Origin of the sequence: Enterobacter cloacae complex sp. P27C (assembly GCF_014895705.1) — a bacterium.
In the GTDB taxonomy this organism is placed as follows: Bacteria; Pseudomonadota; Gammaproteobacteria; order Enterobacterales; family Enterobacteriaceae; genus Enterobacter; species Enterobacter bugandensis.
In genome coordinates this window covers 1-115,343 of record NZ_JADBQB010000010.1, presented here as the reverse complement: position 1 = coordinate 115,343, position 115,343 = coordinate 1, and the positions used below count along the sequence as shown (strand labels likewise).

The window sequence follows — 115,343 nt, the reverse complement described above, 5'->3', positions numbered from 1 at the left end:
CGGTGTTACGCAGGTTGTAGCCGTTGGTCACGTAGTTTGTACCCGGCTCGGTGCTCTGCTTCTGCCAGTCAACGCCTGCACCAATGTTCCCGTGCCCCACATCAACGGAGTTGAGCCACTGAACGTTGTACTGTTTGATTTCATCCAGCGTGGCCGTCGAATCGTAACGGCCCAAATTAGGGTCGTAGTTATAGTCTTTGCTGTGGCTATAGCTGGTGAGCAGCTGTGAATGGAAGATGTCCTCGTTGAAGCGTAATCCTGCGTCCCAGGTCTGGCTATAGAGCTGGCGGGTATCGACCAGAACGTCAGGGGTAAATGAGCTGTAGTAACCGTCATAGGCCGTACGGTTGCTGTAGCCAAAGCCGCGAACAAATCCGCTCCACTGGTCTGAGAATGCGTGATCCAGTGCGCCGTAGAGCGTTTTATTCATAAATCCGTCGCGATCGGTCTGGGCAAGGCCACCATTGTTGCCGTCCGCAACCACATCGAAACCTTTGGTATAGGTGTAATCCCCCGCCAGCGTGACGCGCGTGCTGTCGCCCAGCGTTTGCTGGGTACTGCCGCCATAATTCTGGTAACCGTGCGACCCTACGCCGGCATTCAGCGTCGTACCGTCCTTCGTGCGGGTGGTAATAATGTTGACTACACCGCCAATCGCATCCGAGCCGTAGACCGCCGAACGCGGTCCACGCACATATTCGATACGCTGCACCAGGGAGATCGGGAACTGGCTGAGATCGGACGACCCCGTGACGCCCGCCTGGTTAAGGCGGATGCCGTCAACGAGAATCAGGACGTGGCTGGAGTTGGTGCCACGGATAAAGAGAGAAGAGAGTTGCCCCATCCCGCCATTTTGCGCCGTGTCCACACCGGGCAGGCGACGCATAACGTCCAGCACCGAGGTTGATTGCCAGCGGTCAATATCGGCACGCGTAACCACCGACGTTGCTGCCAGAATAGTTTTTTCAGGTTGTTCAAAACGATTTGCCGTCACCACCAACGAGTCAGCGCTATCCTGCGCCCAGCCCGAAAATGCCGTGACGGACAGCGCCGTCAACAGCGATACTTTTTTAATCATTGTTAAAGCATCCACAATATAAGAAGGATGCCGCAGGCCTCATCTATAGCACGCGATGATGAAACCAAATGCGACGTGATCCCGGCAGGTCTTCGGGCTAGGTGGCGTTATACGGATGAAGACTTCCCATTTTCACAGTGTCTACAGCTCTCATCCCGCCAGTCTTTACCGCTGCGCGTCAGCTCCAGATTTTCACTGGATTCCCTTTTCACTCTCAGGAGACCGGAAACAGAATGCTACAATTAGACACGTATAGATGTCCAGACAGCTATTGGCCATTAAATCTGGACATCCCCTGAACAATCCCTACAATCCCCGCGTAATTCTTTATCACTCAGGACGCATCATGACCCCAGAACACCTCCCGACAGAACAGTACGACGCGCAGCTGGCCGAGAAAGTTGTCCGTCTGCAAAGTATGATGACGCCTTTCAACGCGCCCGTTCCCGAGGTGTTCCGCTCCCCTGTCAGCCACTACCGCATGCGCGCCGAGTTCCGCATCTGGCATGACGGCGACGACCTGTACCACATCATTTTCGATCAGCAGACCAAATCACGCATTCGCGTGGACAGCTTCCCGGCAGCGAGCGAGCTTATCAACCAGCTGATGACGCTGATCATTGAAGGCGTGCGCAACAATCCGGTGCTGCGCCACAAGCTGTTCCAGATTGACTATCTGACCACGCAAAGCAATCAGGCGATTGTCTCTCTGCTGTACCACAAAGCGCTGACCGACGAATGGCGCGAGCAGGCCGAAGCCCTGCGCGATACGCTGCGTGCGCAGAACATCAACGTGCACCTGATTGGCCGCGCGACCAAAACCAAAATCATGCTGGATCAGGATTACGTCGACGAGCGTCTGCCGGTGGCAGGTAAAGAGATGGTTTACCGTCAGGTGGAAAACAGCTTCACCCAGCCGAATGCCGCGATGAACGTGCAGATGCTGGAGTGGGCGCTGAAGGCGACGGAAGGGTCTAAGGGCGATCTGCTTGAGCTGTACTGCGGTAACGGCAACTTCTCGCTGGCGCTGGCGCGTAACTTCGAACGCGTGCTGGCAACGGAAATCGCCAAGCCGTCGGTAGCGGCCGCGCAGTACAACATCGCCGCTAACCATATCGATAACGTGCAGATCATTCGCATGGCGGCAGAAGAGTTCACCCAGGCCATGAACGGTGTACGCCAGTTTAACCGCCTGGAAGGGATCGATTTGAAGAGCTACCAGTGTGAGACGATTTTTGTCGACCCGCCGCGCAGTGGCCTGGACAGCGAAACCGAGAAGATGGTGCAGGCGTATCCGCGTATTTTGTACATCTCCTGTAACCCGGAGACGCTGTGCAAGAATCTGGAAACATTAAGCCAGACGCACAAGGTTGAACGTCTGGCGCTGTTCGATCAGTTCCCGTATACACACCATATGGAGTGCGGTGTACTGCTCACGGCGAAGTAACTAGCCGGCGTTTTTGGCAGGTGGCGCTTCGCTTACCTGCCCTACTCAGACCTCATTACTCTGGCAGTTGGCTCTTGCGGCTACGCATGCGCGAGCCAATCCAGAACACCAGCGCCACGGACAGTACCGCAGGGAAGAAGTTAGAGCCGATATCCGGATACTCCGCGCGCACCACGGTGCTATACAGCAATACGCCCAGAATAAAACAGGCAGCGGCCAGCCCCGGTAACCCGACCGGCATCGTACGGTTCAGGTAACGCTGATGCAGGCAGTAGACCGTCAGCACCAGCGCAATAAGCGGGAAAATCGAAAATGGCACGATGGAGCTAAAAATAGCGGCAAACGTGCCATTAATGGATAAGCCAGCGATCAATGCCAGCAACAGCGTCCCTTTATCCTGACCTGACTGTTTCATTACTCACCTTCACTCTTCGGTTTGATGTGCCAGTTTCTCTTGTTCACGGCGATACCAGTAGTACGCGCCTTTGGAGATCATCCTGAGCTGCAATACCAGTCGCTCTTCAAGCTGCTTGCGTTGTTCAATGCTGACGTCCAGCGCTTCGGCACCCGCGCTGAACACAATCGTCACCATCGCCTCGGCCTGTGCTTCAGTAAAGGCACGCGGCATATGGTTTTCGAGTTCAAGATAGTCGGCAAGTTCCGCGATGAAGTGCTGAATTTCCCGCGCGACGGCGGCACGAAACGCTGCCGATGTGCCCGAACGTTCGCGCAGAAGCAGACGAAACGCGTTGGGGTTATTGCCGATAAATTCCATAAACGTCGACACGGAGGTGCGGATCACGCTGCCGCCTTTGGCGATACGCTGACGCGCCTGGCGCATCAGCTGGCGCAGCATCAAACCGCTCTCGTCGACCATGGTCAGGCCCAGTTCATCCACATCACGGAAGTGACGATAGAAGGACGTTGGCGCAATCCCGGCCTCGCGTGCGACTTCGCGCAGGCTCAAACTGGCAAAACTCCGCTCAGCACTCAGTTGACTGAATGCGGCTTCCACCAGCGAACGCCGGGTTTTCTCTTTTTGTTGTGCTCTTACGCCCATCACGATAGTTGAATCCTTCCAAAGGCCTGATGGCACTATACCAGAGAATAAAATTAATCTGTTTGCTCAGCTTTGTGAATGATTGTTTACGTGCGGTTTGTGCTCCACTGCCGGAAAAAAGCACAACGATAATTGGGTTACCCTGGCAATGATGTTATGATTCTGTTGCTTTTATGTATAAGAACAGGTAAGCCTTGCCATGCCACATTCCTACGATTACGACGCAATAGTTATTGGTTCCGGCCCCGGCGGCGAAGGTGCTGCTATGGGTCTGGTGAAACAGGGAGCCAGAGTAGCGGTCATCGAGCGCTACCATAATGTCGGCGGCGGTTGCACCCACTGGGGCACCATCCCTTCGAAAGCCCTCCGCCACGCCGTTAGCCGCATTATCGAATTTAACCAGAACCCTCTTTACAGCGACCACTCCCGACTTCTTCGTTCCTCCTTTGCCGACATCCTGAATCACGCGGATACCGTCATTAACCAGCAGACGCGCATGCGTCAGGGCTTTTATGAGCGTAACCATTGTGAAATCCTGCAGGGCAACGCGCATTTTGTGGATGAACACACCCTGGCACTCGAATGCCACGACGGTTCGATTGAGACGATCACCGCTGAAAAATTTGTGATTGCCTGCGGTTCACGCCCTTACCATCCGGCCGACGTCGACTTCTCACACCCGCGCGTCTACGACAGCGACTCCATTCTGAGCCTGCACCATGAACCCCGCCACGTCATTATCTATGGCGCAGGGGTCATCGGCTGCGAATACGCGTCGATCTTCCGCGGAATGGATGTCAAAGTTGACCTGATTAACACCCGCGATCGCCTGCTGGCGTTCCTCGATCAGGAAATGTCAGACTCCCTCTCCTACCACTTCTGGAACAGCGGCGTGGTGATTCGTCACAACGAAGAGTACGAGAAAATAGAAGGCTGCGATGATGGTGTGATCATGCACCTGAAGTCCGGTAAGAAGCTGAAAGCCGACTGCCTGCTGTACGCCAACGGCCGTACCGGCAATACCGATTCACTGCGGCTGGAAAATATCGGGCTTGAAACAGACAGCCGCGGTCAGCTGAAGGTCAACAGCATGTATCAGACCGCGCTGCCGCACGTATACGCGGTGGGCGACGTAATTGGCTACCCGAGCCTGGCCTCCGCCGCTTACGATCAGGGCCGCATTGCCGCTCAGGCGCTGGTGAAGGGTGAAGCAACGGCGCATCTGATCGAGGATATTCCGACGGGGATCTACACCATTCCGGAAATCAGTTCTGTCGGGAAAACCGAGCAGCAGCTGACGTCAATGAAGGTGCCTTACGAGGTGGGTCGTGCACAGTTTAAACATCTGGCGCGGGCGCAAATCGTGGGGATGAGCGTGGGAACGCTGAAAATTCTGTTCCATCGCGAGACGAAAGAGATCCTCGGGATTCACTGCTTCGGTGAACGCGCGGCGGAAATCATTCATATCGGCCAGGCTATCATGGAGCAGAAAGGTGGTGGTAACACCATTGAGTACTTCGTTAACACCACCTTTAACTACCCGACCATGGCGGAAGCCTATCGGGTAGCCGCGCTGAACGGCTTAAACCGCCTGTTTTAATGCGCTGTCGAAATGGCCATCCATCGCACCGCGGATGGCCTCTGCCAGCTGCTCATAGCGGCTGCGCAGCGGTGACCCTGGGCGATACACCAGGCCAATGGTGCGACGCGGCTCCGGTTTAATGCACGGCAGGTACACCACGCCATCACGCTTACGCTCGCGTGGCACGGCCAGCGCAGGCAGCAACGTAATACCGCTTCCCGCCGCCACCATATTACGCAGCGTTTCCAGACTGGTTGCGCGGAAGTGGGTATCTTCGTCAGCGCCCGCTTCGAAGCAGAAGCCCATCGCCTGATCGCGCAGGCAGTGACCGTCTTCCAGCATCAGCAGCTTTTCACCGGCCAGATCGGCCATCGGCACGCGATCGCGGTTCGCCCACGGGTGATCTTCATAGATCGCCAGCATCATCGGCTCATCGAACAGCGGTACTTCAATAAACGCTTCGCTCTCTTTTACCAGCGCCAGAATGGCGCAGTCGAGCTTGCCGCTGTCCAGCTGCGCCAGCAGCTGATGGGTTTGCGCTTCGTGCAGGTACATTTCGAGTTTCGGGAACGTCTGGTGCAGCATGGGAATGATGTGCGGTAATAGGTACGGGCCAACGGTTGGGATCAGGCCAATATGCAGCGGGCCGGACATAGCCTCTCCCTGCTGGCTTGCCATTTCCTTGAGCACTTTGACCTCGCGCAGCACGGTGCGCGCCTGATCCACCAGCAGAAGACCTGCCTGTGTGAACAGAACCTTACGGCTGGTGCGCTCCAGCAGCATCACGCCCAGCTCGTCTTCCAGCTTGCGGATCTGCCCGCTCAGCGTGGGCTGGCTGACATGGCAGGAATCTGCCGCGCGGCGAAAGTGACGATGCTCGGCTAACGCTACCAGGTATTCAAGATCACGAATATTCATTATTCATCCTCCGTCGCCACGATAGTTCATGGCGATAGATAGCATAGCAACGAACGATTATCCCTATCAAGCATTCTGTTGAATAATACGCCACATAGACGAGGCGGCACGTGTTTGACCCTTGACGTCCCCGCACCGTCAGCGAGTTTCTCTCAAAACTCGAACAACTAAAGCCAACGTGAACTTTTGCGGACCCCGTGGTCCGCTTTTTTTTTGCGTAAAAAAGCCCAACTCAGGGTTGGGCTGGGGTTTTGCAGGTCGGGTAAGGCGAAGCCGCCACCCGACGTTTCAGGCATCAAATCAGGCGGTTTTTCGCATCCGCAATCGCCTGCGCCACCTGCTTCGGCGACACGCCGCCTTTCGCCGCACGTTTATCCAGGCAGGACTGCAGCGCCAGAATCGGGTACACATCCTCCCCGATCGCCGCGCTGAATTTTTGCAGGTCGGCAAGCGCCAGATCTTCCAGCGGTTTACCCTGACGAATCGCTTCCACTACCGCTTCGCCCACAATATGGTGCGCCTCGCGGAACGGTACGCCCTTCGCGACAAGGTAGTCCGCCAGTTCGGTAGAGTTGGCATAGCCCTGCTGCGCCGCTTCCTGGCAGCGCGGACGTTTCACCTGAATGCCGTCCAGCACCAGCGCGCCCATGTGCAGACAGTCCAGCCAGGTGTCGAGCGCGTCGAACAGCCCTTCCTTGTCTTCCTGCATATCTTTGTTGTACGCCAGCGGCAGCCCTTTCAGGGTCATCATCATACCGGTCAGCGCGCCCTGCACGCGACCGCACTTGCCGCGGATCAGCTCCAGCGCGTCCGGGTTTTTCTTCTGCGGCATCAGCGACGAGCCTGAGGTCACGCGATCGGACAGCTCAACGAAGCCCGCTTCACCGGAGTTAAAGAAGATCAGGTCTTCGGCAAAGCGCGAAAGATGCACCATCCCGATAGAGGCATTGGAGAGCAGCTCCAGCACATGGTCACGGTCAGATACGCTGTCCAGGCTGTTGCGGGTGGCGGAAGCAAAGCCCAGCCATCCTGCCAGCTGCTCGCGGTCGATTTCATACGCCGTACCGGCCAGCGCGCCGCTGCCCAGCGGGCTGACGTCCAGACGCTTCAGGGTATCCTGCAGACGGCTTTCGTCACGCGCCAGCATCTCAACGTAGGCCAGACACCAATGCGCAAAGGTCACCGGCTGCGCGCGCTGCAGGTGGGTATAACCCGGCATCACCGCGTCCTGATTGTTCTGCGCGGTCTCTACCAGCGCACTTTGAAGCTGACGGTTGGCCGCCAGCAGTTCGCCAACGGTCTCTTTACACCACAGCTTCAGGTCGGTGGCGACCTGGTCGTTACGGCTACGGCCGGTGTGCAGCTTTTTACCCAACTGGCCGACTTTGTCGATCAGCTTGCCTTCCACCCAGCTGTGAATATCTTCGGCATCGCTCTGCAGGATTTGCTGCGGATCCAGACGCACCTCTTCCAGCAGGTTGTTCAGCGCCTCTTCCAGCTGCTGCTGTTCGTCTGCGGTCAGTACGCCAACGGTCACCAGCGCTTTGGACCAGGCCACAGAGCCGACAATATCCTGTTCGGCCAGGCGGTAGTCGAAGCGCAAAGAGTCGTTGAACTGTTTGAACCGTTGATCCGCTGCCTGTGTAAAACGCCCACCCCAAAGTGCCATAACATCGTTCCTTTATTCGTTAGTTCCGCCGGGTGCGCTTCGCTTACCCCGGCCTACGGTCATTCAATAAAAAACTTACGCCAGAATACGCGTGCCAATCGGCGTGCCGTTAAACAGCGCCGGGAGCTGCTCCGCGTGACGCCAGGAGGCGATATCCACCGGGCGGCCCAGCGTGCGCGCCGCATCCAGCGCGGCGTTCACTTTGACGATCATGCCGTCGGTAATAATGCCCTGAGCGATCAGCTGCTCGGCTTTGGCGGCGGTCATTTCCGCTATGCGCTGGCCTTTACCGTCAAGAATGCCGCTCACGTCGGAGAGCAGGATCAGGTCCGCGCCCAGCGTGGCCGCCAGCGCGGTTGCCGCCTGGTCCGCGTTAACGTTCATCAGCTCGCCCTCTTCGGTCACGCCGATAGAGCTCACCACCGGCAGGAAACCGCCTTCCAGCAGCGTGTTAATCAGCTTAGGCGAACCTGGCTGCGCCAGTCCAACATGGCCGAGCTCTTCGTCGAGCTGGGTCACTTTTACGCTGTCACCGTCGCCCAGGTAGAGGCCAACGGACGCAATATGGTGTTTCTTCGCCCATGCCAGCAGCGTTTTGTTCGCCGTGCCCGCCAGCGCGCCGGTAATGATGTCAATCTGGTCAGCAGGCGTGACGCGCAGGCCATTTTTCTTTTTCACCGGCAGATTCAGCCCTTTCATCAGCTCATCCACCACGCAGCCGCCACCGTGCACAATCACCAGCGGACGCTGGTGCGATTCGCGATAGTTCACCAGCGCGGTAAACAGGCGCTCCAGCGCTTCTTCGCTGTCCAGCAGTACACCACCGAGTTTGATAATTAATGGGTTCATCATCACACCTTAAATAAGAGCCTGCGTTTCAGGGAAGCCGAAACGAATATTTGCACACTGCATTGCCTGTGCGGCAGCGCCTTTGAGTAAGTTATCTTCTGCGGCGACCACAATCAGATGCTCGCCCTGTACGGCAAAGCCGATATCGCAGAACGGCAGGCCAACCACGTTTTTGAGCGCCGGCACGCCTTTGTCGTACAGACGCACCAGCGGTTTATCCGCATACGCCTGCGTGAAGGCCTCGCTCACCTGCTCTTTCGTCACGCCCGGCTTCAGGCGACAGGTGATGGTTTCGAGGATCCCGCGCGGGAAGCTGCCCAGGTGCGGGGTAAAAATCACCTCCGCGCCCAGATGGGTGGTAATTTCAGGATGATGGCGGTGATTAAACACGCCATACGGCTGAAGGCTCACTTCGCAGAAGCTGTTGGAGATAGCGGCCTTGCGCCCCGCACCGCTCACGCCGCTGGTGGCGTTGATCACCGGCCACTGGCTCAGATCCAGCAGACCGGCGTCGATCAGCGGCTTCAGGGAGAGCTGCGCCGCCGTCGGGTAGCAGCCCGGAACGGCAATCAGGTCCGCTTCTTTCAGTTTATCCGCACTCCACTCCGCCAGGCCGTACACCGCTTTTTCAAGCAGATCCGGATGCTGATGAGTGAAGCCGTAATATTTTTCGTAGAACGCGCCGTCGTTAACGCGGAACGCGCCGGAGAGGTCAAACACCACGCAGCCGGCCGCCAGGAACTGCGGCGCAAGGTCGTGGCTGACCTCGTGCGCGGTGGCTAAAAACACCACGTCGACGCCGTCGGTAAACTCGCTGATGTCAGACATCGGCTGCAGCGGCAGATCGACAATGCCCTTAAGCTGCGGATGCAAATCGGAAATTAACTTTCCTGCATCATTGCTTTGCGCTGACACGGTCAAAGCGGTTATGGTCATATGAGGGTGGCGATTTACGTAGCTTACAAGCTCTGCGCCCGCATAACCGCTAGCGCCTACAATCAGCGTATTCAACATCGGGTTCCTTTATGCTCAACGTTAATGTATTTTTATTCACATTTATTGCATGAATATTGATACTATCACGACCTAAGGTGTGTCAACAATGAAAATGAACTTACCGCCATTTATCGAGATCTACCGCGCCCTGATTGCCACACCGTCCATCAGTGCGACCGAAGAAGCGCTGGATCAGAGCAATGAGTCTTTAATCAATCTGCTGGCGGGTTGGTTTAGCGATCTTGGGTTTAACGTTGAGGTTCAGCCCGTCCCCGGAACACGCCACAAATTTAACCTGCTCGCCAGCACCGGAACCGGCGCGGGCGGCCTGCTGCTGGCCGGCCATACCGACACCGTACCGTTTGACGACGGCCGCTGGACGCGCGATCCGTTCACCCTGACCGAGCATGACAACAAGCTCTACGGTCTGGGCACCGCCGACATGAAAGGCTTCTTCGCCTTTATCCTCGACGCGCTGCGTGACGTGGACGTGACGAAGCTGAAAAAACCGCTCTACATTCTGGCAACCGCCGATGAAGAGACCAGCATGGCGGGCGCACGTTATTTCTCTGAAAACACGTCGATTCGTCCGGACTGCGCGATCATCGGTGAACCGACTTCTCTGCAGCCGATTCGTGCGCACAAAGGCCATATTTCTACCGCGGTGCGCGTGCTGGGCCAGTCCGGTCACTCCAGCGATCCGGCGCGCGGCGTGAACGCCATTGAGCTGATGCACGACGCCATTGGCCGCATTATGACCCTGCGCGACGATTTGAAAGAGCGGTATCACTACGAGGCATTCACCGTGCCGTATCCGACGCTGAACCTCGGTAGCCTGCACGGCGGCGATGCGTCCAACCGCATCTGCGCCTGCTGCGAACTGCATATGGATATCCGTCCGCTGCCGGGCATGACGCTGAGCGATCTGGATGGCCTGCTGAATGAAGCGCTGGCCCCGGTGAGCGAGCGCTGGCCGGGACGCCTGACAGTCTCCGAACTGCATCCGCCAATCCCGGGCTACGAATGCCCGCCAGACCATCAGCTGGTTCAGATGGTGGAAAAACTGCTCGGCGAGAAAACCGACGTGGTGAACTACTGCACCGAAGCGCCGTTTATTCAAACGCTTTGCCCGACGCTGGTCCTCGGCCCTGGCTCCATTAACCAGGCCCACCAGCCGGATGAATATCTGGAAACCCGCTTCATCAAGCCCACCCGCGAGCTGATTACCCAGGTTGTGCATCACTTCTGCTGGCATTAAAACCGCACCGAAAAGTACCCTCTCCCTGTGGGAGAGGGTTCGGGTGAGGGCAACAAATCGCATGATCACCGTCACATTTCCATAAGCATCTCTTATCTGACGCAATGCGAATTAAATTTCGTAAATTGCCCGCATTTATTCGTTTGCTGAACCGTTTTCGCAGCAATTGACGACGGGGGTTTTACGTGGCTTTATAAAGGGAGATGACAAAATAATGTCCAGAAGATTTTCGCCTGGGCATAAACAAAAATGATGGGGTGACTGGGTTTTTATGAACGAACAATATTCCGCGTTGCGTAGTAATGTCAGCATGCTCGGCAAAGTGCTTGGAGATACCATCAAAGACGCGCTGGGGGAGAACATCCTCGACCGCGTTGAAACCATCCGCAAGCTGTCCAAATCTTCCCGTGCCGGTAACGAGGCCAGTCGTCAGGAGCTGCTCAACACCTTGCAGAACCTCTCTAACGATGAGCTGCTGCCCGTTGCCCGCGCCTTCAGCCAGTTCCTGAACCTGGCAAACACCGCTGAGCAATACCACAGCATTTCGCCAAACGGCGAAGCGGCCAGCAACCCGGAAGTCATTGCCCGCACCCTTCGTAAACTGAAAGACCAGCCAGACCTCAACGAAGCCACCATCAAAAAAGCGGTGGAGTCCCTTTCGCTGGAGCTGGTGCTGACCGCACACCCAACCGAAATCACCCGTCGTACGCTGATCCACAAGATGGTGGAAGTAAACAGCTGCCTGAAGCAGCTGGATAACAAAGACATTGCCGACTACGAGCGCAACCAGTTGATGCGCCGTCTGCGCCAGCTGATTGCCCAGTCCTGGCATACCGATGAAATTCGTAAGCATCGCCCAAGCCCGGTCGACGAAGCCAAATGGGGCTTTGCGGTGGTGGAAAACAGCCTGTGGGAAGGGGTACCGAACTACCTGCGCGAGCTGAACGAACAGCTGGAAGAAAACCTGGGCTATCGTCTGCCGGTAGACTTTGTGCCGGTGCGCTTCACCTCCTGGATGGGCGGTGACCGCGACGGCAACCCGAACGTGACCGCGGAAATCACCCGTCACGTCCTGTTGCTGAGCCGCTGGAAAGCGACCGACCTGTTCCTGAAGGATATTCAGGTGCTGATCTCCGAGCTGTCCATGGTTGAAGCGACGCCGGAACTGCGCGCGCTGGCCGGTGAAGAAGGTGCCAGCGAGCCGTACCGTTTCCTGATGAAAAAGCTGCGCGGTCAGCTGATGGCCACCCAGGCGTGGCTGGAAGCGCGCCTTAAAGGCCAGCGCCTGCCGAAGCCGGAAGGTCTGCTGAGCCAGAACGAACAGCTTTGGGAGCCGCTGTACGCCTGCTATAAATCACTCCAGGCCTGCGGGATGGGCATCATCGCCAACGGCGAACTGCTCGATACCCTGCGCCGCGTGAAGTGTTTCGGCGTACCGCTGGTGCGTATCGACGTGCGTCAGGAAAGTACCCGTCATACCGAAGCGCTGGGCGAGCTGACCCGCTATCTCGGCATTGGCGACTATGAAAGCTGGTCCGAAGCCGACAAGCAGGCGTTCCTGATCCGCGAATTGAACTCCAAGCGCCCTCTGCTGCCACGCAACTGGGAGCCAAGCAACGACACCCGCGAGGTGCTCAACACCTGTAAAGCGATCGTCGATGCGCCGAAAGGATCGGTGGCCGCCTATGTGATCTCCATGGCGAAAACCCCGTCCGACGTGCTGGGCGTTCATCTTCTGCTGAAAGAAGCGGGCATCGACTACGCCCTGCCAGTCGCCCCGCTGTTTGAGACCCTCGACGACCTGAACAACGCCAACGACGTCATGACCCAGCTGCTTAACATCGACTGGTATCGCGGCTTTATTCAGGGCAAGCAGATGGTAATGATTGGCTATTCCGACTCCGCGAAAGATGCGGGCGTGATGGCGGCGTCCTGGGCGCAGTATCAGGCTCAGGATGCGCTGATCAAAACCTGCGAGAAAGCCGGTATTGAGCTGACCCTGTTCCACGGTCGCGGCGGCTCCATTGGTCGCGGTGGCGCGCCTGCTCACGCGGCGCTGCTCTCTCAACCGCCGGGAAGCCTGAAAGGCGGCCTGCGCGTGACCGAGCAGGGCGAGATGATCCGCTTCAAGTATGGCCTGCCGGAAGTGACCATCAGCAGCCTGTCGCTCTATACCAGCGCGATCCTGGAAGCGAACCTGCTGCCACCGCCGGAGCCAAAAGAATCCTGGTGCCGCATCATGGACGAGCTGTCAGACATCTCCTGCGATCTGTACCGCGGCTACGTGCGTGAAAACAAAGACTTCGTGCCTTACTTCCGTTCAGCAACGCCTGAGCAGGAGCTGGGTAAACTGCCGCTGGGCTCGCGTCCTGCAAAGCGTCGCCCGACCGGTGGCGTTGAATCCCTGCGCGCCATTCCATGGATCTTCGCCTGGACGCAGAACCGCCTGATGCTACCCGCCTGGCTGGGTGCCGGTGCCGCGCTGCAAAAAGTGGTGGAAGACGGCAAACAGAACGAACTGGAAACCATGTGCCGCGACTGGCCCTTCTTCTCTACCCGTCTTGGCATGCTGGAGATGGTCTTCTCGAAGGCCGACCTGTGGCTGGCGGAATACTACGACCAGCGGCTGGTGAAACCAGAGCTGTGGGCGTTGGGTAAAGAACTGCGCGAACTGCTGGAAGGCGACATCAAAGTGGTGCTGGACATCGCCAACGACTCGCACCTGATGGCGGACCTGCCGTGGATCGCCGAGTCAATCCAGTTGCGTAACATCTACACCGACCCGCTGAACGTTTTACAGGCTGAACTGCTGCACCGTTCCCGTCTGGCGGAAGAGGAAGGTAAAGAGCCGGATCCTCGCGTTGAACAGGCACTGATGGTGACGATTGCGGGCGTTGCGGCGGGTATGCGTAACACTGGGTAATGCTTTATGCCGGGCAGGCGTTTTTAGCGCCGCCCGGCACGTTTCGGTAGTCTTCTCATGTATTCCGATATCACCCAAATTTTGACTGACCTGGTGAACCGCACGTTACCGCTGGGCCAGATTCATTTCTCAGCGCTGGCTGAACAGCATCCCCGAACATCTCCCTGCCTCGTCATTACCCTTGCTACCCCCTGTGAGGCGATATTTTCATCCTTTGGACACATCACGCTTCCACCGCCTAACGCCCTGAGCATACATTTCGGTAAGCAGCAGCTGACTTTCGATTTACAGCGTGACAACGCGTTTTTGCAGCAGCTACAGGTTCCCCGGCGTGGCCCGCGAACGGGTGCTTTTCTTCTGCAAGCGCTCACCGAATTACAGATGCAGCCAGACGAGCAAGACACAGCCATGCTGGTGGTATTAAGCTTGCTCAGCCACTGCCGGGATCTGCTTGGCAGTGACATCCACACCGCTAACCGCAGCCGGGCACTATTCGAAGCCGTTCGTAACTATATCGAAGAAAATTACGCCTCTTCGTTAACACGCGAATCCGTGGCACAGGCGTTCTACATCTCGCCGAATTACCTTTCCCATCTCTTTCAGAAGATCGGCCACATGGGGTTCAACGAGTATCTGACACAAACGCGGCTGGAACATGCCCGCCAGTTGCTGAAAGGCTACGATCTCAAAATTAAAGATATTGCCGCACGCTGCGGATTTCCTGACAGCAACTACTTTTGTCGCCTCTTTCGCAAGCACACCGAGCGTTCCCCTTCCGAATATCGTCGCCAGTATCACAGCCAGCTTATCGCCAAAAAATAGCATTGTGATCGCTATCGCACTTCGCTAAGGACATTACATTTGTCCAGTATTTGGCAAAATTGACCTGTATCCGCCGCACTCAGCCGGGCCTTATCCTTTATTCAACCTTTCTGACTTAAGGAAAAATAATGGAACTGTATCTGGATACCGCCAACGTGGCGGAAGTTGAGCGCCTGGCGCGCATTTTTCCCATCGCGGGCGTCACCACAAATCCGAGCATCATTGCCGCCAGCCGTGAATCCATCTGGGACGTGCTGCCGCGGCTGCAACAAGCCATCGGGCCGGAGGGCACGCTGTTTGCTCAAACCATGAGCCGCGACGCCGAAGGCATGGTGGCGGAGGCCAAACGCCTGAGTAACGCCATCCCGGGTATTGTGGTGAAAATTCCGGTCACCGCGCAGGGGCTTATCGCCATTAAAGAGCTGAAAAGAGAGGGTATTACCACGCTGGGCACCGCCGTTTACAGCGCCGCTCAGGGTTTACTGGCCGCGCTGGCAGGCGCGAAATACGTTGCGCCGTACGTCAACCGCGTCGACGCACAAGGCGGCGACGGTATTCGCATGGTACAGGAGCTGCAGTCCCTGCTGGAACTGCATGCGCCGGAAAGCATGGTGCTGGCTGCCAGCTTTAAAACACCGCGTCAGGCGCTTGACTGCCTGCTGGCCGGATGCGAGGCAATCACGATCCCCTTAGACGTAGCGCAACAAATGCTCGGTACCCCAGCGGTAGAGTCGGCCATAGAAAAGTTCGAGCAGGACTGGAAAAACGCGTTTGGTAACCTCAATCTCTAATGGAGAAGAGGTTCGCAAAAAGAACTCGAACGCCTGAAAAAGCGGGTGGCAGCTACGCCTTACCCCGCCTGGATGACTGGCAAAAAAATCCCCGCCGTGGCGGGGATTGCTTTTACTTCACGTCAAACCGATCCAAATCCATCACCTTCGCCCATGCGGCAACGAAGTCACGGACAAACTTCTCGTGTGCGTCGCTGCTGGCATACACTTCGGCCAGCGCGCGCAGGACGGCGTTCGAACCGAAGACCAGGTCGGCGCGGGTCGCGGTGTATTTCACTTCACCGCTGGCGCGATCGCTACCGGCAAACAGCTCGTTTGAATCGTCGGTCGCTTTCCACTGGGTATTCATATCCAGCAGGTTCACGAAGAAGTCGTTGCTCAGCACGCCCTCGCGGCTGGTGAATACGCCATTCTTGCTGCCATCAAAGTTCGTGCCCAGCACACGCAGGCCACCGATCAGCACCGTCAGCTCAGGTGCGGTCAGGGTCAGCTGCTGGGCCTTATCAATCAGCAATGATTCCGTCGTGGACACATCCACCTGCGCACGGTAATTGCGGAAGCCGTCGGCAATCGGTTCGAGCAGGTTAAACATCTCGATATCCGTCTGATCCTGACGTGCATCCACACGGCCCGGCGTGAACGGCACGTTGACGTAAACGCCCGCGGCTTTCGCCGCCTGCTCAACGCCCACAACGCCCGCCAGCACGATGATATCCGCCAGCGAGGCTTTATTGGTGGTGCGCTGAATTGCTTCCAGAGCCGGTAACGCACGTACCGCCGCGGCGTTCACATCCCAGTCGCGCTGAGGCGCCAGCGCCAGACGCGCGCCGTTGGCGCCGCCGCGCTTGTCGCCACCGCGGAAGGTCGATGCAGACGCCCATGCCACTGAAACCAGCTCGCTCACGGAGAGGCCAGAGGCCGCGATTTCCGCTTTCAGGCTTTCAATGTCTTCCTGCGTCGGATGGAACACCGGCTGAGGCAGCGGATCCTGCCAAATCAGATCTTCTTTCGGCACTTCCGGGCCGATGTACCGCGCTTTTGGCCCCATATCACGGTGGGTCAGTTTGAACCACGCGCGCGCGAAGGCTTCGTTAAAGGCCTGCGGATCGTTCAGGAAGCGACGGGAAATTTTCTCGAATTCCGGGTCAAAGCGCAGCGTCAGGTCGGTGACCAGCATGGTTGGCTTGCGTTTTTTCGACGGGTCGAACGGGTCAGGCATGATCTCTGGCGCATCCACGGCTTCAAACTGAATCGCGCCTGCCGGGCTGCGGGTCTGCACCCATTCGTACTTGAACAGGTTCTCAAAGAAGTAGTTACTCCACTGGGTCGGAGTTTGCGACCAGATGACTTCCAGCCCGGAGGTGATGGCGTCAGCGCCAATACCGGTGCCGTGCGTGCTGGCCCAGCCTAAGCCCTGCGCTTCAATCGGCGAGGCTTCCGGATCGGTACCTACGTGCGTGGCTTCACCCGCGCCGTGGGTTTTACCGAGCGTATGGCCGCCGGCAATCAGCGCGACGGTCTCTTCGTCATTCATACCCATGTTGCCAAAGGTGGCGCGGATTGCCGCCGCAGCAGACAGCGGTTCACCGCTGGCGTTTGGCCCTTCAGGGTTCACGTAAATCAGCCCCATTTCGGTGGCCGCCAGCGGGCGCTTCGCCAGTGCTTCCGGGTCACGGTGGGTCAGCCAGGCTTTTTCATCACCCCAGTTCACGTCCAGATCCGGTTCCCAGACGTCTTCACGACCGGCGCCAAAACCAAAGGTGCGGAAGCCGGAGTTCTCCAGCGCCACGTTACCCGCGAGAATAAACAGGTCGGCCCAGGAGATTTTTTGTCCGTATTTTTGCTTGATTGGCCACAGCAGGCGGCGCGCTTTATCCAGGCTGACGTTATCAGGCCAGGAGTTCAGCGGCGCAAAGCGCTGTTGGCCGCGTCCGGCGCCGCCGCGTCCGTCAACGGAGCGGTAAGTACCTGCCCCGTGCCAGGCCATGCGAATAAACAGGCCCGCGTAGCTGCCCCAGTCGGCTGGCCACCACGGTTGAGAGTCGGTTAAGAGTGCTTTGAGATCGCCTTTGAGGGCAGAGTAATCAAGCTTGCTGAATTCTTTGCGGTAGTCGAAGTCTTCACCCAGCGGGTTCGAACGATTGGAATGTTGGTTAAGAAGATCGATACGGAGTTGTTTTGGCCACCAGTCGCGGCTGCCCGTACCTGCGCCCGCGCTGTGATCGACGCCGCCGTGATGGAACGGGCATTTGCCGGCTGATGCTGCGTTATTGCTCTCGTCTGACGTGCTCATCGCTATGCTCCCTTTTACAGTGTTACCGTTACGATATACACCACTAGCAATAAGATATAGTTGAATTAATCCACAGATTCGATAGTTAATACCTTTTAACTATTTGTTTGATTAAAAAGCCCTCACTTTATGAGGGCTTTTTGCTGATTACGCCGGACGAACGCCCAGCGTATGACAAATGGCGTAGCTCATCTCCGCGCGGTTAAGCGTGTAGAAGTGGAAGTCTTTCACCCCTTCGCGGCTTAAGATCTTCACCATGTCCATCGCGATATTGGCCCCCACCAGCTTGCGGGTTTCCGCGTCATCGTCCAGCCCTTCGTACATTTTGGACATCCACAGCGGAATGCGAACGTTGGTCATATCGGCGAACTTCTTCGCCTGTTTGAAGTTAGAGACTGGCAGAATGCCCGGGATAATTTCGACGTCGATACCTGCCGAGACGCAGCGGTCGCGGAAGCGCAGATAGCTTTCCACGTCAAAGAAGAACTGGGTGATGGCGCGGTTGGCACCGGCCTCCACCTTACGCTTCAGGTTAAGCAAATCCGCCTGGGCGCTTTTCGCTTCCGGGTGGACTTCAGGGTAGGCGGCCACGGAAATATCAAAATCAGCAACGTCTTTCAGCAGCGCGACCAGATCGGTAGCGTACATGTCCGGCTTGCCGCTTCCCGGCGGCAGATCGCCACGCAGGGCAACGATATGGCGAATCCCGTTGTTCCAGTAGTCCTGGGCAATGGCGCGCAGCTCATCGCGGGTGGCGTCAATACAGGTCAGATGCGGCGCTGCTTCCAGACCGGTTCTGTCCTTAATGCCTTTAATAATGCTGTGCGTGCGGTCGCGCTCGCCGGAGTTGGCGCCGTAGGTCACGGAGACAAACTTCGGCTTAAGGCTGCTCAGGCGATCGATAGAGCTCCACAGGGTTTGCTCCATTTCACTGGTGCGCGGCGGGAAAAATTCAAAAGAGACGTTAATCTGGCCATTTACTTCGGCCAGGCTCTGATTCAGTGCTTCCCGCTGGTTGGCGTGAAAAAAGCTCATACCTTACCTCTATCTTTCGCGTGTCAATGTCTGTTGTGTTGTGAACTTCTATACGTTTAGACGTCCAGATGTAAAAATGACGGAAAAGCGGCGTGACGTCAACAGAAATAATCACAATAACGGTGAGGTTTGCTCAGGGAAGATGAAGGGAGTTCATGATGAGGGTGAGCGCGGTCTGATGCCCTCACCCTAACCCTCTCCCACAGGGAGAGGGAAATTCACTTTTTACAGCAGCTTAGCCAGACGGTTAATATCGGACTGGATAGCCCCAGCGGTGACATCGCGCCCCGCGCCCGGGCCGCGGATCACCAGCGGGTTATCGCGGTACCAGCGGCTTTCAATGGCGAAGACGTTATCGCACGGCAGCAGGGCCGCCAGCGGATGGTCAGGACGCACCGCCTCGACACCCACACGCGCCTTACCGTTCGCCTCGAAACGCGCCACGTAGCGCAGCACCAGCCCCATCTCGTTTGCCGCTTCCAGACGCTGCACCATCTGGTCATTCAGCTCGTCGCCGTTTTCGAAGAAGTGATCAACAGAACCTTCTTCGCAGCCCGCAGGCACCAGCGACTCGACGCGTACGGAATCCGGCTCGATGTCATAACCGGCTTCACGCGCCAGGATCACCAGCTTGCGCATCACGTCTTTACCGGAGAGGTCAACGCGCGGATCGGGCTCGGTTAAGCCCTGCTGCCACGCCTGATCCACCAGGTCGGTGAACGGTACGGTGCCGTCAAACTGCAGGAACAGCCAGGAGAGCGTGCCGGAGAAGATCCCGCTCAGCGCCAGAATGCTGTCGCCGCTTTCAATCAGGTCACGCACGGTATGGTTAACCGGCAGGCCCGCGCCAACGGTGGCATTATAGAGCCAGTGGCGGCCGGTTTTTTCAAACGCGTCGTGGATCTGACGGTATTTATCGGTGCTGCTCGCCCCCGCCAGCTTGTTGGCGCTGATGACGTGGAAACCGTGGCTGGCGAAATCCAGATACTGATCGGCAAGCTGTTCGCTGGCGGTGACGTCCAGCACCACCAGATCGTCATACGGGTGCGCGCGCATCCACAGGAACAGCGACTCTTCATCCTGCTCAACCGCTTCATCGTTAAAGAAGGCAAGCGCCCGGCTGGCGTCCAGCCCTTCATAGTTCAGCAGGCTGCGGCGGCTATCCACCACGCCCGCAAGAATAAATTCAAACCCGGTACGCGCCGAAAGCGTGACCTGTTCGCGGGCGAACAGCTCCAGCCAGCGGGAACCGATGTTACCCTTACCAAACAGCACCAGGCCGATGCGTTTTTCCGCGCGGAACAGCGAGGTGTGCAGACCCTGAATCAGGCTTTCGGTTGGACCTTTACGCAGCACGGCGACCAGGCTGATGCCCTCTTCCGACTGCCAGGTGAACTCCACCGGTTGGCCCTTCAGTTGCTGCCAGAAACGGTGGCAGTGCAGCGGGTTACGGGTGACGCCCGCGCCGACCATCGCCACCAGCGCCAGCCCCTGACGCAGGCGAAGCTCGCCCGGCAGGCCCGCTTCGTCGAGAATTTTCAGCGCGCTGTCCGCCACTTCGGCGGTATAGCAGAACTGCAGCAGCTGACGATCGTTATGCACGCCAACGGCCAGCGGACGCACCTGGGCGCGTTTCAGGATCGTGTCGATATCTTTATGCGCCAGCCTGAAGTCCTGACCCGCAGGCACCTGGAACTCAATCAGGCAGATGTCGTCGTGGCTGGTGACGATGCGCGCGCCCGTGCCGGACGCCAGCACGCGCTCAATGCGGGTAGACCCCTGATCCGGCGTATAGCTACAGCGCAGCTGCAGGTCAATATCGCTGCCGGAAACCGGCTGCAGCGTGCGCGCGTGCAGCACCGGGGCCGCCAGACGCGCCAGCTCGCTCGCTTCGTCGAGACGCAGCAGCGGAAGCAGGCAGGCATCTTTCACTTTACGCGGGTCCGCGCTGTAGACACCGGCCACGTCGCTCCAGATGGTAACGCGGGACACGCCCGCCAGGGCACCGATCTGCGTTGCCGAGTAGTCCGAGCCGTTACGGCCCAGCAGCACGGTTTCACCGGCGTTGCTGCGGCTGATAAAGCCGGTGACGACAATACGTTTGCCCGGATGCTGCACCAGCAGCTGCTGCAGCAGCGGGTAGGACAGGCCTTCATCCACCTGTGGCTGGGCGGCGCGTTCGGCGCGCAGGAAATCACGCGCGTCGAGCCAGGCGGCGTCCACGCCCAGGTGTTGCAGCACGGCGGCCATCAGGCGCGCGGACCACACTTCACCGTGCCCCACCACTTCGGCATACACCGCGTCGGTAATCCCGCTGTCCAGCAGAGCAGCCAGACGCTCAAGGTCATGCGTGAAGGCGCTGATCAGCCCGTCCGCCACGTCCGCAGGCAGCAGGCCGGCAATCAGCTCGCTCTGGTAACGACGTAAGGACTGTTGCACCTGATGCGCAGAAAGGCGATCGGTCTGGCTCAGTTTCAGCCAGCTAATCAACTGGTTGGTGGTGCTGCCCGCCGCCGAGACAACCATCATGTCACCCGGCTGTGAATATTCGGTCATGATCCCTGCGACGCGCAGATAACATTTCACATCAGCAAGACTACTACCACCAAACTTGTGCAGCTGACGACCCTTCGCCCCTGCCTGCGCTATCACACTCATGATTACCCCTTGGCTGCGACCCGGAAGCCATTTTCCAGATCGGCAATTAAATCTTCAGAATCTTCAATACCGGTCGAGATACGCAGCAGCGTCTCGGAAATCCCGGCGGCGGCACGTGCTTCCGGTGCCATACCTGCGTGCGTCATGGTCGCGGCGTGGGAGATCAAGCTTTCAACCCCACCTAAGGATTCCGCCAGCGTAAACAATGACAGCCCGCTCAGGAAGCGACGCAGCGTTTGCTCGTCACCGTCCAGTTCAAAACTTAACATCGCGCCAAATCCCTTCTGCTGGCGCGCGGCAATCTCATGCCCCTGGTTTTCCGGCAGCGACGGGTGATAAAGCTTCTTCACCAGCGGCTGGGTTTTCAGGAAATCGACAATCGCCTGGGCATTACGCTGCGCCACGTCCATGCGCGGCGACAGCGTGCGGATGCCGCGCAACAGCAGGTAGCTGTCGAACGCGCCCGCGGTGACGCCGATATTATTAGCCCACCATGCCAGTTCCGTGACAACGTCGGGATCTTTTGCAATCACCACGCCTGCCACCACGTCAGAATGGCCGTTCAGATATTTAGTGCATGAATGCAATACCAGATCCGCACCCAGTGCTAACGGGTTCTGAAGGGCCGGACTGAGGAAGGTATTATCCACTACACTTATCGCTCCCGCATCCCTTGCGAGCTGACAAATTTTCGCAATGTCGACAACGCGCAACAATGGGTTGCTTGGACTTTCCACCAGAACCAGCTTCGGCTTCTCTGCCAGCGCCTGTTTCAGCGCCTGTTCGTCGTTTTGATCGACAAACAGCACGCGGTAGCAGCCGCGCTTTGCCAGGCTATCAAACAGACGATAACTACCGCCGTAACAGTCGTGCGGCGCAACCAGCAGATCGCCAGGCTTCAGGAACACCGTGGTCACCAGGTGAATGGCAGACATACCGGTATTGGTTAATACCGCACCCGCGCCGCCTTCCAGTTCCGCCAGCGCGCGCTGGGTTACATCACGCGTAGGGTTGCCGCGACGCGAGTAGTCATGCGCGCGCGGTTCATTAAATCCGGTGAAATTGTAGGTGCTGGAAAGATGAATGGGCGGGACAACGCAGCCGTACTGCTCGTCATCATTTAATCCGCTACGCACTGCGATCGTGGCCTGTTTACGCGTCATGGTGAGGGCTTCCTGGCGAATGAGGTGAAAAGTCAGTCACCAGAGTAAACATTGAAAGTATGGACGTCAATACATCTGGACATCTAAACTTCTTTGCGTATAGATTGAGCAATGCGCAAATAGCCGTTAAAATTATATGCTTTAGTGCACGCTGCAGCGGCAATATCCGTGCCACGGTATCGTCTCTACGGTAAACTACGCAAGATTACGGTTCAAAACGGGCAGTGACCGGTTTGCACCTTTAGATTAATGACTGAGAGGATTAAAGGTATCTCATGGCTGAATGGAGCGGCGAATATATCAGCCCATACGCTGAGCACGGTAAGAAGAGTGAGCAAGTAAAGAAAATTACGGTTTCCATTCCTCTGAAGGTGTTGAAGATCCTCACCGATGAACGTACGCGTCGTCAGGTGAACAACCTGCGTCACGCAACCAACAGCGAACTGCTGTGCGAAGCGTTCCTGCATGCGTTTACCGGCCAACCGTTGCCGAACGATGACGATCTGCGCAAAGAGCGTAGCGACGAAATCCCGGAAGAGGCGAAGGTGATCATGCGTGAACTGGGTATTGACCCGGAGACGTGGGAATACTGAGAAGCGGATACAAAAAAGGCACCTTGCGGTGCCTTTTTTTCGGGAAACTTATTTAGCGCCCGGGATGCTGAAACGCTTGTTGAAGCGGTCAACACGGCCACCGGTTGCAACATCACGCTGCTTACCAGTGTAGAACGGGTGGCATTTGCCGCACACGTCCAGGTTCAGATCGTGACCCACGGTAGAGCGGATCTGGATAGAGTTACCGCAAGAGCAGTTTGCAGTAATCATTTCGTATTTCGGGTGAATATCTTTTTTCATGGGAGAACCTCAGTTAAGGCCGCGTCGCTCTTCCAGCCCTAACGCCAGACACCACGCGATGTTGAATGTAAGTTCTTTGGCGTAAAGTACACCAAAGGCGGCGAATCATACAGAATTTAACCAACGTATGCAAACTGATCCGCACGCCGCTTTTACTAATGTGTATACTAACGCGCCACTTTTCAAGTCAGGAAGATTCGATGCCCGTCGCTCACGTTGCCCTGCCCGTTCCGCTTCCCCGCACCTTTGACTACCTGCTGCCCGACAGCATGAGCGCCAAAGCGGGCTGTCGCGTGACCGTGCCGTTTGGCAAACAGCAGCGCGTGGGGATCGTCGTCTCCGTCAGCGATAAAAGCGAATTGCCCCTCAATGAACTGAAATCGGTGGTTGAGGTGCTGGACAGCGAACCTGTTTACTCCACCAGCACCTGGCGACTGCTGCTGTGGGCGGCAGATTATTATCATCACCCGATTGGCGACGTCCTGTTCCACGCCCTGCCGATCCTGCTGCGCCAGGGCAAGAGCGCCAGCCACGCCCCGATGTGGTACTGGTTTGCCACCGAACAGGGGCAGGCCGTGGACATCAACAGCCTGAAGCGTTCGCAGAAACAGCAGCAGGCGCTGGCGGCGCTGCGCCAGGGAAAAATCTGGCGGCACCAGGTCGACGAGCTTGAGGTCAGCGAAACGGCGCTACAGGCATTAAGAAAGAAAGGGTTGAGCGAGCTGGCCAGCGAAGCGCCCGCCCTTCACGACTGGCGCGACGGCTTCTCCGTCTCGGGCGATCGCCTGCGCCTGAATACCGAGCAGGCTACCGCGGTAGGCGCCATTCATAGCGCCTCGGACCACTTTTCCGCCTGGCTGCTGGCGGGCGTGACGGGCTCCGGCAAGACCGAAGTTTATCTGAGCGTGCTGGAAAACGTGCTCGCGCAGGGCAAACAGGCGCTGGTGATGGTGCCGGAAATCGGCCTGACGCCGCAGACCATTGCCCGCTTCCGCGAGCGCTTTAACGCGCCCGTTGAGGTGCTGCACTCCGGGCTGAACGACAGCGAGCGCCTCAGCGCCTGGCTGAAAGCGAAAAACGGCGAAGCGGCGATTGTGATCGGCACCCGCTCGTCGCTGTTTACGCCGTTTAAAAACCTCGGTGTCATCGTGATCGACGAAGAGCACGACAGCTCCTATAAACAGCAGGAAGGCTGGCGCTATCACGCCCGCGATCTGGCGGTCTACCGTGCGCACAGCGAGCAAATCCCTATTATTCTCGGATCCGCCACGCCTGCGCTCGAAACGCTGCACAACGTGCGCCAGCGTAAATACCACATGCTGCGCCTGACGCGCCGCGCGGGGAATGCCCGCCCGGCCATTCAGCACGTGCTGGATCTCAAAGGCCAGCAGGTGCAGGCCGGCTTAGCGCCCGCCTTGATTTCCCGCATGCGCCAGCATTTGCAGGCGGGGAACCAGGTCATTCTGTTCCTCAACCGTCGCGGATTTGCCCCCGCCCTGCTGTGCCACGACTGCGGCTGGATTGCCGAGTGCCCGCGCTGCGACCACTACTACACCTTCCATCAGGCCCAGCGACATTTGCGCTGCCACCACTGCGACAGCCAGCGTCCGGTTCCTCGCCAGTGCCCGTCATGTGGTTCCACGCATATCGTGCCGGTGGGGCTGGGAACGGAACAGCTGGAACAGGCGCTTGGCCCTTTCTTCCCGGACGTGCCTATTTCCCGAATCGACCGGGACACCACCAGCCGCAAGGGGGCGCTGGAGCAGCAGCTGGCGGAAGTGCATCGCGGCGGCGCGCGCATCCTGATTGGCACCCAGATGCTGGCCAAAGGACACCACTTCCCGGACGTGACGCTGGTCGCCCTGCTCGACGTCGACGGCGCGCTGTTCTCGGCAGATTTCCGCTCCGCCGAGCGCTTCGCCCAGCTTTATACCCAGGTTGCCGGGCGTGCCGGACGCGCGGGTAAACAGGGAGAGGTAATACTGCAAACGCATCACCCTGAGCACCCGCTGCTACAGACTCTGCTGCACAAAGGCTATGACGCCTTTGCCGAGCAGGCGCTGGCCGAACGCCAGACCATGCAGCTGCCGCCGTGGACCAGCCACGTCATCATCCGCGCGGAGGATCATAACAACCAGCAGGCGCCGCTTTTCCTGCAACAGCTGAGGAATCTCCTGCAGGCCAGCCCGCTGGTGGATAACCAGCTGTGGATCCTGGGCCCGGTGCCGGCGCTGGCGCCAAAACGCGGTGGACGTTTCCGCTGGCAGATTTTACTTCAGCACCCCTCGCGTATTCGCCTGCAGCACATCGTCAGCGGCACGCTGGCGCTCATCAATACCCTGCCGGAAGCGCGTAAAGTGAAGTGGGTACTGGACGTCGATCCCATCGAAGGCTGAAGACGGATCGAAAAATTTAACGCGCCTCACACTTTTTATGAAAATTCTGTAACCGATTCCATTAACTATCTGTAAAAATGGTGATGTCCGCAGTTCGGTGTTCAGGCGAGGAGAAGACGTTGAAGTCCAGGAAAGAGGTTGCCACGGCGACCATGAAAGACGTTGCCGAGAAAGCACAAGTCTCAACGGCAACTGTGTCCCGCGCATTAATGAACCCGGATAAAGTCTCCCAGGCGACCCGTAACAAGGTTGAACAGGCGGCGCTGGAAGTGGGGTATTTCCCGCAGGCGATGGGGCGGAACGTCAAGCGCAATGAATCGCGGACCATCCTGGTAATAGTGCCGGATATCTGCGATCCCTTCTTCAGCGAGATCATTCGCGGTATCGAAGTGACGGCGGCGGAGCAGGGCTATCTGGTGCTGATTGGCGACTGCGCTCACCAGAACCAGCAGGAAAAAACCTTTATCGACCTCATTATCACCAAGCAGATTGACGGCATGCTGCTGCTTGGCTCGCGCCTGCCGTTTGATGCCAGCATCGAAGAGCAGCGCAATTTACCGCCGATGGTAATGGCCAACGAATTTGCGCCTGAGCTTGAGCTGCCGACGGTCCACATTGATAACCTCACCGCCGCGTTCAACGCCGTAAACTATCTCCAGGAGCTGGGACATAAGCGGATTGGCTGCATTGCCGGGCCGGAAGAGATGCCGCTGTGCCACTACCGCCTGCAGGGCTATGTTCAGGCGCTGCGCCGTACCGGTGCGATTGTCGATCCGCACTATATTGCGCGCGGTAATTTTACCTTTGAAGCGGGCGGACAGGCGCTGGAGAAACTGCTGGCGCTGCCGGAACCGCCAACGGCGGTGTTCTGCCACAGCGACGTGATGGCGCTGGGTGCGCTTTCACACGCCAAGCGCCGTGGCTTACGTGTGCCGAAAGATTTGTCGATTATCGGATTCGATAACATTTCACTTTCAGAGTTTTGCGATCCACCGCTCTCCACCGTTTCACAACCGCGCTATCAGATTGGCCGCGAAGCGATGCTACTTCTGCTGGATCAGCTGCAGGGTCAAACGGTTAGCAGCGGCTCGCGTTTGCTGGACTGCGAGCTGATTATTCGCGGCTCTACCCAGGCATTGACTTAAAGTAAACGCCTTTCGGACACCCTTATCTGGTCAAAGCCCCGCCGCTTAAGTAACATGGCGGGCTGACGAACGAATAAATACAGCGAAACGATAGTGGCACAACGAGATTATGTACGTCGCGGCCAGCCGGCACCTTCGCGACGCAAAAAGAGCAGTTCAAAAAGCAAGCAGCGTAATCTGCCTGCGGTCTCGCCAGCAATGGTCGCTATTGCTGCGGCCGTGCTGGTGGCCTTTATTGGCGGCCTGTACTTCATCACGCACCATAAAAAAGAAGAGTCCGAGGCCCTTCAGGGCAACAAAGTGGTGGGAAATGGTCTGCCGCCGAAACCTGAAGAGCGCTGGCGCTATATTAAAGAGCTGGAAAGTCGTCAGCCCGGCGTGCGTGCGCCTACTGAGCCCTCAGCCGGTGGCGAAGTGAAGAATGCCGATCAGCTGACGGACGAGCAGCGCCAGCTGCTGGCACAGATGCAGGCCGATATGCGCCAGCAGCCGACGCAGCTGAATGAAGTGCCGTGGAATGAACAAACGCCAGCGCAGCGTCAGCAAACGTTGCAGCTGCAGCGTCAGCGCCAGGCACAAATTCAACAGCAGCAACAGCAGCAGTGGACGCAAACTCAGCCGGTACAGCAGCCGAAGGCCCAGCCATACCAGCAACCGCAGCAGCAGACGCGTACGGTGCAGTCGCAGCCTGTTCAACAGCCAAAAGCGCAGCCGCCAAAGCAAGCGGCGCAGCCGTATCAGGATCTGCTCCAGACGCCAGCGCATACCACCGCGCAGCAGCCGAAAACGCAGCAGGCCGCGCCGGTGACCAAAGAGACCGAAGCGCCGAAGCAGACGGCAGAGAAAAAAGACGAGCGCCGCTGGATGGTGCAGTGCGGTTCGTTTAAAGGTGCCGAACAGGCGGAAACGGTACGTGCTCAGCTGGCGTTCGAAGGATTTGATTCACGCATTACCACCAATAACGGCTGGAACCGCGTGGTGATCGGCCCGGTTAAAGGCAAAGAAAACGCAGACGGCACCATTTCCCGTTTGAAAGTGGCTGGCCACACAAACTGCATTCGACTCGCCTCCGGGGGTTGAAACCCCCAAAATCCCCCCCATCTATCATTTAATTCAGCCCTGAGCACAGGTTCAGGGCTTCTGTTTCCCGAATCTGTAACCAGGGGGTCTGCTCGTGACAACAATAGTAAGTGTACGCCGTAACGGCCATGTGGTAATCGCCGGTGATGGCCAGGCCACGCTGGGTAATACCGTCATGAAAGGCAACGTGAAGAAAGTCCGTCGTCTCTACAACGACAAAGTGATCGCCGGTTTCGCAGGCGGCACGGCGGATGCCTTCACGCTGTTTGAACTGTTTGAACGCAAGCTGGAAATGCACCAGGGTCATCTGGTGAAAGCTGCCGTAGAGCTGGCAAAGGACTGGCGTACCGACCGTATGCTGCGCAAGCTCGAAGCGCTGCTGGCGGTCGCGGATGAAACCGCTTCGCTTATCATCACCGGTAACGGTGACGTGATTCAGCCGGAAAACGACCTGATTGCCATCGGCTCTGGCGGCCCTTATGCCCAGGCTGCAGCCCGCGCGCTGTTGGAAAATACCGACATGAACGCGCGTGATATCGCGGTGAAGGCGTTGGATATTGCAGGTGATATCTGCATCTATACCAACCACAACCACACCATCGAAGAATTGACCTCCAAAGCGTAAGGATCTCCTATGTCTGAAATGACCCCACGCGAAATTGTCAGCGAACTGAACAAACACATTATCGGCCAGGATAACGCCAAGCGCTCCGTGGCTATCGCGCTGCGTAACCGCTGGCGTCGTATGCAGCTTGACGAAGAGCTGCGTCACGAAGTCACCCCGAAAAACATTCTGATGATCGGCCCGACCGGCGTCGGTAAAACCGAAATCGCCCGTCGTCTGGCGAAGCTGGCGAACGCGCCGTTCATCAAAGTTGAAGCCACCAAGTTCACCGAGGTGGGCTATGTGGGTAAAGAAGTGGACTCCATCATCCGCGACCTGACCGATTCTGCAATTAAGATGGTGCGCGTCCAGGCGATTGAGAAAAACCGCTACCGCGCGGAAGAGATGGCCGAAGAGCGTATTCTCGACGTGCTGATCCCACCGGCGAAAAACAACTGGGGCCAGGCTGAACAGCAGGCTGAGCCTTCAGCCGCGCGTCAGGCGTTCCGCAAAAAACTGCGTGAAGGCCAGCTGGACGACAAAGAGATTGAGATCGACCTCGCGGCCGCGCCGATGGGCGTGGAAATTATGGCGCCTCCGGGCATGGAAGAGATGACCAGCCAGCTGCAGTCCATGTTCCAGAACCTGGGCGGCCAAAAGCAGAAAGCGCGTAAGCTGAAAATCAAAGACGCGATGAAGCTGCTAATTGAAGAAGAAGCGGCGAAGCTGGTGAATCCGGAAGAGCTGAAGCAGGACGCTATCGACGCGGTTGAGCAGCACGGTATCGTGTTTATCGACGAAATCGACAAAATTTGTAAGCGCGGCGGCAATAGCTCCGGTCCGGACGTGTCCCGCGAAGGCGTACAGCGCGATCTGCTGCCGCTGGTTGAAGGCTGCACCGTCTCCACCAAGCACGGCATGGTGAAAACGGACCACATTCTGTTTATCGCTTCCGGTGCATTCCAGGTAGCCAGCCCGTCGGATCTGATCCCCGAACTGCAGGGTCGTCTGCCTATCCGCGTTGAGCTGCAGGCGCTAACCACCGAAGATTTCGAGCGCATCCTGACGGAGCCAAACGCCTCTGCTACCGTACAGTACAAGGCGCTGATGGCGACCGAAGGCGTGAACCTCGAGTTCACCGAAGACGGTATCAAGCGTATCGCCCAGGCCGCATGGCAGGTCAACGAAACCACCGAGAACATCGGTGCGCGTCGTCTGCACACCGTGCTGGAACGTCTGGTTGAAGACATCTCATATGACGCGAGCGACCTCAACGGTCAAACCATTACCATCGACGCAGACTATGTGAGCAAACATCTGGATGCGTTAGTGGCAGATGAAGATCTGAGCCGTTTTATCCTATAATCGCGGTTACTGCATTCTCATCACTGTTAATGGGGGCTAAGGCCCCCATTTTTATTGGCTAAATTACTATGACTGATATCAGCCGTACTCAGGCGTGGCTCGAAAGTCTTCGCCCTAAAACGCTTCCTCTGGCTTTTGCCGCCATCATTGTCGGCACCGCGCTTGCCTGGTGGCAAGGGCATTTCGATCCGCTGGTGGCAGGTCTGGCGCTCATTACCGCCGGGCTGCTGCAAATCCTCTCTAACCTCGCGAACGATTATGGCGATGCGGTAAAAGGCAGCGACAAGCCTGACCGTATCGGGCCGCTGCGCGGGATGCAAAAGGGGGTGATCACCCAGGCACAGATGAAGCGCGCGCTGATTATCACCGTGGTGCTGATTTGCTTATCTGGCCTGGCGCTGGTGACGGTCGCCTCGAAAACTACCAGCGACTTCATTGGCTTCCTGGTGCTGGGCCTGCTCGCCATTATCGCGGCCATCACCTACACCGTCGGCACGCGCCCTTACGGCTATATTGGCCTTGGGGATATCTCTGTGCTGGTGTTCTTCGGCTGGCTGAGCGTAATGGGGAGCTGGTACTTACAGGCGCATACGGTGATCCCTGCCCTGTTCCTCCCGGCGACCGCCTGCGGCCTGCTGGCGACGGCGGTACTCAATATCAATAATCTGCGCGATATCGACAGCGATCGTGAGAACGGCAAGAACACGCTGGCGGTGCGTCTGGGGCCGGTGAATGCGCGCCGCTATCATGCCTGCCTGCTTATTGGCGCGCTGGTTTGCCTGGCGCTGTTTAACCTGATTTCCCTGCACAGTCTGTGGGGCTGGCTGTTTGTGCTTGCCGCGCCGCTGCTGGTTAAGCAGGCCCGCTTTGTGATGCGTGAACTCAGCCCGGCAGCCATGCCGCCAATGCTGGAGCGAACGGTAAAAGGCGCGCTGCTGACTAACCTGTTGTTCGTCATCGGGATTGTGTTAAGCCAGACGCTCAGTTAGCTGACAAATATCAATTAACAATTGATGATTTTGCCAACAACGCATTTCGCACGATATACTGAACACATTCGCAGCAACTGAGCGTTAAACCTATGAAATACGATACCTCCGAGCTTTGTGACATCTACCAGGAAGATGTCAACGTCGTTGAACCGCTGTTCTCTAACTTTGGTGGGCGGTCATCGTTTGGCGGGCAAATCGTCACGGTGAAATGTTTCGAGGACAACGGGTTGCTGTACGATCTGCTCGAACAGAACGGCCGTGGCCGCGTTCTGGTGGTCGACGGCGGTGGGTCCGTGCGTCGCGCACTGATTGATGCTGAACTGGCCGGCATTGCCGTCCAGAACGAGTGGGAAGGCATCGTGGTGTACGGCTCCGTGCGTCAGGTGGACGATCTCGAAGACCTAGATATCGGAATTCAGGCCATCGCAGCCATTCCGGTAGGCGCTGCGGGTGACGGCATCGGCGAAAGCGACGTGCGCGTTAACTTCGGCGGCGTGACCTTCTTCTCAGGCGATCATCTCTACGCCGATAATACCGGCATTATCCTGTCGGAAGACGCGCTGGATATCGAGTAATTTACCAGGCCATCTTTTATCGGATGGCCTTTGTTTTTATCATCACCCAAACCGTGAAGTTAACACAGGTTTAGATATCTCCTCTTTTTATACTGCAATAACACTCCTCCGTAGCGTCTCCTGATGGTTTCGGCGCTCCAGAATAACCGTTCATTCAATCGCCGTCGTTTGCCACATATTTTGCATATCACGTCGTACTTTCCCTGCACAGCAAATGCGCACTAACTGCTTACGAAATAAAGAAAATTTAGCTTAGGTTAACGTCTTTACGGTGTATTATGAGTAAATAACCACCACAATTTCAGGGTTACCTTTCCTGCTTACCGGACGGGCTTACCTGACAGAAGAAGAATGGATTCATCATGAGCAATGAAAAGGGATGTAAGTTCTGCCAGCGCGACGGTTTACCCGTCCTGCCGGTTCGTCCGGCAATCATGGAAAAAGGTGACGCGTTACCGGCTTTATCCGGCAGTATCACCGTACCGGTAACGGCCGAAGGAGGTGCAGACTATACCGCCCGTCTGCTGAGGCAGGGCTTTTTATACATCTGGGCGGAACGTACACAACGCTGGATTAACTATTATGCTACCGGCGACGGCTATTTTTATCCTCTTCCAGAGGACGGCATCGTGCCGCCGCGCGTGGAAAGCGGGGACATTACCCCCTGTATTACCCGACCAGATGAACTGGCAACCGCTTCCCTGGTGACACTGCCGGTAAAGCCCGCCGGAATCCTTAACGGGGTGTACTGGTTTGCGTGGTCTGAAGAGTCGTGGACACCGGTGGTACGCAAACAGCATGAAGATATCGCCTGGCGAAGCCAGTATATGCAGAAATTTGATATGGATGCCTGGCTTGCCAGCCACAACGGTCAGCAGGCCCTGCCCTTCAGTCAGCTCGTTAATTGCGTGGCTGAATACAGTCCAGGACTGCGCAACAGCACTCTTAAAGCCTGGACTCCCTCTCCCCTCAAAGCGGTCAGTAGTCATTCTGCGGCCGCTTTACGACAGGCGGCAGATAATCTGAACGCGGGCAACGGTGCGATTCTAATGTTGTCTGACCCGGTTGGGGTGGCGACGGAGATTTCAGCCCTGGCACGCTACCGGATGCAGCAGGCTATCGCCACGGATCCGGAGTTGAGCCGTGGCACTGCATTGCTGACCATGCTCGGCAGCGTCGAACTGGCAATGCGTAATTATTTTTACCTGCGGGTAGAAGGCGGGGATGAAAGCTATGAGCGCCAGATGCGCTACGGCAGGGACACGCCGGCAGGACCGAGATTTCCGGCTCCGGACATGGCTGACCGGATGCATGTCCTGAATGAGGCCAGCCGGAAGGACCGGGTGGACGAGGCATGGCAGACCGGCTACGAAAAATACATCGACCGGGCAAAGACACAGACATTCAGTCAGACACTGAAAGACTGGCTGACCGAGTATGACAAAAGTTCAGTCATTCCCATCACCCGGATGTATCTGGCCTGGCTGCAGGGACCGGCGATGGCGAATTACTTTGTGCAGCACTTTGATCCGACCTGCGCGCACAGCGGCGGACGCTATATCCAGACAGTAGCGAAAGTACTGGCAGGAATGAACGACAAAGGCGGAGTGATTACCCACATCGATCAGCAGCTGAATCAGGCTCCGCTGACGCCGGAAAACTTTCTTCAGCGGGCGGCCTTCTTTAATCATGACGGCTGGATTGCCGAGGCAAATGCACAGCTGAAAAGCGGCGGACCAGACTGGTGGCTGGGCATAAGCTGGGACCGTCTGGCGGACGGCGCGAAGGAGTACAGCGGCAACTATGCCAGCGCGATCCTGACGGGGCTGGAAAAGCTCAGCATGCTCTGGTCTGAGGCGATGATGAAATCGGTGGATCTGATGGTGAAAGGAACGCCGGTGCGCTTTGCTATCGGGATACTGGCGATGCAGGGTAAGGCGTTCTCTGCCGTCAGCGTGGTGCCGGGGACGAAAAACTTTGTCGGGGCGATGACCCGGGGGATGGCCGGGATGCTGGAAATGAGTGGACGCAGCGGCGGGCAATTATATACCGCGATGCAAAAGCTGACCGACCGACTGGTGAAGGAGCTACCGGAGCGCTCGCTGGAGAAAATATCTCTGCCGCGGATTATTGACGTGCATGAGGCGAAGGCACTGGCCGCCCTGCCGGTTAAAGAGCGGCTGGCGAAGCTCCGTACGGCAATGCTCACGGAGGACGAGCTGGCGCGAATGCTGTTCCCGAAATCGCTGGGCTCATCGGTGGCTCAACTGAGCGGGATGAAACCCGGCACGCTGGCGACGGAGATGGCGGCGAAAGGCATGACGTTTGGCGGGACGGTGTTCTCAGCGTACTTCCAGTGGATGGTGCTGGGGTACGGGGTGAAAGAAAGCGGCCTGCCGTCCGAAGGTAAAGCTGCGACGGTGTTCGCGGCGAATGCCAGCATGGCGGTGGCGTCAACGGCGGAAGCATTGAAGCTGGCGATGACACCGCTGATGAAGCTGGAGCTGTCATCGACCTTATCGGTAATTAGGAACGGCGCCATGGCGGTTGTCGGGGCGGGTATCTGGGGATTGTTTGGGTTCGGCGGTGGATTGGTTTACACAATGATTGAAGGTTTGAATGGGGGCGTTGATCTTTACCGTGGAAAAATGGGGGAAGGCATTGCTCATCTGATTAATGCCCTCGGTGTCGGAATGATGACAGTCGGGGGCGGTAGCGAAATATCCGTCACTCTCCTCGGCTTGGCTGGTGTGTCAGCTACTTTCATTGAGGAATCCACCGTGTTGGCTTTTTTCCTCGGACCTGCGGGGATTTTTGTCGGAATGATACTGGTTCTGGGGGCCGGGGCCTGGCTGTTAAGTCATACCCGGAACGATATACAGACCTGGCTGCTCAGTACGCAGTGGCGGCGGGTGCCGCCGGGTGAGAGCGATATCCCGGCTATCTGGCCGAATGCACAAATGGAAAAGGACGGCTATATGGCCCTGAATGCACACGGAGGAGCACATGTTTAACCCTTTTAAGCGATTCCCTGTCGACCCGTCATCGAATCGGTTCTATAAGGGATTTCGTCGTCTCAGCGATAAAGGTGTTTTTAAAATTTATTCGCAGAAAACAGGTGATCCGGATGTTCCTGGTATATCCGGGTTCGACAGCGTGGTGCGGCTGAACACGACGTATCTGGAGCTGGTTGACCGTTCTTACAACTGGCGCGGAACATGGACACTGGCAGGGGTAATCTTTTTCTGCCTGTCCTTTAGTTTGTTTTGCTACAGCATTATCGGGGTGGTATTGGGATGGGGAGGACGCAGTTTTGGCATCTGGTTTGGAACCGTTTTAATTTGGGCCATTACATTGCCGGTTTCTTTACTCACATACCGGCTGATGACCTCCGAGGTATTTTTCAGCACCTACTATCCGATCCGCTTTAACCGTAAAAATAGGATGGTGTATGTGTACCAGTCCGGCGGAAAAGTGATGTCTGTGCCGTGGGATGAGCTCAAATTTGTCCTGCACCCAACGAAGGGGCGACTCTCAACGCAGTGGACCATTGTGGGTTGTCTTACGGGAGATGACGGGGATACTGTCACAGGGGCTATTCCTTTGCCGATTAATCTGGAAAGTGACCCCGATGTGCTGTCCATGTACTGGGAGTTTATCCGCTGCTATATGGAAGAAGGAGATGAGTATCTCCCGGACCTGGCTGACTCCATTGCCTGGTGCCCGCCGGTGGAAAAACAGAAAGAGGGCTGGCTGTTCGGGCTGCTTTACCTCAGTAAGCAATGGTTCGGGCGGCTCGGGTTGCTGGTGAATGCGCTGCAGTTGCCTCTCTTTTTCGTGCTCAGTTTTCCGCGCTGGCTGGTGATGGCGACCAGTAAAATTCCGGTATGGCCGGCTGACGTGGTCGCGGCCTGTCAGCCGGCTGAGAATGACCCTGTCAACAAAGGCGCTGAGCATAATCCACCGCAGGTCTGGCGACCAATGCTGGGCTTGCAGGGCAAGGAGCGTTATGCCCGCACGTTTGCAAAAGAGCGCGGAGCAATGGACCGGGTTGTTGCCCGGCTGAAAGCCAAATATGGCGGGCAGAACCATGCGGACTGAGGGGCTTATCGGTCTGGCGGGAATATTTGTCGGGATGCTGCTGGTTCTGGGGGCCGGGGCCTGGCTGTTAAGCCATGCCCGGAACGACATACAGACCTGACTGCTCAGTACGCAGTGGCGGCGGGTGCCGCCGGGTGAGAGCGATGTCCCGGCTATCTGGTCGGATGCACAAATGGAAAAGGAGGGCTATATGGCTCTGACCGACCAAGGAGGCGCGCATGTTTAATCCCTTTAAACGATTCCCTGCCGACCCGACAAAACGGTTCTATAAGGGATTTCTCCGCCTCAGTGATGAACGTGTTTTTAAAATTTATTCGCAGAAAACAGGCAATTCGAATGTTCAAGGGGTCTCCGGGTTTGACAGCGTGGTGCGCCTGAACTCGACCTATCTGGAGCTGGTTGACCGTTTTTACAACTGGCGCGGAACATGGACGCTGGCCGGAGTTTTCTTTTTTTGTCTGTCTTTTTATGTGTTTTTACAGCCATTAATCACGTTGTTGCAAGATGGTTTTCATAGTGCAGCTCTCTGGATTGTTGACATCATTATCTGGGGAATTACGCTGCCGCTCTGTTTGGGATTATACCGGATGATGACCTCCGAGGTATTTTTCAGTAGCTACTATCCGATCCGCTTTAACCGTAAAAACGGGATGGTGTATGTGTACCAGTCCGGCGGAAAAATCCTCTCCTTGCCGTGGCAGGATCTCAGATTTGTTCTGCGTTCAACGAAGGGACGGCTGGCAAAAGAATGGACAATTGTGGGATGCCTTACGGGTGAGGACGGGGACACTGTTACGGAATGTATCCCTCTCCCAATTAATCTGGAGAGTGACCCCGATGTCCTGACCATGTACTGGGAATTTATCCGCTGCTATATGGAAGAGGGAGATGAGTATCTCCCGGACCTCGCGGACTCCATAGCCTGGTGCCCGCCGGTTGAAAAACAGAAAGAGGGCTGGCTGTTCGGACTGTTCTATCTCAGTAAGCAGTGGTTCGGGCGACTCGGTCTGATGGTGAATGCGCTGCAGCTTCCTGTGTTTTTCGTTCTCAGTTTTCCGCGCTGGCTGGTCATGCTGACCTGCAAAATCCCGGAATGGCCTGCGGAAGTGGTCGCGGCCTGTCAGCCGGACGAGAATGACCCTGTCAATAAAGGCGCTGAGCATAATCCACCGCAGGTCTGGCGACCGATGCTGGGCTTGCAGGGCAAGGAGCGTTATACCCGCACGTTTGCAAAAGAGCGCGGAGCAATGGACCGGATCGTTGCCCGGCTGAAAGCCAAATATGGCGGGCAGGACCATGCGGACTGAGGGGCTTATCGGTCATGAACCGAATACTGGCGAAAGCAACGTACGCGTGAATTTCGGCGGCGTGACCTTCTTCTCCGGCGCCCATCTTTATGCTGATAATACCGGCATTATCCGGTCGGAAGATGCGCTGGATATTGAGAAAAAAAACCGGGTAGCGGCGACGCTTACCCGGCTATTTCTGTTCAATCCCGACAGAATTAAACCTCTTCCATACGTCCCAGCAGCGCCTGCAGGCGATCCTGCCAGCCGTTCTGCTGTTCGCGCAGCTGGTTGTTTTCGCGCTCCAGTTCTTCGCGGCCGTGCTGAGCGTTCTGAACTTCCTGCGCCAGGCTGTTGTTCTTCTCTTTCAGCTCTTCAATTTCCATCTGCAGCAGCGTGATGGTGTCAATCGCCTGCTGTACTTTCGCTTCCAGTTTCTCAAACACTTCTAAAGACATGATCCTACCTCTCCTGAATTGCAAGGCGACGCTTTAACGTAAACGCGCACAACATATGTTCCGATTGTATGGAGCGCAGTCGCCCCTGTCCAGCGGCATGCCACGCAGATCGCGGTTTGCAACACTTTTCGGCCTCGTCCTGGTGCGTTCGCGGCATATACCTCTAAGTTGTTAACCCATTCGTTAAAAAAATGATTCAGCTCACCGTGCGCGACTGATGCAAAAACGCGCTTTATGGCGCGAAAACGCTCATTTTATTGACACAGACCACACATTTTAATTTCGATATTTCTCGTTTTTGCTCGTTAACGATAAATTAACACTATGTCTACAGGGCATCGTGGCTGTCACGGGCGGCCACGCTAACAATAAACATCAATTTCTTCAGGATTCCGATTATGAGTCAGACATCAACCTTAAAAGGCCAGTGCATTGCCGAGTTCCTTGGTACCGGGTTGTTGATATTCTTCGGAGTGGGCTGTGTCGCTGCACTGAAAGTGGCGGGTGCCAGTTTTGGTCAGTGGGAAATCAGTATCATCTGGGGTCTGGGCGTGGCGATGGCCATCTACCTGACTGCAGGGGTCTCTGGCGCACATCTTAACCCGGCGGTGACTATCGCACTGTGGCTGTTCGCGTGCTTCGACGGACGCAAAGTTGTTCCCTTCATTATTTCTCAATTTGCCGGCGCGTTTTGCGCAGCGGCGTTAGTTTACGGGCTTTATTACAATCTTTTCATCGACTTCGAACAGACGCATCATATGGTGCGCGGCAGCGTCGAAAGTCTGGATCTGGCAGGCATCTTCTCAACCTACCCTAACCCGCATATCAATTTTGTGCAGGCGTTCGCAGTTGAAATGGTGATTACCGCTATTCTGATGGGCGTCATTATGGCTTTGGGCGATGATGGTAACGGCATTCCACGTGGCCCGCTGGCGCCATTGCTGATTGGCCTGCTGATCGCCGTCATCGGTGCGTCCATGGGGCCGTTAACAGGGTTTGCGATGAACCCGGCGCGTGACCTGGGTCCAAAAACCTTCGCCTTCTTTGCAGGATGGGGCGACGTGGCTTTCACCGGCGGCAAAGATATTCCTTACTTCCTGGTACCGCTGTTCGGACCCGTCGTAGGGGCGGCACTGGGTGCATTTGGCTATCGCAAATTAATTGGTCGCCACTTACCGTGCGACACCTGTGTGGAAGAGGAGAAGGAAACGACTTCTACCGCACAACAAAAAGCTTCGCTGTAATCTGACTACGGGACACATACCATGACCGAAAAAAAATATATCGTTGCGCTCGACCAGGGCACTACCAGCTCCCGCGCTGTCGTAATGGATCATGACGCGAATATCGTCAGCGTGTCACAGCGCGAATTTGAGCAAATTTATCCTCGTCCAGGCTGGGTAGAACACGACCCGATGGAGATCTGGGCGTCACAAAGCTCCACGCTGGTGGAAGTGCTGGCGAAAGCCGATATCAGTTCCGACGAAATCGCCGCGATTGGTATCACCAACCAGCGTGAAACCACCGTGGTGTGGGAACGCGAAACCGGTAAGCCGATTTACAACGCCATCGTCTGGCAGTGCCGCCGTACGTCAGAGATCTGCGAACAGCTTAAGCGTGACGGGATGGAAGAGTACGTGCGTAGCGCCACCGGCCTGGTGGTTGACCCGTACTTCTCCGGCACCAAAGTGAAGTGGATCCTCGACCACGTGGAAGGTTCACGCGAGCGTGCAAAACGCGGCGAGCTGCTGTTCGGTACCGTCGATACCTGGCTTATCTGGAAGATGACTCAGGGACGTGTCCACGTTACTGACTACACTAACGCCTCGCGCACCATGCTGTTCAACATCAACACCCTGGAGTGGGATGACAAGATGCTGGACGCGCTGGATATTCCGCGCGCGATGCTGCCTGAAGTGCGTAAGTCGTCTGAAGTCTACGGCCAGACCAACATCGGCGGTAAAGGCGGCACCCGTATTCCTATCGCCGGTATCGCCGGTGACCAGCAGGCGGCGCTGTTCGGCCAGCTGTGCGTCAAGGAAGGGATGGCGAAGAACACCTACGGCACCGGCTGCTTTATGCTGATGAACACCGGCGAGAAAGCGGTAAAATCGGAAAACGGCCTGCTGACCACCATCGCCTGCGGCCCGCGCGGCGAAGTGAACTATGCTCTGGAAGGTGCGGTGTTTATGGCGGGCGCATCTATTCAGTGGCTGCGCGACGAGATGAAGCTGATCAGCGATGCGTTTGACTCCGAGTACTTCGCGACCAAAGTGAAAGACACCAACGGCGTGTACGTGGTGCCCGCGTTTACCGGTCTGGGCGCACCGTACTGGGACCCGTATGCCCGCGGCGCAATTTTCGGCCTGACGCGCGGGGTGAACTCTAACCACATCATCCGCGCCACCCTGGAATCCATCGCCTACCAGACGCGTGACGTGCTGGAAGCGATGCAGGCAGACTCCGGCATTCGTCTGCACGCCCTGCGCGTGGACGGCGGCGCGGTGGCCAACAACTTCCTGATGCAGTTCCAGTCCGACATTCTGGGCACCCGCGTTGAGCGCCCTGAAGTACGTGAAGTGACGGCACTGGGCGCGGCGTATCTTGCGGGTCTCGCGGTAGGCTTCTGGCAGAACCTGGACGAGCTGCAGGAGAAAGCGGTCATCGAACGCGAATTCCGCCCTGGCATCGAAACCACTGAGCGCAACTACCGCTACAGCGGCTGGAAGAAAGCGGTGAAACGTGCCCTGGCGTGGGAAGAGCACGAAGAGTAAGCCAATATTCCCTCTCCCCTGGGGAGAGGGTTAGGGTGAGGGGCATCGACCGCACCGGTCCCCTCCCCCCTCCCCACTCTGTGATAAACTTCGTGCAATTCCTTTTGATTGTACGAGTCCCTCATGAAACGTGAACTTGCTATCGAGTTTTCCCGCGTCACCGAAGCAGCCGCCCTTGCAGGCTATAAATGGCTGGGTCGTGGCGACAAAAATACCGCAGACGGCGCGGCCGTCCACGCCATGCGCATTGTGCTTAACCAGGTCAACATCGACGGCACTATCGTCATCGGTGAAGGCGAAATCGACGAAGCGCCGATGCTCTACATCGGTGAAAAGGTCGGGACCGGCAAAGGCGATGCGGTGGATATCGCGGTGGACCCGATCGAAGGCACGCGCATGACGGCGATGGGCCAGGCCAACGCCCTGGCGGTGCTGGCCGTGGGCGATAAAGGCTGCTTCCTCAACGCGCCGGACATGTACATGGAAAAGCTGATTGTCGGCCCTGGTGCGAAAGGCGCAATCGATCTCAGCCTGCCGCTGGACGCCAACCTGCGCAATATCGCGGCGGCGCTGGCTAAACCGCTCAACGAACTCACCGTGACCATTCTGGCGAAACCGCGCCACGACGCCACCATCTCTTATCTGCAGGCACTCGGCGTGCGCGTGTTTGCCATTCCGGATGGCGACGTTGCCGCCTCTATTCTGACCTGCATGCCGGACAGCGAAGTCGACGTGCTTTACGGCATCGGCGGTGCGCCGGAAGGCGTGGTCTCTGCGGCGGTGATCCGCGCGCTGGACGGCGATATGCAGGCGCGCCTTCTGCCGCGCCATGAGGTGAAAGGCGACAGCGACGAAAACCGTCGTATCGGTGAGGACGAGCTGGCGCGCTGCGCAGCGATGGGCATCGAAGCCAATAAAGTACTGGCGCTGAACGACATGGCGCGCAGTGATAACGTCGTCTTCTCTGCAACCGGCATCACCAAAGGCGATCTGCTGGACGGCATCACCCGCAAGGGCAACATGGCGACCACTGAAACGCTGCTGATCCGCGGTAAATCGCGCACCATCCGACGCATTCAGTCCATTCACTATCTCGACCGTAAAGACCCGGACGTGCAGACGCACATTCTGTAAAACCGTTTGATCGATAGAGCTTTCCGGCCCGAAGGGGCTGGAAATGTTTCCCACAAGTACGGAAGATAGAACAGAGAAACAGCACAGGAGAAGATCATGGCGGACTGGGTAACAGGTAAAGTCACAAAGATAGAATTCTGGACCGATGCGCTATTTAGTCTCACCCTGCATGCTCCCGTTCATCCGTTTAAGGCCGGGCAATTTGCCAAGCTGGGTCTGGATGTCGACGGCGAGCGCGTGCAGCGCGCCTACTCTTACGTTAACGCGCCGGATAACCCGGACCTCGAGTTCTATCTGGTCACCGTTCCTGACGGTAAGCTCAGCCCGCGCCTTGCCGCCCTTAAGCCCGGCGACGATGTGCAGATTGTGAGCGAAGCGGCAGGCTTCTTTGTGCTTGAAGAGATCCCTGACTGTGACACGCTCTGGATGCTGGCAACCGGCACGGCCATCGGTCCGTATCTCTCTATCTTGCAGTACGGTAAGGATCTGGAGCGCTTCAAAAACATCGTGCTGGTGCACGCCGCGCGCTATGCCGCAGATTTAAGCTATCTCCCGCAGATGCAGGCGCTGGAACAGCAGTACGGCGGAAAGTTAAAGATTCAGACGGTAGTCAGCCGCGAAACCGTAGCAGGAGCGCTTACCGGTCGCGTACCGGCGTTAATTGAGAGCGGCGCACTGGAAGACGCAGTGGGTTTACCGATGACGGCCGAAACCAGCCACGTCATGCTGTGCGGTAACCCGCAGATGGTCCGGGACACGCAGCAGCTTCTGAAGGATACCCGGCAGATGACGAAACATCTTCGCCGCCGGCCGGGCCATATGACCGCCGAACACTACTGGTGATCAGCGGTATTTCACCTCGACGGTATCTTTACCGTATTTATTTTCGCTCTGGGTGCCGATAAACGCGCCCAGATCGACAATCATCATCACGAAGATGACCGACGGCAGCAGCCTGCCCACGACCCACGGCAGGATGGAAGGCAGCATCGCCCAGTTCCCTGCCACCAGCATCCACGCCAGTATGATCAAAAATGCCCACGCGCCGGAGCGGCCGCGATCGTGCAGGCGTTTCACCACGACGGCCGCCGTTGGCCATAGCAGGCAGACCAGTGCAAATGCCGCCGTTTGCGTGCTCAGCCAGGCGTTGTAGGCAACGAAAAAAAGAAGCAGCATGGCGACGACCCACGTCACCATCCAGACCCAGAAATCACGGCGTCCAATACGCCCTTTGAATGAAAACAGCCACTGCTGTATGGTCATGTAAGGTTCCTTATTATCGTTTAGCCCGCATTTTACCCTGGAGTTGTGACCTTTTGACAAGCCGACCAGATATCGTTTTAATCATGAGCACTTACGGCCAGGTGCAATGTTGATGAAAAATTCGGCACATTCTCTTTTCCTGTGTTTAGCGATGCTCGGCGCGGGTTTTCCGCTGCATGCCGCCAACACCGCGGCCCCCACCACTGCGCCGTATTTGCTGGCGGGCGCACCGTCTTTCGATCAGTCCATCAGCCAGTTTCGCGAAGCTTTCAATCAGGCCAACCCAGGGCTGCCGCTGGATGAGTTTCGCGCCATTGATAGCTCGCGCGATACCCCTACACTGACCCGTGCAGCGAGCAAGATTAACGAGAATTTGTATGCTTCCACGGCGCTGGAGCGCGGTACGTTAAAAATCAAAAGCATGCAAATCACCTGGCTACCGATTCAGGGGCCAGAGCAGAAAGCGGCTAAATCGAAGGCGCTTGATTACATGAGCGCGGTGCTGCAGGCGTTTACGCCTGCGCTGACGAAAAAGCAGAGCCAGCAAAAGCTGCAAAAGCTGCTGGCCGCCGGTAAAAACAAGCGGTACTACGCCACAACCGAAGGCGCGATTCGCTATGTAGTGGCGGATAACGGCGAAAAAGGACTGACCTTCGCCGTTGAACCGATTAAGCTGGCGCTATCTGACACCCTTGGCGGGGCCAATTAATGACAAAAAGCAAAGCCTTTCGAGGGAAAATCTCTATACTGATTCACAGACCATGCTGCCCGACAGGGCGGCCATATTCCTTAATTCGCTTATTTAGCGTGGAGAATTGAAATGCGACATCCTTTAGTGATGGGTAACTGGAAACTGAACGGCAGCCGCCACATGGTAAACGAACTGGTTGCAAACCTGCGTAAAGAGCTGGCTGGCGTGACCGGCTGCGCGGTTGCTATCGCTCCGCCGGATATGTACCTGGATCTGGCTAAACGTGCCGCTGACGGCAGCCACATCGTGCTGGGCGCGCAGAACGTTGACGTTAACCTGTCTGGCGCGTTCACCGGTGAAACTTCCGCTGAAATGCTGAAAGATATCGGCGCGAAATACATCATCATCGGCCACTCCGAGCGTCGCACCTACCACAAAGAATCTGACGAGTTCATCGCGAAGAAATTTGCCGTGCTGAAAGAGCAGGGTCTGATCCCGGTTCTGTGCATCGGTGAAACCGAAGCGGAAAACGAAGCGGGCAAAACCGAAGAAGTGTGTGCACGTCAGATCGACGCCGTGCTGAAAACGCAGGGCGCGGCAGCGTTCGAAGGCGCGGTTATCGCTTACGAGCCAGTCTGGGCGATCGGTACCGGCAAATCTGCTACCCCTGCGCAGGCTCAGGCAGTTCACAAATTCATCCGTGACCACATTGCTAAAGCCGACGCGAAAGTGGCTGAGCAAGTGATCATCCAGTACGGCGGCTCCGTAAACGCCTCCAACGCTGCTGAGCTGTTCACCCAGCCAGATATCGATGGCGCGCTGGTTGGCGGTGCATCCCTGAAAGCGGACGCTTTCGCGGTGATCGTTAAAGCGGCAGAAGCGGCTAAACAGGCGTAATGGCCTTTGTGGCGGGTGGCGCTTGCGCTTACCCGCCGCTACAAACGCCCTAACACGCTAAACCACAGATAATCCAGCGGCAGCAGCACCAGATACGTCGCAATCGCCAGCGCCAGGCAGAGCACCATCCCCGCCCTTGCAGGCACCTTTCCTAGCCCCATCGCCACCACAATCGGCGACGCCTGATACGGCAGCAGCGGCGTGGAATAGCCCAGTACCTGAATCATGATCACCGACAGCAGCGGGAAACCGGTCGCGTCCGAGAAGCTCTGCGCCAGCGTGGTGTACAGCGCCGGAACGCCGTTGGCAGTCATAATGAAGTTGAGTGCCGTAGTAATTCCGGTCAGCGCCAGGAAGCTGGTGAATGGTTTGTCCGCATCCAGCGGCATTATGCGCAGCAGCGCCTCGCCTACGGCCGCTCCGATACCCGTTTGCGTCACGACGATCGCCAGCCCGAGAATACCCGCAACGTAAATGCAGGTGCGCATATTTACCCCCGCCGAGAACTCCTCGCCGGTGATAAAACCAATGCGCGGCAGCATAACGATAATCGAGGCCGCCAGCCCCGTCCACGCCGGCCCCACGCCGTGCCAGCTCTCCGTCACCCACATCATCAGCACCACCACCAGCAGCCAGGCGAGTCGTTTTTCGTCACGCCCCATCGGTTCAGACAGCGTGAAATCCTTCGCCGGTTTCGGGCTGCCGGGGAACAGCCAGCAGATGAGGCCAATCAGAATCAGGCCTTTGAGAATACCGAGCACCGGCGTGTGCAGCAGCAGATACGGGACATAGTTCAGGTGAATGCCGTACGAGCCTTCCGCCGCGCCGCTCATGACCAGGTTAGGCACGTTGGCGGGCAGAATGGTGGCCGAGAGCTGGAAGGTACCGAAGCCGACTGCCAGCGCAAGGCCGAACCAGGCGCGGGAGCCGTCGGCGATACCGGCGCGTTTCGCCATCGCCGCGACAATGGGCATCAGCAGCGCAATACGCCCCATGTTTGACGGCATCACAAACGCCAGCGCGTAGCTGAGCAATACCACGCTCGCCACCATCAGCATCCAGGAGTCAGTGAGCTTTGCCGACAGCGCCCGGGCGGCCCTGTCCGCCAGGCCGGTTTTACGGATCGCCACGCCGAGCACAAAGCCGCTGAAGACCAGCCAGAAAGCCGACGAGGCAAAACCGCCAAAAATCACCTCCGGCGGGGCGATTCTGGCGGTCATCGCCGCCGTGAAAAACAACAGCGCGGTGATAAATTCCGGCAACAGCGACGTCGCCCACAGCACGATGGTGACGCCGACGATCAGCGAGGGCAGCAGCAGAGGATGCGTTAACCAGAGCGACATACCTGTCTCCTGTAGATTTTTTCAGCAAGTCTACGGTGACAGGCAGCCTGAGTAAACGCGATTTATAGTGGGGTTACTTCAGGATAGCGCATTGATGATCCTGCAATTCCTCTGCCGACGCGCGGTTAAGCGTGAGCAGGTTACGCTCGGTCGCCAGCAAAACAAACGAACCATCCGACTGCTGCGCCATCGCCAGCGCGAAGCGTCCCATATGGTCGCGCGCTTCCGGCAGCTCTTCCGCCAGCATCATAAACGGACTGCGCTGGACCAGTTCATTCTCCGTCACCCGGCGTGCGAGGTACTCATGTCCTTCCAGCCCACCCGGGAACGGTAGCCACTGGGTGCTGATGTCTCCCTGCGCCGCGTTGAGCTTCTCGCGCACGTCCGGGCGCAGGCAGGAGATATGGATATGGAAATGGTTCTGCGTGCGTCCGGTTGGTGAGTTAATCGTCAGCGAAATAGCGCTGTCCGGCACTTCAGAGCCACGCTTCAGGGTCATAAAGCTGCGCGACTGCCACGCCAGCCAGAAGAAGTTTGGCGTATGAGGCTCGGTCAGTAGCGGGCTTTCAGTGCCGTTGATGCGATACGTTGGCATCAGCAGATACTGCAGCGGCCCGTTGCGGTCCTTAAATACCACATAGCCCGCGTCAGGCTTCACCTGCGCGCAGGGTGCCGGGTTACGGAGTTGCAGCTGATTAGGCAGACACTGGTCGAGGACGATATGGCGCAACGCATTCGGATTACCCGCTTTTATCCAGTACACGCCGCCTGCGGCAAGGGCGATGACAATCAGGATCAGTAAGATAATTTTTTTCACAACGCGTTCCCTGTTTTCAATAGGGGCAAAAGAGTAACGCAAAATGATGACCAAATAAAAAACCCGGTGGATTTCTCACACCGGGTCGCCGTGTCGTTTGCTAACCGTTAGCGCTGGCTAATCTGGTCGAAGGTGCCGCCATTAGAGAAGTGCTCTTTCTGCGCTTTCGTCCAGCCGCCGAACACATCATCAATGGTGAAGAGCTTCAGTTTCGGGAATTCGCTGTCGTATTTCTTCGCGACAGCCGCATCGCGCGGACGATAGAAGTTCTTCGCCGCGATTTCCTGGCCTTCCGGCGAGTAGAGATACTTCAGGTAGGCTTCCGCCACCGCTTTGGTGCCTTTCTTATCAACGACCTTATCGACCACGGAAACGGTCGGCTCGGCGAGGATGGATTCGCTCGGCGTCACGATCTCAAACTTGTCTTTACCCAGTTCGTGGGTCGCCAGCAGGGCTTCGTTTTCCCAGGCAATAAGCACGTCGCCAATTCCGCGCTCGACGAAGGTGTTAGTGGCACCGCGCGCGCCGGAGTCCAGCACTTCAACGTTTTTGTACAGGGATTTGACGAACTCCTGTGCTTTAGCCTGGTCACCGTTGTTGTGGTGCAGCGCGTAGCCCCAGGCCGCCAGGTAGTTCCAGCGTGCCCCGCCGGAGCTTTTCGGGTTCGGGGTAATCACAGAAACGCCCGGTTTGATCAGGTCGTTCCAGTCCTTAATCTGTTTCGGGTTGCCTTTACGCACCAGGAAGACGATGGTCGAGGTGTATGGCGCGGAGTTGTCTGGCAGGCGTTTGATCCAGTTTTTGTCGATACGGCCACGCTCGGCGATAGCGTCGACATCATAGGCCAGCGCCAGGGTAACCACGTCGGCTTCAATACCGTTAATCACAGATGTCGCCTGCTTACCAGAGCCACCGTGCGACTGGCGAATCACCACATTGTCGCCGGTTTCCTGCTTCCAGTGCGCCGCGAAGGCTTTGTTGTATTGATCGTACAGCTCACGCGTCGGGTCGTACGACACGTTGAGAAGTTGAATGTCCTTTGCCAGCACGCTGGTCGATGCCAGCAATAATGTTAACCCCACGCCCCATTTATTCATCGCCCAGCTCTCTTGTGTAGTGTTTTGATGAATGCAGCGTGCCAGAAAGCGAATCGATGATTAAAGAATAAAAAAAGATTGGCTATAACGTGGAGGAATAAAAGCCCTCTTCAAAAAGAAGAGGGCTCGAAGGATCAGTACAGTTTTTTCGCGCAGTCCAGCCAGTCACCTTTGAACGGACGCTTCATGTTTTCAATCGCGTCGATGATGTCATGGTGAACCAGCTGTTCGTTCTGAATACCGACGCAGCGGCCGCCGTGGCCCTGCAGCAGCAGCTCGATAGCGTACGCACCCATACGAGACGCCAGAATGCGGTCGTACGGGCCAGGGGAACCGCCGCGCTGGATGTGGCCCAGAACGGTCGCGCGGGTTTCGCGTTTGGTTTCGGTTTCGATGTACTTCGCCAGCTCGTCAACGTCACAGATGTGCTCGGTGATAGCCACAATCGCGTGTTTCTTACCTTTCGCGATACCGGCTTTGATCTCAGCAACCAGATCTTCGCGGCTGAATTCCACTTCAGGAACCACCACAAACTCACAACCACCGGCGATAGCCGCTGCCAGGGTCAGGTCACCGCAGTAACGGCCCATCACTTCAACGATAGAGATACGCTGGTGAGAAGAAGAGGTGTCACGCAGGCGGTCAATGGCTTCCACAACGGTGCCCAGCGCGGTGAAGTAACCGATGGTGTAGTCAGTGCCTTTGATGTCGTTGTCGATGGTGCCCGGCAGGCCGATGCACGGGAAGCCCATTTCGGTCAGACGTTTTGCACCCATGTACGAGCCGTCACCGCCGATAACGACCAGCGCGTCCAGACCACGCTTTTTCATGTTCTCGATAGCCACTTCACGGATGTGTTCGTCACGGAATTCCGGGAAGCGCGCAGACCCAAGGAAGGTACCGCCACGGTTGATCATGTCAGACACGCTGTAGCGGTCGAGCTGAACCATACGGTCTTCATACAGACCCAGGTAACCATCATAGATACCAAAAACTTCCAGACCTTCCGTCAGCGCTGCACGGACAACCCCACGAATTGCCGCGTTCATGCCCGGCGCATCACCGCCGCTTGTCAACACACCGATTTTCTTAATCATGACTACCTCTGAACTTAGGAATGCAAAATTGAAATCTGTTGCCGGAAGAAACTTATCGACCAACGAATACTGCAAATAGTATATCAATCCCTTCTGGCTGAATTGATTCAGGTCAGACCAAATGGCGGTAATTTATACACAAAATGCTGGCCTGGCTCACTTTTTTACAACGAATTACGAAAGCCCAACATGTCCGGGTACAACCGAGCAGGGATCCTGGTGAATGATGACGTCTGAACCAGGAAAACGCTGCAAAATCGCCTGCTCGACCTGCTCAGCAATAACGTGAGCCTGTACCAGTGGCAGGTTGTCTTCCATTTCAATATGAATCTGAATAAAGCGGGTCGGCCCTGACTGCCGCGTTCGAAGATCGTGTGCACCGCTGACGCCGGGCCAGGAGGTCACGATAGAAAAAATTTCGTTACGTTCTGAGTCCGGAAGAGCGCGATCGAGCAGTGATTGCACCGCGTCATACCCCATCCGCAAGGCGCTATATAAAATATAGATACCAATCCCTAACGCAAACAACGCATCGGCCCGATGCCAGCCATACCAGGCCAGACCGAGCGCAATAAGAATAGCCCCATTCATCATAACATCAGATTGATAATGAAGCATATCCGCCCGTACGGCCTGACTTTGCGTTTTGCGAACGACCCAGCGCTGGAACGTAACCAGAACAAGTGTGCTTATAAGTGCAATGACCGTGACGACCACGCCGACACCGGGATTGTTCATCGGTGAAGGCGAAACCAAATGCTGAATACCGGTCAAAAACAGGAACAGTGCAGAGCCAGAAATGAACATACTTTGCGCCAGCGCCGCGAGCGATTCCGCCTTGCCGTGCCCAAACGTGTGCTCTTCATCCGCCGGCTGCAGCGAGTAACGCACCACCAGGAGGTTGGTCAGCGAGGCGGCGATATCGACCAGTGAATCCACCAGCGCCGCCAGAATACTGACCGAGCCGGTATACCACCAGGCAAAGATTTTGATCAGCAGCAGGCCAGAGGCCATGACGGTCGCCGCAATGGCAGCCCGGCTTACCAGCCTTCCATAGGATTGATTCATAAACGCTCCTGTCATGTCATGCCGCTAGTATAACGGAAGCATGGGGAGGCAAAGGATGAATAAACGGTTAACAAATCAGAATGCGGGGCAAAAAAAACCCCCACATCATGTGGGGGAAGACAGGGATGGTGTCTATGGCAAGGAAAACAGGGTTTACTGGTTACTACGGGTACTGCTATTGCTACTGAAAAACGTCGCTTCTGAGCTTCGCTGCATCCGTGCAACCTCACGCAGCTGGTCCATACGCTGCTGATGTTTGGCATTCAAAACCGCTTGCTGCTCGGGCGTTAGCAGGTGGAACATCTGGTTGCGGACCTTCGCCATTTCTACCTGGCGGGCAACCTGTTCCTGTGCCATTTTTTCGGCCTGAGCGCGAACAGCGCTTTCGTCAAAATTTTCTGCGGTGACAAGGCGATGCATTGTCTCCATTTCGCTAACATTAACAGGGGGCTGGTCGTGTCGTGCCCTCTGCATCAGATCTCGCATCTGTTGACGCTGATGTTCGGTTAAACTTATGCCGTCAAACATATGGCTTTGGCTGCTGTGCTGCGTTGCGCCCTCTTGCGAGGAACCGTTATCGCCGATGATAGCTACAGCAGCCTGGCTAAACGCACTGAACGCCAGCGTTGAGGCCATGACGGCAGCGGTAACTTTGCGCATCACTTGCTCCCAAAATCTTTCGTGTCGCGATTCAACGAGAGACAGTCTACGATTCAGGCTGCAAACATGCGTCAGGGGGTGTAAAACAACGTAAAGTCATGGATTAGATAGCCTTGATGTCGTAATTTCTGCCTCGGAGGTATTTAAACAATGAATAAAATCCTGTTAGTTGACGATGACCGAGAGCTCACATCCCTTTTAAAGGAGTTGCTCGACATGGAAGGTTTCAACGTCCTGGTTGCCCATGATGGCGAGCAGGCGCTGAGTCTCCTTGACGACAGCATCGATCTACTTTTGCTCGACGTAATGATGCCAAAGAAAAACGGTATTGATACGCTGAAAGAGCTTCGCCAGACACACCAGACCCCCGTTATCATGCTGACCGCCCGCGGCAGCGAGCTTGACCGCGTTCTCGGCCTTGAGCTGGGTGCGGATGACTATTTACCGAAGCCGTTCAACGACCGTGAACTGGTGGCCCGTATTCGCGCGATCCTGCGCCGTTCCCACTGGAGCGAGCAGCAGCAGAATACCGACAACAGCTCGCCAACGCTGGAAGTGGACTCCCTGAGCCTGAACCCGGGCCGTCAGGAAGCAAGCTTCGACGGCCAGACGCTGGAGCTTACTGGCACCGAGTTCACCCTGCTGTATCTACTGGCGCAACATCTTGGCCAGGTGGTATCGCGTGAACATTTAAGCCAGGAAGTGCTGGGCAAACGCCTCACGCCGTTTGACCGCGCCATCGACATGCACATCTCTAACCTGCGCCGCAAGCTGCCGGAGCGTAAAGACGGTCACCCATGGTTTAAAACCCTGCGTGGTCGCGGTTATCTGATGGTTTCTGCTTCATGATAGGTAGCTTAACCGCCCGCATCTTCGCCATCTTCTGGCTGACGCTGGCACTGGTTTTAATGCTCGTTTTGATGTTGCCAAAACTCGACTCACGCCAGATGACGGAGCTTCTCGACAGCGAGCAACGTCAGGGCGTGATGATCGAGCAGCACGTGGAAGCGGAGCTGGCAAACGATCCGCCGAACGATTTAATGTGGTGGCGCAGGCTGTTTCGCGCTATCGACAAGTGGGCGCCGCCAGGACAACGTCTTTTGCTGGTTACCAGCGAAGGCCGCGTGATTGGCGCCGATCGCAATGAAATGCAGATCATCCGCAACTTTATTGGCCAGGCGGATAACGCCGATCACCCACAGAAAAAGAAATATGGTCGGGTAGAGATGGTCGGCCCTTTCTCGGTACGGGATGGGGAAGATAACTACCAGCTCTACCTGATTCGCCCTGCGAGCAGTTCCCAGTCCGACTTCATCAACCTGCTGTTTGACCGTCCGCTTCTGCTGCTGATCGTCACGATGCTGGTCAGTTCCCCGCTGCTGTTATGGCTTGCATGGAGCCTGGCGAAACCGGCGCGTAAGCTGAAAAACGCGGCGGACGAAGTGGCACAAGGCAATCTCAGGCAGCATCCGGAGCTGGAATCCGGGCCGCAGGAGTTTCTGGCCGCCGGCACCAGTTTTAACCAGATGGTGAGCGCGCTTGATCGGATGATGACGGCCCAGCAACGCCTGCTGTCGGACATTTCACACGAGCTGCGTACGCCGCTCACGCGCTTACAGCTGGGCACCGCCCTGCTGCGTCGCCGCAGCGGGGAAAGCAAAGAGCTGGAGCGTATTGAAACGGAAGCGCACCGTCTGGACAGCATGATCAACGATCTGCTGGTGATGTCGCGCAACCAGCAGAAAAACGCGCTGGTGAGCGAAACGGTGAAAGCCAATCACCTGTGGCACGAGGTGCTGGACAACGCGGCGTTCGAAGCGGAGCAGATGGGTAAATCGTTCACCGTCAACTTCCCGCCGGGCCCGTGGCCGCTGTACGGTAACCCCAACGCGCTGGAAAGCGCGCTGGAGAATATCGTGCGTAACGCCCTGCGCTACTCGCATACGAAGATTGAAGTGGCGTTTTCGGTGGATAAAGACGGGATCACCGTCATTGTCGATGACGATGGTCCAGGCGTCAGCCCGGAAGATCGCGAGCAGATTTTCCGTCCGTTCTACCGCACCGACGAAGCGCGTGACCGCGAGTCCGGCGGCACGGGGCTGGGGCTGGCGATTGTAGAAACCGCCATGCAGCAGCACCGCGGCTGGGTGAAAGCCGACGACAGCCCGCTGGGCGGGCTGCGGTTAACGCTGTGGCTGCCGCTGTATAAGCGTTCGTAACGGTATGTGCCGGGTGGCGGCTTCGCCTTACCCGGCCTACTTTCTACGGAACCTATTTCCCCCACAACCTCCGCGAACTACTCTCGATCTTCCCGCTTAAACGCCGCTTCTGCATCGTTCTTGTCCAGCTGGTAGACAACCCCGCCGCCGACAGCAGGCGATGATACTGTTCATCATCGAAAGGCATATGCCAGGCAATCGCGCAGGCGTCGTACACCGACACCTCACTCAGGCGCGACGCGAGCTCAAGCGGCGCGTCCGCCGAAACCTGTCCCGCCTGCACAACGCGGTACAGCCAGCCGGTTTTACCCGCGTTTTGCAGCTGGGCCGACATATCCTGAATCCCAAAATGGTAGTTGAGCTTGAAGCACGGCGAGCGTGGCTGCGTCACCTGAATCAGAGCATCGCCCCACCGGTAAATATCGCCAATAAAGACGTTCTTTTCCGTCAGCCCTTCCGTTGAGAGATTTTCGCCAAACGCGGGCGCGACGAAGAGGTCCGCCTGCTCAGGAAATTCGGTTTTCCAGTGCTGATAGTGCTCGCGCGGATAGTGGCACAGCGCGCGATCGGGCCCGCCGTGGATTTTTTTTTCGGCCTGCTGGTCGCCCACAAGCCCGAGCTCGGTCAGCGAAAGCTCACCGTCGACCTGCACTTTGGCGATGGCGCTCGGGCGGCTGCCGTCGTACTCCCTTACCTTGCCTGTAAACACGTTCACCGGGTAATGCATCGCTGCCTCCATTACGCAGATACAAAAAAAGCGAGTCATCAGACTCGCTTCTCACAGGCGTCAATGCAACCTTATTTTTTAGCGGCGAAACGCGCTGCTGCTTCGTCCCAGTTCACGACATCCCAGAACGCTTTGATGTAGTCAGGGCGACGGTTCTGGAACTTCAGGTAGTAAGCGTGTTCCCACACGTCCAGACCCAGGATTGGGAAACCGGATGCGCCAGAGATCGCTTCACCCATCAGCGGGGAGTCCTGGTTAGCAGTAGAAACCACTGCCAGCTTGTCGCCTTTCAGAACCAGCCACGCCCAGCCAGAGCCGAAGCGGGTTGCAGCGGCTTTTTCGAATTCCGCTTTGAAGTTGTCTACGGAACCGAAGTCGCGCTCGATAGCCGCTTTCAGGTCGCCCTGCAGGGTGGTGCCGGTTTTCAGGCCTTTCCAGAACAGGCTGTGGTTAGCGTGACCGCCCGCGTTGTTACGCAGTACGGTTTTCTTGTCTGCTGGCAGCTGGTCCAGCTTGGTGATCAGCTCTTCAACAGGCAGATTAGCGAACTCTGGCAGGCTTTCCAGCGCCGCGTTCGCGTTGTTCACGTAGGTCTGGTGGTGTTTAGTGTGATGGATTTCCATCGTCTGCTTGTCGAAATGCGGTTCCAGTGCGTCGTAGGCATACGGCAGGGATGGCAGTGTATAACTCATAATCCTCTCCATTATTGTCGGGCGGCACAGCTGTTAATGCCGCGTAAGCAGTTGGTTCATTATAGTTAATTAAATGATATTGAAAATGATTATCAATGCCGTAGTTTTTATATGGTTATTCGGTTTTTGAGAAATAAAGGAATTGTGAGTCTGCTCACGCGCTTAACGTGCTGATTGCCATTCAAAACAAAAGTGCGGCAACCTTCTGAAGGTTCCTGAACAGCCTAATTTTTACACTCATCAAGTCGGGGGGAAGCCTCCGGCTATAAAAACGATGAGGACGTAAAAATGAATCATGCGATTACGATGGGTATCTTCTGGCATTTAATAGGCGCAGCCAGTGCAGCCTGTTTCTATGCCCCGTTCAAAAAGGTGAAAGGCTGGTCGTGGGAAACCATGTGGTCCGTTGGCGGTACCGTGTCCTGGCTGATTTTGCCGTGGACAATCAGCGCCATGCTGCTGCCCGATATCTGGGGCTACTTCTCCTCCTTCAACGCCTCCACCCTGCTACCGGTATTCCTGTTCGGCGCGATGTGGGGCATCGGCAACATCAACTACGGCCTGACCATGCGCTACCTCGGGATGTCGATGGGTATCGGCATCGCGATTGGCATTACGCTGATAGTGGGCACGCTGATGACGCCAATCCTTAACGGCCATTTCGACGTGCTGATCAACACCCAGGGCGGCCGGATGACGCTGCTGGGCGTGCTGGTGGCGGTGATCGGCGTGGGGATCGTCACCCGCGCAGGCCAGCTAAAAGAACGCAAGATGGGCATCAGGGCCGAAGAGTTCAACCTGAAGAAAGGGCTGCTGCTGGCGGTGATGTGCGGGGTCTTCTCGGCGGGCATGTCGTTCGCCATGAACGCCGCCAAACCGATGCACGACGCCGCTGCGGCGCTGGGCGTTGACCCGCTGTATGTTGCCCTGCCAAGCTACGTGGTGATCATGGGCGGCGGCGCGCTGGTAAACCTCGGTTTCTGCTTCATTCGTCTGGCAAAAGTGAAGAACCTGTCGCTAAAATCCGACTTCTCGCTGGCAAAACCGCTGATCCTTACCAACATTCTGCTCTCCGCGCTCGGCGGCCTGATGTGGTATCTGCAGTTCTTCTTCTACGCCTGGGGCCACGCCAGCATTCCGCCGCAGTACGACTACATAAGCTGGATGCTGCACATGAGCTTCTACGTGCTTTGCGGCGGGCTGGTTGGGCTGGTGCTGAAGGAGTGGAACAACGCCGGACGTCGTCCGGTTGGCGTACTGAGCCTGGGCTGCGTGGTGATTATCATTGCGGCCAATATCGTCGGCCTCGGCATGGCGAACTGATTACGCTGCTTTTCGACTGCGATGACGCCACTGAACCGGCGTCATCCCCACCTCACGGTTAAACACCACCGAAAAGTAATTACTGTCCTCAAAGCCGCAGCGCATCGCCACTTCACTGACCATCAGCTCCGTATGCTGTAACAGATACTGAGCGTGGCAGATGCGCAGCTGGCGCAGATAATGGTTTATCGTCATTCCCGTCTGGGTGCGGAACTGCTGGCGCAGCGCGCGCTCGCTGCACTGCTCCTGCTCGCAGAATTTTTCCAGCACAAAGCTTTTATTCAGGCTGCCCGCAAGCCGGGCGATCAGCTTATCCAGCAGCGCTTCCTGCGTGGTGGCGGAAGGATTATCCGTGGCGTAACGATGGCGCTTCAGGGTCATCACCAGCTGAGCGAATAGCAGCTCCGACATCTGGTTTGCCACCGGGTCGCCCTTCTGGCTCTCCTGCTCCAGCTGGGAAATCGTCTGGCGCACCTGAGCCATGCCGCTGCTGCTTAAGCGCCAGTGCGGTTCGCCTCCGGCATTCAGAATGCCCGGAATGTTGCTCGCCCAGTCGACATTCAGTTTAAGCCTGTCAGGGCAGTAGATGACGTTCTGCAACACCAGATCGTTAACCGAGGCGTAGGCGTGTTTGTCTTCGGCGCGAATGTAAAACAGATCCCCGCGCGTGATGCGGTAGGGCCGGTCGTTGAGGACGTGCAGGCCGTTGCCGCGCCACACCAGCACCAGCTCGCAGAACTCATGGGTGTGCTCGGCAAAGACATTTTGCGGGTAACGGTCGGCCACCGCGACGGCCTGACTCGCGGAGGCAAAAAAATCATCTTTGCGAAGAATTAACTGAGCGGCCACACCACAACCTCTACGGCGAATAACCGAGCATTATTAGCTTTTTTGCGGCCTGAAAACGGTGACTGCCCTCGCGTTACTGAAGCAACGCGTCTTTCCCCTGACGAATATCTCGCGGCGACCAGCTAAATTCCCGGCGAAATAGCGTCGAAAAGTGATTACTGTCGCCGAAACCGCAGCGATAAGCAATTTCTGTAACGCTTTCGTCGGTATGCCGTAAAAGATGACGCGCTTTAATCAGGCGCAGACGGTTAAGGTAACGCTGCGGCGTGAGCCCGGTATGCTGCTTGAGCTGACGATGCAGCGTGCGCAGCGAGAGCGAAAAGTCGTCCGCCAGCGTTTCCCAGCAGACCTCTTCAGCGAAATGATCTTCCAGCCAGGCCATAAGCTGGTTCAGCCGTGCGTCATTATTTTCCATCCCTTCCACCAGGCTGCTTCGGCGTAGCAGCACCAGCAGCTGCATAAACAGCAGCTCGCGGGTGGCAATCGCGTGCGTCTCCTGCCCGTCCTCGCTCTGCTCCATCTGGCTCACCAGCTGACGCACCTGCTGTAACGTGGATTGATTCACCCGCCAGTGCGACGGGTAGTGGCCGTCCTTCTCCTGCGGCAACAGCTGATTCAACCCGGAGAGAAACTGGAACGCGTCCGGGGAACGATAGAGTACGTTGGTCAGACACAGGTTGTCGGTATGTTCATACAGGTGCCTGTCGTGGTCACGCACGAAGCACACCGTACCGCCGCTGATGGTATACGGCTGACCGTTGAATACGTGGATGCCCGTTCCGTGCTCAACAATCACAATCTCATGAAAATCATGATGATGCTCTGGGAACGCAGCCTGAGGAAGCCGTGGCTCAATCGCGACGGGAGAAGCCCCCGAAGGAAAAAAATCGACGCTGTGCAGTACGGTCATAACGGCCCCCACCAATGAGAAAAGTTCTCAAAATAGTAATTAAGGCCCTCCACGCTCACCTTAAATTTTTGACAGTAAACCGCGCAAAAGCTGCCGGTTTTTCAAGAAACAGGCGGAAAGATCGGGAAATGCGGTCAGCGTCACACTGCCAGCAAACCCCGCCATTACTGGAAACTGTGAACTCCCTCACGTTCACCTTTGCTTTCTTGCCAGCGCGAGATTTGGGCTGTCAGTAGCGAGAAGGTGGCTATTTCTTCCCTTTCTTACACTCATCGCTAATGACTTAAGAAAGGACCCGACCATGACTTTTCGCCATTGTGTGGCTGTCGATTTAGGCGCATCCAGCGGCCGTGTAATGCTCGCCACCTGGGACTGTGACCAGCACACCCTTACGCTTCGCGAAATGCACCGTTTCGCCAATTGTCTGCAAAAACAGGACGGTTTTGTGACCTGGGATATCGATGCGCTGGAAGCGGAGATCCGCACCGGACTTCACAACGTCTGCGAAGACGGTATCCGCATCGACAGTATCGGCATTGATACCTGGGGCGTGGATTACGTGCTGCTGGACAGTCACGGCGAACGCGTCGGCCTGCCCGTCTCCTACCGCGACAGCCGCACCGATGGGCTGATGGCGCACGCCATCGCGCAGCTTGGCAAAGAGAACATCTATGGTCGCAGCGGCATTCAGTTTCTGCCGTTTAACACGCTGTATCAGCTGCGCGCGCTGGTGGAGCAACAGCCAGAGCTGGTTGAAAAGGTGGCGCATGCGCTGCTGATCCCGGATTACTTAAGCTATCGTCTGACCGGCAACATGAACTGGGAATACACCAACGCCACCACCACGCAGCTGGTCAATATCAACACCGATAACTGGGATGAACACCTGCTGGCATGGACGGGCGCCTCGCCGTCCTGGTTCGGCGCGCCAACCCATCCAGGCAATGTCATCGGCCAGTGGATTTGCCCGCAGGGGAATGAAATTCCCGTTGTCGCCGTCGCCAGTCACGACACCGCAAGCGCGGTCATTGCCTCGCCGCTCGCCAGCAAAGACGCGGCCTATCTCTCCTCCGGCACCTGGTCGCTGATGGGTTTTGAGAGCAAAACGCCTTACACCAGCGACGCCGCGCTGGCCGCCAATATCACCAACGAAGGCGGTGCCGAAGGACGCTACCGCGTGCTGAAGAACATCATGGGCCTGTGGCTGCTCCAGCGGGTGCTGAAAGAGCAGAACGTCACCGACCTGCCCGCGCTTATCGCGGAAACCGAAAAGCTGAAGGCCTGCACCTTTCTGATTAACCCGAACGACGACCGCTTTATTAACCCGGTGCACATGAGCACTGAGATCCAGGCCGCCTGTTTTGACGCGGGGCAGCCGGTACCTTCCTGCCCCGCCGAGCTGGCGCGCTGTATTTTTGACAGCCTCGCCCTGCTCTATGCCGACATCCTGAGCGAGCTGGCGAGCCTTCGCTGTAAACCGTTCAGCCAGCTGCACATCGTGGGCGGCGGCTGCCAGAACCAGCTGCTGAACCAGCTCTGCGCCGATGCCTGCGGCATTACCGTGGTGGCAGGTCCCGTAGAGGCTTCCACGCTCGGCAACATCGGCATTCAGTTGATGACGCTGGACGAACTATCAAACGTCGACGATTTCCGTTCGGTGGTGACGGCGAATAACAGCCTGACCACCTTCACCCCCAATCCCTGCCATGACATTGCCCGCTACCGGGCGCAGTTTCAGCAAAAACGACTGACTAAGGAGCTTTGCGCATGACCACTCAACTTGAACAAGCCTGGGACCTGGCTAAACAGCGTTTCGCCGCCGTCGGCGTGGATGTCGAAGAGGCGCTGCGCCAGCTCGACCGTCTGCCCGTCTCCATGCACTGCTGGCAGGGTGATGACGTCGCCGGTTTCGAGAATCCGGGCGGTTCCCTGACGGGTGGCATTCAGGCAACGGGTAACTACCCGGGCAAAGCGCGCAACGCCACCGAACTGCGTGCGGATCTGGAGCTGGCGCTGAGCCTGATCCCCGGGCCAAAACGCCTGAACCTGCACGCGATTTATCTCGAATCCGACGCGCCGGTCGCGCGTAACGAAATCAAACCAGAACATTTTAAGAATTGGGTGGAGTGGGCAAAGGCCAACCGGCTGGGACTGGATTTTAACCCGTCCTGCTTCTCGCACCCGCTGAGCGCGGACGGGTTTACCCTTGCACACGCCAACGACGAAATCCGACAGTTCTGGATCGACCACGTGAAGGCCAGCCGCCGCGTCTCGGCGTATTTCGGCGAACAGCTTGGCACGCCGTCGGTGATGAATATCTGGATCCCGGATGGCATGAAGGACATCACCGTTGACCGTCTGGCGCCACGCCAGCGCCTGCTGGCCGCGCTGGATGAAGCCATCAGCGAGAAGCTGGATCCGGCGCACCATATCGACGCGGTGGAGAGCAAGCTGTTCGGCATTGGCGCAGAGAGCTACACCGTGGGCTCAAACGAGTTCTACATGGGTTACGCCACCAGCCGCCAGACCGCGCTGTGCCTGGATGCTGGCCACTTCCACCCAACGGAAGTCATCTCCGACAAAATCTCCGCCGCCATGCTCTACGTGCCGCGCCTGCTGCTGCACGTCAGCCGTCCGGTGCGCTGGGACAGCGACCACGTGGTCCTGCTGGACGACGAAACCCAGGCGATTGCCAGCGAGATCGTCCGTCACGATCTGTTTGACCGCGTGCACATCGGCCTCGACTTCTTTGACGCCTCCATCAACCGCATCGCGGCGTGGGTAATCGGCACCCGCAACATGAAGAAAGCGCTGCTGCGCGCCCTGCTGGAGCCGACTGCTGCGCTGAAACAGCTTGAAGAAAACGGCGACTACACCGCGCGTCTGGCGCTCCTGGAGGAGCAAAAATCCCTGCCGTGGCAGGCGGTATGGGAGATGTACTGCCAGCGTCACGATGCGCCTGCGGGCAGCCAGTGGCTGGACAACGTGCGGGCGTATGAAAAAGACGTGCTCGCCGCTCGTCAGTAAAAAATATCGCCCGGCGGCGCGTTGCTTGCCGGGCCTACAGGTAAAAGCAGGCCGGGTAAGCGTAACGCCACCCGGCATTTTCAAAGGAAACACTGTATGCAGACCATCACCACCTCCTGGTTCGTCCAGGGCATGATCAAAGCCACCTCCGACGCCTGGCTGAAGGGCTGGGACGAGCGCAACGGCGGCAACCTCACGCTGCGCCTGGACGATGCGGACATCGAGCCGTACGCCGCCGATTTTCATCAGAAGCCGCGCTATATTGCCCTGAGCCAGCCGATGCCGCTGCTCGCCAACACGCCGTTTATCGTTACCGGTTCCGGGAAGTTCTTCCGTAACGTTCAACTGGACCCGGAAGCCAATCTCGGCGTCGTGAGGGTAGACAGCGACGGCGCGGGCTACCACATTCTGTGGGGGCTAACGGACGACGCGGTGCCGACCTCTGAACTGCCGGCGCACTTCCTCTCCCACTGCGAGCGCATCAAGGCGACTGACGGCAAAGACCGCGTCATCATGCACTGCCACGCCACTAACCTGATCGCCCTGACCTACGTGCTGGAAAATAATTCTGATTTCTTTACCCGCAAGCTGTGGGAAGGCAGTACCGAATGCCTGGTGGTCTTCCCGGACGGCGTCGGCATTCTGCCGTGGATGGTGCCGGGTACCGATGAAATCGGTCAGGCGACCGCGACGGATATGCAAAAGCACGCCCTGGTGCTGTGGCCGTTTCACGGCGTCTTCGGCAGCGGTCCGACTCTGGATGAAACCTTTGGCCTGATCGACACCGCCGAGAAATCCGCGGAGGTGCTGGTGAAGGTCTATTCCATGGGCGGCATGAAGCAGACCATCACCCGGGAAGAGCTGATCGCCCTGGGCAAACGTTTTGGCGTTACCCCGATGCAGTCGGCCCTGGATTTATACGCGTAACGCCACAGGCGATAGTTAAGGAGAATTATCATGAGCTTTATGTTGGCACTTCCCAAAATTAGCCTGCATGGCGCGGGTGCAATCGGCGATATGGTCAACCTGGTAGCGACCAGGCAGTGGGGCAAAGCGCTGGTTGTCACCGACGGCCAACTGGTGAAACTGGGCCTGCTCGACAGCCTGTTTACCGCGCTGGACGCCCATCAAATGTCATATCACCTGTTCGATGAGGTGTTTCCGAACCCGACGGAAGCGCTGGTGCAAAAAGGATTTGCGGCTTACCGGGACGCGGAGTGTGATTACGTGATTGCCTTTGGCGGCGGCAGCCCGATTGATACCGCCAAGGCGATTAAAATCCTCACCGCTAATCCAGGCCCGTCTACCGATTACTCCGGCGTCGGCAAGGTGAAAAACGCGGGCGTGCCGCTGGTGGCCATCAACACTACCGCGGGCACGGCGGCGGAGATGACCAGCAACGCGGTGATCATCGACTCCGCGCGTCAGGTGAAAGAGGTGATTATCGACCCGAACATTATCCCGGATATTGCCGTGGACGATGCCAGCGTCATGCTGGATATTCCGGCCTCCGTGACCGCGGCGACCGGTATGGATGCGTTAACGCACGCCATTGAAGCCTACGTGTCCGTTGGCGCGCACCCGCTGACCGATGCCAACGCGCTGGAAGCGATTCGCCTGATCAGCCTCTGGCTGCCGAAAGCGGTCGACGACGGTCATAACCTGGAAGCACGCGAGCAGATGGCGTTTGGTCAGTACCTGGCAGGTATGGCGTTTAACAGCGCAGGGCTAGGGCTGGTACATGCTCTGGCGCACCAGCCGGGCGCAACGCACAACCTGCCACATGGCGTGTGCAACGCCATCCTGCTGCCGATCATCGAAAACTTTAACCGCCCGAACGCGGTCGCGCGTTTTGCCCGCGTGGCGCAGGCAATGGGCGTCGATATCCGCGGGATGAGCGATGAAGCCGCCAGCATGTCCGCCATTCAGGCGATTCGCGACCTGAGCGCCCGCGTCGGCATTCCGTCAGGCTTCAGCCAGCTCGGCGTCACCAAAGCCGATATCGAAGGCTGGCTGGATAAAGCCCTCGCCGATCCGTGTGCGCCGTGCAACCCCCGCACCGCCAGCCGCGACGAGGTCCGCGAGCTGTACCTGGAGGCATTATGATCCGCAAAGCGTTTGTGATGCAGATAAACCCGGACGCGCACGAGGAGTACGCGCGTCGCCACAATCCGATTTGGCCCGAGCTTGCAGCGGTGTTGAAAGACCACGGCGCACACCACTACGCCATTTATCTCGACAGAGAACGCAACCTGCTGTTTGCGACGGTGGAGATTGAGTCGGAGGAGCGCTGGAACGCGGTGGCGAATACCGACGTGTGCCAGCGCTGGTGGAAATATATGGCTGACGTCATGCCGTCGAACCCAGATAACAGCCCGGTGAGTTCGGAACTGAAAGAGGTGTTTTACTTAGCGTAACGGCAAAGCAGGTGATGCAACGCACGCGTCACCTGCTTTTAGCGCAAGGTTCTCAATCCATAAACTACCGTATCATGCTCCCAGATGATGGTTTCGTTCCTCTCTTTCGCATCGTGACAGTACTGTTCAATAACGGCAATCTGCTCGGGCGATAACGCACAAAACGGTTTCGTATAACGATAGATATTGAGCTCGTCTAGTGAGCAAACGCGTCTGGCATTCTCAAACAGCCCTACCTTTTTCATCACCTTAAGCAGATTAATATCAAGAGCTTCGATGATAAGTTCAATTTTGTTTATCTTGACTCTTATCGTATCAATCGCCGTTCTTGCGTCATTCAAGTTTGGCGCTTTAACCCAGATAGGTTCGTGATGGGAAATACGGTTGCGATACTCTCTCAGTTCAAAGATGAGATCGATCAGCGTTTTTCTGACTTTTTGCGGGTTCGTGTTGATTCTGGCGTAATTTTTAAAGACTTTACTCAATGATTTTGGCCATAAATACCCGTGGTTATCTCGCGGCGCGGGAGCGTTAAACTCATTATTCAAAACATAATGCCAGGTACTAAAATCCGTTGAGGCAATAATACGATCGTGACTCCATTCCGGGACCGGTTGCACCTGAGCATAAGCTCCTCGCCTGCGTCTCATCTCTTTTTTGCGCCATTCCCGGGTAAGGCACTCTTGAGCCTTTTCGATGTTTTTATAGAAATGACACTCATCCCGGTCTTTTGTGCAGTGAATCGTTTCCCACCACATATCGCCAAATCTCACCCTGGCTTCTCTGTCGACGGCGTTTCTTAAAGAGATCTCAAGGTTTTGGAGGAGAGGATAAATGGACGCTGCTGCATGCTGAGACCAGATGTATATGCCGTATAATTCGCATTCATTATTCGGACGAAACGTTGTGCGATATCCGTCCAGACGTATTGATGAGATCAATGAAATAATCGGTTTATAATTAGTAGCTTGCGGCATTTATTCGTGCTCCCAGAACGATGTGCCGAAGCATACCATAGACCTGTAGATACAGTTGACGGTGGATCCTTCATCCGTTAGAATTTGGTCCTGAAAGCCTGTACTGTCTACTTCCCCTTTTTATAGGTTCTGGTTGCGTACACCATAGGCAAAGCGATTTATGAAACCCACCTCTGGTGGGTTTCGTCGTTTTACAGCGCCTATGCCTGGTTCGCCTCCACCGTGTTACTTCGTGCAGCAATCTCCCGCCTGCTGCTCAGCGTAAACGCCGATACCACCGTAATCGCCAGCACGAAACAGCCCAGCATCAGATACGTCTCCTGGAAGCCGATCCGGTCATACATATTTCCGGCAAAGGCGGAGAGGAAAATCGCTGCCGACTGTTTGGCAAACTGAAAACCAATCAGATAGATGGTGGCCGACAGGCGCGTATCAAACACTCCGGTAATGTATTTGAATGCCCCCACCAGCAGGAACGGGACTTCCAGGGCGTGCAGCATCTTGAGGGCGATGACCTCCACGGCGGTGGTGGCAAACGACGAGCCGATAATGCGCGTCGCCATAATCACCCCAGCGATCAGCAGCGTGTTCTTCGCGCCGATGCGGTTAATGATCCATGGCGAGCAGAACATGATGATGGCGTTACAAATCTCCCCCGCCGTGGTGGCAAAACCAAAGGCGCGGGTCCCTTCCTGCGGCGTGGCGAAGAAGGTTTTAAAGAAGGTGGCAAACTGCTGGTCGAAAACGTCATACACGCAGGCCACGCCAATCACGTACAGGATGAACATCCACATTCTGCGCTGGCGGAACAGGTTGAACACGGTTTTAGCGGTGATCTGCGGCTGGTTCGCGCCCAGGGCGTTCATCACCTGCGCCGTCTGGTTGGGCTTCGGTTTCGCGACCACCAGCAACAGCATCAGCAAAAGTGCCGCCGCCGATCCCATCCAGAAAACATACGACGGATCGATGCCGAACAGGATGCCGCCCGTTGAGGCGCACAGCCCCCAGCCGAGGCAGCCAAACATGCGCGCCTTGCCGTACTCAAAGAAGCTGTTGCGGCTCACGCGTTCAATGTAGGCCTCAATCGCCCCGGATCCGGCTGAAAAAACAAAGCCGATATACAGCCCGCCGCTCAGCGCGCCCAGCCAGATATTCGTTTTCAACAGTGGCGCGAAGACGAACAGGAAGAACGGTGCGAACAGAAACAACAGCACCGAGATTATCCACAGCAGGTGTTTTTTCAGCCCCAGCTTGTCCGAAATGACGCCCAGCACCGGCTGGAACGCGATGGCCGACAGCGAGATGCAGGAGAAGACAATCCCGGTATGGGTTTTGTTCAGACCGATGATGTCCGACAGCCAAATCGGCAGGAACGGAAAGCAGGTGGCCATGATGAAGAAGTAGAGAAAGAAGAACAGCCCGAAGATCCAGAAATTGGGGTTGTCTTTGTGGGTACAGGTTGTTGTGTTCATTATTTTTATCCTCAACGGAGGGCCGGTTGCCCGGCCCGTCACCTTTACACGCGTTCTACGCCAATCAGAATGGCGGTTTCCGGATCCAGAATCGGCAGCGCAATACCCGCCCGCATCAGCCATTCGCCGCTTGCCGTTTGAGGGGCTTCCATCCACGCCGGCAGCTTGCGCATGGTGTGTCCGCCCTCGCCCGTGATCTGAATGTTCGGGTGATCCTGCAGCGTGATGCGGTACTGTGCGCTGGCGTCTAGCCCCGGCATGCGCAGCGGCATCATCAGGGTGTAATCCGGCATCGCGAGCTGGCTGACCATAAACAGCCCCTGCGCTTTGTCTTCACTCACTATACCCTGCGCCAGCGTGGTGGCATCCGGCATGTCCACGCGCCACTGGGTACCGTGATGAATCACCTCGCGCCACCGCTTATACAGCGCGGCGTAATGGCGATAGCCCTCACGCTCCTGCGCATCGACGGTGAGCGGATCCAGCTCCAGCCCCATATGCCCAAACAGCGCCGTCAGCCCACGGAAAGCGATGCTGTGCTGGCGGAAGGTGGCGTGACATTTATGATGACCGATATGCGCCCCCATCACCTCCGGCGGGAAGAAGTAGCTCATGCCGCGCTGGATCGTGTTGCGCTCCAGCGCGTCGTTGTTATCGGACGCCCAGAAGCGGTGGCTGCGGGTCAGCACTTCATAATCGATTCGCCCGCCTCCGGAGGAACAGGATTCAAACTCAATGTGCGGGAAGCGCTCGCCCAGCACATCCAGCAGGTGGTAAAACTGGCGGGTCTGCGCGTCGGCGGCGGCTTTACCGTTGTGCCCGGGCTGCACCAGCTCGCGGTTCATGTCCCATTTCACATAGTCAACCGCATGCTCGCCCAGCAGCCAGCTCATGCGCTCCACGAGATAATCAAAGGCCTGCGGGATGTTGAGATTGAGCACCAGCTGGTGCCGCCCGGTCGCCTGCGTGTAGCCCGGCAGCGCCAGCACCCAGTCAGGATGCGCGCGATACAGATCGGAATCCGGGTTAATCATCTCCGGCTCGATCCAGATGCCAAACTCCATGCCGAGCCGTTTAACGTGACTGATTACCGGCGTCAGGCCGTTCGGGTATTTTTTCTCATCCAGGTACCAGTCGCCCAGCGCGGCATGGTCGTCGTTGCGGCCTTTGAACCAGCCGTCGTCAATGATAAAGCGCTCCACGCCCAGCGCGGCGGCCTCGTCGGCCATGCGCATGATGTACTCCGGATCGTGGCTGAAGTAGATCCCCTCCCAGGTATTGAGGTGTACCGGGCGCGGTTTGTTTTCCGGGAAGCGGATGATGCTGTCGCGCAGATAGCGGTGGAACTGCTGGCTCATGCCGTTCAGCCCGTGCGGGGAATAACTGGCATACAGGCGCGGCGTCCAGAGCGTTTCGCCCTCTTCAATCGCCATTTCACCCGGCAGGTAGAGCGCTTCGGCCTGTATATAACGGCGACCATCGGTTTTCGCTTCGGCGCGCAGGCGGTGGTTGCCGCTCCAGCCCAGATGCACGCCCCAGACGTCGCCCTGCATTTCGCTGAACGATGGCGTACCGGCGATCAGCGCCGGGAAATGTTCGTGGGACGTTTTACCCCGACGGTTTTCAATGATAAAGCTGTCGTGTTCAAGCGTGACGCGGTGCGGCTGAAATTCTCTGATCCAGCGTCCGTGAAAGGCCATTACCTCCCGCGCGCGCTCGGCCACCGGCAGCGTGACGGCGAATCGGTCCACCTGCCACGCCAGCGCTTTCAGGTTGGTTAACCCATGGCGCACCACCAGCACGCCGCTAGCCTCCAGCGTCAGCTCGCTGGTCAGACGCAGCCCCGCGCATTCATCTTCGGCGGTTATCGTCAGGGTGTTTACGTCCTGCTGCACCTGCGTGGTTTTAAACACCGGGGAACCGTCCAGCCCCTGGCGATGCCCCTCAATACCGGGCGAGCCAAACAGCCCGTGCCCCAGTTCGGCCATCAGCGTTACCGGGGAGTCCACATCCAGCCTGCCGTTTGCCACCGGCCGCGCCAATGTAGCGACATTCTGCGGCGAAAAGTGCTGAAGGTGCGGCCCCCAGTAGAGAATTTCGGCGAACGGTTGGGTTTTTATCACCACGTCAACCGTGGTGCTTTCGAGTCGTAAAATGGCATCTTGCATCAGACATCTCCTGTCGTCGGGATGCCTTGAGTGTTGATCCGAAACGTTTCGGATACAAACCAAAACGTTTCGGATCTGTGATCGGGTTTGGAAATTTACGCGGTTTAGGCCGTCTGGCCCGGGAAGAATTCCGGCTGCCAGAGCACCTGGAGCCGTTCGATGTCGTCGCCGTTAATCAGCTGGCGCACCATATCGGCAATCTGTTTTCCGACGCCCTGACGAGTGGACTGGATTACAGCCGCCACGTCAGCATCAACGATGCTGTCCTGTGGAAGTCCGTCATAAACCACCAGCGCAACGGCGTTCTCGCCTGTCAGGCGGCCCAGTTCCGCCAGCGCCATCGCCGCGCCGTCGCCGTGGGTGTTGCAGTCGGTAATGATGGCCGTGGGGGGCTGCGGCAGGGAGAGAAGTTCTTTCGTGGTGGCATACCCCACGCGGCGCGAAGGGGGCATAGCGCGCAGCCATTCGCTGGAGAGCCCGGCTTCCCGCAGCGCGTCCAGGTAGCCCTGTCGCCGCTGGGTGATAAATGCCTGATTATTGCTTTCGCCCAGCAGGGCGATGCGCTGATGGCCTTTCTTAATCAGCCAGCGGGTGGCCTGGTACGTGCCAGCATAGTTGTCGAAGTCGAACCACGCGTACGGCTGCGGCAGCTGACTGCGGCCAAGCGCCAGAAAAGGGAATCCGACGGCCTGCAGCTGTTCAAGTCGCGGATCGTGATCCAGCGTGTGGGCCACAATCAGCGCATCCACGCGGCGGCTTTGCACCATGCGCATATAGCTGTGCTTATCCGCCAGATCATCGTCGGCGATGAGCAGCAGGTCGATCTCATGTCGCGCCAGTTCGTGGCTAATTTCGCCGACCATGTCCATAAAAACGCTGTTATTGAGCGGAACAGGATGCACGGGAAAAACGAGGCCGACGGCATCAATTTTGCCCATCTTCAGGCGGCGCGCAAACGTATTAGGTCGGTAACCACGGCGCTGGGCCTCCGCCTCCACGCGGGCGCGCGTCTCAGCAGAAACATCGTCATACCCGTTGAGGGCGCGGCTGACGGTAGTGACGGACAGCCCCAGTTCTTTAGCAATGGCTTTGAGCGACATGATTTTCCGTATCTTCGTTAATTTTGTTCCGCCACCAGAAGGGCGTGGGTGTCTGGCTCCAGCGCCTTAAAGATATGCGGCTGGTCGGCAGGGTAGCAAATGTAATCGCCCGGGCCGAGTTCTTCCGCCGCGTCGATCAGGCCGACCATCGCCCGCCCCTGGGTCACGATAATATGCTCAACCGACCCCGGCGGATGCGGCTGGGAAATACGGTCTGCGCCCGGCTGCGTCAGCAGCAGATAGATATCACGACGCGCGCCCGGCGGACACGCCGCCAGCAAAATCGCCTCGTAGTTTGCCTGCCCGGCAACCACCTTGGTGCCCTCGCCGCGGCGGATCACCTGCGTGACGGGCTGCTGCGGCTCCAGTAACCGGGCAAACGGGATATCCAGCGCCACGCAAAGCGACCAGAGCGTTTCCAGGCTAGGATTGCCGTTGCCAGACTCCAGCTGAGAAAGCGTAGATTTGGCGATCCCGGCACGGCGGGCAATTTCCGCCAGTGACAGCCCGGTTCGCAGGCGTTCCCGCACCAGACTTTTGGCGATCACGCTGATTGGCTGCGTCATAAAAACGGCCTCTGTCTCTCTATAACGAACGATTCGTTCATCTTGTAAAACGATTTTGATGCGTTCATTATAATGGAAATACGTTCGATATGGCTAAAATGATATGAAGAATCCCCTCTCTTGCCTGAAAGGCGACACGATAAAAGCGATAATTTTGGTCTGCCTCGCGGTAGGCGTGGTCGGCATGTCTTACGGCTCCCTGGCGATGGCCTACGGTTTTCCGCTGTGGGTGCCGTTTGTGCTTTCCCTCACGGTGCTGGCGGGCGCATCCGAGTTTATGTTTATCGGCATTGTGGCAAGCGGAGGTAACCCGCTGGCGGCAGCGGCCGCCGGTTTGCTGGTCAACGCGCGCCATGTGCCGTTTGGCGTGACGGTGCGTGAACTGGTGGGCAAACGGGGTTTGAGCTATCTCGGCTGTCACATCATGAACGATGAAAGCGTGGTGTTTGGCCTGTCGCAAAAAACGCCCGAGCAGCGTAAAGCGGCCTACTGGCTGTGCGGTTTAGGCGTGGCGATTATCTGGCCGGTGGGGGCGCTGCTGGGTGCCATGGTCGGTAAACTGCTGCCGGACCCGGAGACCATCGGGCTGGACGCGGTGTTTCCGGCGATCCTGCTGGCGTTAGTGGTTCCCGCGTTTAAAAACCGTACCACGCTGATCCGCGCCTGCAGCGGTGCCGCGCTATCACTGGCTGCCGTGCCGTTTGCCCCGGTGGGTTTACCGGTTCTGCTTTCGTTACTCGGTCTCGCTGCGAGGAAAAAATAATGGGAAATATGACGTTTTTTATTCTCGGCATCGCCATTCTTTCTGCCGGAACCTACCTGATGCGTCTCGGCGGGGCAAAGCTGGGCAACCGGCTGGCGCTTTCTGAACGATCGCAGGCGCTGCTTTCCGATGCGGCTACCGTTTTGCTGTTCTCCGTCGCGCTGGCGACCACGTTTTATGAAGGGGAACATTTTGCGGGCATGGCGCGCGTGCTGGGCGTGGGGTTCGCGGTGTTCCTGGCATGGCGAAAAATGCCGTTAATTGTGGTGATCGTCGCGGCGGCGGTGGTGACGGCGCTGCTGCGTCTGGCGGGTATAAACTAAAAAAGCGCCCCAGGGGCGCTCTTTCGACGGTATGGCGAAATTATTTGTTCAGTTCAGCGGTCATGTGTACGCGGTTACCGGTGAACGCCTGGGTAATTTTGTAGGATGACGCGCCCGCTTCCTGAGCCTGAGCCGCGATTTTCGCTTCTGCGCTATCAATGGTGGAAGCAGAGGCGGTCACTGTCTGTGCAGCGAAAGAACCGAAAGAAGTAGCCAGAGCGATTACAGCGACAAAAGTTTTGATGCTTTTCATGATATAAACCCTTTCATTAAGTTGTTTAGGTAAGGCACCGTGCCTTGATGAGATAAATACTAGCCCTCATCCTGAACAACTAAAAGCGGAAGGATTTGCTATTATCGTTCAAAATTACTGATCAACCATTAACCGCTGCGGATGGGTATAAATTGTCGCCCTGCCCGGCTTGCAGAACCCCACCAGCGTCAGATTGCAGCGCTCCGCCACCTCCACCGCCAGCGTGGTTGCCGCCGACACCGCAAACAGAATTTCCACGCCGCACATCGCGGACTTCTGCACCATCTCATAGCTGGCGCGGCTGGAAACAAGCGCCGCGCCCTGCTGCCAGAGATCGCTTTCCCCCGCACGACGGCCTAATAGCTTGTCGAGCGCGACGTGGCGGCCCACGTCCTCATGCCCTCCAGCAATATCTCCTGACGGCAATACCCACGCCGCCGCGTGCGTGCAACCGCTCAGTTGGCCGATGGGCTGAACATCGTTGAGATTTTCCAGCGCACGGTCGAGATGCGCCAGATTGAAGGTCTGGGTAAACGGCAGTGGCGCAACGGGCTTGCCAATATCATTAAGCTGCTCAACACCACAGACACCGCACCCGGTACGCCCGGCCAGCGCGCGGCGGCGCTCTTTCAGCCCCATAAAGCGGCGGCTGGAGAGTTCGATTTGCACTTCAAGACCGTTACACGCCTGAACCACGTCCATGCCGTAGATCTCCTGCGGGTGCGCAATGATGCCTTCCGAAAGGGAAAAACCGATGGCGAACAGTTCGAGATCTTTGGGTGAGGCCATCATCACAACGTGCGAAATACCGTTGTAAACGAGGGCAACGGGCACTTCTTCAGCCAGAAAATCGGGTGTGGCATGGGTAATGCGGGGCGGTCTGCGTACCGACATTTCCACAATGCCCGCAGGCAGTGGCGATGAGCGGGTAGCACGGTTTTGTTTAGACACAGCGGTATTCCTGAACAACCACGGAAGTAGGCCTGCTATTGCAGCATAAACCGCAGGCCTTACGCATAGTATGGATCAACTTTTCGACACTCATTGTCCTACTCATTAAGAAGAGGTGCAACCCGGCCCCCGCTACACCCCTTTAACATGCAGAGCTTATAGTGTGATCAGTGTCACACTTTATAATCAACACAGTGATAATACGTTCACTTTGTATTAACGCCGTTGGAACAGGTATACCGACATTGTGGTATTCTGATGATATCCCTCGGAGAAATGAGGGATTAACGCAAATTTTTCTCCTTTGCGGTCAATTCTCAACCGCGAAGTTAAAACTACATATATAAGCAATGTCGAACAAGGAGTGACCCATGCAGGTCAGCAGAAGGCAGTTCTTTAAGATCTGCGCTGGCGGTATGGCAGGCACCACGGCGGCGGCACTGGGCTTTGCGCCCGGCGTAGCGCTGGCGGAAACGCGGCAGTACAAACTGCTGCGCACCCGCGAAACCCGTAACACCTGTACGTACTGCTCCGTCGGCTGTGGGCTGTTGATGTATAGCCTCGGCGACGGTGCGAAAAACGCCAAAGCGTCTATTTTCCATATCGAAGGCGACCCGGACCATCCGGTCAACCGCGGCGCGCTGTGCCCGAAAGGGGCCGGTCTGGTGGACTTTATCCACTCCGAAAGCCGTCTGAAATTCCCGGAATATCGCGCACCTGGCTCCGATAAATGGCAGCAAATCAGCTGGGAAGAGGCGTTTGACCGCATCGCAAAACATATTAAAGAAGACCGCGATGCCAACTTTATTGAGAAGAACGCCGACGGCGTTACGGTCAACCGCTGGCTCTCCACCGGGATGCTGTGTGCTTCTGCCTCCAGCAACGAAACCGGCTATTTAACCCAGAAATTCACGCGCGCACTCGGTATGCTCGCGGTCGACAACCAGGCGCGTGTCTGACACGGACCAACGGTAGCAAGTCTTGCTCCAACATTTGGTCGCGGTGCGATGACCAACCACTGGGTCGACATCAAGAACGCCAACCTCATTGTGGTGATGGGCGGTAACGCCGCTGAAGCGCACCCTGTCGGGTTCCGCTGGGCGATGGAAGCCAAAATCCACAACGGTGCGAAACTGATTGTGATCGATCCCCGCTTTACGCGTACAGCGTCAGTGGCGGATTTCTACACCCCTATTCGTTCAGGTACTGACATCACTTTCCTGTCAGGCGTACTGCTGTACCTGATGACCAACGAAAAATATAACCGCGAGTATACCGAAGCCTATACCAACGCCAGCCTGATCGTGCGTGAGGATTACCACTTCGAAGATGGCCTGTTCAGCGGTTATGACGCGGAAAAACGTAAGTACGACAAAACCAGCTGGAACTACGAGCTGGATGAGAAAGGCTTTGCGAAGCGCGACACCACTCTTCAACACCCGCGCTGCGTATGGAACCTGCTGAAAGAGCACGTTTCCCGCTACACGCCGGACGTTGTTGAGAACATCTGCGGCACGCCGAAGGCGGACTTCCTGAAGGTCTGCGAGCTGATTGCGGAAACCAGCGCGAAGGACAAAACCGCGTCGTTCCTGTATGCACTCGGCTGGACGCAGCACTCCATCGGCGCGCAGAACATCCGTACCATGGCAATGGTGCAGCTGCTGCTCGGCAACATGGGGATGGCAGGCGGCGGCGTGAACGCCCTGCGCGGTCACTCTAACATCCAGGGTCTGACCGACCTCGGCCTGCTGTCTCAGAGCCTGACGGGTTACATGAACCTGCCAAGCGAGAAACAGACTGACCTGCAGACCTACCTGACGGCCAGCACGCCAAAACCGCTGCTCGAAGGCCAGGTGAACTACTGGGGCAACTATCCGAAGTTCTTCGTCTCGCTGATGAAAGCCTTCTACGGCGACAAAGCGACGGCGGAAAACAGCTGGGGCTTTGACTGGCTGCCGAAGTGGGACAAAGGTTACGACGTTCTCCAGTACTTCGAAATGATGCACCAGGGCCAGGTCAACGGCTATATCTGCCAGGGCTTTAACCCGGTGGCGTCGTTCCCGAACAAGAACAAGGTTGTCGAGTCTCTCTCGAAGCTGAAGTTCCTGGTAACGATTGACCCGCTCAACACCGAGACCTCGACCTTCTGGCAGAACCACGGCGAGTCGAACGACGTCGATCCGTCGAAGATTCAGACCGAAGTGTTCCGCCTGCCGTCTACCTGCTTCGCGGAAGAGAACGGTTCTATCGTCAACTCCGGCCGCTGGCTGCAGTGGCACTGGAAAGGCGCGGACGCCCCGGGCATCGCCATGAACGACGGCGAGATCCTGGCCGGTATCTTCTTACGCCTGCGTAAGATGTATGCGGCAGAAGGCGGCGCGAACCCTGAGCCGGTGCTGAACATGACCTGGAACTACTCGACGCCGGAAAATCCTGCGCCGGAAGAAGTGGCCATGGAGAGCAACGGTAAGGCGCTGGCGGACGTTATCGACCCGGTCACCGGCGCGGTTCTGGCGAAGAAAGGCGACCAGCTCAGCACCTTCGCCCACCTGCGCGATGACGGTACCACCTCCAGCGGCTGCTGGATCTTTGCCGGTAGCTGGACGCCGAAAGGCAACCAGATGGCCAACCGTGACAACGCCGACCCGTCGGGCCTCGGCAATACGCTGGGCTGGGCATGGGCATGGCCGCTGAACCGCCGCATCCTCTATAACCGTGCCTCCGCTGACCCGCAGGGTAACCCGTGGGATCCGAAGCGTCAGCTGCTGAAGTGGGACGGCGCGAAATGGGGCGGCGTGGATATTCCGGACTACAGCACTGCCGCACCAGGCAGCGACGTTGGGCCGTTTATCATGCAGCCTGAAGGGATGGGGCGCCTGTTTGCTATCGACAAGATGGCGGAAGGGCCGTTCCCGGAACACTACGAGCCGTTTGAGACGCCGCTGGGCACCAACCCGCTGCACCCGAACGTGGTCTCTAACCCAGCAGCGCGTATCTTCAAGGGCGACTTTGAAGCGCTGGGTAAAAAAGACAAGTTCCCGTACGTGGGCACCACTTACCGTCTGACCGAGCACTTCCACTACTGGACCAAGCACGCGCTGCTTAACGCCATCGCGCAGCCGGAACAGTTTGTGGAGATCGGCGAGAAGCTGGCGAACAAGCTCGGCATTGCCCATGGCGATACCGTGAAGGTCTCCTCTAACCGCGGCTACATCAAGGCCAAGGCGGTAGTGACCAAGCGTATTCGCACGCTGAACGTTCACGGTCAGCAGGTGGATACCATCGGCATCCCAATTCACTGGGGCTATGAGGGCGTGGCGAAAAAAGGGTTCATTGCGAATACCCTGACGCCGTTCGTCGGTGATGCGAACACGCAGACGCCGGAGTTTAAGGCCTTCCTCGTGAACGTGGAAAAGGTGTAACGGAGACGACTTATGGCTTATCAATCTCAAGACATTATCCGTCGTTCCGCGACTAACGGTTTCACGCCCGCGCCTCAGGCGCGGGACCACCAGCAGGAAGTGGCGAAGCTGATCGACGTGACCACCTGTATCGGCTGTAAAGCCTGTCAGGTGGCCTGCTCTGAGTGGAACGACATCCGTGACGAAGTGGGTCACAACGTCGGGGTGTACGACAACCCGGCAGACCTGACCGCCAAGTCCTGGACGGTAATGCGTTTCTCGGAAGTGGAGCAGAACGACAAACTGGAATGGCTTATCCGCAAAGACGGCTGTATGCACTGCGCGGATCCGGGCTGCCTGAAGGCGTGTCCGTCAGAAGGGGCTATCATTCAGTATGCCAACGGCATCGTCGACTTCCAGTCCGAGCAGTGCATTGGCTGCGGCTACTGCATCGCGGGCTGTCCGTTCGACGTGCCGCGCCTGAACCCGGAAGACAACCGCGTCTACAAATGCACCCTGTGCGTGGACCGCGTTAACGTGGGCCAGGAGCCTGCATGCGTGAAGACCTGCCCAACCGGCGCTATCCACTTTGGCTCCAAAGAGGATATGAAAACGCTGGCGGCAGAGCGCGTGGGCGAGTTGAAAACCCGTGGTTACGACAACGCGGGCCTGTACGATCCGGCCGGGGTTGGCGGTACGCACGTGATGTACGTGCTGCACCACGCCGACAAGCCGAACCTGTATCACGGCCTGCCGGAGAACCCGGAAATCAGCGCCACCGTGAAGTTCTGGAAAGGCATCTGGAAACCGCTGGCCGCGGTGGGCTTTGCTGCCACCTTCGCAGCGAGCATCTTCCACTACGTCGGCGTCGGTCCGAACCGTGCGGAAGAGGAAGACGACAACCTGCATGAAGAGAAAGACGAGGTGCGCAAATGAGAAAACGTGACACCATCGTGCGCTACACCGCGCCGGAACGCATCAACCACTGGGTCACCGCCTTCTGCTTCATGCTGGCGGCGATAAGCGGGCTGGGGTTCTTCTTCCCCTCCTTCAACTGGCTGATGCAGATCCTGGGCACGCCGCAGCTGGCGCGCATCCTTCACCCGTTCGTGGGTGTGGTGATGTTTGCCTCGTTTATCATCATGTTTTTCCGCTACTGGCACCATAACCTAATCAATCGGGATGATATCTTTTGGGCGAAGAATATTCGTAAGATCGTCGTCAACGAGGAAGTGGGTGATACCGGGCGTTATAACTTCGGCCAGAAATGCGTATTCTGGGCGGCGATTATCTTCCTGGTCCTGTTGCTGGTGAGCGGCGTGATCATCTGGCGTCCGTACTTTGCGCCTGCTTTCTCAATCCCGGTGATCCGATTTGCGCTAATGCTGCATTCATTTGCCGCAGTGGCGTTAATTGTGGTTATCATGGTGCATATTTACGCCGCCCTCTGGGTGAAAGGCACCATTACCGCGATGGTGGAAGGATGGGTAACCAAAACGTGGGCGAAGAAACATCACCCGCGCTGGTACCGTGAAGTCCGCCAGAAACAGGAAAAGTCATCTGAATGAGTATTCGCATAATCCCGCAAGATGAGCTGGGGTCGAGCGAGAAACGTACGGCGGAGTATATTCCGCCGTTGTTATTCCCCAGACTCAAGAACCTCTACAACCGCCGCGCAGAGCGTCTGCGCGAGCTGGCAGAGAACAACCCGCTGGGCGATTTTCTGCGTTTTGCCGCGCTGGTCGCCCATGCGCAGGAGGTGGTGCTGTACGACCACCCGCTGCAAATGGACCTGACCGCGCGCATCAAAGAAGCTAACGAGCAGGGCAAGCCGCCGCTGGATATTCACGTCCTGCCGCGCGACAAGCACTGGCATAAGCTGCTTCATTCGCTGATTGCCGAGCTGAAGCCGGAGATGAGCGGCACCGCGCTGGCTGTCATTGAGAACCTGGAAAAAGCCTCTGACCTGGAGCTGGAAGAGATGGCGAGCGCGCTGTTTGCCTCCGACTTCTCGCTGGTCAGCAGCGATAAAGCGCCGTTTATCTGGGCCGCGCTGTCGCTCTACTGGGCGCAAATGGCGAGCCTGATCCCGGGCAAAGCCCGCGCCGAATACGGCGAAGCGCGCCAGTTCTGCCCGGTCTGCGGCTCAATGCCGGTCTCCAGCATGGTGCAGATTGGGACCACGCAGGGGCTGCGCTACCTGCACTGCAACCTGTGTGAAACCGAGTGGCACGTGGTGCGCGTGAAGTGCAGCAACTGCGAGCAGACTCGCGATCTCAACTACTGGTCGCTGGAAAATGAAGACGCGGCGGTGAAAGCCGAAAGCTGCGGCGACTGCGGAACCTACCTGAAGATCCTGTATCAGGAAAAAGACCCGAAAGTCGAAGCGGTGGCGGACGATCTCGCCTCGCTGATTCTGGATGCGAAGATGGAGCAGGAGGGCTTTGCCCGCAGCTCGATCAACCCGTTCCTGTTCCCGGGTGAAGGGGAGTAATCTCCTGTGAGAGTGCCGGGCGGCGCGAGCTTGCCCGGCCTACACCTGGTAAGGCGTAAGGACCTCGTCAATACCCGCAAAATCTCTCGTGTTGCGAGAAATCAACGGACATTTTCTGCTCTGCGCTGTAGCCAGGATGATAGCATCAGGCAGTTTCATTCCATGCTTCTCACGTAGTAAAACGCTTCTTTCCGCGATATCCCGAGACACATCAATAATTTCAAAAGCGCCCATCACGGCTGCCGTTTTCGCTTCATGACCATGCCTGCGAGCGCCCACCATCACTTCCATCCAGGTAATTAAGCTGATGGCACGATGCGACGCGGTATGCTCAATCGCATCCGCAGCTTCAACACGGTTGTTGAAGAGATCAATGAGAATATTGGTATCAAACACTGCCATGTGCTCCATGATTACCACTCCTCACGCAGCTTGCGTTCATACTCAAGCCCGTCCTCTTTTCTGTCTCCCCACAGACCAAGCGCATTTCGGATAACAGAAGAACTCTGCTGGTCGAGATACAGCTCAATCGCTTCGCGAAGCAGTTCAGCACGTGGTTGATTTCGCAATTGCTTGAGGTTATCCAAACGTTGAATCACGTCATCAGACAAATCGATAAGTATTCTGCCCATATCAAGTTCCGCCAAAACGCTCATATATCACCTTAGTATATCATCTTTGGTTAATTTTCAGGCAAAATACTCTTTATCAATTTAGGGTGAAAGGACGTTTTTTAGGGAATGATCGATTTTGCGAGCCGCTTTCCACAATATGCACCTCTCAACATTTCTCTGTTTTCATCTGCTGTAAACCAGGCTATAAACTGTATAAACACACAGTAAAAGGACGTAACCATGGCTCTGGAGAAGGGTATTGATAAGCTGGTACAGGAGTTTATTGCCGCAGGACGACCTTCCTCGCGAAAGCAGAGTATTGATGACCGGAGAAGCGGATATGTCGCCAGCACAGCGCTGGCCGGGGAAAAAGAAACTCGTGTCCAGGTTGAAACGCTTGTTCTTGAGGATTTGACCTTTCGGGTATTTTCGCCTGTCAATGCCCCTGAAACGTTACCTTGTGCCCTCTACTATCATGGCGGTTGTTTTGTCAGCGGTGGGTTTGAAACCCATGATAATCAGCTTCGCCAACTGGCGTTTTACGGTAACTGTCGGGTCATTGCGGTTCAGTACAGACTCGCACCCGAGCATACCTTCCCCGCTGCGCATGACGATGCAGAGAGAGCGGCAGATCTTGTCTGGCAAAATGCAGAACAATTAGGTGTGGATAAAAACCGGATTACACTTTGTGGAGACAGCGCGGGAGGCCATCTTGCGCTGGTAACATCATTGCGGCTTAAGGCCAAAGGTCTCTGGGATCCCGCACAACTCATTCTTATCTACCCCATGCTCGACGCTACGGCCAGTTTTGAAAGCTATACCCTCAATGGCATGGATTACGTGATTACTCGCGATACCCTTTTGAGCGGCTATGAAATGTATCTGGCTGGAGCCGACCGTCAGCATCCTGAAGTCAGCCCGCTGTGGCGCAACGACTTTAGCGGTCTGCCAAAGGTCCACATTGTTACCGCTGAGTATGATCCGTTACGCGACGAAGGCGAGGCGCTTTGTCAGCGCCTCACGGAGCAAGGCGTGAAGTGTACCGCTCAACGATGGCGGGGTGTAATACACGGCTTCTTTCAGTTGAGTGGAATTAGCCAGTCAGCGCGAGACGTTATGCGAGATATTGCCTGGCGCATTAACCATGCCGGACGAGAGTGAGAAGGAGACTACTCCTCCTCGTTCCCGCCCTCTTCATAAGCGCCATACGGCTTCGCAGGAAGAACGATATAGGTGCCTTCAAACACCGCGCCCGGCGTTTCATCGCCGAACAGCTCAACCTGCATCTGCACGCGCGCTTTGCGGCCACGTGCCAGACGATCAAGATCGCCGCCCAGCGCGCCAAGGTCCGCCACCGCGCTCGGCTTGCCGCTGATCGGCGCACTGTAGCGAATGTGGGCATCGGCCAGAATAATGGTGCCGCCAAGATGCCGCTCGCGCAGCATTAGCCAGATCAGCCCCCAGCCGGTGAGCGTCGCCAGGGAAAACAGGCTGCCGGCAAACAGGGTGTGGTGAGGGTTCTGATTGCCGGTTTCCGGCATGGTGGTAATGAATTTTTGCCCGGTGTACTGCTGAATGCGCACGCCCATCTTTTCACTCAGAGGGATGTGTTCATACCAGGCCTGCTGCAGCTGCCCGCACCAGTCCGCGCGATGAAGAATATCGTCCAGCGTGGCGATGGGTTTGATCATCAAAAAGTGGCGAATCGGCGTGGTTTGCGGGGCGGTGATTTCACCCTGGTTAACAAAACCGAGTTTGGCAAAAAACTCCACGGCATCTTCCCGGGCGCTACAGGTGACGCGCTTAACGCCTTCCTGACGGGCGACGGACTCCAGCGTCATCGCCATTAGCGTCCCCAGCCCTTTATCCTGCACGGAAGGGTGAACCGCCATAAAACGAATCGACGCTTCGTTATCAGCGTTGATATACAGTCGCCCGACGGCGACGAGGTTGCCCTCTTCGTCCATCACCATCTGATGATGGGCCATCGCATCCCAGGCGTCGCGTTCAGATCCTTTTGGCTGATGCAGTGGCTTGCGCAGCATTTCCCAGCGGAACTGGTAATACGCTTCTAACTCTTCTTCCGTTTGCGGTACTCGAAGGTGATACATAGCTGTACTCTCTCTTGTTACCCGCGGCCACGCCGCCAGTTGGCTCATACCTGGAGCCAGAATGTGACGGGGCCATCGTTCACCAGCGAGACCTGCATATCTGCAGCGAATCGTCCGGTTTGCGTATTCATTTCCTGTTGGCGACAACGCTCAACAAAGTATTCGTAAAGTGCTTCTGCACGATCCGGCGCGGCGCCTTTAGAGAAACTTGGGCGCATGCCGCGCTCGGTATCCGCTGCCAGCGTAAACTGGGAAACCACCAGCACGCTGCCGCCCGCCTGCTGGACGTTCAGATTCATCTTGCCTTCCGCATCGCTGAATATGCGGTAGCCCAGCACGCGCTCGCATAAGCGGTTCGCTTTTTGTTCGTCATCATCCTTTTCGACACCTAACAACACCAAAAGTCCTGGGCCAATTTCACCCGTCACCTCTCCCTCCACGGTGACGCTGGCACGGGTTACGCGCTGTATCAATGCAATCATGGTTGGTCTGCTTCTAATTGTTTTTCAGCTTCTGCTGCTTTTTTAAGTTCGCGGTATACGCCGAGAGTGACAGTTATTTCGGCACCAAGCAAGACGATACACCAGGTCCAGTAAACCCAGACAAATAAAATGGGGATCACCGCCAGCACGCCGTAAATCAGCTGATAAGACGGGAACATGGTGATGTAAAGGGCAAACCCTTTTTTACCCAGTTCAAAAAGCACTGCCGCCACCAGCGCCCCAACTACCGCATCGCGGTTAGGCACGCGCGTGGTCGGTACAACGCTATAGAGCAGCCAGAACGAGAGCCAGGACAGGATCAGCGGAAAAATACGCAGCACGTTATCAATCACGCTGTTTAAATCACTCGCCCAGCGCAAGGAGAGAAGATACGAACTGATTGCCAGACTCGCCCCAGCCAGCAACGGCCCCAGCGTTAAAATCATCCAGTAGACGGCAAAGGAATAGACCTTAGGACGGATTTTTTTGCTTCGCCAGATGGTGTTAAGCGCGCTGTCGATAGAGTACATCAGCAGCAGCGCGGTAACGATAAGGCCGCACGCCCCCACCGCCGTCATTTTGCTGGAGTTGGCAACAAACTGCTCGATGTAGTTCTGGATAACATCCCCGGTGGCCGGGATGAAGTTCGCGAAGACGAAATGGCGAAGCTGCAGGCTAACGTCCGCGAACATCGGGAATGCGGAAAAGAGCGCAAAGATCACCGCCACCAGCGGCACTAATGAGAGCAACGACACGTAGGCGAGGTTACCCGCCAGCGTGGTCATGTTGTCCTCATCAATGCGGTGCCAGAGCAACTTCAGCCAGGCCCTCAGCGGGCGAGTATGATGCGTGGCTTTTTGATGAACGGTTTTTAGCATAACTGCTTCGCAAAGTAGTTCGGTATCGTCTCTTTTCCGGTCACCAGAATTGACGTGATACCCAACTGGTTAGCTCCCTCTATATTATCGGCGTTGTCATCGAAAAAGACCGCATCGGCCGCGGTGAATCCCTCTGCCTGCAAAACAGCCTGATAAATTCGCGCTTCAGGCTTACGCATACCCATCTCTTGCGAAAGATAGATCTTATCTGCCGCCGCCTTAACTTCGGGATATTCCTCTGGCCAGAAGGTCGTGTGCAGACGGTTGGTGTTAGACAGCACGACCACCCGGTGCCCCTGCTCGCGCAATTTGTGCATAATGTCGATCACTTCCGGACGGATCGCGACGAATACCGCCTGCCAGCCGTGAGAAAATTGTTCATAGCTTAACGAAAGCCCCATCTCCTGGCAGAAGCGTTCAGCAAACTCTTCATCGCTAATCTCGCCGCGTTCATGCTGATGGAAGGTCTCACCCATCGCGAAATCCTGCTTTAACGTCGCCAGCGGCACACGGCTAAAGTCGCTCCAGGCACCCAGCACCCGGTTAAAATCGATATCGACGATTACGTTTCCTAAGTCAAAGATATAAAGCATGTTTATCTCCTTTCGCCGTGGAGAGATAACTGTAGCGGGAATCACGAGATTTGACTATGCGTGCCGTCTAAGGTGTGCGATTGATTTTTACGGTGCGTTTTTACGGCAGTACAGCGAAGGGACGTTTGACGCGGCAAAAAGCCACGCTCCACGGTACTCATCAATCATCAGGCTCAGATCTCTTCCCGGCGTGCGATAAAAACCCGGTAGCGTTGCATTGATATCAGCCTCATCCGCACTATCGGCGAAGGTTTTAACAATACGATCGTTATTCAATACGCGCGCGTTCTGGTGATCGCTGTAGTGGAAATAGATGGTGCGGTTGACTTCAGAAACCACGTGACCAAACAGTTTACCGTTAATGACAGCGGTCCCTTCCCGATGCTGCATTCGCCATGAAACCGTTCCTACAAATCGGTTTTTACCAATCGTCCATTCCACATCACCTGTACAGCGTATCGGCGCACTCGAAAAATGCGAATACGCTAACCAGCCGCTGGTAATAGCAGCCCCCAGCAACGCCGCCAGCAAAATAATACGATTCCCGAGTGTCATCATTGCTCATGCGCCCAAAAATAATGCGTGGTACATAACGCTGCCGCGTCATGTCGCGCATCGTTATTACAGACAAACGCCGCGATTCGCTCCGTTTTACTATAGCCGATGAGAAAAACGTATCGGTTTCCGGCACACAGGCTGGGATAATTTTTTAACAAGCGAAGGTAATGGTCCTGCATATGTTCATTAGGTGCATAAAAGAGTTGGCAGGCGTTGGTCGTGCTGCCCATTGAAAGTGGAATGTAGTGACTAAACGGCATGTTCTGGTGATGTTTATATAATATGACCCCGTTAATAAGCGCGATCAGAAAAAGCGTAGCGGTGGCTATTATTAACCACGCCGGCTTCTTCATCGCGGTGCCTTCGGCTATTGCCACGTCTTCACTGGCAATTATCGGCTCGGCGGTTGGGGTAAATACTTCAACCTGGGTGGCTTCGGAAAGCGTCAGCCCGCGACGCGAAATCGTTTTTACCGTATCGCGCGGCAACCCCACTTCAGCCAGCGCATTGCGCAATGTCAAAATGGCCTGGTAAAAGGTATTCGGTGTGGTGACATCGTTACGCTCACCCCATCCCACCACCATTAACTGATTTTGCGAAATTATTTCGCCAGGATGGGTAACGAGATAAAGAAAGCAGAGATTGGCAGGAAGCTGCAAATGTATCGTGCGCCCGGTAATATGATTCGCCAGGGTTTTGTTTTCCGGGTCATACTCGACCAGCTTGTTAATAAGATACAATTTTACTTTCCTCTGCAATAACAATATTTAACCCCACAAACCCAAAAAACACACGTATATTTAACAACAGTATAGGTCAGAAGGATCAGAGCGCGACACACCCGTACCTAAGATTAGAAACATCGCATTATTTTTCAATTGATTACAAATCGGTTTTCTTAGGTGAGCCTCAGCTAAAAGGACATAATGAGATTTCATTACACTTCACCAGGTCAAATAATTATATTGAGCCACACGTTGAGAAAAGACTGACGTTCAGGAAGATCGAGGTGACGAATCTTTAGCTATTAGTGCTGTTTCGTCAATTTCCTTCCGGGGTTGTTTTTGCCGAATAATCTTAATGGGTTGATGAATATTCCTGGGTAAGGTCTGACAATCAATGTTCTGTCGCTATGTCTGCGGCCTGCAAGAATTGAGACAGCCAGGAATTTATTTTCTCTGGCATTATTTCTCATAAATACGACAGAAACGCTGGATATGTTTCAAGATTGACACATTTGAAAGGCAGTGAAATATTGATAATGAAAATAAGACAGGAGTGGACTGGATGATAACATCGTCGCAAAAGGTTGTCCGCTGTATAAGCTGCGAATTGTCCTGTCAGTTATTTCCGGATAACACGGTGCGCTCACAATACTGTGGCAGCGCCTCCTTCGCAGTTTGGCCGGTGGGAAATCATTTCCTGCAACTTGCAGTAGAAAATAAAATATTGTCTGGGAACAAGAATCATTTATTACGCGGATTTATTTTTGTAGATTTTTCGATGTATAACCTGCGCCTGCTTGTCGATCCGCAATGGATTGAACATCTGGCGATGACTAACATGCACATCGTGCTTATCGCGGACCGTAAACTGGAGGCGTTGGCTCACTATTTTTTCGCTCACCACAGTGAAATAAAGGGAATTATTTATTCAGATGACGATGACGCTATATTGCAGGAAAAAATTAACCATCTTTTTTCCGGCAGGCGAGTGAGCAGCAGGCGTGGTAATACCCTGAACACTGTTGAATTCACTTTACTTAACAGACTTATTTCAGGGGTGTGCCTCCGGGAGATAATAAAAACAACCAGCATTGATGTGAAAAAAATTTACGTTCATAAAATACGATTAGAGAGGAAGTTAGGTACCAGCATTCATAAAATACTCGTTTCTATTTTGTAATTTCAACTTCTTAACATGCCCACATTTAATGGTGTGGAGGATGTTTTACGCCTGAAAGAAAGGGGGGCAGTTATGCCATATTTATTGAAACACTCACCTGTCGCCGTTGCGATTTCGCTGGCACTATCGTCAGCGCTATTTACCGCGAATGCTGCAGTTATCGATTTTGCTAATTTACCAGCCACCGGAGCAGTAACGGATTTGCCTGCGGAAATACAGGCGCTGATTCCTGCAACGGCAAACGCGAACTTTAGCAAAAATACTAGCGATCCTAACTATGTCTACCAGTACAGCCCTGGCAATATTCCAGTCTACGGGGATGGGATCACTCTCGAAGGGCCGGGGGCGGAAGCCTTTGAGCACTCCGTGACCGTTATTCAGAACTCCACGTCCGGCAGCCCGGGGGTGATATTTGGTGACGACCTGACTATTCGTACCCAGTCAAAAGTGGCTGCCAATAACGGTAAAGATGTCGACGGTATTCGTACCCACGGTATGAACACGCCGAATAACCCGGTATTTATCATTACCGGCGACCGCACCCACATTTACGTTAATGGCCAAAGCGGCGATGGCATCAATGCCGGGTACAGCTCCTTCAGCCAGGGTTCTCTCGGCTCCGCCAATATTTATGTGGGTGACGATCTCTATATCGAAACCACCGGCAGTACCGGTCGCGGTATTAGCGCCTATGCACTGAATGATGCCTCGAAGGCCAAAAATAACATTGTCGTCGGCGATCGTGCGCATATTGTGACGCGGGGTACCTACGCCGAGGGGATTCGTACCAACCAGAGCGGCTCATCCGTCCGTCTGGGGGATGAGGCCACCATCGAAACGTTTGGCACCTCGGCCTACGGCCTGTATGCGGGTTCTGCCTCCAGAATCGAGCTGGGAAAAAAAGCGACCATTACCACCGACGCAGCCAGTGCCTCCGGCGTGTACTCTACCGGCTCGTCAACCATCACCCTTGATGAAGGCGCGACCATCACCACCAACGGTGCCAGCGCGCATGGCATCTACGCTTATACAGCAGCGGTAAATGTGGGAGATAACGTCACCATTGCGGTCAACAGCAGCGAGAAAACCAGCAGCTCCGCCCAGGCACCGCACGGGATGTATGCCTGGTCACGCGGCGTGATAACGCTCGACGGTGGGGCAACCATTACCACCGCAGGCCAGCGCGACCAGGGTAGCTATGCCCTGAACGCCAGCAATGGCGGAATTATTGATGCCTCTGCAGGCGGAAAATTCCTCCTTAACGGCGATATCCTCGCCGCAGGTGGCGTCGCGGCCAACAGTACCCTTCCGGCACAAAACAGTACCATTACGCTGACAATGGGTAACAGCTCGCTGTGGAACGGAGCATCGTACATAGAAAGCAACGCTGCCGGGACCGGTACTCTCGCGCTTACGATGAATGATGCCGTCTGGAATATGCGTGACAGCTCAACGCTGACCAGCCTGACCCTGAACGCGGGCGGCACGATAAATTTCCAGCATGCTGAGGACGCGGCCTGGCAAACCCTGACCATCAACGAGGATTACACAGGCAACGGCGGCAAGCTGGTTTTCAATACCGTGCTGTCTGACGATACCTCTGAAACTGACAGGCTGATTGTTGAAGGAAACACATCCGGTCGTACCGCGGTTGACGTAAACAACATTGGTGGTGCAGGCGCACAAACCGTTGAAGGGATTGAAATAGTCAGCGTTGGCGGCAACTCGGAGGGAACGTTTGAGAAGGCCAGCCGTATCGTAGCGGGGGGTTATGACTATAACGTTGTGCAGAAAGGTAAGAACTGGTTTCTGACCAGCCTGGCTGAACCCGTTGACCCTCCTGTTGACCCGGTAGATCCTCCTGTTGACCCGGTAGACCCTCCTGTTGACCCGGTAGACCCTCCGGTCGACCCCGTCGACCCGCCTGTTGACCCGGTGGATCCACCTGTTGACCCTGTCGACCCGCCTGTCGTCCCGGTAGATCCGCCCGTCGACCCGGTGATTCCGCCGCAAGAACCGGTACCGCCACCTGCGCCGCCGAAAAGCGAGCATCAGTATCGCCCAGAATTTGGCAGCTATCAGGCAAACAGCTATGCGGCAAATACGCTGTTTATGACCCGCCTGCACGATCGTCTGGGTGAAACGCAGTACACCGACATGCTCACCGGCGAGCAAAAAGTGACGAGCCTTTGGATGCGTAACGTCGGCGGGCATGCGCGTTTCAACGACGGCAGCGGCCAGCTAAAAACGACAGCCAACCGTTACGTGCTGCAGTTGGGTGGCGATATCGCCCAATGGAGCACAGATGGCCTGGACCGCTGGCATCTTGGCCTGATGGCGGGCTACGGTAACAGCCAGAGCCGGAGCGCTTCCAGCCTGACCGGATACCACTCACGTGGCGAAGTGAATGGCTATAGCGTAGGTCTGTACGGTACCTGGTACGCAAACGAAGCCGATAAAAGCGGCACCTACGTTGATAGCTGGGTGCTGTATAACTGGTTTGACAATAAGGTGATGGGGCAGGACCAGGCGACCGAGCGTTATCGCTCCAGCGGCGTAACCGCCTCTGTCGAAGCGGGCTATAGCGTTAAGGTGGGTGAAAGCGGCCGCAACAGCTACTGGATCCAGCCGAAGGCGCAGGCCGTTTGGATGGACGTGCAGGCTGACGACCATCGCGAGCGTAACGGCACGCGGGTGAAAGACGAAACCCAGGGCAACCTGATGACGCGTCTCGGCGTGAAGGCCTATATCAGCGGACATAACGCGATGGATGACGCTAAATCACGCACCTTCCAGCCGTTTATTGAAGCGAACTGGATCCACAATACCCAGACCACGCGCATCCGCATGGATGACGTCAGCAATGAGATGCGCGGTACGCGCAATATTGGTGAGTTAAAGACGGGCGTAGAGGGGCAGATTACCCCGCAGCTTAGCGTCTGGGGCAATGTGGCACAGCAGATTGGCGATAAAGGCTACAGCGATACGCAGGGAATGCTGGGAATAAAATACAGCTTCAAATAACAAAAAAGCCGCTGAGAAATCAGCGGCTTTTTGCTTCAGGCGATATCATCGCTGGTACAGGCCAGCACCGTTTCAACCTTACTGGATTTCAGATGATTTTGCAGCGCCGAGCCGGGCATCTCATCGGTGAAAAGAGCCGTTGTCTGCGCCACGTTGCCAATTTCCACCGCGGCGGATGCGTTAAATTTCGTATGATCGGCCGCCAGCAAAATGTGGCGAGAGTGGGCCATCATGGTTTTCACCACGCTGGCTTCATTCACGTCAAACTCCATCATCGCGCCGTCGTGCTCAATCGCCCCGACGCTGGTCACGAGATAGTCCGCCCGAAAACCAGACACAAACGCCGTCGCCGCAGGCCCGATAATGCCGCCGTTGTGCGGGCGCAGCGTGCCGCCCGGCACCATCACTTCAAAGCGCGGGTTCTTATACAGAATATGCGCCACCCGCAGGCTGTTGGTGATGATGCGCAGATGATTATGGTTAAGCAGCGCCCGGGCAACGTGCTCTACGGTCGTGCCGATGGTGATGAAAATAGTTGAGCCGTCGGGAATATAGTCCGCAATCGCCTCGGCAATCGCCCGCTTCTCTTCGGTAAGCGACACTTCGCGCTGTTCGAACGCCGTGTTCACCACGCTGGATGCCCTGCCCGCGCCGCCGTGATGACGCGTGATCAGCCCCTGCTCGCTGAGCTTACGGATATCCCGGCGCACCGTTTGCGTCGACACGTCCAGCAGCTGCGCCAGTTCATCAATGTTCATATAGCCGCGATCGGCAATCAGCGTCAGCAGCTGATCGTGACGCGGGTTGCCGGTCAGTTCGGTAAGGCTCATGGGCTGTCCTCTGAAAACCATCACGCTCCGCATTTTATACAAAAAGTGACAAAAAAGAGCGGGTTTGATCACAGTCGGGTATACCCGCGCGCCCGCCGGGCTTTGTGCATTTCAGGGCTGCGACGGCGCTGGCAAAACGCACGGCGTCTGCGGCGGTGGATTGCTGCCCCAGGCTGAACGCCAGCGCGCCGTGAAAAACGTCGCCCGCGCCAGTGGTATCCACCACGTTCACCTCAAAGCCGGATTGATGACACAAGGCGCCGTTTTCCAGCCAGTAGCAGCCGTCTCGCCCCTGAGTGACATACACATGTCCATTTGTGAGCGTTTGTGCTTTTTTAAGGGCATCTTCTGCTTTATCCAACTGAGTTAGTCGCCGCAGGCCCGGCGCGGAGAAGGCCGCGTGGTCGCTTAAGGCTATCAGCTCCGCGATGTCCTGCGGGGTAACGTCGGCATCAAGCAAAGTAGGAACGCCCTGCTGACGGGCCAGGGTAAACGCCTGTTTTGCCCCGTCATGCCAGCGCACGTCTGCTAAGACAATATCCCACTGGGAAAAGTCGATTTCATGCAGCCAGTCTGCCCCGGCGGGCAGATCGGGGCTGGGGTAGTTGGCAATCACTCGTTCTCCGCCTGCGTCCACCAGCACCGCGGATTGTGACGATCGGGCACCTTTAAACACGCGTGTATAGCGGGTGTTCACCCCCAGGGATTCCAGCTCCGCCAGCAGCCGTCTGCCGGTATCGTCGTCCCCCACCCGGCCAATAAAATCCACTTCCGCACCCAGTTTTGCCGCCGCCACAGCCGCAGTTGCCGCCGGGCCGCCCCCCACTTCCGTATAGTCCTTTGCGACATATTTCCCACCTTCCTTCGGTAAATCATCGAGATACCAGATGCGATCCAGCACGGTAATGCCGACACAAACGATGCGAGTCATGGTGATTCCTTCTGCGATTTCTGATGCCTTCATTTTAATTTCACCAAATGTTTAAAAAGTGACCCGTGTCAATTTTTTGACTATAAATTACAAATACGATCAAAAACAGACAACACAAACGCGCAGAAATTGACACGATGTGACAGGAGAGAGGCATGTCAGCAATCGCATTTATCGGTTTAGGGCAGATGGGCGCGCCAATGGCGAAGAATCTGTTAAAGCAAGGCCACCAGCTTAACGTGTTTGACGTGAACCCGCAGGCGGTTCAGGCGCTGGTGGAGAGCGGCGCACGGGCTGCGGCTACGCCCGCTCAGGCCGCAACGGATGCCGAATTCGTCATCACCATGCTGCCAAACGGCGACCTGGTGCGCAGCGTGCTGTTCGGCGAGCACGGCGTGTGCGAAGGGTTATCCCGCGACGCGCAGGTGATTGATATGTCCACCATCCACCCGCTGCAAACCGACGCGCTGATCCGCGACATGGCTGAGCGCGGCTTCAGCCTGATGGACGTGCCCGTGGGACGCACGTCTGACCATGCCATCGCCGGCACGCTGCTTCTGCTGGCGGGCGGCACCGCGCAGCAGGTGGAACGCGCCACCCCCGTCTTAATGGCAATGGGCAGTGAGCTGATTAACGCCGGCGGGCCAGGCATGGGCATCCGCGTGAAGCTCATCAACAACTACATGAGCATCGCCCTGAACGCGCTTTCCGCCGAGGCGGCGGTGCTGTGTGAAGCGCTTGGCCTCTCCTTTGACGTGGCGCTGAAGGTGATGAACGGCACGCCGGCGGGTAAAGGCCACTTCACCACCTCATGGCCGAACAAGGTACTGAAAGGCGATCTTTCCCCAGCCTTCATGATCGACCTTGCGCATAAAGATCTGGGGATCGCCCTGGACGTGGCTAACCAGCTCCACGTTCCGATGCCGCTGGGCGCGGCGTCCCGCGAAGTTTACAACCAGGCACGCGCCGCCGGGCGCGGGCGCGAAGACTGGACAGCCATTCTAGAACAGGTTCGCGCATCTGCCGGGCTGAAAAAATCACACTGATACGAAAGGACTGAGGAATGACGATGTACACCCTGAAAGATATCACCCGACCTTCCGGCGGTTTTGCAATGCTGGCCGTGGATCAGCGCGAAGCGATGCGCCTGATGTTTGCCGCCGCAGGCGCACCGGTGCCGGTAACCGACCAGCACCTGACGGATTTTAAGGTCAACGCGGCGAAGATTCTGTCGCCGTACGCCTCTGCCATTCTCGTCGACCAGCAGTTCTGCTATCGCCAGATTGTGGAGCAGCAGGCCGTAGCCAACAGCTGCGCGATGATTGTGGCGGCCGACGAGTTTATTCCGGGGAACGGTATTCCGGTCGACAGCGTGGTGATCGACAAAAGCATCGACGCCCAGGCGGTCAAACGCGACGGCGGCAAGGCGCTCAAGCTGCTGGTGCTGTGGCGCAGCGATGAAGATCCGCAGCAGCGCCTGGAGATGGTGAAAGCGTTCAATACGCTGTGCCACGACAACGGGCTGCTGAGCATTATCGAGCCGGTGGTGCGTCCGCCGCGTCGCGGAGCCGAATTTAACCGCGAACAGGCGATTATCGATGCGGCTAAAGAGCTGGGCGACAGCGGGGCCGACCTCTACAAGGTGGAGATGCCGCTGTTTGGTAAGGGCACGCAGCAGGAACTGCTGGCGGCCTCGCAGAAGCTGAACGAGAACATCGCCATGCCGTGGGTGATCCTCTCCTCCGGCGTGGACGATAAGCTGTTCCCGCGCGCCGTGAGCGTGGCGATGCAGGCAGGGGCATCGGGCTTTTTAGCCGGTCGCGCCGTCTGGTCCTCGGTGATTGGCCTGCCGGATACCGAGCTGATGCTGCGTGATATTTCCGTACCAAAACTTCAGCGTCTGGGTGAGATCGTCGACGAAATGATGGCTCGCCGTTAAGAAAGGACCCGAACATGAAATGGTTTAACACCCTGAGCCACAACCGCTGGCTCGAACAAGAGACCGACCGCATTCTCGATTTCGGCAAAAACGCCGCCGTACCGACCGGCTTTGGCTGGCTGGGCAATAACGGGCAAGTTCGCAGCGATATGGGCACCCATCTTTGGATCACCGCCCGCATGCTGCACGTGTACGCGGTGGCGGCGAACATGGGCCGTCCCGGCGCGTATGCCCTGGTTGAGCACGGCATTAACGCCCTCAACGGTCCGCTGCGCGACAAGCAGCACGGCGGCTGGTACGCCTGCGTAAACGATGAAGGCGTCGTTGACGCCTCCAAGCAGGGCTATCAGCACTTTTTCGTCCTGCTGGGCGCGGCGAGCGCCGTCACCACCGGCCACCCGCAGGCACGCAAGCTGCTGGACGATGCCATCGAGGTGATTGAGCGCTACTTCTGGAGCGAACAGGAGCAAATGTGCCTCGAGTCCTGGGATGAAGCCTTCAGCAAAACGGAAGATTACCGCGGCGGTAACGCCAACATGCACGCCGTGGAAGCCTTCCTGATTGTCTATGACGTAACCCACGACCGGAAATGGCTCGACCGCGCCCTGCGCATCGCCTCGGTGATTATTCACGACGTGGCGCGCAAAGGTGAGTATCGCGTTAACGAGCATTTCGACACCGACTGGAACCCGATCCGCGATTACAACATCGATAACCCTGCTCACCGCTTCCGCGCCTACGGCGGCACGCCGGGACACTGGATTGAGTGGGGCCGCCTGATGCTGCACCTGCGCGCCGCGCTGGAAGCGCGCTTTGAAACCCCGCCGGAGTGGCTGCTGGAAGATGCGAAAGGCCTGTTCCACGCCACCATCCGCGACGCCTGGGCACCCGACGGCGCCGACGGGTTTGTCTATTCCGTGGGCTGGGACGGCAAGCCTATCGTCCGCGAACGCGTGCGCTGGCCAATCGTCGAGGCGATGGGCACGGCCTATGCCCTCTATACCGTGACCGGCGAAGCGCAGTACGAAGCCTGGTATCAGAAGTGGTGGGATTACTGCATCAAGTACCTGATGGATTACGAAAACGGTTCCTGGTGGCAGGAGCTGGACACCAATAACGAAGTGACCACCAAAGTCTGGGACGGCAAGCAGGATATTTACCATCTGCTGCACTGCCTGGTGATCCCCCGCCTGCCGCTGGCGCCGGGCTTAGCGCCTGCCGTCGCCGCCGGATTGCTGGACAGCCAGGCCAAATAATAAAGACGGAGTTTTTATGCGTACCCTACACAATATTGACCTGAAAAATAACGAACGTGGCTTCACCCTGCGCTGGCAGGATCGCCTGATTTTGTCCCACTCCGAAGAAGCGCCTTGCCTGTGGATCGGCGCAGGCGAAGCCGATATCGAGATGTTTCGCGGCAATTTCAGCATTAAAGACAAGCTCAACGAAAAGATTGCCCTGACGGACGCGACCGTCTCGCAGCAAAGCGCGGGCTGGGCCATCCGCTTTACACGCGGCGATGCGGTGAGCGCGACGCTGCTGGTGGGCGTGGATGCGGAAGGCCGTCTGGAGCTGAAGCTGAAAAATGATGCCGCCAGCCATAACCGCATCTGGCTGCGGCTGGCGGCGCAGCCGGAAGATCATATCTACGGCTGCGGCGAGCAATTCTCGTATTTCGATCTGCGCGGCAAGCCGTTCCCGCTTTGGACCAGCGAGCAGGGCGTGGGGCGCAACAAGCAGACCTACGTCACCTGGCAGGCCGACTGCAAAGAGAACGCGGGTGGTGACTACTACTGGACCTTCTTCCCGCAGCCTACCTTCGTGAGCACCCAGAAGTACTACTGCCACGTGGATAACAGCTGCTACATGAACTTTGACTTCAGCGCGCCGGATTTCCACGAGCTGGCGTTCTGGGAAGATAACGCCACGCTGCGCTTCGAATGTGCGGAAACGTACGTCGATCTGCTGGAAAAACTGACCGGCCTGCTGGGACGTCAGCCGGAGCTGCCGGACTGGGTGTACGACGGCGTGACGCTGGGCATCCAGGGCGGCACCGAGGTGTGCCAGCAGAAGCTCGACGCCATGCGCGAGGGCGGCGTGAAGGTGAACGGCATCTGGGCGCAGGACTGGTCCGGCATCCGCATGACCTCCTTCGGCAAACGCGTGATGTGGAACTGGAAGTGGAACAGCGCTCTCTATCCGCAGCTTGATGAACGGATTGCGAAGTGGAAACAGGAAGGGGTGCAGTTCCTCTCCTATATCAACCCGTACGTCGCCAGCGATAAAGATCTCTGCGAAGAGGCGGCGAAACGCGGCTATCTGACCAAAAACGCCAACGGTGAGGACTACCACGTTGAATTCGGCGAGTTCTACGCGGGCGTTATCGACCTGACCAACCCGGAAGCCTACAACTGGTACAAAGAGGTCATTAAAAAGAACCTGATCGAACTGGGCTGCGGCGGCTGGATGGCCGATTTCGGGGAATATTTGCCGACCGATACCTTCCTGCACAACGGCGTGAGCGCGGAGATCATGCATAACGCCTGGCCTGCCCTGTGGGCGAAATGTAACTACGAAGCGCTGGAGGAGACCGGCAAACTCGGCGAGATCCTGTTCTTCATGCGCGCGGGCTACACCGGCAGCCAGAAGCACTCGGTGATGATGTGGGCGGGGGATCAGAACGTCGACTGGAGCCTGGACGACGGCCTGGCGTCCGTCATCCCTGCGGCGCTGTCGCTGGCGATGACCGGGCACGGCCTGCACCACAGCGACATCGGCGGCTACACCACCCTGTTCGAGATGAAGCGCAGCAAGGAGCTGCTGCTGCGCTGGTGCGACTTCAGCGCCTTTACGCCGATGATGCGTACCCACGAGGGCAACCGCCCTGGCGACAACTGGCAGTTCGACGGCGATGCGGAAACCATCGCGCACTTCGCGCGCATGACCACCGTCTTCACCACCCTGAAGCCGTACATCAAAGCTGCGGTTGCGCAGAACGCGAAAAGCGGCCTGCCGGTGATGCGTCCGCTGTTCCTGCACTACGAGGACGACGCGCGCGCCTACACGCTGAAATACCAGTACCTGTTTGGCCGCGATCTGCTGGTGGCACCGGTTCATGAAGAGGGCCGCCGGGACTGGTCGCTCTATCTGCCGCAGGACAGCTGGGTCAATGCGTGGACCGGGGAAACCTGCCAGGGCGGTGACGTGACCGTTGATGCCCCGATCGGCAAGCCGCCGGTCTTCTATCGCCAGCACAGCGAATGGGCAGATCTGTTTAGCACCTTACGTGATATCTGATAAGGCTCGCCCGCAGGGAAACCTGCGGGCAGACGGAGAACAATAATGAGTCAACATACTTCCGATCCGGCAACCCTACGCCTGCCGTTTAAAGAAAAACTCGCCTACGGGATGGGCGATCTCGGCTCAAACATCCTGCTGGATATCGGCACGCTCTATTTGCTGAAGTTTTACACCGACGTGCTGGGGCTGCCCGGCACCTACGGCGGGATTATCTTCCTGATTGCGAAGTTTTTTACCGCCTTCACCGATATGGGCACCGGTATCATGCTCGACTCCCGACGCAAGATTGGCCCGAAAGGGAAATTCCGCCCGTTCGTGTTGTATGCCGCCTTCCCGGTGACCTTACTGGCAATTGCCAACTTCGTCGGTACGCCATTTGAGATGACCGGCAAAACGGTGATAGCAACGGTGCTGTTCATGCTGTACGGCCTGTTCTTCAGCATGATGAACTGCTCTTACGGCGCGATGGTGCCCGCCATCACCAAAAACCCGGACGAGCGCGCCTCGCTGGCGGCCTGGCGTCAGGGCGGCGCCACGCTCGGCCTGCTGCTCTGTACGGTGGGCTTTGTCCCGGTGATGAACCTGATTGAGGGTAACGACCAGCTTGGCTACATATTTGCCGCCACTCTCTTCTCGCTGTTCGGGCTGTTCTTTATGTGGTGGTGCTATAAGGGCGTCACCGAGCGTTACGTCGAGACGCAGCCCGCTAACCCGGCGCAAAAGCCGGGGCTGTTGCAGTCGTTTCGCGCCATTGCCGGGAACCGTCCGTTGTTTATCCTGTGCATCGCGAACCTGTGCACGCTGGGCGCGTTTAACGTCAAACTCGCTATTCAGGTCTACTACACGCAGTACGTGCTGAACGACCCGATCCTGCTGTCGTACATGGGCTTCTTCAGCATGGGCTGTATTTTTATCGGCGTCTTTATGATGCCGGGCGCGGTGCGGCGCTTCGGCAAGAAAAAGGTCTACATCAGCGGGCTGATGATCTGGGTGGCGGGCGATCTGCTCAACTACTTCTTCGGCGGCGGCTCGGTGAGCTTTGTGGCGTTCTCCTGCCTGGCGTTCTTCGGCTCCGCGTTCGTGAACAGTCTGAACTGGGCGCTGGTGTCCGATACCGTGGAATACGGCGAGTGGCGCACCGGCGTGCGCTCCGAAGGGACGGTCTACACCGGCTTTACCTTCTTCAGGAAGGTATCCCAGGCGCTGGCCGGCTTCTTCCCGGGGATCATGCTCACCCAGATCGGCTACGTGCCGAACGTGGTGCAGTCCGCCGGGACGGTTGAAGGGCTGCGGCAGCTGATATTTATCTACCCGAGCCTGCTGGCGGTCATCACCATCGTGGCGATGGGCTGCTTCTACAACCTCAACGAGAAGATGTATGTGCGCATCGTGGAAGAGATCGAACTGCGCAAACGTACGGCCTAAATGACGTGATAGAGCGCCCTGCGGGGCGCTCTGAGGATCGACCATGACATACAATACTGATCCGTTAACCCTGAAATTGAGCCTGCGAGAGAAGTGTGCCTACGGGATGGGCGATTTTGGCTCGAACCTGATGCTGTGTATTGGCACGCTGTACCTGCTGAAGTTTTACACCGATGAACTGGGGATGCCCGCGTTCTACGGAGGCATTATTTTCCTGGTGGCGAAGTTTTTTACCGCGTTCACCGACATGCTGACCGGGGTGCTGCTGGATTCCCGGCGAAACATCGGCGCGCGGGGAAAATTCCGGCCATTCATTTTGTATGCCTCCGTGCCGGTGGCGCTGGTCGCGACGGCGCAGTTTATGGCTAACGACTTTAGCCTGACGGTCAAAACGGCCCTCGCCACCGTGCTCTTCATGATGTTTGGGCTCTGCTATAGCCTGATGAACTGCGCCTACGGTGCGATGGTCCCTGCCATCACCAAAAACCCGAACGAGCGCGCGCAGCTGGCGGCGTGGCGACAGGGCGGCGCAACGGTGGGGCTGTTGCTCTGCACCGTCGGCTTTATGCCCATTCAGGCGCTGTTCGTCCACCAGCCCTCCCTCGGCTATCTGGTGGCTGCGCTGGTGTTCGCCACCGGCGGCCTGTTCTGCATGTGGTGGTGCTACAGCGGGGTGAAAGAGCGCTATGTCGAGATAACGCCCGATCACCATAAGCCCGGCATTCTTAAATCGTTCTGCGCGATTTTTCGCAATCCGCCGCTGCTGGTGCTGTGCATTGCCAACCTGTGTACTCTCGCCGCGTTCAACATCAAGCTGGCGATTCAGGTCTATTACACCCAGTACGTGCTAAACGACCTGCATCTGCTGTCGTGGATGGGCTTTTTCAGCATGGGCTGCATTCTGATTGGCGTGTTTCTGGTGCCCGGCGCGGTGAAGCGCTTTGGCAAGAAGCCGGTCTATCTGGGCGGGCTGGCGCTGTGGGCGGTGGGCGACGTGCTGAACTTCTTCTGGGGAACCAGCTCCCTACTGTTCGTGCTGTTTTCCTGCATGGCCTTTTTCGGCACCGCGTTTGTGAACAGCCTGAACTGGGCGCTGGTGCCGGATACCGTTGATTACGGCGAGTGGAAAACCGGCATTCGCGCCGAGGGATCGGTTTACACCGGCTACACCTTCTCGCGCAAAATCTCCGCCGCTCTCGCCGGCTTCCTGCCCGGCATCATGCTGACCCAGATCGGCTACGTTCCTCACGCCGTGCAGAGCGCGGGCACGCTGCTGGGTTTGCGTCAGCTTATTTTCCTCTGGCCGTGCGGCCTGGCAATCGCCGCCGCAGTGACCATGGGGCTGTTTTATAAACTCAACGAAGCGCGCTTCGCCTTTATTATCGAGGAGATTGGAAAACGGAAAAAACAGTCAGCGAATACCCCTGAGATAACACCCAACAATAAAGCGTCAGCAGTCACTTTATAACAATAATTCGGCCAGTATTTCCTTCCTGTTCATCAGGAGGGAGGCCTTTCTGTACCTGATACATGGACAAATTATGAAAAGAATCATCACTGTACTGATCGTGTCGTCTGTGTCCTGCCCGGTATTCGCCGGGGCCTATGTTGAAACCCGTGAAGCCTACAATACGGCCTCTGAGCTGCACGAAGTGATCCTGCGTGCCGGCTATAACTTCGATATGGGCGCGGGGTTGATGTTCACCAACGCCTACAACGTGGGGAGGTGGGATGAGCTCAAGCACAGCTATAACGAAATAGAGGGGTGGTATCCGCTCTTTAAACCGACGGACAAACTCAGCTTCCAGCCGGGCGGGTTGATCAACGACAGCAGCGCCGGTTCGGGTGGCGCGGTTTATTTAGATACCAACTATAAATTCACGGACGGGTTTAATCTGACGTTCCGCTATCGCTATAACCATAACAATTACGATACGCCGGACTATAACGGGCAGATGGATAAGAACGACACGCACGAATTCGCCAACTACTGGAATTTCAAGGTGACCGATGCGTTTTTCTATACCTTTGAGCCGCATTTTTTCCAGCGGATAAATGATTACCACAGCAAAAATGGCAAAGACCATCACTGGGAAATTACCAACAAGTTCAGTTATAAGATCGACAGAAACTGGCTGCCGTACCTCGAACTCCAGTGGCTGGACAGATGGAATGATTACAACCGCGAGCAGTACAGGATCCGCCTGGGGTTACGTTATTCGTTCTAATAAAAAAGCCGCTGATTTCTCAGCGGCTTTTTTTACTACGGATTGACCGTATTAGTCTTCTTTCGCACCGCGCATAGCACGTTTACGATCGTTCTCGGTCAGGTGACGTTTACGGATACGAATTGACTGTGGAGTCACTTCTACCAGTTCGTCATCATCAATGAACTCCAGAGCCTGCTCCAGGGTCATCTTGATCGGTGGAACCAGAACCGTTGCTTCGTCAGTACCGGACGCACGCATGTTGGTCAGCTTCTTACCGGTCAGGCAGTTTACCGTCAGGTCGTTAGAACGGCTGTGAATACCAATGATCTGGCCTTCGTAAACTTCAGCACCGTGACCCAGGAACAGCTTACCGCGATCCTGCAGACCGAACAGCGCAAACGCAACCGCTTTACCCTGACCGTTGGAGATCAGTACGCCGTTGTTACGCTGGCCCACTTCGCCCGGACGAACGTCGTCGTAGTGGCTGAAGGTGGAGTACAGCAGGCCGGTACCGGAGGTCATGGTCATGAACTCAGAACGGAAGCCGATCAGGCCACGGCTTGGGATCACGTAGTCGAGACGTACGCGGCCTTTGCCATCTGGATTCATGTTTTTCAGGTCGCCTTTACGCTCGCCCAGTGCCTGCATCACAGAACCCTGGTGCTGCTCTTCTACGTCCAGCGTTACGTTTTCGAACGGCTCTTGTTTACGGCCATCGATTTCACGGAAGATTACTTTCGGACGGGAAACCGCCATCTCGAAACCTTCACGACGCATGTTTTCGATCAGAACAGACAGGTGCAGTTCACCACGACCAGAAACGCGGAATGCATCAGCGTCTTCGGTTTCTTCAACGCGCAGCGCAACGTTGTGCACCAGCTCTTTGTTCAGACGGTCAAGGATCTGACGAGAGGTAACGAACTTACCTTCTTTACCACAGAACGGAGAGGTGTTGACGTTGAAGAACATGGATACGGTTGGTTCATCAACGGACAGGGCTGGCAGCGCTTCGACGTTCTGCGGATCGCAGATGGTGTCGGAGATGTTCAGTTCACCCAGACCGGTGATCGCGATGATGTCGCCCGCTTCAGCGATGTCGCTCTCGATACGCTCAAGACCCAGGTGAGTCAGGACTTTACCGACTTTACCGTTACGGGTTTTGCCTTCGCTATCGATGATAGTGACCTGCTGGTTAGGCTTCACTTTACCGCGCTTGATACGGCCAATGCCGATTACGCCAACGTAGTTGTTGTAGTCGAGCTGGGAGATCTGCATCTGCAGGGTGCCTTCCAGGTCAACGTTTGGCGCAGGAACACGGTCAACAATCGCCTGATACAGCGGGGTCATGTCTTCAGCCATGTCTTCGTGGTCCAGACCTGCGATACCGTTCAGCGCAGAGGCGTAAACGATAGGGAAGTCCAGCTGCTCGTCGGTCGCGTCGAGGTTAACGAACAGGTCGAAGACCTGGTCAACAACCCAGTCAGGACGCGCGCCAGGGCGGTCAACTTTGTTGATAACAACGATTGGCTTCAGACCATGGGCAAAAGCTTTTTTGGTCACGAAGCGCGTCTGTGGCATTGGGCCATCCATTGCGTCAACGACCAGCAGAACGGAGTCTACCATGGACATTACACGTTCAACTTCACCACCGAAGTCGGCGTGCCCTGGGGTATCAACGATATTGATACGGTAGTCATTCCATTTAATCGCGGTGTTTTTCGCGAGGATGGTAATCCCACGCTCTTTCTCCAAATCGTTGGAGTCCATCACGCGTTCTTGGGTTTCGGCACGCGCATCAAACGTACCGGATTGCTGCAGCAGCTTATCAACCAGGGTAGTTTTACCATGGTCAACGTGCGCGATGATGGCGATGTTACGCAAATTTTCGATCACAACTTTGCCTCAGGCATTTAGAAATAGCGCGTTATTGTACACGGATTAATCGCACTACAAAACAGGATCACAAACATCCCCCGCAAACAAGTATTGCAGAGATGCTTTGTGATCGCTTTCACGGAGCGGTAAAAGGGCACTTTAACGTAAATTGCACCAATATGGTGCTTAATGTTCACATTGAAGCACTATACTGGTGCAACAAATCCATCATGGTGCAGCCCTTTTGCACTATGGTGCGCATGATAACGCCTTTTTGGGGTGTTTTAAAAGTTGGCACAGATTTCGCTTTATAAAAAATACATGGCAACAGCCAGTACCAACAGAAATTGAAGACCTCGTTACCACGACGACAATGACCAATCTGGAGAGTTAAGTATGTCCGCTGAACACGTTTTGACGATGCTGAACGAACATGAAGTGAAGTTTGTTGATCTGCGCTTCACCGATACCAAAGGTAAAGAACAGCACGTCACAATCCCTGCTCATCAGGTGAACGCCGAATTCTTTGAAGAAGGCAAAATGTTTGACGGCTCCTCCATTGGTGGCTGGAAAGGCATTAACGAATCCGACATGGTTCTGATGCCAGACGCAACCACTGCGGTCATTGATCCGTTCTTCGAAGAACCAACCCTGATCATCCGCTGCGATATCCTTGAGCCAGGCACGCTGCAGGGCTACGACCGCGACCCACGTTCTATCGCTAAACGCGCTGAAGAGTACCTGCGTTCTACCGGCATCGCGGACACCGTTCTGTTCGGGCCAGAGCCAGAGTTCTTCCTGTTCGACGACATCCGCTTCGGTGCCTCTATTTCTGGCTCCCACGTGGCTATCGACGACATCGAAGGCGCATGGAACTCTTCCACCAAATACGAAGGTGGTAACAAAGGTCACCGTCCTGGTGTGAAAGGCGGTTACTTCCCGGTTCCTCCGGTCGACTCTGCGCAGGACATCCGTTCCACCATGTGCCTGGTGATGGAAGAGATGGGCCTGGTTGTTGAAGCGCACCACCACGAAGTGGCGACTGCGGGTCAGAACGAAGTGGCAACCCGCTTCAACACCATGACCAAAAAAGCGGACGAAATTCAGATCTACAAATACGTTGTGCACAACGTTGCGCACCGTTTCGGTAAAACCGCGACCTTCATGCCAAAACCAATGTTTGGCGACAACGGTTCCGGTATGCACTGCCACATGTCTCTGTCCAAGAACGGTACCAACCTGTTCTCTGGCGACAAATATGCCGGTCTGTCCGAGCAGGCGCTGTATTACATCGGTGGTGTTATCAAACACGCTAAAGCGATCAACGCCCTGGCGAACCCAACCACTAACTCCTACAAGCGTCTGGTCCCGGGCTACGAAGCGCCAGTCATGCTGGCTTACTCTGCGCGTAACCGTTCTGCTTCCATCCGTATCCCGGTGGTGGCGTCTCCGAAAGCGCGTCGTATCGAAGTGCGCTTCCCGGACCCAGCGGCTAACCCATACCTGTGCTTCGCAGCGCTGCTGATGGCCGGTCTGGACGGTATCAAGAACAAGATCCACCCAGGCGAAGCGATGGACAAAAACCTGTACGACCTGCCGCCAGAAGAAGCGAAAGAGATCCCACAGGTTGCTGGCTCTCTGGAAGAAGCCCTGCAGGCGCTGGATGCAGACCGCGAGTTCCTGACTGCGGGTGGCGTATTCACTGACGACGCTATCGATGCTTACATCGCCCTGCGTACTGAAGAGAACGACCGCGTGCGTATGACTCCGCATCCGGTTGAGTTCGAACTGTACTACAGCGTTTAATTTAGTTGTTTTACCCGGCGTCAAAAGCGCCGGGGGTAGTTGCCGTGGAAACTTTTAGCCCATCTCCGGATGGGCTTTTTTCTCCACCAACAACCTGATCTCACGCGCTTTTTACGCCGAAACCGCTATACTGCACTAAAACAGTGCAACGACTCCAGGAGACTGCTGAATGGCAACTGGCACGCTGCCCGATGCTGGGCAGATCCTCAATTCTTTGATTAACAGCATCCTGCTGGTCGACGACGAGCTGGCCGTCCATTACGCCAACCCGGCGGCGCAACAGCTGCTCGCCCAGAGTTCACGCAAACTGTTTGGCACCCCGCTTCCTGAGTTGTTGAGTTATTTCTCGCTGAATATTGGCCTGATGCAGGAGAGTTTGCAGGCCGGTCAGGGGTTCACCGATAACGAAGTCACGCTGGTGATCGACGGGCGCTCACATATTCTTTCCCTTACCGCGCAGCGTTTGCCGGAAGGACTGATCCTGCTGGAAATGGCGCCGATGGATAATCAGCGTCGCCTGAGCCAGGAGCAGCTTCAGCATGCGCAGCAAATTGCCGCCCGTGACCTGGTGCGCGGTCTGGCGCATGAAATCAAAAACCCGCTGGGTGGGTTACGCGGCGCGGCGCAGCTTCTGACCAAGGCGCTGCCCGATCCCGCGCTGGCGGAGTACACCAACGTCATCATTGAGCAGGCGGACCGCCTGCGTAACCTGGTCGATCGCCTGCTCGGGCCGCAGCAGCCGGGTATGCACGTTTCAGAAAGCATTCATAAAGTCGCTGAACGGGTGGTGAAGCTCGTCTCCATGGAGCTGCCGGAGAACGTCACGCTGGTGCGTGATTACGACCCAAGCCTGCCGGAACTGGCGCATGACCCGGACCAGATTGAGCAGGTTCTGCTGAATATTGTGCGCAATGCCCTGCAGGCGCTGGGGCCGGAAGGCGGCGAGATTATTTTACGCACCCGCACCGCCTTCCAGCTCACGCTGCACGGCGTGCGCTATCGTCTGGCGGCACGCATCGACGTTGAGGATAACGGGCCTGGCATTCCTTCTCATCTGCAGGACACCCTGTTCTACCCAATGGTAAGCGGGCGCGAAGGCGGTACGGGACTGGGCTTATCTATCGCCCGCAGCTTGATCGATCAGCACTCCGGAAAAATTGAATTTACCAGTTGGCCGGGACATACCGAGTTTTCGGTTTTCCTGCCGATTAAAAAATAAAGGTGACGTTTATGCAACGAGGGATAGTCTGGGTAGTCGATGACGATAGCTCCATCCGTTGGGTGCTTGAACGCGCGCTCACAGGGGCAGGTTTAAGCTGCACGACGTTTGAGAGCGGCAGCGAGGTGCTCGACGCACTCACCACCAAAACGCCGGACGTTCTGCTGTCGGATATTCGCATGCCGGGCATGGACGGGCTGGCGCTGTTAAAGCAGATCAAACAGCGCCATCCTATGCTTCCGGTCATCATAATGACGGCTCATTCCGACCTGGATGCCGCGGTGAGCGCCTATCAGCAAGGGGCGTTCGATTATCTGCCCAAACCGTTCGATATCGACGAAGCGGTGGCGCTGGTTGAGCGCGCGATTAGCCACTACCAGGAGCAACAACAGCCACGCCACGCACCCGATTTTGGGCCAACCACCGACATCATCGGCGAAGCGCCGGCGATGCAGGACGTGTTTCGCATTATTGGCCGTCTGTCCCGCTCGTCCATCAGCGTGTTGATTAACGGGGAATCGGGTACAGGTAAAGAGCTGGTGGCGCATGCGTTACATCGCCACAGCCCGCGGGCAAAAGCGCCGTTTATCGCCCTCAATATGGCGGCGATCCCGAAGGATTTGATTGAGTCCGAGCTGTTCGGCCACGAAAAAGGGGCGTTTACCGGCGCGAATACCATTCGCCAGGGGCGCTTTGAGCAGGCTGACGGCGGCACGCTGTTCCTGGACGAGATCGGCGATATGCCGCTGGACGTTCAAACTCGCCTGCTGCGCGTGCTGGCCGACGGGCAGTTTTACCGCGTGGGCGGCTATGCGCCGGTGAAGGTGGACGTGCGTATTATCGCCGCGACGCATCAGAACCTGGAGCTGCGCGTGCAGGAGGGCAAATTCCGTGAGGATTTATTTCATCGTCTGAACGTGATCCGCGTCCACCTGCCGCCGCTGCGCGAGCGTCGGGAAGATATCCCGCGCCTGGCGCGTCATTTCCTGCAGGTGGCGGCCCGCGAGCTGGGCGTGGAAGCCAAGCAGCTTCACCCGGAAACCGATGCCGCCCTCACCCGTCTGGCGTGGCCGGGCAACGTACGCCAGCTGGAAAACACCTGCCGCTGGCTGACCGTGATGGCCGCCGGACAGGAAGTGTTGATTCAGGATCTCCCTGCCGAACTGTTTGAGGCCACCGCGCCCGAAAGCAGCACCGGGCACGCGCTGCCGGACAGCTGGGCAACGCTGCTGGCGCAGTGGGCCGACCGCGCGCTGCGTTCCGGTCATCAAAACCTGCTGTCTGAGGCTCAGCCAGAGATGGAGCGTACGCTGTTGACCACCGCGCTTCGTCATACGCAGGGCCATAAGCAGGAAGCCGCGCGCCTGCTGGGATGGGGACGTAATACCCTGACGCGTAAGCTGAAAGAGCTGGGAATGGAGTGATCGTACGCCGCTGTGTAAAGGTTATTAATTGAGCGCAAATTGCCGTTATTTTGCGCTTTACTGTTCCGATGAGTTTTGTATGATCGTGCCCGGAAATTGGGGGAACCATCATGCTGGGATCATTAGTGACTTTACTGTCGAGCGGAGCAGCTGAAAGCCACACGCCGCAAACCGCTGTTGCTGCGGTATTATGTGCGGCGCTGGTTGGGCTGTTTAGCTAGCAGGTTGAAATGTAAAAGCCGGGTAGCGGCTTCGCCTTACCCGGCTTTGCGCCTTAAATCACCCGTGAAAACTGCTGCATACGCGCCTTCTGGCGCAGATACGCGTCAAAGCACATGCAGATATTACGGATCAACAGACGCCCTTTCGGCGTGACCTCAATCGCGTTCTCCGACACATCCACCAGCCCGTCTTTCGCCAGCGGCGCAATCAGCTTCAGGTCTTCCGCAAAATATTCGCTGAATGTCAGATCCCACTGTGCTTCCACGTCGCTAAAGTCGAGACGGAAGTTGCAGATAAGCGCCTTAATCACATCACGACGAATGCAGTCGTCTCGGGTCAGCGCGATGCCGCGCCATAGCGCGTTGCCGGTTGCATCAACCTGCTGGTAGTAGAGCTTCAGCTCTTTCTGGTTCTGCGCGTAGCAGTCACCGATCATGCTGATGGCGGAGACACCCATACCGAGCAGATCGGTATCGCCCTGAGTGGTATAACCCTGGAAGTTACGGTGCAGTACGCCTTCGCGCTGGGCAATCGCCAGCTCGTCATCCGGACGAGCAAAGTGATCCATGCCGATAAATTGATAGCCGCTCTCCGTCAGAGAGGTGATAGTTTCCTGCAGGATATCCAGCTTCTGCTGGGCAGAAGGCAGATCCGCATCTTTGATTTTACGCTGGGCGGCGAATAGCGTCGGCAGGTGCGCGTAGTTAAAGACGCTCAGGCGGTCCGGGCTAAGTTCAGCCACGCGCTTCAGCGTGAAGGCGAAGCTCTCAGGCGTCTGCTTTGGCAGGCCGTAAATCAGGTCGATGTTGGTCGAGGTAAAGCCGATGTCACGCGCGTGGTTGAGTAAGGCGAAGATAAATTCCTCGTCCTGCTCGCGGTTGACCAGACGCTGCACCTCTTTATTGAAATCCTGCACGCCCATGCTCAGACGATTAAAGCCTTCGGCGCGTAAGTGATCCAGTACATCCAGCTCAATTTCACGCGGATCGACTTCGATCGAGATTTCAGCGTCGTCGTTAAAATTGAAATTTCCGCGCAGCAGCGTCATCAGGCGGCTTATTTGCGCCTTATTGAGATACGTTGGCGTGCCGCCCCCCCAGTGAAGCTGGCTGACGTGACGACCTTTAAACAGCGGCGCACGATGCACAATTTCCTGTTCGAGCGCATCGAGGTATTGGTCGGCTTTATGCTGCTGACGGGTCACGATTTTATTGCAGCCGCAGAAGTAGCAGAGCTTGTGGCAGAACGGAATATGGACGTAGAGCGACAGCGGACGCTCTGGATAGCGCGCGACGGCCTGCTGAAAATCCTCCTCGCCGAAGGCATCGGAGAACTCTAGCGCGGTGGGGTATGAGGTATAACGCGGCCCGGAATAGTTATACTTCTGGATTAGGGCCAAATCCCAGTCGATAGTTGGTGCTGACATGCTCACTCCTTCCGTTGGTGTCGCGTTCGTATACGGCGGCCCGTTCTGGCCCCATCGCGGGCCATCATTCGGGTGCGCAGCCACTTCTGTCGCCGCGACAACCGCCGTAGTTTAACGAATAACCACACCAGATAACATATAACCGGAAGGGTTATAAGCAGGACTATCGTGCCTGCCGGGTGCAAATGTTAGTTTCCACCTTTCAGAAGACGCATCATATCTTCCTGCTTTTCTTCTTCCTCTTCGTCGTCTTCGTCATCGTAAGACAGACCCAGCTTCTGCATTAGCTCATCAATGCGGTCCAGTTTGGCATCTACCCATGACTGCTCTTCGGCGGTCAGGGTTTCACCCTCTTCAAGACGTTCCAGCAGCGCGTCCAGGCGCTCATCGTTCTCCAGCATATCCAGCTCAGCCTGCGGTGAAAGCATAGGTTTCTCGCTCTTTGGTTTGTGCTGCTTAGTGACCGGGGTGTCTGTCACGCCCAGTGGAATGGGAGTTTTACTGCCGATACGAGGGTCTTTCTGCTGTTTGCCTTTTGCAGAGGCGCCCGTTGCACCAACGCCGTTGGCACGGCTACCCGCAGCATGACCGCGATGTTTTTTGTCGCGTTTGCGATCGCGCGCTTCCTGGTTCAGTTCTTCGCGCGTTTTGCGGCGTGCTTTTGCAGGGCGTTTCGCGCCCGCAGCGGAGGTTGGTTTTTTCATGATGTTTTATCTTAAAGTCGTTTTCTTCAGTATAGAATTGCGGCGAAATCTAGCAGAAAGCAAGCAAAGAAAAAAGGCGACAGAGCAATCTGTCGCCTTTTTTCCTGACTCACAACCCTTAACGGGTCAGACATTCCATGTTTACCAACAACACACCCTGTTTATCCTTTGGCTGATACCGTCCGTGTATGGTTCCATTTCCTGTTAAAACGCCTCCAGGCGCTGGTCGTCCTGACTATCCTGCGTCTTCGCCTCCTGGCGCTCCTGACCCTAATCCTTAAGTTGAATTCCTGTTGGCTTCCTCGCCCTGACGCATACTTTACCTTGTTCGCTTAAACTGGCAAGCAACGAAACGGTACACAAAGAGATTTTCAGACAATTACCTGGAAATAAGCTTATGATTTAATACAGTTTGCTTTTTTTGATACCTGCGAATTCTCTGAAATATCCCATAGCAACACTAGCCGATCTCTCACACCGATGGGGACATTCGCCTACAGGGCATAGCAATCAGAAAAGCCTTTTGCCCGCATTCGGGTATAATCCCTCCAGATTACGATTTTTGGAGACGACCACGTGACTACCTGGAACTACCAACAGACGCATTTTGTCACCAGTGCGCCCGATATTCGCCACCTGCCTTCTGATACCGGTATTGAAGTGGCATTTGCTGGCCGCTCCAATGCGGGGAAATCCAGCGCCCTGAATACGCTGACCAATCAGAAGAACCTGGCGCGTACCTCAAAAACACCTGGCCGTACCCAGCTGATTAACCTCTTTGAAGTGGCTGAAGGCAAACGCCTCGTAGACTTGCCGGGATACGGTTATGCGCAGGTGCCTGAAGAGATGAAGATCAAGTGGCAGCGTGCGCTGGGCGAATACCTGGAAAAACGCATGTGCCTGAAAGGTCTGGTGGTGCTGATGGATATTCGTCACCCGCTAAAAGATCTCGATCAGCAGATGATCGACTGGGCCGTAGCAAGCGATATTGCCGTGCTGGTGCTGCTGACGAAAGCCGACAAGCTGGCAAGCGGCGCGCGTAAAGCGCAGGTGAATATGGTTCGCGAAGCGGTACTGGCCTTCAATGGCGATGTACAGGTTGAGCCTTTCTCTTCGCTGAAAAAACAGGGCGTGGACAAGTTGCGTCAGAAGCTCGACAGCTGGTTTAACGAGCTGGAACCCGCAACGGAAGCGGAAGCAGAGTAATACCGAGCGCGGCGATGTCCGCGCTTTTTTTTGACCAAACTTTTCTTTGCCGCAATAAAAAACGCCCCAGTCATTACTGACTGGGGCGGCTAAAATATTCAGCCAAATCCGATTACGTGAAGTAAAAGGTCTGAAAGATAGAACATCTTACCTCTGTACCCTACGTCGATAACTCTACCCCTTTTTGTGCTGCAGAAAAAGCACTTTTTGTAGTTTTTTTTCATTCTTTACATAGGGAATTCTAATGATCGTCACAAAACGCGCTTTCTTATGTTGCAAACTTACATAAACAGCGCGTTATGCGAAGAACCTTTAGTGAGCCTGATCCCAGTTTTCACCACTTCCCACTTCCACCAGCAACGGCACGTCCAGCGTCATGCTGCTTTCCATGAGTTCGTGGATCTTTTTCGACACAATATCGAGATCGTCTTTGTGCACTTCAAATACCAGTTCATCGTGTACCTGCATGATCATTTTCACGCGCGGCTTCTCTTTCTCCAGCCAGGCATCAACGGCGATCATTGCGCGCTTGATGATGTCCGCTGCGGTACCCTGCATCGGAGCGTTGATCGCCGCACGCTCTGCGCCAGCGCGGCGCGCCGCGTTGCTGGATTTGATGTCCGGGAGATAGAGACGACGGCCATCCAGGGTTTCAACGTAACCTTTCTCTTTCGCCTGCGCGCGGGTGCGTTCCATATATTCCAGAACACCCGGATAACGCTCGAAGTAAAGATCCATATACTTCTGCGACTCTTTGCGCGGAATGTTTAGCTGGCGTGAAAGGCCAAACGCGCTCATGCCGTAGATTAGACCGAAGTTGATCGCTTTTGCACTGCGGCGCTGTTCGTTGGTCACGTTGTCCAGCGGTAAACCAAAGACCTCCGCCGCAGTCGCCCGGTGGATGTCTTTTCCTTCCGCAAATGCCGTCAGCAGACCTTTATCGCGGGACAGGTGCGCCATTATGCGCAGTTCAATTTGCGAGTAGTCAGCCGAGACAATCAGGTAGTCATCAGGGGCTATAAAGGCCTGACGAATGCGGCGCCCTTCCTCATTACGCACCGGAATGTTCTGCAGGTTAGGATCGGTTGACGAGAGACGCCCGGTTGCCGCTACCGCCTGATGATACGACGTGTGCACACGGCCCGTTTTCGGGTTGATCATCAGCGGAAGTTTGTCCGTGTAGGTAGACTTCAGCTTTGCGAGACCGCGGTACTCCAGGATCACTTTTGGCAGTGGGTAGTCCAACGCCAGCTCTTCCAGCACCTCTTCAGAGGTTGACGGCGCGCCGCCAGGGGTTTTCTTCAGCGGCTTGATGCCCTGCTTTTCAAACAGGATAGTTTGCAGCTGTTTCGGTGAAGAGAGGTTAAACGGCTCGCCTGCAAGCTCATGCGCTTTCTGCTCAAGCTCGGTCAAACGCTGCGCGAGCTCGCCAGAGTGGTTATGCAGCACCGTTGGATCGATCTTAACGCCATTGCGTTCGATACGGGACAGAACGGGCACCAGCGGCATTTCAATATGCTGGAATACGTTCAGCGGACCTTCGTGCTTCTGCAGTTTCGGCCACATCTTCAGATGCAGTTGCAGCGTGACGTCGGCATCTTCCGCCGCGTAGCGGCCTGCTTCTTCAAGAGCAATCTGGTTAAAGGTGAGCTGATTTTTCCCTTTACCGGCAATCTCTTCAAAGGTAATGGTTTTGTGCTTGAGCCAGCGGTCAGATAAGGAATCCATATCATGGCGGCCCGCCACGCTGTCCAGAATGTAGGATTCGAGCATAGTGTCAAAGGCAATCCCGCGCAGCTCAATGCCGTAGTTCTGCAGAATGCCGCGGTCGTACTTGAGGTTTTGCCCAACCTTAAGCGCCTTTTCGTCTTCCAGAATCGGCTTCAGTAGCTCGAGCGCGCGCTCGCGGGAGATCTGCTCCGGCGCATCCAGGTAGTCGTGCGCCACGGGAACGTAGGCGGCAATACCCGGCTCTGTCGCAAAGGACAATCCCACCATATTGGCTGAAATGTTGTCGAGGCTGTCTGTTTCGGTGTCAAAGGCAAAGACCGGGGCTTTTTTCAGTTTCTCGATCCAGGCGATCAGCTGTGACTCTTCCAGAATGGTTTCGTAGTTGTCGAAGGAGAGCGCTGCGGCTTCTTCTTCCGCCTGATCTTCGGCATCAACGACAATCGTCTCTTTCGGCTTAGCAGCAGGTTTGGCCCCTTTAGCCTGCAGCCATTTACCGGCTTCTACGTCAGTGGTCCAGCGCTTGAATTCGTATTTCTTAAACAGGCTCAGCAGGTCGTCAGCGGAAGGCTGTTGCACTTCCAGCTGCTCACAGCCCAGTTCCAGTTCCACATCGGTTTTGATTGTTGCCAGCTTATAGGAGAGATAAGCCACCTCTTTGTTCTCTTCCAGCTTCCCGGCCATGGTTTTTGCGCCACGGAAGGAAAGTCCGGCGATTTTGTCGGATTCCGCGTAGAGCGTGTCCAGACCACCCAGCCCCTGAAGCAGCGCCTGCGCGGTTTTTTCACCGACGCCAGGAACGCCAGGAATGTTATCCGAGGAGTCGCCCATCAACGCGAGGAAGTCGATAATCAGCTCTGGCGGCACGCCATACTTAGTGACTACTTCTTCTGGCCCCAGAATGGTGTTGGTCATGGTGTTGATCAGGGTAATACCTGGCGTCACCAGCTGCGCCATATCTTTATCACCGGTGCTGATCAGCACCGGACGGCCCATTTTTTCAGCTTCACGCGCCAGCGTACCGATGACGTCGTCAGCCTCCACGCCAGAGACGGCCAGCAGCGGCAGGCCCATTGCTTTCACCATGGCATGCAGCGGCTCAATCTGCGCACGCAGATCGTCAGGCATTGGCGGACGATGGGATTTATAATGTTCGAAAAGCTCATCGCGGAAGGTTTTGCCTTTCGCATCAAAAACGACAGCCGCATGGGTGGGCTGATACTGAAGAATCAGGCTGCGCAGCATGTTCAGCACGCCGTACATCGCGCCGGTAGGTTCCCCTGCGCTATTGGTCAGAGGAGGAAACGCATGGTACGCCCGATACAGGTAAGAAGAGCCGTCGACGAGAATAAGTGGGTTTTCTGGGATCTGAACCATAATGTCCGTGCCTATAATCAATTTATGCGTAAAGGATGCCACAGAAGGATGAAAACATCAGTTATTCAGGTTCGATACAGGAAAAGATTTTGCGATCGTGAGGATCGCTCGCAAAACTCAAACTGTGGATAAGTTTGTGAATATTTTCACTTCAAATGAAAAACATATACTAAAAGCAGGCACGCGTTGAGAATAAAATATTACATATCATAATGTTAACAACTAACACTGCATGAAAATAGCCTGCTGATGGCAATTTAGTCTATGTGGATATAAGTTCTGATTAGCGCACAATAATAGAGAAATCTTCTGCTTCAGGGGAAAAGCCGTCTATTGACGATATGAAAGCGCCATAATTTTGTCACTTTTCTGATAAAATCAGCCCCCAGCGCCGTATCATCGGCGGGTCCATTAAAGCTAACCATCTGAAAAAGCTCATCATGTCGAGATTGCTCGCTGCAATAACATTACCGCTAAGCATCATTTTAACTATTCTGGTGACGATTGCGTGTTCTGTGCCAATCATTATCGCCGGGATCGTTAAACTTCTGCTGCCTGTGCCTGCGGTGTGGCGATCCGTCTCTGCGTTTTGTAATTTCATGATGTATTGCTGGTGTGAAGGGTTAGCGATCCTGCTGTGCCTGAATCCGCATCTTAAGTGGGATGTCGAAGGGCTGGAGAGCCTCAACAAAAAGAACTGGTACCTGCTGATTTGCAATCATCACAGCTGGGCGGACATCGTGGTGTTATGCGTGCTTTTTCGCAAACATATCCCGATGAACAAGTACTTCCTGAAGCAGCAGCTCGCCTGGGTGCCCTTTATCGGGCTGGCCTGCTGGGCGCTCGATATGCCGTTTATGAAACGCTATTCGCGCAGCTATCTGATTCGTCATCCGGAGCGTCGCGGTAAGGATGTGGAGACCACGCGCCGCTCCTGTGAAAAGTTTCGCGCACATCCAACGACCATCGTGAACTTTGTTGAAGGCTCACGGTTTACGGAAGATAAACGTCAACAAACACGCTCCCCTTATCAGAACCTGCTTCCGCCAAAGGCGGCGGGTATTGCGATGGCGCTTAATGTGCTGGGTGCACAGTTCGATAAACTTCTGAACGTTACGCTCTGCTATCCGGAAAATGACAGGACGCCATTTTTCGATATGCTCAGCGGCAAGCTGACGCGCATTGTTGTTCGGGTGGATTTAGTGCCGATCGATGCCGGGCTGCACGGTGACTACGTTAACGATAAGAATTTCAAACGTGGTTTCCAGCAGTGGCTTAATACGCTCTGGAAAGAGAAAGACGAACAGATAGACAGCATTAAATCTTCATACAAAAACGCCGGTCAGTGACCGGCGTTTTCATATCAACGAAATTACTTCTTCTCAACCAGGTATTTCACGGTGTCAGCATACTGCTGTACGAAAATATCCATGCTGCTGGTGTCCATGCCCTGCATGTTCAGCTGATATTTGCCGTTAACAAACATCGCCGGAACGCCCTGAAGCTGCAGATCAGCGGCCGCTTTTTCCTGCTGAGCAACCAGAGATTTCACTACAAAGCTGTTCCACGCGGCGTCGTACTCTTCACCTTTCACACCGGCATCAACGAACACTTTGCGGATATCCGCAGTGGTCTGAACGGTCTGGGTTTTCTGTACGGCTTCGAACATTGGAGCAGTGATTTTATCTTCCACGCCCAGCGCCATCGCAACCGCCCACGCCTGAGTCAGGTCTTTACCCAACGGGCCCAGGAACTCAACGTGGTACTTGGTCATTTTGGTGCCTTCCGGCAGCTTCTTCTTCACGTTGTCAGAAACATGCAGCACCTCTTCGAATTGATAGCAGTGCGGGCAATAGAATGAGAAGAACTCCAGAACCTGTGGCTCGCCAGCAACCGGCTTTTCCAGCGTGATAAACTGTTTACCGTCGGTAAACTGCGCAGCAGAAGCGCTAAATGCCAGAATCATACCTGCCAGCGCCAGCCAAATTTTTTTCATGATTAACTCTCTCCTGGGTGTGTCCAATTAATACATCGGCGTTAATTGCAGAGGGGGTTCCTGAAGAACCTTAACCTGCTGAGTGAATGTAGATATCTGGCTGCGCCAGTAATCTTCTCCGGTAAGCCACGGGAAATTACGAGGAAATGCGGGGTCGTCCCAACGCCTGATTAACCATGCGAGATAATAAACAAAACGCATCGCACGTAAAGGCTCAATCAGGGCAATTTCGTCTGAATTAAACGGGCTAAATTCTTCATAGGCTTCAATAATCGTTTCAAGCTGCATGCGCTGCTCGGCTTTGTCGCCATTGAGCAGCATCCACAGATCCTGAACCGCTGGTCCCATGCGCGCATCGTCGAGATCGACAAACAGTGGACCATCGCGCCAGAGAATATTTCCGGCGTGACAATCGCCATGTAGGCGCAGAACGGAAATATCATCACGCCAGCAGGTTTTCACCGCAGCAATAAGCTTATCGGTGGCGTTGAGGAAATCATCCTTTAACGCAGCGGGGATCAGCGCAGACGTTTCGAATATCTGACGTGGTTCGGTGAGATATTCATGAATCCCGATCGTTGGTCGGACAGTGAACTCTGTTTTACGTCCCGTCTGATGAATGCGTCCCAGATAGCGAGCAACCCACTCCATCTGATCGATATTATCCGCTTCAAACTGGCGGCCACCCAGACTGGGGAATACGGCGTAGTAAAACCCTTCATGCGTGAGCAGCGTTTGGTTATTGAACTTTATCGGCGCGGCAACGGGGACGTCATCAACCAGCAGATCGTGAGCAAACTGGTGCTCCTCCTGAATTTGCTGTGCAGACCAACGTTCAGGGCGATAGAACTTTACGACGAAGCGCTGACGATCCTCGTCCTGAAATTGATAGACGCGGTTTTCGTAGCTGTTTAACGGAGTTAGCCCGGAATCCACACGAATACCCTGTTCAAACAGGGCATCCATAATGGTATCCGGGTGTAGTGTCTGGAAAGTAAAAGCCTGGTCGTTCATCCGATCATCCGGAAATTATACGAATGATTCAGGATATCATCTTGTAGCGATTTCGGTGGCTCCGCTTACAAGCTTTTACTCTTTAATTACGCCTCGGGCGCGCAGCAATGCAGTTTTAAAATCTTCCTCATAATCCTTCTGAATACCAGGAATAACAGCATCTTTGGCTGAGTCGCGCATTTTGAGGTGGTAGATCAGGATGTCGTCAGAAAGGTCTGCCAGATCGCCGTCAAAACCTGACTCTTTTGCCAGTTTCTGTAAGAATTGCATCAGATTCAGCTCTGGCTCTTTTTGCCAGGCTGGCTGGAGGAGTTCAATGACTTCATTCAGACGTTTACATTTCATGGTGGTGCTCCTTTCATTTAGAGTGACACGTTAGCAGGGTCAATCCCACAATAAAAGAGGCGATATTCGTGAATCTTAGCCTGGAAATCACTGGGGTCGTTCTGGCAGGCGGCAGAGCTACGCGGATGGGCGGGGAAGATAAAGGACTACAGCTCCTGAAAGGCAAGCCCTTATGGCAGCATGTCGCTGATACGCTTGTCGATCAGGTATCGGCAATGGCGCTGAGCGCAAATCGCCATATCGATATTTACCAGCGCAGCGGGTTTCCCGTTTATCAGGATAATCTCGCAGATTTTCCGGGGCCGCTGGCCGGTATGCTTTCGGTGATGCAGCAGTCGCAGGGAGAGTGGTTTCTCTTTTGTTCGTGTGATACGCCATATATACCCACCTGCCTGGTGGAACGGATGGTGCAACAGCGAGGTGATTCACCTGTGGTCTGGGTGCATGACGGCGAGCGCGACCACCCAACTATCGCGCTCATTAACCGATCCTTGATTCCTGCTATGAGCGACTATCTGGCCTCCGGAGAGCGAAGAGTGATGGTGTTTATGCGTAAGGTCGGCGGACATGCTGTTGATTTTAGCGACATGAAAACATCGTTCGTGAATGTGAACACATTAGAAGATTTACAGGCCATGCAGGAGAAGAGATGAACTCTGTTTTAGCCATTTCAGCCTGGAGTGGGACAGGAAAAACCACGTTGCTGAAAAAACTGATTCCTGCGCTGTGCGCCCGCGGTATTCGTCCTGGCTTGATTAAACATACTCACCATAATATGGATGTCGATAAGCCGGGCAAAGATAGCTATGAGCTGCGCAAAGCGGGTGCCGCGCAGACAATGGTAGCAAGCAACCAGCGTTGGGCATTGATGACAGAAACGCCGGATGAGGCACCGCTGGATCTCGCGTATCTGGTAAGTCGGATGGATCACTCCATGCTGGATCTGGTGCTGGTTGAGGGATTTAAGCATGAGGCCGTGCCTAAGATCCTGCTGTTCAGAAGTGATGCCGGGCATGACATCAGCGAGTTAACGCTGGATGAGCATGTGATTGCGGTGGCCAGCGATGTTGCTCTCGATATTGAGGTTCCGGTGCTGGATTTAAATGATGAGGATGGGATTGCTGAGTTTATTGTGAAGTGGTGTGCGGTCTGACTTGCCGGGTGGCGGCTTCGCCTTACCCGGCCTACGGTTTGTGCAGCGCAGAAACGCAAAAAGGCCATCCTTTCGGATGGCCTTTTCACTTATTTGATGCCTGGCAGTTCCCTACTCTCACATGGGGAGACCCCACACTACCATCGGCGCTACGGCGTTTCACTTCTGAGTTCGGCA

At 56.2% G+C, this 115,343-nt stretch carries 104 protein-coding genes, 1 pseudogene and 1 riboswitch (1 of these 106 running past the window's edge); of the genes and pseudogenes, 56 read left to right on the top strand and 49 right to left on the bottom strand.

Going from position 1 to position 115,343, the window contains the following annotated elements; translation table 11 throughout:
- A protein-coding gene (btuB, locus tag IM291_RS18955; protein ID WP_182034787.1) for a TonB-dependent vitamin B12 receptor BtuB crosses the window boundary here: on the bottom strand, positions 1 to 1,078 show its 5' portion. The gene continues 770 nt to the left of window position 1, outside the view; 1,078 of the gene's 1,848 nt are visible here — the first part of the coding sequence; it begins with the start codon at positions 1,076 to 1,078; its stop codon lies beyond the left edge, outside the window.
- 65 nt (positions 1,079 to 1,143) lie between these two features.
- Positions 1,144 to 1,320: riboswitch (cobalamin riboswitch) on the bottom strand.
- A gap of 104 nt (positions 1,321 to 1,424) precedes the next feature.
- Here btuB and trmA point away from each other — a divergent pair.
- The gene (gene trmA, locus IM291_RS18950) at positions 1,425 to 2,525 is read left to right on the top strand and encodes a tRNA (uridine(54)-C5)-methyltransferase TrmA (protein WP_048998209.1); all 1,101 of its coding nucleotides are present in this window, start codon (positions 1,425 to 1,427) and stop codon (positions 2,523 to 2,525) included.
- A 55-nt stretch (positions 2,526 to 2,580) separates the two neighbouring features.
- Here the strand turns inward: trmA and IM291_RS18945 are convergent, their stop codons facing one another.
- Both IM291_RS18945 and fabR read right to left on the bottom strand, forming a co-directional pair.
- On the bottom strand, positions 2,581 to 2,940 hold the full coding sequence (locus IM291_RS18945) for a YijD family membrane protein (protein ID WP_008501783.1): 360 nt from the start codon (positions 2,938 to 2,940) through the stop codon (positions 2,581 to 2,583).
- Positions 2,941 to 2,949: 9 nt separating this feature from the next.
- The gene (fabR, locus tag IM291_RS18940; RefSeq protein WP_008501784.1) at positions 2,950 to 3,588 is read right to left on the bottom strand and encodes an HTH-type transcriptional repressor FabR; all 639 of its coding nucleotides are present in this window, start codon (positions 3,586 to 3,588) and stop codon (positions 2,950 to 2,952) included.
- Positions 3,589 to 3,784: 196 nt separating this feature from the next.
- Between fabR and sthA the strand changes: the two genes are divergently transcribed.
- Complete coding sequence (gene sthA, locus IM291_RS18935) at positions 3,785 to 5,185, top strand: Si-specific NAD(P)(+) transhydrogenase (RefSeq protein WP_045260262.1); 1,401 nt, start codon at positions 3,785 to 3,787, stop codon at positions 5,183 to 5,185.
- Here the strand turns inward: sthA and oxyR are convergent.
- From oxyR to argC, 4 genes are all read right to left on the bottom strand, one after another.
- Positions 5,168 to 6,085, bottom strand: coding sequence for a DNA-binding transcriptional regulator OxyR (gene oxyR, locus IM291_RS18930; protein ID WP_025758848.1), 918 nt, complete (start codon positions 6,083 to 6,085; stop codon positions 5,168 to 5,170). The two genes, sthA and oxyR, sit on opposite strands and share 18 nt — an antisense overlap.
- Before the next feature lie 295 nt (positions 6,086 to 6,380).
- Positions 6,381 to 7,754 carry an argininosuccinate lyase gene (gene argH, locus IM291_RS18925; RefSeq protein ID WP_045260261.1) on the bottom strand — a complete coding sequence of 458 codons (1,374 nt, stop codon included), beginning with the start codon at positions 7,752 to 7,754 and terminating at the stop codon, positions 6,381 to 6,383.
- Between the two features lie 75 nt (positions 7,755 to 7,829).
- The gene (gene argB, locus IM291_RS18920; RefSeq protein WP_098946274.1) at positions 7,830 to 8,606 is read right to left on the bottom strand and encodes an acetylglutamate kinase; all 777 of its coding nucleotides are present in this window, start codon (positions 8,604 to 8,606) and stop codon (positions 7,830 to 7,832) included.
- 6 nt (positions 8,607 to 8,612) lie between these two features.
- Positions 8,613 to 9,617: an N-acetyl-gamma-glutamyl-phosphate reductase gene (argC, locus tag IM291_RS18915; protein ID WP_192987494.1), complete on the bottom strand. Its 1,005-nt coding sequence runs from the start codon at positions 9,615 to 9,617 to the stop codon at positions 8,613 to 8,615.
- 88 nt (positions 9,618 to 9,705) lie between these two features.
- On the opposite strand from argC, the gene argE reads away from it, so the two are divergent.
- From argE to fsa, 4 genes are all read left to right on the top strand, one after another.
- Positions 9,706 to 10,857, top strand: coding sequence for an acetylornithine deacetylase (argE, locus tag IM291_RS18910; protein ID WP_192987493.1), 1,152 nt, complete (start codon positions 9,706 to 9,708; stop codon positions 10,855 to 10,857).
- A 271-nt stretch (positions 10,858 to 11,128) separates the two neighbouring features.
- The gene (gene ppc / locus IM291_RS18905; protein ID WP_192987491.1) at positions 11,129 to 13,780 is read left to right on the top strand and encodes a phosphoenolpyruvate carboxylase; all 2,652 of its coding nucleotides are present in this window, start codon (positions 11,129 to 11,131) and stop codon (positions 13,778 to 13,780) included.
- A 57-nt stretch (positions 13,781 to 13,837) separates the two neighbouring features.
- A complete protein-coding gene (locus IM291_RS18900) occupies positions 13,838 to 14,602 on the top strand; it encodes an AraC family transcriptional regulator (RefSeq protein WP_028014832.1) in 765 nt (254 codons plus the stop codon).
- A gap of 128 nt (positions 14,603 to 14,730) precedes the next feature.
- Positions 14,731 to 15,393: a fructose-6-phosphate aldolase gene (fsa, locus tag IM291_RS18895; protein WP_028014833.1), complete on the top strand. Its 663-nt coding sequence runs from the start codon at positions 14,731 to 14,733 to the stop codon at positions 15,391 to 15,393.
- A 112-nt stretch (positions 15,394 to 15,505) separates the two neighbouring features.
- Here the strand turns inward: fsa and katG are convergent, their stop codons facing one another.
- The 4 genes from katG to metB all read right to left on the bottom strand — a co-directional run bounded on the left by katG (position 15,506) and on the right by metB (position 22,542).
- The gene (katG, locus tag IM291_RS18890) at positions 15,506 to 17,686 is read right to left on the bottom strand and encodes a catalase/peroxidase HPI (protein WP_126300697.1); all 2,181 of its coding nucleotides are present in this window, start codon (positions 17,684 to 17,686) and stop codon (positions 15,506 to 15,508) included.
- A 147-nt stretch (positions 17,687 to 17,833) separates the two neighbouring features.
- Entirely contained in the window at positions 17,834 to 18,721 is an 888-nt protein-coding gene (gene metF / locus IM291_RS18885; RefSeq protein WP_041911801.1) for a methylenetetrahydrofolate reductase, read from the bottom strand.
- A 225-nt stretch (positions 18,722 to 18,946) separates the two neighbouring features.
- Complete coding sequence (locus IM291_RS18880) at positions 18,947 to 21,379, bottom strand: bifunctional aspartate kinase/homoserine dehydrogenase II (RefSeq protein ID WP_041911800.1); 2,433 nt, start codon at positions 21,377 to 21,379, stop codon at positions 18,947 to 18,949.
- Positions 21,380 to 21,381: 2 nt separating this feature from the next.
- Positions 21,382 to 22,542, bottom strand: a complete 1,161-nt coding sequence (gene metB, locus IM291_RS18875) for a cystathionine gamma-synthase (protein ID WP_021242813.1) — start codon at positions 22,540 to 22,542, stop codon at positions 21,382 to 21,384.
- A 275-nt stretch (positions 22,543 to 22,817) separates the two neighbouring features.
- Between metB and metJ the strand changes: the two genes are divergently transcribed.
- Positions 22,818 to 23,135 (top strand): met regulon transcriptional regulator MetJ, encoded by a 318-nt coding sequence (metJ, locus tag IM291_RS18870; RefSeq protein WP_003862042.1) that lies wholly within the window; start codon positions 22,818 to 22,820, stop codon positions 23,133 to 23,135.
- Positions 23,136 to 23,183: 48 nt separating this feature from the next.
- Here the strand turns inward: metJ and rpmE are convergent, their stop codons facing one another.
- Positions 23,184 to 23,396, bottom strand: coding sequence for a 50S ribosomal protein L31 (rpmE, locus tag IM291_RS18865; protein WP_003862040.1), 213 nt, complete (start codon positions 23,394 to 23,396; stop codon positions 23,184 to 23,186).
- A gap of 200 nt (positions 23,397 to 23,596) precedes the next feature.
- On the opposite strand from rpmE, the gene priA reads away from it, so the two are divergent.
- The 11 genes and pseudogenes from priA to IM291_RS21995 form a co-directional block, all read left to right on the top strand.
- A complete protein-coding gene (gene priA / locus IM291_RS18860; protein WP_045260255.1) occupies positions 23,597 to 25,792 on the top strand; it encodes a primosomal protein N' in 2,196 nt (731 codons plus the stop codon).
- Positions 25,793 to 25,911: 119 nt separating this feature from the next.
- Positions 25,912 to 26,937 carry a DNA-binding transcriptional regulator CytR gene (cytR, locus tag IM291_RS18855; protein WP_048998260.1) on the top strand — a complete coding sequence of 342 codons (1,026 nt, stop codon included), beginning with the start codon at positions 25,912 to 25,914 and terminating at the stop codon, positions 26,935 to 26,937.
- Between the two features lie 93 nt (positions 26,938 to 27,030).
- The gene (ftsN, locus tag IM291_RS18850) at positions 27,031 to 28,017 is read left to right on the top strand and encodes a cell division protein FtsN (protein ID WP_028014839.1); all 987 of its coding nucleotides are present in this window, start codon (positions 27,031 to 27,033) and stop codon (positions 28,015 to 28,017) included.
- Positions 28,018 to 28,111: 94 nt separating this feature from the next.
- On the top strand, positions 28,112 to 28,642 hold the full coding sequence (gene hslV / locus IM291_RS18845) for an ATP-dependent protease subunit HslV (RefSeq protein WP_008501802.1): 531 nt from the start codon (positions 28,112 to 28,114) through the stop codon (positions 28,640 to 28,642).
- 9 nt (positions 28,643 to 28,651) lie between these two features.
- The gene (gene hslU / locus IM291_RS18840) at positions 28,652 to 29,986 is read left to right on the top strand and encodes an HslU--HslV peptidase ATPase subunit (protein ID WP_028014840.1); all 1,335 of its coding nucleotides are present in this window, start codon (positions 28,652 to 28,654) and stop codon (positions 29,984 to 29,986) included.
- 62 nt (positions 29,987 to 30,048) lie between these two features.
- Entirely contained in the window at positions 30,049 to 30,975 is a 927-nt protein-coding gene (gene menA, locus IM291_RS18835; RefSeq protein ID WP_100171285.1) for a 1,4-dihydroxy-2-naphthoate polyprenyltransferase, read from the top strand.
- A 92-nt stretch (positions 30,976 to 31,067) separates the two neighbouring features.
- Positions 31,068 to 31,553 carry a ribonuclease E activity regulator RraA gene (gene rraA / locus IM291_RS18830; protein WP_059355391.1) on the top strand — a complete coding sequence of 162 codons (486 nt, stop codon included), beginning with the start codon at positions 31,068 to 31,070 and terminating at the stop codon, positions 31,551 to 31,553.
- Positions 31,554 to 31,915: 362 nt separating this feature from the next.
- Positions 31,916 to 34,567, top strand: coding sequence for a T6SS effector BTH_I2691 family protein (locus IM291_RS18825; RefSeq protein WP_192987489.1), 2,652 nt, complete (start codon positions 31,916 to 31,918; stop codon positions 34,565 to 34,567).
- Positions 34,560 to 35,654: a DUF6708 domain-containing protein gene (locus IM291_RS18820; RefSeq protein ID WP_048998269.1), complete on the top strand. Its 1,095-nt coding sequence runs from the start codon at positions 34,560 to 34,562 to the stop codon at positions 35,652 to 35,654. Before IM291_RS18825 ends, IM291_RS18820 begins: the two co-directional genes overlap by 8 nt.
- A gap of 218 nt (positions 35,655 to 35,872) precedes the next feature.
- Complete coding sequence (locus tag IM291_RS18815; RefSeq protein WP_048998272.1) at positions 35,873 to 36,961, top strand: DUF6708 domain-containing protein; 1,089 nt, start codon at positions 35,873 to 35,875, stop codon at positions 36,959 to 36,961.
- A gap of 28 nt (positions 36,962 to 36,989) precedes the next feature.
- Positions 36,990 to 37,100, top strand: a pseudogene (locus IM291_RS21995) (hypothetical protein); the annotation flags it as partial.
- Between the two features lie 58 nt (positions 37,101 to 37,158).
- Here IM291_RS21995 and zapB read toward each other — a convergent pair.
- On the bottom strand, positions 37,159 to 37,398 hold the full coding sequence (zapB, locus tag IM291_RS18810; protein ID WP_028014842.1) for a septal ring assembly protein ZapB: 240 nt from the start codon (positions 37,396 to 37,398) through the stop codon (positions 37,159 to 37,161).
- 398 nt (positions 37,399 to 37,796) lie between these two features.
- Between zapB and IM291_RS18805 the strand changes: the two genes are divergently transcribed.
- From IM291_RS18805 to fpr, 4 genes are all read left to right on the top strand, one after another.
- Positions 37,797 to 38,642, top strand: coding sequence for an MIP/aquaporin family protein (locus IM291_RS18805; RefSeq protein ID WP_028014843.1), 846 nt, complete (start codon positions 37,797 to 37,799; stop codon positions 38,640 to 38,642).
- A 21-nt stretch (positions 38,643 to 38,663) separates the two neighbouring features.
- The gene (gene glpK, locus IM291_RS18800) at positions 38,664 to 40,172 is read left to right on the top strand and encodes a glycerol kinase GlpK (RefSeq protein WP_028014844.1); all 1,509 of its coding nucleotides are present in this window, start codon (positions 38,664 to 38,666) and stop codon (positions 40,170 to 40,172) included.
- Positions 40,173 to 40,295: 123 nt separating this feature from the next.
- Complete coding sequence (gene glpX, locus IM291_RS18795) at positions 40,296 to 41,306, top strand: class II fructose-bisphosphatase (RefSeq protein ID WP_028014845.1); 1,011 nt, start codon at positions 40,296 to 40,298, stop codon at positions 41,304 to 41,306.
- A gap of 96 nt (positions 41,307 to 41,402) precedes the next feature.
- Positions 41,403 to 42,149: a ferredoxin--NADP(+) reductase gene (gene fpr / locus IM291_RS18790; RefSeq protein WP_047362494.1), complete on the top strand. Its 747-nt coding sequence runs from the start codon at positions 41,403 to 41,405 to the stop codon at positions 42,147 to 42,149.
- Here fpr and IM291_RS18785 read toward each other — a convergent pair whose 3' ends face one another.
- Complete coding sequence (locus tag IM291_RS18785; protein ID WP_028014847.1) at positions 42,150 to 42,569, bottom strand: DUF805 domain-containing protein; 420 nt, start codon at positions 42,567 to 42,569, stop codon at positions 42,150 to 42,152.
- Positions 42,570 to 42,681: 112 nt separating this feature from the next.
- On the opposite strand from IM291_RS18785, the gene IM291_RS18780 reads away from it, so the two are divergent.
- Positions 42,682 to 43,278: a DUF1454 family protein gene (locus IM291_RS18780; protein WP_041911791.1), complete on the top strand. Its 597-nt coding sequence runs from the start codon at positions 42,682 to 42,684 to the stop codon at positions 43,276 to 43,278.
- A 111-nt stretch (positions 43,279 to 43,389) separates the two neighbouring features.
- Positions 43,390 to 44,157, top strand: a complete 768-nt coding sequence (gene tpiA, locus IM291_RS18775) for a triose-phosphate isomerase (RefSeq protein WP_006808674.1) — start codon at positions 43,390 to 43,392, stop codon at positions 44,155 to 44,157.
- Between the two features lie 38 nt (positions 44,158 to 44,195).
- Here tpiA and IM291_RS18770 read toward each other — a convergent pair whose 3' ends face one another.
- The 6 genes from IM291_RS18770 to cpxP form a co-directional block, all read right to left on the bottom strand.
- Positions 44,196 to 45,500, bottom strand: coding sequence for an SLC13 family permease (locus IM291_RS18770; protein WP_028014849.1), 1,305 nt, complete (start codon positions 45,498 to 45,500; stop codon positions 44,196 to 44,198).
- Positions 45,501 to 45,573: 73 nt separating this feature from the next.
- Positions 45,574 to 46,317: a CDP-diacylglycerol diphosphatase gene (locus IM291_RS18765; protein ID WP_059357410.1), complete on the bottom strand. Its 744-nt coding sequence runs from the start codon at positions 46,315 to 46,317 to the stop codon at positions 45,574 to 45,576.
- A gap of 107 nt (positions 46,318 to 46,424) precedes the next feature.
- Complete coding sequence (locus tag IM291_RS18760; protein WP_182034777.1) at positions 46,425 to 47,414, bottom strand: sulfate ABC transporter substrate-binding protein; 990 nt, start codon at positions 47,412 to 47,414, stop codon at positions 46,425 to 46,427.
- Positions 47,415 to 47,548: 134 nt separating this feature from the next.
- Positions 47,549 to 48,511, bottom strand: a complete 963-nt coding sequence (pfkA, locus tag IM291_RS18755) for a 6-phosphofructokinase (RefSeq protein ID WP_028014852.1) — start codon at positions 48,509 to 48,511, stop codon at positions 47,549 to 47,551.
- Between the two features lie 174 nt (positions 48,512 to 48,685).
- Positions 48,686 to 49,579, bottom strand: coding sequence for a CDF family cation-efflux transporter FieF (gene fieF / locus IM291_RS18750; RefSeq protein ID WP_028014853.1), 894 nt, complete (start codon positions 49,577 to 49,579; stop codon positions 48,686 to 48,688).
- 153 nt (positions 49,580 to 49,732) lie between these two features.
- Positions 49,733 to 50,239: a cell-envelope stress modulator CpxP gene (gene cpxP, locus IM291_RS18745; protein ID WP_028014854.1), complete on the bottom strand. Its 507-nt coding sequence runs from the start codon at positions 50,237 to 50,239 to the stop codon at positions 49,733 to 49,735.
- Positions 50,240 to 50,389: 150 nt separating this feature from the next.
- Between cpxP and cpxR the strand changes: the two genes are divergently transcribed.
- On the top strand, positions 50,390 to 51,088 hold the full coding sequence (gene cpxR, locus IM291_RS18740; RefSeq protein ID WP_006179159.1) for an envelope stress response regulator transcription factor CpxR: 699 nt from the start codon (positions 50,390 to 50,392) through the stop codon (positions 51,086 to 51,088).
- Positions 51,085 to 52,458, top strand: a complete 1,374-nt coding sequence (gene cpxA / locus IM291_RS18735) for an envelope stress sensor histidine kinase CpxA (protein WP_003862003.1) — start codon at positions 51,085 to 51,087, stop codon at positions 52,456 to 52,458. The genes cpxR and cpxA overlap by 4 nt, the downstream gene beginning before the upstream one ends.
- 52 nt (positions 52,459 to 52,510) lie before the next feature.
- Here the strand turns inward: cpxA and yiiM are convergent, their stop codons facing one another.
- Both yiiM and sodA read right to left on the bottom strand, forming a co-directional pair.
- Complete coding sequence (gene yiiM / locus IM291_RS18730; protein WP_192987496.1) at positions 52,511 to 53,185, bottom strand: 6-hydroxyaminopurine reductase; 675 nt, start codon at positions 53,183 to 53,185, stop codon at positions 52,511 to 52,513.
- A gap of 71 nt (positions 53,186 to 53,256) precedes the next feature.
- A complete protein-coding gene (sodA, locus tag IM291_RS18725) occupies positions 53,257 to 53,877 on the bottom strand; it encodes a superoxide dismutase [Mn] (protein ID WP_003861999.1) in 621 nt (206 codons plus the stop codon).
- A gap of 288 nt (positions 53,878 to 54,165) precedes the next feature.
- Between sodA and rhaT the strand changes: the two genes are divergently transcribed.
- Positions 54,166 to 55,200: an L-rhamnose/proton symporter RhaT gene (rhaT, locus tag IM291_RS18720; RefSeq protein WP_192987487.1), complete on the top strand. Its 1,035-nt coding sequence runs from the start codon at positions 54,166 to 54,168 to the stop codon at positions 55,198 to 55,200.
- Here rhaT and rhaR read toward each other — a convergent pair whose 3' ends face one another.
- Together rhaR and rhaS are read right to left on the bottom strand one after the other, a co-directional pair.
- On the bottom strand, positions 55,201 to 56,049 hold the full coding sequence (rhaR, locus tag IM291_RS18715; RefSeq protein ID WP_049000056.1) for an HTH-type transcriptional activator RhaR: 849 nt from the start codon (positions 56,047 to 56,049) through the stop codon (positions 55,201 to 55,203).
- A 73-nt stretch (positions 56,050 to 56,122) separates the two neighbouring features.
- Positions 56,123 to 56,959 carry an HTH-type transcriptional activator RhaS gene (gene rhaS, locus IM291_RS18710; protein ID WP_192987485.1) on the bottom strand — a complete coding sequence of 279 codons (837 nt, stop codon included), beginning with the start codon at positions 56,957 to 56,959 and terminating at the stop codon, positions 56,123 to 56,125.
- 301 nt (positions 56,960 to 57,260) lie between these two features.
- Here rhaS and rhaB point away from each other — a divergent pair, with 301 nt between their 5' ends.
- The 5 genes from rhaB (at position 57,261) to rhaM (ending at position 62,403) form a co-directional block, all read left to right on the top strand.
- A complete protein-coding gene (gene rhaB, locus IM291_RS18705) occupies positions 57,261 to 58,730 on the top strand; it encodes a rhamnulokinase (RefSeq protein WP_059357407.1) in 1,470 nt (489 codons plus the stop codon).
- Positions 58,727 to 59,986 (top strand): L-rhamnose isomerase, encoded by a 1,260-nt coding sequence (rhaA, locus tag IM291_RS18700; protein WP_192987483.1) that lies wholly within the window; start codon positions 58,727 to 58,729, stop codon positions 59,984 to 59,986. Before rhaB ends, rhaA begins: the two co-directional genes overlap by 4 nt.
- Before the next feature lie 96 nt (positions 59,987 to 60,082).
- A complete protein-coding gene (gene rhaD, locus IM291_RS18695; RefSeq protein ID WP_045260243.1) occupies positions 60,083 to 60,913 on the top strand; it encodes a rhamnulose-1-phosphate aldolase in 831 nt (276 codons plus the stop codon).
- Between the two features lie 30 nt (positions 60,914 to 60,943).
- Complete coding sequence (gene fucO, locus IM291_RS18690; protein WP_192987481.1) at positions 60,944 to 62,092, top strand: lactaldehyde reductase; 1,149 nt, start codon at positions 60,944 to 60,946, stop codon at positions 62,090 to 62,092.
- Positions 62,089 to 62,403 carry an L-rhamnose mutarotase gene (gene rhaM, locus IM291_RS18685; RefSeq protein ID WP_049000048.1) on the top strand — a complete coding sequence of 105 codons (315 nt, stop codon included), beginning with the start codon at positions 62,089 to 62,091 and terminating at the stop codon, positions 62,401 to 62,403. The genes fucO and rhaM overlap by 4 nt, the downstream gene beginning before the upstream one ends.
- Before the next feature lie 38 nt (positions 62,404 to 62,441).
- Here rhaM and IM291_RS18680 read toward each other — a convergent pair whose 3' ends face one another.
- The 5 genes from IM291_RS18680 to IM291_RS18660 all read right to left on the bottom strand — a co-directional run bounded on the left by IM291_RS18680 (position 62,442) and on the right by IM291_RS18660 (position 68,686).
- The gene (locus IM291_RS18680; RefSeq protein WP_192987479.1) at positions 62,442 to 63,380 is read right to left on the bottom strand and encodes an Abi family protein; all 939 of its coding nucleotides are present in this window, start codon (positions 63,378 to 63,380) and stop codon (positions 62,442 to 62,444) included.
- Between the two features lie 200 nt (positions 63,381 to 63,580).
- A complete protein-coding gene (locus IM291_RS18675) occupies positions 63,581 to 64,852 on the bottom strand; it encodes an MFS transporter (RefSeq protein ID WP_192987477.1) in 1,272 nt (423 codons plus the stop codon).
- Between the two features lie 44 nt (positions 64,853 to 64,896).
- Complete coding sequence (locus IM291_RS18670; RefSeq protein ID WP_049000044.1) at positions 64,897 to 67,020, bottom strand: alpha-galactosidase; 2,124 nt, start codon at positions 67,018 to 67,020, stop codon at positions 64,897 to 64,899.
- Positions 67,021 to 67,124: 104 nt separating this feature from the next.
- On the bottom strand, positions 67,125 to 68,120 hold the full coding sequence (locus IM291_RS18665) for a LacI family DNA-binding transcriptional regulator (protein WP_192987475.1): 996 nt from the start codon (positions 68,118 to 68,120) through the stop codon (positions 67,125 to 67,127).
- A 17-nt stretch (positions 68,121 to 68,137) separates the two neighbouring features.
- A complete protein-coding gene (locus IM291_RS18660) occupies positions 68,138 to 68,686 on the bottom strand; it encodes a helix-turn-helix domain-containing protein (protein WP_003861973.1) in 549 nt (182 codons plus the stop codon).
- 103 nt (positions 68,687 to 68,789) lie between these two features.
- Here IM291_RS18660 and IM291_RS18655 point away from each other — a divergent pair, with 103 nt between their 5' ends.
- Both IM291_RS18655 and IM291_RS18650 read left to right on the top strand, forming a co-directional pair.
- Positions 68,790 to 69,449, top strand: a complete 660-nt coding sequence (locus IM291_RS18655; protein WP_028014867.1) for an AzlC family ABC transporter permease — start codon at positions 68,790 to 68,792, stop codon at positions 69,447 to 69,449.
- Positions 69,449 to 69,772, top strand: coding sequence for an AzlD domain-containing protein (locus IM291_RS18650; protein WP_028014868.1), 324 nt, complete (start codon positions 69,449 to 69,451; stop codon positions 69,770 to 69,772). The genes IM291_RS18655 and IM291_RS18650 overlap by 1 nt, the downstream gene beginning before the upstream one ends.
- Positions 69,773 to 69,812: 40 nt before the next feature.
- On the opposite strand, the gene IM291_RS18645 is transcribed toward IM291_RS18650, so the two are convergent.
- Positions 69,813 to 70,025: a DUF1471 domain-containing protein gene (locus IM291_RS18645; protein ID WP_028014869.1), complete on the bottom strand. Its 213-nt coding sequence runs from the start codon at positions 70,023 to 70,025 to the stop codon at positions 69,813 to 69,815.
- 114 nt (positions 70,026 to 70,139) lie between these two features.
- On the bottom strand, positions 70,140 to 70,976 hold the full coding sequence (gene fdhD, locus IM291_RS18640) for a formate dehydrogenase accessory sulfurtransferase FdhD (RefSeq protein WP_028014870.1): 837 nt from the start codon (positions 70,974 to 70,976) through the stop codon (positions 70,140 to 70,142).
- 371 nt (positions 70,977 to 71,347) lie between these two features.
- Here fdhD and fdnG point away from each other — a divergent pair, with 371 nt between their 5' ends.
- The 4 genes from fdnG to fdhE are packed head-to-tail and all read left to right on the top strand — an operon-like array spanning position 71,348 to position 76,871.
- Entirely contained in the window at positions 71,348 to 74,398 is a 3,051-nt protein-coding gene (gene fdnG, locus IM291_RS18635) for a formate dehydrogenase-N subunit alpha (protein ID WP_120266897.1), read from the top strand.
- 12 nt (positions 74,399 to 74,410) lie between these two features.
- Positions 74,411 to 75,313, top strand: a complete 903-nt coding sequence (gene fdxH, locus IM291_RS18630) for a formate dehydrogenase subunit beta (RefSeq protein WP_014072386.1) — start codon at positions 74,411 to 74,413, stop codon at positions 75,311 to 75,313.
- Positions 75,310 to 75,945 (top strand): formate dehydrogenase cytochrome b556 subunit, encoded by a 636-nt coding sequence (gene fdoI, locus IM291_RS18625; protein WP_015569914.1) that lies wholly within the window; start codon positions 75,310 to 75,312, stop codon positions 75,943 to 75,945. Before fdxH ends, fdoI begins: the two co-directional genes overlap by 4 nt.
- Positions 75,942 to 76,871 carry a formate dehydrogenase accessory protein FdhE gene (gene fdhE, locus IM291_RS18620; protein WP_028014872.1) on the top strand — a complete coding sequence of 310 codons (930 nt, stop codon included), beginning with the start codon at positions 75,942 to 75,944 and terminating at the stop codon, positions 76,869 to 76,871. The genes fdoI and fdhE overlap by 4 nt, the downstream gene beginning before the upstream one ends.
- A 39-nt stretch (positions 76,872 to 76,910) precedes the next feature.
- On the opposite strand, the gene IM291_RS18615 is transcribed toward fdhE, so the two are convergent.
- A complete protein-coding gene (locus IM291_RS18615) occupies positions 76,911 to 77,282 on the bottom strand; it encodes a type II toxin-antitoxin system VapC family toxin (RefSeq protein ID WP_082697289.1) in 372 nt (123 codons plus the stop codon).
- Positions 77,283 to 77,284: 2 nt separating this feature from the next.
- Positions 77,285 to 77,527, bottom strand: coding sequence for a ribbon-helix-helix domain-containing protein (locus IM291_RS18610; protein ID WP_015569912.1), 243 nt, complete (start codon positions 77,525 to 77,527; stop codon positions 77,285 to 77,287).
- A gap of 198 nt (positions 77,528 to 77,725) precedes the next feature.
- On the opposite strand from IM291_RS18610, the gene IM291_RS18605 reads away from it, so the two are divergent.
- Complete coding sequence (locus IM291_RS18605; RefSeq protein WP_028014874.1) at positions 77,726 to 78,646, top strand: alpha/beta hydrolase; 921 nt, start codon at positions 77,726 to 77,728, stop codon at positions 78,644 to 78,646.
- Between the two features lie 8 nt (positions 78,647 to 78,654).
- On the opposite strand, the gene fabY is transcribed toward IM291_RS18605, so the two are convergent.
- The 6 genes from fabY to IM291_RS18575 all read right to left on the bottom strand — a co-directional run bounded on the left by fabY (position 78,655) and on the right by IM291_RS18575 (position 82,847).
- Complete coding sequence (gene fabY, locus IM291_RS18600; protein ID WP_028014875.1) at positions 78,655 to 79,596, bottom strand: fatty acid biosynthesis protein FabY; 942 nt, start codon at positions 79,594 to 79,596, stop codon at positions 78,655 to 78,657.
- 44 nt (positions 79,597 to 79,640) lie between these two features.
- On the bottom strand, positions 79,641 to 80,078 hold the full coding sequence (gene dtd, locus IM291_RS18595) for a D-aminoacyl-tRNA deacylase (RefSeq protein WP_008501836.1): 438 nt from the start codon (positions 80,076 to 80,078) through the stop codon (positions 79,641 to 79,643).
- Positions 80,075 to 80,956 (bottom strand): virulence factor BrkB family protein, encoded by an 882-nt coding sequence (locus IM291_RS18590; protein WP_045260235.1) that lies wholly within the window; start codon positions 80,954 to 80,956, stop codon positions 80,075 to 80,077. The genes dtd and IM291_RS18590 overlap by 4 nt, the downstream gene beginning before the upstream one ends.
- Complete coding sequence (gene yihX, locus IM291_RS18585; protein ID WP_045260234.1) at positions 80,950 to 81,549, bottom strand: glucose-1-phosphatase; 600 nt, start codon at positions 81,547 to 81,549, stop codon at positions 80,950 to 80,952. Before yihX ends, IM291_RS18590 begins: the two co-directional genes overlap by 7 nt.
- Positions 81,550 to 81,636: 87 nt before the next feature.
- Complete coding sequence (locus tag IM291_RS18580) at positions 81,637 to 82,107, bottom strand: hypothetical protein (RefSeq protein ID WP_028014878.1); 471 nt, start codon at positions 82,105 to 82,107, stop codon at positions 81,637 to 81,639.
- Positions 82,104 to 82,847: a winged helix-turn-helix domain-containing protein gene (locus tag IM291_RS18575; RefSeq protein WP_049001390.1), complete on the bottom strand. Its 744-nt coding sequence runs from the start codon at positions 82,845 to 82,847 to the stop codon at positions 82,104 to 82,106. Before IM291_RS18575 ends, IM291_RS18580 begins: the two co-directional genes overlap by 4 nt.
- A 547-nt stretch (positions 82,848 to 83,394) precedes the next feature.
- Between IM291_RS18575 and IM291_RS18570 the strand changes: the two genes are divergently transcribed.
- Positions 83,395 to 84,012, top strand: coding sequence for a transcriptional regulator (locus tag IM291_RS18570; RefSeq protein ID WP_049001388.1), 618 nt, complete (start codon positions 83,395 to 83,397; stop codon positions 84,010 to 84,012).
- A gap of 72 nt (positions 84,013 to 84,084) precedes the next feature.
- Positions 84,085 to 87,036, top strand: a complete 2,952-nt coding sequence (locus IM291_RS18565; protein WP_192987473.1) for an autotransporter outer membrane beta-barrel domain-containing protein — start codon at positions 84,085 to 84,087, stop codon at positions 87,034 to 87,036.
- Positions 87,037 to 87,071: 35 nt separating this feature from the next.
- Here the strand turns inward: IM291_RS18565 and IM291_RS18560 are convergent, their stop codons facing one another.
- Together IM291_RS18560 and IM291_RS18555 are read right to left on the bottom strand one after the other, a co-directional pair.
- Positions 87,072 to 87,866 (bottom strand): DeoR/GlpR family DNA-binding transcription regulator, encoded by a 795-nt coding sequence (locus IM291_RS18560; RefSeq protein ID WP_032644939.1) that lies wholly within the window; start codon positions 87,864 to 87,866, stop codon positions 87,072 to 87,074.
- 34 nt (positions 87,867 to 87,900) lie between these two features.
- The gene (locus IM291_RS18555) at positions 87,901 to 88,797 is read right to left on the bottom strand and encodes a sugar kinase (RefSeq protein WP_049001382.1); all 897 of its coding nucleotides are present in this window, start codon (positions 88,795 to 88,797) and stop codon (positions 87,901 to 87,903) included.
- Positions 88,798 to 88,952: 155 nt separating this feature from the next.
- On the opposite strand from IM291_RS18555, the gene yihU reads away from it, so the two are divergent.
- The 7 genes from yihU to ompL all read left to right on the top strand — a co-directional run bounded on the left by yihU (position 88,953) and on the right by ompL (position 97,689).
- Entirely contained in the window at positions 88,953 to 89,843 is an 891-nt protein-coding gene (yihU, locus tag IM291_RS18550) for a sulfolactaldehyde 3-reductase (RefSeq protein WP_049001380.1), read from the top strand.
- A gap of 17 nt (positions 89,844 to 89,860) precedes the next feature.
- Positions 89,861 to 90,736 (top strand): sulfofructosephosphate aldolase, encoded by an 876-nt coding sequence (gene yihT, locus IM291_RS18545; RefSeq protein WP_045260226.1) that lies wholly within the window; start codon positions 89,861 to 89,863, stop codon positions 90,734 to 90,736.
- A gap of 14 nt (positions 90,737 to 90,750) precedes the next feature.
- Positions 90,751 to 91,992: a sulfoquinovose isomerase gene (gene yihS / locus IM291_RS18540; protein ID WP_049001376.1), complete on the top strand. Its 1,242-nt coding sequence runs from the start codon at positions 90,751 to 90,753 to the stop codon at positions 91,990 to 91,992.
- Between the two features lie 16 nt (positions 91,993 to 92,008).
- Complete coding sequence (locus IM291_RS18535) at positions 92,009 to 94,033, top strand: alpha-glucosidase (protein WP_192987471.1); 2,025 nt, start codon at positions 92,009 to 92,011, stop codon at positions 94,031 to 94,033.
- A gap of 45 nt (positions 94,034 to 94,078) precedes the next feature.
- Positions 94,079 to 95,461: an MFS transporter gene (locus IM291_RS18530; RefSeq protein ID WP_049001371.1), complete on the top strand. Its 1,383-nt coding sequence runs from the start codon at positions 94,079 to 94,081 to the stop codon at positions 95,459 to 95,461.
- A gap of 43 nt (positions 95,462 to 95,504) precedes the next feature.
- Complete coding sequence (locus tag IM291_RS18525; protein ID WP_192987469.1) at positions 95,505 to 96,929, top strand: MFS transporter; 1,425 nt, start codon at positions 95,505 to 95,507, stop codon at positions 96,927 to 96,929.
- Positions 96,930 to 97,002: 73 nt separating this feature from the next.
- Positions 97,003 to 97,689 (top strand): porin OmpL, encoded by a 687-nt coding sequence (gene ompL, locus IM291_RS18520; protein WP_192987468.1) that lies wholly within the window; start codon positions 97,003 to 97,005, stop codon positions 97,687 to 97,689.
- A 51-nt stretch (positions 97,690 to 97,740) separates the two neighbouring features.
- Here ompL and typA read toward each other — a convergent pair whose 3' ends face one another.
- Positions 97,741 to 99,564: a ribosome-dependent GTPase TypA gene (typA, locus tag IM291_RS18515; protein WP_028014891.1), complete on the bottom strand. Its 1,824-nt coding sequence runs from the start codon at positions 99,562 to 99,564 to the stop codon at positions 97,741 to 97,743.
- Positions 99,565 to 99,942: 378 nt separating this feature from the next.
- Between typA and glnA the strand changes: the two genes are divergently transcribed.
- The 4 genes from glnA (at position 99,943) to IM291_RS18495 (ending at position 104,216) form a co-directional block, all read left to right on the top strand.
- Positions 99,943 to 101,352 carry a glutamate--ammonia ligase gene (gene glnA, locus IM291_RS18510; protein ID WP_008501856.1) on the top strand — a complete coding sequence of 470 codons (1,410 nt, stop codon included), beginning with the start codon at positions 99,943 to 99,945 and terminating at the stop codon, positions 101,350 to 101,352.
- Positions 101,353 to 101,521: 169 nt separating this feature from the next.
- Positions 101,522 to 102,571 carry a nitrogen regulation protein NR(II) gene (gene glnL, locus IM291_RS18505; protein ID WP_014172250.1) on the top strand — a complete coding sequence of 350 codons (1,050 nt, stop codon included), beginning with the start codon at positions 101,522 to 101,524 and terminating at the stop codon, positions 102,569 to 102,571.
- An 11-nt stretch (positions 102,572 to 102,582) separates the two neighbouring features.
- Positions 102,583 to 103,995, top strand: a complete 1,413-nt coding sequence (gene glnG, locus IM291_RS18500) for a nitrogen regulation protein NR(I) (RefSeq protein WP_028014893.1) — start codon at positions 102,583 to 102,585, stop codon at positions 103,993 to 103,995.
- A gap of 110 nt (positions 103,996 to 104,105) precedes the next feature.
- Positions 104,106 to 104,216, top strand: coding sequence for a YshB family small membrane protein (locus IM291_RS18495; protein ID WP_192987465.1), 111 nt, complete (start codon positions 104,106 to 104,108; stop codon positions 104,214 to 104,216).
- Between the two features lie 53 nt (positions 104,217 to 104,269).
- On the opposite strand, the gene hemN is transcribed toward IM291_RS18495, so the two are convergent.
- Together hemN and yihI are read right to left on the bottom strand one after the other, a co-directional pair.
- On the bottom strand, positions 104,270 to 105,643 hold the full coding sequence (gene hemN, locus IM291_RS18490) for an oxygen-independent coproporphyrinogen III oxidase (protein WP_048959969.1): 1,374 nt from the start codon (positions 105,641 to 105,643) through the stop codon (positions 104,270 to 104,272).
- A 188-nt stretch (positions 105,644 to 105,831) separates the two neighbouring features.
- The gene (gene yihI, locus IM291_RS18485; RefSeq protein WP_192987463.1) at positions 105,832 to 106,347 is read right to left on the bottom strand and encodes a Der GTPase-activating protein YihI; all 516 of its coding nucleotides are present in this window, start codon (positions 106,345 to 106,347) and stop codon (positions 105,832 to 105,834) included.
- Between the two features lie 576 nt (positions 106,348 to 106,923).
- Between yihI and yihA the strand changes: the two genes are divergently transcribed.
- Positions 106,924 to 107,553 (top strand): ribosome biogenesis GTP-binding protein YihA/YsxC, encoded by a 630-nt coding sequence (gene yihA / locus IM291_RS18480; RefSeq protein WP_116343734.1) that lies wholly within the window; start codon positions 106,924 to 106,926, stop codon positions 107,551 to 107,553.
- 312 nt (positions 107,554 to 107,865) lie between these two features.
- On the opposite strand, the gene polA is transcribed toward yihA, so the two are convergent.
- Together polA and IM291_RS21990 are read right to left on the bottom strand one after the other, a co-directional pair.
- On the bottom strand, positions 107,866 to 110,658 hold the full coding sequence (gene polA / locus IM291_RS18475; RefSeq protein WP_192987462.1) for a DNA polymerase I: 2,793 nt from the start codon (positions 110,656 to 110,658) through the stop codon (positions 107,866 to 107,868).
- 361 nt (positions 110,659 to 111,019) lie between these two features.
- Positions 111,020 to 111,259 (bottom strand): hypothetical protein, encoded by a 240-nt coding sequence (locus IM291_RS21990; protein ID WP_226840437.1) that lies wholly within the window; start codon positions 111,257 to 111,259, stop codon positions 111,020 to 111,022.
- Here IM291_RS21990 and IM291_RS18470 point away from each other — a divergent pair.
- A complete protein-coding gene (locus IM291_RS18470) occupies positions 111,156 to 112,007 on the top strand; it encodes an acyltransferase (protein WP_252017107.1) in 852 nt (283 codons plus the stop codon). The two genes, IM291_RS21990 and IM291_RS18470, sit on opposite strands and share 104 nt — an antisense overlap.
- Before the next feature lie 23 nt (positions 112,008 to 112,030).
- Here IM291_RS18470 and dsbA read toward each other — a convergent pair whose 3' ends face one another.
- The 3 genes from dsbA to IM291_RS18455 form a co-directional block, all read right to left on the bottom strand.
- A complete protein-coding gene (gene dsbA / locus IM291_RS18465) occupies positions 112,031 to 112,654 on the bottom strand; it encodes a thiol:disulfide interchange protein DsbA (RefSeq protein ID WP_028014899.1) in 624 nt (207 codons plus the stop codon).
- A gap of 27 nt (positions 112,655 to 112,681) precedes the next feature.
- Positions 112,682 to 113,668 carry a serine/threonine protein kinase gene (locus IM291_RS18460; RefSeq protein WP_049001344.1) on the bottom strand — a complete coding sequence of 329 codons (987 nt, stop codon included), beginning with the start codon at positions 113,666 to 113,668 and terminating at the stop codon, positions 112,682 to 112,684.
- 75 nt (positions 113,669 to 113,743) lie between these two features.
- Positions 113,744 to 114,013: a YihD family protein gene (locus IM291_RS18455; RefSeq protein ID WP_008501866.1), complete on the bottom strand. Its 270-nt coding sequence runs from the start codon at positions 114,011 to 114,013 to the stop codon at positions 113,744 to 113,746.
- 68 nt (positions 114,014 to 114,081) lie between these two features.
- On the opposite strand from IM291_RS18455, the gene mobA reads away from it, so the two are divergent.
- Together mobA and mobB are read left to right on the top strand one after the other, a co-directional pair.
- Positions 114,082 to 114,666: a molybdenum cofactor guanylyltransferase MobA gene (mobA, locus tag IM291_RS18450; protein ID WP_192987458.1), complete on the top strand. Its 585-nt coding sequence runs from the start codon at positions 114,082 to 114,084 to the stop codon at positions 114,664 to 114,666.
- Positions 114,663 to 115,166, top strand: a complete 504-nt coding sequence (gene mobB / locus IM291_RS18445; RefSeq protein ID WP_192987457.1) for a molybdopterin-guanine dinucleotide biosynthesis protein MobB — start codon at positions 114,663 to 114,665, stop codon at positions 115,164 to 115,166. Before mobA ends, mobB begins: the two co-directional genes overlap by 4 nt.
- Positions 115,167 to 115,343 lie beyond the last annotated feature (177 nt).

What these genes read in the sequence shown, in the direction of transcription:
- rhaA (WP_192987483.1), top strand. Translation starts at nt 58,727, where the DNA reads ATGACCACTCAACTTGAACAAGCCTGGGACCTGGCTAAACAGCGTTTC.
- IM291_RS18560 (WP_032644939.1), bottom strand. Translation starts at nt 87,866, where the DNA reads ATGAGCCTTACCGAACTGACCGGCAACCCGCGTCACGATCAGCTGCTG.
- katG (WP_126300697.1), bottom strand. Translation starts at nt 17,686, where the DNA reads ATGAGCACGTCAGACGAGAGCAATAACGCAGCATCAGCCGGCAAATGC.
- IM291_RS18495 (WP_192987465.1), top strand. Translation starts at nt 104,106, where the DNA reads ATGCTGGGATCATTAGTGACTTTACTGTCGAGCGGAGCAGCTGAAAGC.
- rhaD (WP_045260243.1), top strand. Translation starts at nt 60,083, where the DNA reads ATGCAGACCATCACCACCTCCTGGTTCGTCCAGGGCATGATCAAAGCC.
- mobB (WP_192987457.1), top strand. Translation starts at nt 114,663, where the DNA reads ATGAACTCTGTTTTAGCCATTTCAGCCTGGAGTGGGACAGGAAAAACC.
- IM291_RS18615 (WP_082697289.1), bottom strand. Translation starts at nt 77,282, where the DNA reads ATGGAGCACATGGCAGTGTTTGATACCAATATTCTCATTGATCTCTTC.
- hemN (WP_048959969.1), bottom strand. Translation starts at nt 105,643, where the DNA reads ATGTCAGCACCAACTATCGACTGGGATTTGGCCCTAATCCAGAAGTAT.
- dsbA (WP_028014899.1), bottom strand. Translation starts at nt 112,654, where the DNA reads ATGAAAAAAATTTGGCTGGCGCTGGCAGGTATGATTCTGGCATTTAGC.
- yihI (WP_192987463.1), bottom strand. Translation starts at nt 106,347, where the DNA reads ATGAAAAAACCAACCTCCGCTGCGGGCGCGAAACGCCCTGCAAAAGCA.
- yihS (WP_049001376.1), top strand. Translation starts at nt 90,751, where the DNA reads ATGAAATGGTTTAACACCCTGAGCCACAACCGCTGGCTCGAACAAGAG.
- rpmE (WP_003862040.1), bottom strand. Translation starts at nt 23,396, where the DNA reads ATGAAAAAAGATATTCACCCGAAATACGAAATGATTACTGCAAACTGC.
- rhaS (WP_192987485.1), bottom strand. Translation starts at nt 56,959, where the DNA reads ATGACCGTACTGCACAGCGTCGATTTTTTTCCTTCGGGGGCTTCTCCC.
- cpxR (WP_006179159.1), top strand. Translation starts at nt 50,390, where the DNA reads ATGAATAAAATCCTGTTAGTTGACGATGACCGAGAGCTCACATCCCTT.
- IM291_RS18525 (WP_192987469.1), top strand. Translation starts at nt 95,505, where the DNA reads ATGACATACAATACTGATCCGTTAACCCTGAAATTGAGCCTGCGAGAG.
- IM291_RS18655 (WP_028014867.1), top strand. Translation starts at nt 68,790, where the DNA reads ATGAAGAATCCCCTCTCTTGCCTGAAAGGCGACACGATAAAAGCGATA.
- priA (WP_045260255.1), top strand. Translation starts at nt 23,597, where the DNA reads ATGCCCGTCGCTCACGTTGCCCTGCCCGTTCCGCTTCCCCGCACCTTT.
- glnA (WP_008501856.1), top strand. Translation starts at nt 99,943, where the DNA reads ATGTCCGCTGAACACGTTTTGACGATGCTGAACGAACATGAAGTGAAG.
- IM291_RS18650 (WP_028014868.1), top strand. Translation starts at nt 69,449, where the DNA reads ATGGGAAATATGACGTTTTTTATTCTCGGCATCGCCATTCTTTCTGCC.
- IM291_RS18900 (WP_028014832.1), top strand. Translation starts at nt 13,838, where the DNA reads ATGTATTCCGATATCACCCAAATTTTGACTGACCTGGTGAACCGCACG.
- IM291_RS18880 (WP_041911800.1), bottom strand. Translation starts at nt 21,379, where the DNA reads ATGAGTGTGATAGCGCAGGCAGGGGCGAAGGGTCGTCAGCTGCACAAG.
- glnL (WP_014172250.1), top strand. Translation starts at nt 101,522, where the DNA reads ATGGCAACTGGCACGCTGCCCGATGCTGGGCAGATCCTCAATTCTTTG.
- IM291_RS18610 (WP_015569912.1), bottom strand. Translation starts at nt 77,527, where the DNA reads ATGAGCGTTTTGGCGGAACTTGATATGGGCAGAATACTTATCGATTTG.
- fdxH (WP_014072386.1), top strand. Translation starts at nt 74,411, where the DNA reads ATGGCTTATCAATCTCAAGACATTATCCGTCGTTCCGCGACTAACGGT.
- cpxP (WP_028014854.1), bottom strand. Translation starts at nt 50,239, where the DNA reads ATGCGCAAAGTTACCGCTGCCGTCATGGCCTCAACGCTGGCGTTCAGT.
- sodA (WP_003861999.1), bottom strand. Translation starts at nt 53,877, where the DNA reads ATGAGTTATACACTGCCATCCCTGCCGTATGCCTACGACGCACTGGAA.
- IM291_RS18530 (WP_049001371.1), top strand. Translation starts at nt 94,079, where the DNA reads ATGAGTCAACATACTTCCGATCCGGCAACCCTACGCCTGCCGTTTAAA.
- IM291_RS18670 (WP_049000044.1), bottom strand. Translation starts at nt 67,020, where the DNA reads ATGCAAGATGCCATTTTACGACTCGAAAGCACCACGGTTGACGTGGTG.
- IM291_RS18825 (WP_192987489.1), top strand. Translation starts at nt 31,916, where the DNA reads ATGAGCAATGAAAAGGGATGTAAGTTCTGCCAGCGCGACGGTTTACCC.
- IM291_RS18580 (WP_028014878.1), bottom strand. Translation starts at nt 82,107, where the DNA reads ATGATGACACTCGGGAATCGTATTATTTTGCTGGCGGCGTTGCTGGGG.
- fsa (WP_028014833.1), top strand. Translation starts at nt 14,731, where the DNA reads ATGGAACTGTATCTGGATACCGCCAACGTGGCGGAAGTTGAGCGCCTG.
- IM291_RS18760 (WP_182034777.1), bottom strand. Translation starts at nt 47,414, where the DNA reads ATGAATAAATGGGGCGTGGGGTTAACATTATTGCTGGCATCGACCAGC.
- glpK (WP_028014844.1), top strand. Translation starts at nt 38,664, where the DNA reads ATGACCGAAAAAAAATATATCGTTGCGCTCGACCAGGGCACTACCAGC.
- sthA (WP_045260262.1), top strand. Translation starts at nt 3,785, where the DNA reads ATGCCACATTCCTACGATTACGACGCAATAGTTATTGGTTCCGGCCCC.
- tpiA (WP_006808674.1), top strand. Translation starts at nt 43,390, where the DNA reads ATGCGACATCCTTTAGTGATGGGTAACTGGAAACTGAACGGCAGCCGC.
- yiiM (WP_192987496.1), bottom strand. Translation starts at nt 53,185, where the DNA reads ATGCATTACCCGGTGAACGTGTTTACAGGCAAGGTAAGGGAGTACGAC.
- IM291_RS18820 (WP_048998269.1), top strand. Translation starts at nt 34,560, where the DNA reads ATGTTTAACCCTTTTAAGCGATTCCCTGTCGACCCGTCATCGAATCGG.
- glnG (WP_028014893.1), top strand. Translation starts at nt 102,583, where the DNA reads ATGCAACGAGGGATAGTCTGGGTAGTCGATGACGATAGCTCCATCCGT.
- ompL (WP_192987468.1), top strand. Translation starts at nt 97,003, where the DNA reads ATGAAAAGAATCATCACTGTACTGATCGTGTCGTCTGTGTCCTGCCCG.
- IM291_RS18945 (WP_008501783.1), bottom strand. Translation starts at nt 2,940, where the DNA reads ATGAAACAGTCAGGTCAGGATAAAGGGACGCTGTTGCTGGCATTGATC.
- pfkA (WP_028014852.1), bottom strand. Translation starts at nt 48,511, where the DNA reads ATGATTAAGAAAATCGGTGTGTTGACAAGCGGCGGTGATGCGCCGGGC.
- IM291_RS18665 (WP_192987475.1), bottom strand. Translation starts at nt 68,120, where the DNA reads ATGTCGCTCAAAGCCATTGCTAAAGAACTGGGGCTGTCCGTCACTACC.
- cpxA (WP_003862003.1), top strand. Translation starts at nt 51,085, where the DNA reads ATGATAGGTAGCTTAACCGCCCGCATCTTCGCCATCTTCTGGCTGACG.
- IM291_RS18660 (WP_003861973.1), bottom strand. Translation starts at nt 68,686, where the DNA reads ATGACGCAGCCAATCAGCGTGATCGCCAAAAGTCTGGTGCGGGAACGC.
- metJ (WP_003862042.1), top strand. Translation starts at nt 22,818, where the DNA reads ATGGCTGAATGGAGCGGCGAATATATCAGCCCATACGCTGAGCACGGT.
- argE (WP_192987493.1), top strand. Translation starts at nt 9,706, where the DNA reads ATGAAAATGAACTTACCGCCATTTATCGAGATCTACCGCGCCCTGATT.
- fpr (WP_047362494.1), top strand. Translation starts at nt 41,403, where the DNA reads ATGGCGGACTGGGTAACAGGTAAAGTCACAAAGATAGAATTCTGGACC.
- IM291_RS18455 (WP_008501866.1), bottom strand. Translation starts at nt 114,013, where the DNA reads ATGAAATGTAAACGTCTGAATGAAGTCATTGAACTCCTCCAGCCAGCC.
- metB (WP_021242813.1), bottom strand. Translation starts at nt 22,542, where the DNA reads ATGACGCGTAAACAGGCCACGATCGCAGTGCGTAGCGGATTAAATGAT.
- IM291_RS18780 (WP_041911791.1), top strand. Translation starts at nt 42,682, where the DNA reads ATGAAAAATTCGGCACATTCTCTTTTCCTGTGTTTAGCGATGCTCGGC.
- hslU (WP_028014840.1), top strand. Translation starts at nt 28,652, where the DNA reads ATGTCTGAAATGACCCCACGCGAAATTGTCAGCGAACTGAACAAACAC.
- fdhE (WP_028014872.1), top strand. Translation starts at nt 75,942, where the DNA reads ATGAGTATTCGCATAATCCCGCAAGATGAGCTGGGGTCGAGCGAGAAA.
- IM291_RS18680 (WP_192987479.1), bottom strand. Translation starts at nt 63,380, where the DNA reads ATGCCGCAAGCTACTAATTATAAACCGATTATTTCATTGATCTCATCA.
- IM291_RS18785 (WP_028014847.1), bottom strand. Translation starts at nt 42,569, where the DNA reads ATGACCATACAGCAGTGGCTGTTTTCATTCAAAGGGCGTATTGGACGC.
- IM291_RS21990 (WP_226840437.1), bottom strand. Translation starts at nt 111,259, where the DNA reads ATGAAATTACAAAACGCAGAGACGGATCGCCACACCGCAGGCACAGGC.
- IM291_RS18815 (WP_048998272.1), top strand. Translation starts at nt 35,873, where the DNA reads ATGTTTAATCCCTTTAAACGATTCCCTGCCGACCCGACAAAACGGTTC.
- fucO (WP_192987481.1), top strand. Translation starts at nt 60,944, where the DNA reads ATGAGCTTTATGTTGGCACTTCCCAAAATTAGCCTGCATGGCGCGGGT.
- rraA (WP_059355391.1), top strand. Translation starts at nt 31,068, where the DNA reads ATGAAATACGATACCTCCGAGCTTTGTGACATCTACCAGGAAGATGTC.
- IM291_RS18570 (WP_049001388.1), top strand. Translation starts at nt 83,395, where the DNA reads ATGATAACATCGTCGCAAAAGGTTGTCCGCTGTATAAGCTGCGAATTG.
- IM291_RS18645 (WP_028014869.1), bottom strand. Translation starts at nt 70,025, where the DNA reads ATGAAAAGCATCAAAACTTTTGTCGCTGTAATCGCTCTGGCTACTTCT.
- IM291_RS18565 (WP_192987473.1), top strand. Translation starts at nt 84,085, where the DNA reads ATGCCATATTTATTGAAACACTCACCTGTCGCCGTTGCGATTTCGCTG.
- fieF (WP_028014853.1), bottom strand. Translation starts at nt 49,579, where the DNA reads ATGAATCAATCCTATGGAAGGCTGGTAAGCCGGGCTGCCATTGCGGCG.
- yihX (WP_045260234.1), bottom strand. Translation starts at nt 81,549, where the DNA reads ATGCTTTATATCTTTGACTTAGGAAACGTAATCGTCGATATCGATTTT.
- argB (WP_098946274.1), bottom strand. Translation starts at nt 8,606, where the DNA reads ATGATGAACCCATTAATTATCAAACTCGGTGGTGTACTGCTGGACAGC.
- polA (WP_192987462.1), bottom strand. Translation starts at nt 110,658, where the DNA reads ATGGTTCAGATCCCAGAAAACCCACTTATTCTCGTCGACGGCTCTTCT.
- dtd (WP_008501836.1), bottom strand. Translation starts at nt 80,078, where the DNA reads ATGATTGCATTGATACAGCGCGTAACCCGTGCCAGCGTCACCGTGGAG.
- IM291_RS18675 (WP_192987477.1), bottom strand. Translation starts at nt 64,852, where the DNA reads ATGAACACAACAACCTGTACCCACAAAGACAACCCCAATTTCTGGATC.
- IM291_RS18535 (WP_192987471.1), top strand. Translation starts at nt 92,009, where the DNA reads ATGCGTACCCTACACAATATTGACCTGAAAAATAACGAACGTGGCTTC.
- metF (WP_041911801.1), bottom strand. Translation starts at nt 18,721, where the DNA reads ATGAGCTTTTTTCACGCCAACCAGCGGGAAGCACTGAATCAGAGCCTG.
- fdoI (WP_015569914.1), top strand. Translation starts at nt 75,310, where the DNA reads ATGAGAAAACGTGACACCATCGTGCGCTACACCGCGCCGGAACGCATC.
- ppc (WP_192987491.1), top strand. Translation starts at nt 11,129, where the DNA reads ATGAACGAACAATATTCCGCGTTGCGTAGTAATGTCAGCATGCTCGGC.
- glpX (WP_028014845.1), top strand. Translation starts at nt 40,296, where the DNA reads ATGAAACGTGAACTTGCTATCGAGTTTTCCCGCGTCACCGAAGCAGCC.
- rhaM (WP_049000048.1), top strand. Translation starts at nt 62,089, where the DNA reads ATGATCCGCAAAGCGTTTGTGATGCAGATAAACCCGGACGCGCACGAG.
- yihT (WP_045260226.1), top strand. Translation starts at nt 89,861, where the DNA reads ATGACGATGTACACCCTGAAAGATATCACCCGACCTTCCGGCGGTTTT.
- IM291_RS18590 (WP_045260235.1), bottom strand. Translation starts at nt 80,956, where the DNA reads ATGCTAAAAACCGTTCATCAAAAAGCCACGCATCATACTCGCCCGCTG.
- oxyR (WP_025758848.1), bottom strand. Translation starts at nt 6,085, where the DNA reads ATGAATATTCGTGATCTTGAATACCTGGTAGCGTTAGCCGAGCATCGT.
- rhaB (WP_059357407.1), top strand. Translation starts at nt 57,261, where the DNA reads ATGACTTTTCGCCATTGTGTGGCTGTCGATTTAGGCGCATCCAGCGGC.
- argC (WP_192987494.1), bottom strand. Translation starts at nt 9,617, where the DNA reads ATGTTGAATACGCTGATTGTAGGCGCTAGCGGTTATGCGGGCGCAGAG.
- IM291_RS18555 (WP_049001382.1), bottom strand. Translation starts at nt 88,797, where the DNA reads ATGACTCGCATCGTTTGTGTCGGCATTACCGTGCTGGATCGCATCTGG.
- argH (WP_045260261.1), bottom strand. Translation starts at nt 7,754, where the DNA reads ATGGCACTTTGGGGTGGGCGTTTTACACAGGCAGCGGATCAACGGTTC.
- IM291_RS18605 (WP_028014874.1), top strand. Translation starts at nt 77,726, where the DNA reads ATGGCTCTGGAGAAGGGTATTGATAAGCTGGTACAGGAGTTTATTGCC.
- rhaT (WP_192987487.1), top strand. Translation starts at nt 54,166, where the DNA reads ATGAATCATGCGATTACGATGGGTATCTTCTGGCATTTAATAGGCGCA.
- IM291_RS18770 (WP_028014849.1), bottom strand. Translation starts at nt 45,500, where the DNA reads ATGTCGCTCTGGTTAACGCATCCTCTGCTGCTGCCCTCGCTGATCGTC.
- IM291_RS18460 (WP_049001344.1), bottom strand. Translation starts at nt 113,668, where the DNA reads ATGAACGACCAGGCTTTTACTTTCCAGACACTACACCCGGATACCATT.
- IM291_RS18805 (WP_028014843.1), top strand. Translation starts at nt 37,797, where the DNA reads ATGAGTCAGACATCAACCTTAAAAGGCCAGTGCATTGCCGAGTTCCTT.
- fabY (WP_028014875.1), bottom strand. Translation starts at nt 79,596, where the DNA reads ATGTATCACCTTCGAGTACCGCAAACGGAAGAAGAGTTAGAAGCGTAT.
- trmA (WP_048998209.1), top strand. Translation starts at nt 1,425, where the DNA reads ATGACCCCAGAACACCTCCCGACAGAACAGTACGACGCGCAGCTGGCC.
- zapB (WP_028014842.1), bottom strand. Translation starts at nt 37,398, where the DNA reads ATGTCTTTAGAAGTGTTTGAGAAACTGGAAGCGAAAGTACAGCAGGCG.
- yihU (WP_049001380.1), top strand. Translation starts at nt 88,953, where the DNA reads ATGTCAGCAATCGCATTTATCGGTTTAGGGCAGATGGGCGCGCCAATG.